This window comes from Aeromonas sp. s13, assembly GCF_040907905.1.
In the GTDB taxonomy this organism is placed as follows: domain Bacteria; phylum Pseudomonadota; class Gammaproteobacteria; order Enterobacterales; family Aeromonadaceae; genus Aeromonas; species Aeromonas veronii.
The window spans coordinates 1-84846 of record NZ_JBFOCS010000073.1; the positions used below are offsets into that span (position 1 = coordinate 1).

Here is an 84846-nt window from a genome sequence, read left to right on the forward strand (position 1 = left end):
GCGTTGAAATACAGAACCCCCGATGCAGTACATAGGGGGTTCTGAGTAGAGAAATGCTAGTTGAAAATGTGTAAACCTATTTCAGGACTAGACATGACGCATCTCTTTTGATGGAAGCAGTGAAGAAGATTAACGGGGTTAAAGCACCATATGGCACTTTTCTCGTTCATTAATGGGTGGTCGTCGAGAAATTTTCAATGATGAAATAGCTGTTTAAAATCAATTGGTTGAGTGTTTTCCTTTGGGTTTTTTAACTCTTTTTGTGTTTTTTTTGAAAGGGAATATCCCGTTTGCCGGTTCTATTGCAGGTACCCGGTTGCGACAAATCGGGGATATCAGCAACATCCAACGACATCAAAAGGAACATGAACATGAATGTTAAAAAAAGCACTGCTATCGCCTCCGCCATGACCGGTCTGCTGGCGCTGGGCGCCCAATTTATCGCGGCGCCAGCCATGGCTGCCGATGAAAAGGAGAAGTGCTACGGCGTGGTCAAGGCCAGCAAGAATGACTGTGCGACCAAGAGCAGCTCCTGCGCCGGTACCGCCAAGGAAGATGCTCAGGGTGATGCCTTTGTGGTGATGCCCAAAGGGCTGTGCGAGAAGCTGGTCGGCGGTTCGCTGCAACCCAAGTAAGAGACATCGGGCAGGGGATGGCCAATGGGTCGCCCCCTGCATCTTCTCTGATTGGCGAAAGCGAGTCTTGCGATGAACCCTTTGATTGGTATCGGATTACGCACTCCCCATTACGATGAGATCCGGCAAACCCTGCCGGCAGTCGGTTGGCTGGAGGTGCACAGTGAAAATTACTTCGAACGGCACAGTCACGGTTTTCAGGTGCTCGCCGAACTGGCGCAGCACTACCCCGTCAGTCTTCACGGCGTTGGCATGTCCCTCGGTTCTGCCGACCCGCTCGATCCGCACCATCTGCAGCAGTTGTCGACACTGGCCGCGGCGATCAAACCGGTACGGATCTCCGAACATCTCAGCTGGGGCTGCATTGGCGGGCGTTATTTCAACGATCTGCTACCGGTGCCCTATACCCGCGCCTCTCTGCGCAACATGAGCGACAAGATCCAGCAGGTACAACAGACCCTGGGTTGCCGCATGTTGATTGAAAATCCCTCCTCCTATCTGCAACTGGCCGGGGAGATGAGCGAGTGGGAATTTCTGGCCGAGCTGCAGCAGCGCAGCGAGTGCGGCATCCTGCTCGATCTCAACAATCTCTATGTCAGTGCCTTTAACTACGGTTTCTCTTGCGATGAGTATCTGGCGGCGATCGATCTCGCCACCGTCGGGGAGATCCATCTGGCCGGTTATACCGAGAAGCAGCTGCCGGAAGGCTCCCTCTATATCGATACCCACAGCGCCCCTGTGGTGGAGCCGGTCTGGGAACTCTATCGCCAGATCTGCCGCAAGCAGGCCATTCCGACCCTGATTGAGTGGGACCTCGAGATCCCGCCGCTGCCGGTCTTGCTGGCAGAGGCGGCGCAGGCCTGTGCCATTCTGGATGAGGCGCGTGCCATGAGTGCACCACGGGAGGTGGCCCATGGCTGAACTGGCACAGCTGCAACAGCACTTTGCCGATGGTCTGCTGGGGGCGCCTGACGCCATTTCCCCTCACATCAGCTCCCGGCTCTTTTCTGCCGAGTCTGTGCTGCAGGTCTATCGCAACCACTTCATCCTGAGCCTTGGCGAGGTGCTGGCGAGCAGTTATCCCGCCGTCAAGGCTATGGTCGGGGAGGACTTTTTTGCAGCGGCGGCCCGTGGCTTCGTATTGGCCGAGCCGCTCAGGGAAGGGAGCGTCATGCACTATGGCGCCGGATTTGGCCAATGGTTGGCCCGCTTGCCGACTACAACTGGACTGCCCTGGCTGGAGGAGCTGGCTCAGTTCGAATGGCTGCTTGAGCGTGCCAGTCTGCTGCCGCTGGAATCACGCTGCTGGCCAGCCGAGCGTCTGGCCGCATTATCGCCGCAACAATGGGAGCGGCTGCGACTCTTGCCAGCTACGGATCTGCTGCTGGTTGCCAGCGATTATCCGGTGCTGGCCCTTTGGCAGATGGCGCTGCACTGTGGTGAAGCGGTGGAGGTGCTTGATGCCCCCGTCTGGTTGGCATTGAAGAAACAGCCAGATTGCCGGGTTGCGCCCTTGCCCCTGACGGCGGGTGAGTGGGCGCTGCTACAGGGTTGTCTCGCTGGTACGGCGCTGGTCGATCTGCTGGCGGCCGACCCTGCGGCCAGTGAACATCTCACTCGCCTGATAACCCTTGGTCTGCTGGTGGATATGGAGGTAATGCCATGATGGCAAACAAATGGCTGGCGCTGGCCAGCTCAAGTGGTGATTTGCCGCGCTGGAGCAGCGCTGGTGTGCTGTTGCTGGCGCGGCTGTGGGTCGCCTCGGTTTTTATCACTTCAGGCTGGCTCAAGCTGACGGCGTGGGATTCCACCCTCTATCTGTTTGAATCCGAGTATCAGGTGCCTCTGCTGCCCTGGTTGTGGGCTGCTTATCTGGGTACGGCGACCGAGCTGCTGCTGCCGCTCTTCCTGCTGGCGGGGCTTTTTACTCGCCCGGCCGCCTTGCTGCTGTTTGGCTTCAATATCATGGCGGTGATCTCCTACCCGACCCTCTGGGCGGGTGGCTTTTACGATCACCAGCTGTGGGGCTGGATGCTGCTGACCCTGATCATCTGGGGCGGCGGTGTGCTGAGCCTGGATCACTGGCTGACACGTCGCAGCCATTGATTTATCAGTGATTTCCCCAATGACAAAGAGCGCCACAAGGCGCTCTTTGTCATAATGACGGCCGGCGAAATTTCCCATGAGAGAAAAGGAGCAGCCAATGATTATTCGTCAGGCAAGGGCCGCAGATATTCCCGCAATGGTGGCGCTGCGCATGGAGCTGTTTTGTGAGGTCGGTGAGCTGGTGACGCCGCAGGCAGACCCGGCCTTGTGGCAGGCCACCCTTGACTACTTTACCCGGGCGATGAGTGAAGAGAGTGCTTTATCCTGGCTGGCTGAGGCCGATACGCAGGAGGGCGGCAAACAGATCGTGGCGGCAGGGACGCTGGCATTATTTGAACGGCCGCCCTATCCCGGCAATCTGGCGGGAGTGGAGGGGTACCTGCTCAACATGTATACGCGGCCACAATGGCGCCAGCAGGGGATCGCCACGGCGCTGCTCGATGCCATAACGGCCTTCGCCAGATCGCGTCAGCTGGGCAAGGTGTGGCTCCATGCCAGCGAGCAGGGGCGCCCTCTCTATGAGCGGATCGGCTTTGTCGCCAATCCGGCCTATCTGGAGTGGCAACCGGCGGTGGAATAAGGGTTTCAGCTCTGCATGAGTGGCGTTTGGTCGGTGAATTTGATTTACAGCAATAAATATGGCGTCAGATGGGATCGCGGCAACGCCGCCAACTATGCTGATGGAGCACGCCACCATTATCTTATTGATCCACTGCGTGGTTTGGCTATGGTGGGTGCCAGTCTGGAGGATACGTTTCGATGTTCAATAGCAAACTGAAAGCCGAGTTGCAGCAGTGCCAGGATCAACTTCTGGAACAGCAGGGATTTTTTGACGCAGTGCACGGCAGCGTGGCGACCATCACCTTTACGCCGGATGGCACTGTGCTGGCCGCCAATGATCTCTTTCTCAACGTGGTGGGCTTCAGTGCGCCCGAGGTTATCGGCCAGCATCACCGTATCTTTTGCGACAAGCTCTATGCCCAGAGCAGCGACTATCAGCAGTTTTGGGCGGACCTGAAGCAGGGGCGCTCCCGTACCGGGGTGTTCCAGCGCTTCAACAAACGGGGCGAGGCGATCTGGCTGGAAGCGACCTATTTTCCGGTCAAGTTGCGGGGCGTGGTGACCAAGGTGATCAAGATCGCGGCCGATATTACCGAGCACCACCTGCAACTGCTCAGCCAGCAGGCGGTGGTGACGGCGCTGGATCGGTCGCTGGCGGTCATCGAGTTCACCCCCGGCGGGGAGGTGATTGCTGCCAATGGCAATTTCCTCCATACCATGGGCTATACTCTGGCTCAGGTGCAGGGCAAGCATCACCGTATCTTCTGCGACGATCAGTTCTATCGAGACCAGCCTCACTTCTGGGATGAGCTGGGCCGTGGTCAGTTCAAGTCCGGTCTCTTCTGTCGTCAGAACAGTCACGGTAGCAAGGTGTGGCTGGAGGCGACCTACAACCCGATCCTTGATGAGCATCGCAAGGTGGTGAAGGTGATCAAGTTCGCTAGCGACATCACCGAGCGGATCAACAAGAGCGATGCGGTGCGGGAAGCGGCCATGTTGGCCCACGATGCGGCGCGGGAGACCCTGAACTGCGCCGAGCGTGGCGCGGGTCTGCTCTCCTCGGTGGTCGATACCTCCAGCCTGATTGCCAGCCAGTTGACTCACAGCATCGGTCTTATCAATCAGCTCAACGAGCAGTCGCGCAGTATCGAGGCGATCGTCTCCACCATCAGCAGCATCGCCGACCAGACCAATCTGCTGGCCCTTAACGCAGCCATTGAGGCGGCGCGGGCGGGGGATCAGGGTCGTGGGTTTGCGGTGGTGGCCGACGAGGTTCGCCAGCTGGCGGCCCGCACGTCTCTCTCTACCGACGAGATTGCCAAGGTGGTACAGAACAACCGGGAGCTGACCGCCAAGGTCACCTCCGAGATGTCTGACGTTGCCAGCAGCGCCGAGCTGGGTAAACAGCAGGTGGGTGAGGTGAACGAGGTGATGAGCGATATCCGCCGGGAGGCGAACAACGTCTCCAGCACCGTCTCTGATCTGGCCATCTGAACCCCCTGACTTCCTGTCATGCCGGGGCATTGACTCATATTTGAGCAGTCAGTGCCCCAATCTGAACCCCTCCTGTATCGTCCCGCCATTGTGAATTGTCCTCTTCTGGCCCCTTGATTAGGCTTGCCGCCTCATTTATTTCAGAGCAGGAACAGAACACGATGGCATTACAACAGAAGGGGCGGGCAATGGCCCTGCTGGTTATGGTCGCGAGCATGGGTCTGGGCGGCTGTATGGGGCAGATGGGGCTTTCCGGCATGGTCACCAAGGGCAACCTGAGCGTGGTGGATAACCGCTACGCTCGTGCCGGGGTCTTTATGCTGCTCTCCCCTGTCTACGGTCTGGCCGCGACCGCTGACCTGTTCGTCTTCAATACCATCGAGTTCTGGTCTGGCAAGAACCCCATCACCGGCAAATCTCCGGCTGTGGTGGACATGAAAGCCAATCCGGTGATCAAGGTGAACCAGCATCTGGATCCGGCCCTCAAGACGGTGCCGTTGGCCATGCTGCCACAAGGGGTGCGCGAGGTGGAGATCAGCTACCCGGACGAGCATACCGCCCAGATGGAGGTGCACTATCTGGATGGCCGCCGCAGCATGATGCGTGGCGAGAAGCGTGGCGAGCTGATGGATATCTACTTCGATGGCCGCTTTGTATCTACCCTGAGCCGCGCAGAGCTGGAAGAGCGGGCGAATCAGGGGAAGGCTGCTGCCTAAATTCAACTGAATCCAGATCGATCCAGCTTCAGATGGGGTATACCTAATCTGCTGGCAAAATCGCCATGATGTCTAAGGGAGTAGACTATGACGGTGAATGGATTGCGATTGGCGGAGTTGATTGGTTCTCTCAGTCATGCGCTCGATATGACTGAGGGGCAACCAAGAGGACACTGCATTCGCTGCTGCTGGATAGGTTCCCGTCTGGGGGAGCGGCTGGGACTGGATGCCCGGCTGCGCCATGATCTCTACTACACGCTCCTGCTTAAGGATCTTGGGTGCAGCAGCAATGCTGCCCGTATCTGCGAGCTCTATCTCACCGACGATCTTCACTTCAAACGCGATTTCAAACTGGTGGATGGCTCCCTCTCCGAGGTAGTCAACTTTGTGCTGGGCCACACCGGCTTGCAGGCGGATCTGCTGGGACGTTTTCGCAGCCTGTTTCATATCTTTCGCAACGGTGACCAGATTGCCAACGAACTGATCCAGACCCGCTGTCATCGGGGGGCGGATATTGCTCGCCAGCTGCGTTTCAGTGACGAGGTAGCCGATGGCATCCTCTCCCTTGATGAACACTGGAATGGCAAAGGTCGGCCCCTGCAACTGGCTGGCGAGGCGATCCCGCTCTTCTCGCGCATTGCCCTGCTCTGTCAGGTGGTGGATGTGTTTCACGCAGCCGCAGGCCCGGATGCGGCGCTCAAGGAGCTGCGCGAGCGCAGCGGCAGCTGGTTTGATCCGGCACTGGTTCGGGAATTTGAAGCGCTGGCCGACGAAGAGTTCTGGCAAGGACTGGCCGATCCCCGACTGACCGAGTGGGTGCTGGTCCACCCGGCCGGGCAAGGGGAGGTAGCGCTGGATGAAGATTATCTGGACGAAATCGCGGCGGCCTTCGGGCAGGTGGTGGACTCCAAAAGTCCCTACACCGCGGGTCACAGCGGCAGGGTTGCGCTCTATACCGACATTCTTGCCACCCAGATGGGGTTGTCCGAGCCGCGTCGACGCTGGCTCAAGCGTGGCGCTCTGCTCCATGATGTGGGCAAGCTCGGGGTGAGCAACGCCATTCTCGACAAGCCGGGCAAACTCGATGCACAGGAGTGGGCGGCGGTGCAGATGCATGCCGCCTACACCGAGGAGATCCTGAGCCGCATCGGCGCCTTCGAGGAGCTGGCACAAGTGGCGGGCGCCCACCATGAGCGGCTCGATGGCAAGGGCTACCCCAAGGGGCTGAAGGGGAACGAGATTACCCTTGAGACGCGCATCATCACCACAGCCGACATCTTCGATGCCATCACCGCCAAGCGCCCCTATCGCGGCGCTATCCCTGTGCCACAGGCGCTGGAGATGATGGCGGAGAATCTGGGCACCGCAATAGACCCTGACTGTTTTGCCGCCCTGCAAGCGGGTATTCAGGATTTCTCCCTCTACCTCACCACCGAGCAGCCGCTGGCCAATGCCAGTTAAGATTTGCTGCCTTCATGGCCCAAACGGCCAGTCAGTCAGCAAAACGCCCCGCCACTGCGGGGCGTTTTGCATTGGGTCTAGTCCGGCTGCTTGCGATGGGGCGGGGTGAGGATCAACCCCAGCAGGCGGCGCAGGTGGGTGAGCTGTTCTGTTAGCTGGACGTTGAGCCAGAGGTAGCCATTGATGGCCGCCTCGGTATTGGGCGGGAGCGATACCTGGGTCGCCACCTCGTGCAGGCGGGCGATGGCGGCATCCGCGCCGTGCCCGTCACCGGTTTGCATCATCAGGGCAAGCTGGTTGATCGCCTCCTCGGTGGCTTGATGGCAGGCGTGCAGTTCGCGGGTGCTCTGCATCAGGAAGTGGCTCTCACGATCGTTCCAGTAGGTGTTGGCCAGCATCTCTAGGGTGCAGAGGGTGTTGCGCATGGTGACCTGCACCGCATCAAACAGGGCGACGCTGTGGCGAGTCTCCTTGGCCGCCGGGGCCAGCAGGGCCCGCAGTTTGCCGGTCTGGGCCAGCAGTTGGGAGAGGTTGTGCTTGAGGCGCGGGCGCTCCAGCACATTGGGGGAGAGGTGAGTGTGATAGAGCCGCCCCGACTGCTGCAGGATCTGGTGCAGTTGCAGCCGCCAGTGGCTATAGGCCCGCTGGGGATAGATGCTGCAAAAGAGCAGCGCCAGCAGGGAGCCCAGCACCACGTCGCCGCTGCGCCAGAGGGCGGTATGGATATCACCCGGCTGAGCCCCCATGGTGACGCCGAGGGTGATGCCGATCAGCAGCCCCACATAGGGGCGCTTGCCGAGGGCCAGATAGCCGCAGAGGAACATGATGCATCCGCACCAGAGCAGGGTGAGTGGCAGGGAGTAGATCTCGAGATAGAGCGCCACCACCCCGCAACTGGCGCCGAAGATGGTGCCCACCACCCGCTGCAGGGCGCGGGAGAGCACATTGCCCCAAAACGAGATGGGGCCCATCACCACTACCAGGGTGATCAGCGGCCAGGTGCTCTCCGGCAGTTTCAGCTCGCGGGTCAGCAGAAAGGTAAGCATAAAGGCGAGCGCAATGCGCAGGCCATGGACGAGCCGGTAGCGGCCATAGACCAGCAGATCGAGTCGGGAGAGGGGGGCATCAAGACGCACGGTCTGCCTCCTGTCAGGTGGGTGACGGGGCGCCGTGCATCCTGCCGACGCCCCGTCGGGATTTAGGCCAGTCGTCCCTGCAGGGGATGGATCCAGACTCGCTCGCCAATGGCGATCCCGGGTTGGTCCGGTACGATTTCGATTAGGCAGTTGGCATCGGCCATGGAGCTCAGAATACCCGAGCCCTGTGGCCCTGTGGTGCGCACCCGCAGCTGGCCGTTGCGGTCCTGATGGAAGATGCCGCGCAGAAATTCGGTGCGCCCCGGGCGGCTCTTCATCTTCTCGTCTGCCAGTGCCGAGAGGCGCAGCGGCTGCCACCGCTTGCCCTGTAGGCGGGCGATGGCCGGCTCGACAAATTGCAGTACGCAGATCATCGCCGCCACCGGATTGCCCGGCAGGCCGAAGAAGGGGGTCTGCCCCAGCTTGCCAAAGGCGAGCGGGCGGCCCGGGCGCATCTGGATGCGCCAGAAATCGATCTGGCCGAGTTCTGCCAGCACCAGCTTGATAAAGTCGGCGTTGCCTACCGAGACCCCACCCGAGCTCAACACCAGATCGGCGCTGGCGGCGGCCTGCTCCAGCTGCTGGCGCAGGATGGTCTTGTCATCGGGAATGATGCCAAGGTCCATCACCTCGCAACCGGCGGCGCGGATAAGGGCCATCAGGGTGAAGCGATTGCTGTCGAAGATATGGCCGGGGGCGAGCTGCTCGCCCGGCGCCTGCACCTCGTCACCGGTACTGAACAGCGCCACTTTCAGCGGGGTGCGCACAGTGAGACTGGCTTGACCGAGTGATGCCGCCAGCCCCTGCTGGGGGGCGCCAAGCCAGGTACCGGCCGGGATGGCGACCGCACCTTTGGCGAGATCTTCCCCGGCGAGGCGCACATTCTGCCCTGCGCGGATCGGTGAGGTGACCGTGACCCACTCCCCTTCAATCAGCGTCTCTTCCCGCATCACCACGGTATCCACACCGGGGGGCAGCGGGGCGCCGGTCATGATCTGCACCGCCTGACCAGCCAGCACAGGTTCGTGGCGCTGCTGGCCCGCCAGCACTTCCCCCACCAGCTGCCAGCGACCGGTGGCGAGATCGTCGCTACGAAGGCCAATGCCGTCCATCGCCGAGTTGGCGTGGGGGGGCACATTGATGGGGCTTATCAGATCGGCGGCCAGCACGGCGCCGTGGCACTGGGCCAGCGGTTTGTCGCTGCAGGCGGTGCTTGGGGTGAGGGCCGCCAGAATGGCGTTGCGGGCCGCTTCGACCGACAAAAAGCCCTTGCCTGCCTCCTGCTCGCGAGTCTGACAGCCGTCAAGCCAGCTACAGACGAAGTCGGCGATAGCTTCAAGGTTGTTGATATCGAGTTGCGGTAGGGTGGTCTCTGCGGGCTGATCGCTGGCCAGCGCGATGATGTCGCTGTCTTCGGGGAAGAGCAGCGGCTTGCCAATTTCGGCGCGGTGCAGCTCGATTTTCGGGAAGTGTTCGTGCTTGAACCCCTCGACCAAGAGCAGATCGAGCTCTGTCTGATCGAAGCTGGCTAGCAGCTGGCGAAAGTCGGCTTCGGCCAGCTCGGTTTCAATGATGCGAGCATGACGGCGGCGGGAGGCGACCATCATCTGTCGGGCGCCCGCCTTGCGCAGGCGGTAGCTGTCCTTGCCCGGCTGGTCGATATCAAAGTCGTGATGGGCGTGCTTGAGCACCCCGATGCGCAGGCCGCGATCCACCAGCAGGGGGATCAACTGCTCCAGCAAGGTGGTCTTGCCGGTGCCGCTCCAAGCGGCGAAGCCGAGCAGGGGAAGAGTGGGGGCCGGGGTCATGAGGTGACTCCTTGTTGGGGGTCGATAGCCGGGGCAAGCAGACGGGCCTCGTAGGCGGCCAGCTCGGCAGGGCTATTGAGATTGATAAAGGCATCCGGCTGATCGGCAAAGCTCACCACCGCCATATTGTGGCGGGCAAACCAGATATCGATTTTGCGCTCACCCTCTGTCAGCGCGGCGGTGAGGGAGGGGAGCAGAGATTTGTGCAGCAGGGCGACCACGGGTTGCAGCCAGTCGCCATCGTGGGCAACTACCAGCTCGGTATCCGGGGTCAGGGCAGCGCGAAAGCGGCTCATCAGATCCAGCGGCAAGGCGGGGCCATCGCAGGGGACAAACAGCACCCAGTCGTGACGGGCTGCAGCAAGACCTGCCTGCATGCCCGCCAGCGGGCCGAGATAGTCGTTGTTGTCATCGCAGATGACCGGGGCCAGCGCCTGATAGCGGGCCTGACTGCGGTTGGCGTTGATCAGCACCTCATCTACCTGGGGGCGCAGGCGCGCCAAAACATGGTCGATAAGAGGGCGTCCCGCCAGTGCTACCCATCCCTTGTCTTCGCCCCCCATCCGGGTGGCGCGGCCTCCTGCCAGGATCACAGCTGATACGGCAACGGGATCAGAGTTGCTGTCGCTTTTTGAAGTCATGTCGCTCGATGATTTTTAAAGGGGTTGTCTCTTGCAGCTGGCCACGGGCGAGGGTCCATTGCCGCTCGCACAGGTCGGTCAGGGCGTTGCTCTGGTGGCTGATGACGACCAGGCCGCTGCCATGTTCCCGCAGATCTTGCGCCAATGCGGCCATCAGGGCAACCGAATGTGTGTCGAGATTGGCGGTGGGCTCATCCATCAGCAGAAAAGCGGGTTGCAGCGCCCAGGCGCGGGCCATTGCCAGCCGTTGCCGTTCGCCACCGGACAAAATGCTGATGTGCTCCCGCGCCAACCCCTCCAGCTCGACCCGGCGCAGCGCCTCGAACACCCGGATCTCGCTGCCGAGTTGTTTATCGAGCGCCCAAGCGACGTTGTCGTGCACTGTGCGATCGAACAGATAGGGGGTCTGGTGCAGATAGGTGACCCGGCCCGGCCCCAGATCCCGCTTGAGCAGCCGGTTGAGCCGCTGTTGCCAGCGCCCCGGCAGATTGGTGTGGCCGCGGGTGGGGGGCAGCAGCCCTGCCAGGATTTTGAGCAAGGTGGTCTTGCCCACCCCGTTGGCTCCATGCAGCCAGATGGCATCCCCCGGTGCGATGGCGAGCCGGTCAATCTCGAACAGCTGGCGTTCGCCAAAGCGCATCGTCAGCTGGTGGGCGGTCAGGGCCATGGGGTACTCCTGTTGATGCACAGTGGGGGCATGGTCAGTTCTTCAGATAGCTGTGGCCGCGACACGCCGTCAGCAGCAGGTTGAGCAAGAGGGCGAGGGTGAGCAGCACTATGCCGAGCGCTACCCCCTGGGTGAAGGCCCCTTTCTGGGTCTCCAGCGCGATGGCGGTGGGGATATTGCGGGTAAAGTGCAGGATATTGCCCCCCACCATCATGGAGCAGCCCACCTCGGTGACGATGCGGCTAAAGGCGCCGATGATGGCGGCCAGCAGGCCAAAGCGGCACTCGTGCATCAGGCCGATCAGCGCCTTGGGCCAGGAGACCCCCAGGGTCAGGGCGGTCTCCCAGGCGCGCCGATCGCTCTGGACAAATGCCGCGTGAGCCATGGTGGCGATCACCGGAAAGGCGATCAGCATCTGCCCCACCACCATCGCCTGCTGGGTAAAGAGCAGCTTCCAGTCGCCAAAGGGGCCGGCCCGCGACAGCAGCATATAGAGCAAGAGGCCAATCACCACGGTCGGCACCGATTGCAGGGTGTTAATGCAGGAGAGCCAGAGCCAGCGGCCGGGCAGCGGCAGATAGGCCAGGGCAAAGCCCAGCAGCAAAGCGGGCAGCAGCACCAGCAGCAGAGCGATGCAGGAGACGGAGAAGGAGACCCCCACCACCTGCCACAGTTCGGTGTCACCACTGAACAGCAGGGCGAGGGCCGCCAGCGTGGTATCGATCAAGGTCGGCATGACGCCTCTCTCTCATCGTGCAGGGCGAGGGCCGTCAATAAGGTCGTGTCGAGCAGGGTCGGCATCAGGCGCCTCCCTCAGCGAACCGGGGGAGGGTCAGCAAGGTCATCGCAGGGGTCAGGGTTGCCATTATTTCCCGTTGGCATCCGCTACAAACAGCGCCTGACCCGCCACCTTGAAGTCGCCGATCAGCTTCTGGCCATGCTCGGAGATCAGCCAGTTCTTCAGGGTGCGGGCCCCTTCGGTGTTGAGATCCGGGTAGCGCTTGGGGTTGACCAGGATCACCTGATAGGGGTTGAACAGGCGCTTGTCACCCTCCAGCAGTACGGCGAGATCCAGCTTGCTCTGGTAGGCGAGCCAGGTGCCGCGGTCGGTCAGGGTGTAGGCACCCAGCTCCGAGGCCATGGTCAGGGTGGGGCCCATCCCCTGGCCGATGGATTTGTAACCGGCAAACTCGGGTTTGACGTCAGCGGCCTGCCACAGTGTCTTCTCCTTGATGTGGGTGCCGGACTCGTCACCGCGGGAGATAAAGATCTGGCCCTTATCCTTGATGGCTTGCAGCGCTTTGGCCGCGTCATGCAGCTTGGCCAGACCCGCCGGGTCTTTGGCCGGGCCGACGATGACGAAGTCGTTGTACATCAGGTGCACCGGCTCGATGCCAAAGCCCGCATCAACGAACTTCTTCTCGGCAGACGGTGCGTGGGTCATCACCAGATCCGCGTCGCCGTTCTCGCCCATCTTCAGGCTCTGGCCGGTACCGGCCGCCATCACCTGCACCGGATAACCGGTCTCCTTGGTGAACTGAGGCAGCAACCAGCCCAGCAGACCGGACTGCTCGGTGCTGGTGGTGGTGGCGAGGCGGATCGGCGCTTTTGTGGCATTAGTATCCGCTTCGGCGTGGGCCGCACCGGCGATCAGCAGGCTGGTGGCGAGGGAGAGGGCAAAACGTTTGAGGCTGGTTTTTATCGTCATCGTGATGCAACTTTTTCAGGGTGGCTGAGGAGAGGGCAAGAGTAAGCAAGCAGGGTGCCAAACTGTTCCTTTGCCGCTGTATTCACGGTTTGCCGTTTAAAAACAGAAGCTTATTAGAATCAATTAGGTGAGCTTGTTATCGCTTTTAATAATTGGTGTTGGTGCTTTTGATACGGTAAGGACAAAATGTCCCACTAAGGTTCCGGTTACCGGGACATTCACCGACCGTACGTGCATCCGAGGTACTTTTTTCCATGACACTCCCTCCCAGCCGCTGGTCTGCCCTCTCCCTGCTTATCGTTGACGATGAGCCCGGCATGCGCAGCTTTCTGGCCAAGGCGCTGGCCAAGCGTTTTGCCCAGATTGAGACTGCCGCCAGCGTGGAGGAGGCGGAAGCCCTGCGCTGCCGCCTTCACTTTGACCTTATCATCGCCGACATCCGGCTACCTGGGCGCTCCGGCATCGAGTGGCACGAGGCCATAGACCCGGCCACTCGCCGCAGCGACATCATCTTCATGACCGGTTTTGGCGATATGGAGACCGCCCTCAAGGCGCTGCGCCTCGGCGCCAGCGACTTTATCCTCAAGCCCTTCAACCTCGATCAGATGGTGCAGGCGGTGGACAGAGTCATCGAGCGCCGCCAGATGGAACGGGAGAACCTGCTGCTGCGCCGGGAGGTGAGCAAGCTGTTCCCGCCCACCCTGATTGGCGACAGTGCCAAGACCCGCGAGCTCAAGACGCTCATCGCCAGAGTAGCCCCCTCCAACGCCGCCGTACTGGTGGAGGGGGAGTCCGGCACCGGCAAGGAGCTGGTGGCTCGCGCCCTGCATCAACTCTCCGGCCGTATGGGGGCCTTTGTGCCCCTCAACTGCGCCTCCATTGCGCCGGAGCTGCTGGAAAGCGAGCTGTTTGGCCACGTACAGGGGGCCTTTACCGGCGCCCGCAAGGGGCGCGACGGCCTGTTCCGGGTCGCCCATCAGGGCACGCTCTTTTTGGACGAGATCGGCGAAATGCCGCTCGCCATGCAGGCCTCGTTGCTGCGGGCGCTGGAGCAGAAGGCCATCCGCCCGGTGGGGGCCGAGCGTGAATTGGCGGTGGATGTGCGCATCGTCGCTGCCACCAACCGCAACCTCAAGGCCGAGGTGGAGGCGGGCCGCTTTCGCGAAGATCTCTTCTATCGCCTCAACGTGGTGGCGCTGCCGGTCGCCCCGCTGCGGGAGCGGATCGACGACATCCCCGCACTGGTACACCACTTTACCCGTCAGCTCACCGCCGAGATGGGGATGGGCTCCTTGAGCTGGACCCACGAGGATGTGGTGGCGATGCAAGCCTACCCCTGGCCCGGCAACGTGCGGGAGCTGCGCAACCTTATCGAGCGCTGCCTGCTGCTGGGCAAGCCCCCGGCGGATTACTGGCAGAGCAGCAAGCCCGCCGAACAGGGGGCGAGCGAGGAGGGTTATCCGCTGGCGTGGCCGCTGGCCGAGGTGGAAAAAGCCCACATCCTGCAGGTGGTGGCGAGCCATGATGGCAACAAGTCTGCCGCCTCCCGGGTGCTCGGGGTGGCGCGCAAGACGCTGGATCGCAAATTCAAGGAGTGGGCCATCGAATGAGGAAGGCTGACTGGATGGGGTGGCGATGAAACTGACCCTGCTCTCCCGCTGCATGCGCGCCCTGTTGCCCCGTTGCGTGCGCACCAAAGTGCGCTGGCGCCTGCTGCTGCTCACCTCGGTACCCATCATGCTCACCCTGGTGGGCATGATAGCGCTCACCCTCTACTGGACCCTCACCTACAGCTGGCAGAACCTGCTCACCACGGTGCGCAGCGATCTCGGGGTGGCCCACCACGCCATCACGGTGCAGCAGCAGCGCCAGACCGAGCATCTGGAGCATCTGCGCGATGCCTGGGCCTTTCAGCTGCGGCTGCGGGAATCGCCGGATCAGCTGCATGACTGGGTGATGCCGCTGGCGGCCAACTATGGTCTCGATTTTCTGCGCTTGCGCCGTGGCCCCGAGCTGGATCAGCTGACGGCGCAGGAGCGAGCCGCCCTCACGGCTGGACGCAGCGTCAGCCACTTCGTGGTCTGGTCGCAGCAGGAGATGCTCGCCCTCTCCCCGCAACTGGCCAAGCGGGCCGTGCTGTGGCAGCGGGATGGCACCAGGGTGGTGGAGAACAGGGGGCTGATCAGCCTCTCGCTGACCCCTGTGATGGGCCGCGACGGCTCCCTTTGGGCCGTGCTGGAGGGGGGTGAGCTTGTCAACGGCAGCACCCGGCTGGTGGATGAGCTCAAGGGGCAGGTGTTTGCCAAAAACACCCTGCCGGATGGCAGCGTCGGCACCGTCACCCTGTTTCTCGATGATCTGCGGGTGAGCACCAACGTACCGGTCAGCAGCAGCCGTCAGGTGGGCCGAGCGGTGGGCACCCGGGTCTCGCCGCCAGTGCGCGAACAGGTGCTGGGGCGGGGGGAGATGTGGGTTGACCGCGCCTTCGTTCACGACGCCTGGTATGTCTCGGGCTACGAGCCGCTGCTGGGAGCAAGGGGCGAGCGGCTCGGCATGCTCTATGTCGGTTTTCTCGAGTGGCCCATTATCCGTACCTACCTCACCAATCTGGTGGAGCTGGGCTCCGGCGTAGTGCTGCTGTTGCTGCTCTCCGGCCTGCTGGTCTATCGCGGCGCGCGGGATCTCTTCTCCCCTATCGAGCGGATGCACAAGGTGGTGCGGCAGGTGCAGGCCGGGGAGTCGGCTCGCATCGGCCCGCTGGCCCTCGACCCCGACCACGAGCTGGCCCAGCTCGGTCGCCAGTTCGACGCCATGCTGGACAGGCAGGAGGCGCATCAGCAGCAGATGGCCCGCAGCGCCGATGAGCTGGAGCAGAAGGTGGCCGAGCGCACCCAAAGCCTCGAGCTCAAGACTGCCGAGCTGGAAGATCATATCCATATGCTGACCGAGGCGCGCCAGCAGCTGCTGATCAGCGAGAAGCTGGCGGCCCTTGGCGAGCTTTCGGCCGGTGTGGCCCACGAGATCAACAACCCGCTGGCGGTGATCCTCGGCAATGTGGAGCTGATGAAGCTGGAGCTGGGGGAGGCGGCCGAGCCGGTCAGCGAGGAGCTGGCGCTGGTGCTGGCCCAGATCGAGCGCATTCGTGCCATCACCCGCAGCTTGCTGCAATACTCTCGCCCTGGCGACTACGAGACAGAGCCTGTGTGGCAGCACCTCAACCCCATCATTGAGGAGAGCCTGACGCTGGTGCGCTCCGCCCTGCGCCAGCAGCAGGTGGAGCTGGTGGCCGATCTCAGGGCCCAGCAGCCCATCGAGGCGGATCGCCAGCAGCTGTTGCAGGTGCTGATAAACCTCCTGGTCAACGCCAGCCACGCGCTGGGGGAGCAGGGGGAGATCCGGGTCGAGAGCCGCGACTGGGTCGATGAACTGGGTCAGCTGCGCGGGGCCGAGGTGCGGGTGATCGACAACGGCAGCGGCATTGAGGCGGCCATTATCGACAAGATCTTCGACCCCTTCTTCACCACCCGCGCTACCGGCACCGGTCTGGGGCTGGCCCTGAGCCACCGCATCATCAGCCGCTGGGGTGGGGAGCTCTTGGTGGATTCCACCCCGGGGCAGGGGAGCTGCTTTACCGTGCGGCTGCGCAGCCACGCCCTGCTGCCCAGCGGCAGCGAGCCCGCGAAACTGGAAGGGTGGCGCATTGCGCTCAATGCCGAGGGGCGTGAGACAAGCGATTGATGCTGTTATAAAAAAGGCCCGTGATAAAAACAGCCCGTCAACATGGTTGGCGGGCTGTTTTGTCTGTAGGTGAGTGGTTATTTACTGCGGGCTCCACACCAGCTTGCCGCTCTGGGTCAGGTCATAGCCGCCGAGGCGGGCCGCCAGCTCGCGCCCCTCGGGGGATTGCAGCCAGCCGATCAGCTGTTGCAGCAGGGTGCGAAAGAAGACCCCCTGCGGCATCACCAGATCGAAGCACTCCTGCGACAAGGGCATAAAGCCGAGGCCAAACTCGGTGGCGGTGCTCTGGGCGCCGGGCCCGACGTCGGCATCGCCACGGCTGATGGCGGCGGCCAGCTCCCGCTCGCTGTTGACCTCGAGGGTGCGCTCCAGCCGGGTCAGCGACTCTCCTTGCGTTTGCAGCCACTCTTGCAGAGCGCGCTGGCTGCCGGCCCCCTCCTGACGCATGGCCCAGCGCCAGTCGAGCGCCTCTTTTGCCTCTTTGGGTTGCAACCCCTGCCGCAGTACCAGCCCCTGCACCCGCCTGAATCCATGAACGATCACCCATTGCCGGTGGCCCTGATACTGCTGCACCAGCGCCGGGTGGCGCAGGTGCGCCTCCTCGGCCTGCCCCCAGTGGATGGCGCAGAGATCCACATGGCCGCGCGCCAGCATCGCCAGCCCCTGTCGGGTGCCGCACGGGGTGTAGCCCACCAGTGCCTGGGTGCCGAGCTGCTGGGCCAAGCGGCTGCTGGCGTAGTGCAGCAGCACATCGTCCGAGCCTGCCAGCAGCAGCCGGTCGTTCATCACCCCCTCGTGGCAACTGCCGAGCAGCCAGCGGTCGAGCAGGGAGCGGGGAAACAGCCACTTGCCGGTCGCCTTGGTGGCGGGGATGCGCGCCTCGTTGGCGAGCTGGTAGACCTTCTTCTCGTTGAGATCGAGGTATTCCGCCACCTGCTTGACGTTCATAAACTCGTTCATGGCTTAGTCCCGCATCCCGCGACCGGCTGAACCGGGCGCCAGCACCGGCGGCTTCTCGTCCAGCACCATATGGTTGTGGCCGCTAAATACCTCGAAATGGCGCCCCTTGGCGCGGGCAATCATGGTGATGCCGAGCTGACGGGCCAGATCTAGCCCCATCTGGGTGACGCCGGAGCGCGACAGCAGCACAGGAATGCCCATCTGCGCCACTTTGATCACCATCTCAGAGGTGAGCCGCCCTGTGGTGTAGAAGATCTTGTCGTGGCCACTCTCGCCGCGCATCCAGAGCTCGCCCGCCAGAGTATCCACCGCATTGTGGCGCCCCACATCCTCGACAAAGGAGAGGATTTCACTGCCGCGACAGATGGCGCAGCCATGGACGGCACCGGCCATCTTGTAGGTTTCGTTATGGGCTGACAGCGCCTTGAGCAGGGCGTAGAGAGTACTCTGTTTAAGCTCGGGCGCCGCTAGCACGACCCCTTCGAGCTTCTCCATCACGCTGCCATACATGGTGCCCTGACCGCAGCCGGAGGTGACCGTCTTCTTCTCCAGCGCCTTGTCGAGATCGTCGGCCTGCTGGCTGCTCACCACGGCGGCGGCCTCGCTCTCCCAGTCGACGATCACCGACTCGATGGCTGCAATATCCTCGATAAAGCCCTGATTTTTCAGATAACCCAGCACCAGTGCCTCGGGGCGCGCCCCCAGCGTCATCAGGGTTACGATCTCCTTCCAGTTGAGGTAGACCGTCAGTGGCCGCTCACAGGCGATTTGGCGGGTGTTCATTGTGCCCTGCTCATCCATCACCTCGACGGCCATGGTGAGCTGGGCGGCAGCATTGCTTTTGATAAAGGTCGGTGTCATGGGCCCCTCGCGACCGGTTGCCGGGATCTAAGGGGAGGGATACAGCAAGTTTTGTTCCAGAATATTGCTTGAATAGAAATACACATGAATATATTGAGCTCATCTCAATGTAAAATCGATAGTTACAACAAGTAATAGGGAAAATTATCTGGACAAAATGCTAAGGATTTATAGCATAATGACATTATTTGATGTTTAAGATTAGTAATCGGTTCTGGGGGGCGTATGTTATTTTCAAGGCGTAAAGGGCTGACAGTTATTCGTGACACAATTCAAAAGGATAGTATGGATGATGCATTAAGGTATGGATTATGGAATGCAATGCACCTACACATATGGGAAAAACTTCAGTATAACCACTACAATAGAACCTTAAATAAGGCTAATTTGTATGGATTATTTCAGCTTTATTGGCATGATTACTTTAAATATCCTTTAGATAATCTCCCTGGTTATTTCACCGATGCTCATGGTGAAATAAGAAAATACTTTTTCGAATGTGAATGGTATGAAGTATATGACTTTATTGAATTCACAGCTCAGAATTGTCCTGGTAATTTCTCAAAAAACTTTATTATTTTCTGTAACCATATTTTAGAAAAGGAATTATCTGGCTATCGCTTTGTTGGTGAACAGCTTACTGATATAACAAATGCTGAGGAGCTGGAGAGTGTTGATTTAGCGATAAATACTACAACAAAGTACACTGGGGCCAATAAACACTTACAAACAGCAGTCGAATATTTGTCTGATCGTAAATCGCCAGATTTCAGAAACTCAGTAAAAGAATCAATTAGTGCCGTGGAATCAATTTGTATGGCTGTGTCTGGTGATCCTAAAGCTACTCTGGGGGCTGCATTAAATACAATAGAAAATAAACATAATTTACATCCTGCTTTCAAGAGAGCACTTTCAAGTCTATACGGATATACCAGTGATTCTGATGGAATAAGGCATGCTTTGCTAGAGGAAAGTACAATAAGTTACAGTGATGCAAAATTTATGCTTGTTGCATGCAGCGCTTTCGTCAATTATGTATTGGGAAAGCTCGGCGAAACAAACTAATAAAATATATGCTATCTCGCATGTTGGGCGTTGGTGCTGAACGAAGTGAAGCCCAACGTTTACCACAGAATATTTCAAAAGCAATAATCGGATAGTCCGGTGTTATTCGATTATTGCGAGCCCTTCTGGTTAGGCTCTTGAGGATTGGTTTGACGCCGCATGTTGGGCTTCGCTGCGCTCTGCACCAACCTACGCCCGCGCCGATCCATATCCCGCACAACGCGCCAACCCGCAGCAATGCCTCCATCAACTACCAAACCTGCCTTGGCCCCACTCTTGCTATGTCTTATCCCATTGATGGCCGTGGCTGCCATGAATCTCCTGCCATGATCCGCCCCGAACGGGGTGGATCATGGGGGAGGGCGGCCCGGCAGAGACCTTCTGATGGGAGCCGTGACAGTGCAAGAGACAACCAATACCTTGCCCCCGCAGCGCTGGCTGCAACTGGAGTTAAAGGCCATCGACAGCCAGGTTGGCCGCTGGCAGAGCCGCCGTTTCGAGATAGCGGCGCTCCATCCCGCCGAACCCGAAGCTGCCGGCGCGCTGCCCCTTACCCTGTTTCGCGATGAGCGGGGGGATTATCGCTTTAACCTGAGCTCTGGCTCGCCCCGCCTGTTTGTCACCGGAAGCCGCGTGGACAGTGGCTTTGTGGCCGACGGCCTGACCCTGAGCCAGACCGTGGCCGCCGCCTATATGGATGGCGAGCGGCAGGTGCTCTCCTGCCCGCTGCCCGAAGCGCTGCAAGCCTGGGTGGAGGCCTTTATCGGTCGTCACGGCGAGCTGCTGGAGGCCCGTCGCAAGGGCAAAAAGGGCAAGGGGCGGGCGCAGGATCAGCTGGGTGTCGATAGCCAGGATCAAGCCAGCTGTGGCGCCGTTAAAGCCACCGGCCCCGATGGCCGCGAGCGTGGCTGTGACAGCGGAAATCGCGCCCATGAGTGAGTTCCTTAAGCGCTGGTCGTCTCGCAAGAGTGAGGCGCGCAAGCATCAGGCATTGCAGCCACGGGAAGAGGTTATCCCCGAGGCAGTTGCCGCCCCTATCGAAGGCAGCAGCGAAGCTGAAACTCCAGATACATCGCTGGATAGCCCCGTAGTCAGCACTGACAAGGGTAGCTGTGCCCCCCTTGCCGTTGAGGGGGCCGAGAGTGGCGAACCGCCGCTAACAACAGCCCAGCCGGGCAAGGCCAAACTCCCCGACAGGGAGGCGCTGCGTGCCATGTTTCGCAGCCACAAGCCGGATGGACTCGACGACTACACCCAGGATTTCAGCCAGCCCGAATTGCTGCCTGCGGCCCTGACCGCCGGGCTGCGCAACTGGCTGGTGGATCAGGTGATCGCCCCGGAGAGCGAATCGGCCAATCCGGCCAGCGGATCCGCCGAACCGGGGGCGGTTGCCAGCGAACCTGCCGCCGACGAGCTGGCTGATAACCATTCTCAAACCCACACCGATGATCGGGACATTTTGGTTTCCTGTGGTGGACAAAATGTCCCAACCAAAGGTGAGGGAATGGAACCCTCAGGATCCTGACTCCCTGTCAGTCACTTTTTTTCCGGGGGAGTTGGCTCGCCTCTTGCTCTCTTGGCTTACCAACAAGCGCCCATCCCATGAGGTGGCGCGCACAGGAGCGTATGTGAGCACTGAACAAACATTGCCAAATCTGACCCCAAATCTGACCTCAAATCTGGCCCACGGGGCGGGGGCGGCCGAGCATGACGCGCGCGCGCGCGCCTGTGCCCTGCAGCATACGGTCAAGACCGACAACCTGATCCCGGCCACTGTCTCTTATCAGAGTCAGGGGCGCCTGCTGCTGGTCGGCCCGGAAGATCGCATTCGCCGCGCTGCCAGCCTGCTGCCCGCCGAGGTGAAGCCCACCCTGCTGGTGACCGAAGCGGTCCACGATGCCGAGGCGGCAGATCTCGAAACCATTTTCGATGCCACCGCATCCCTCGCGGCCCTGACCCTGCGCGAACCGAGCCTGACAGGGTATTTGGGGCAGTTCCAGCTCACCGGCCTCAATGGTCAGGGTGAGCGGGTTAATCTGGCTGCGCTTTGCTTCCCACAACAAGGCTTTCCACAACAAGCGGCTGCTGTTAGTGAACAGCCACGCGAACCGCGCTTCGATCTGGTGGCCGATCTGGGCCGCGCCCCGCTGTTTGTGCTGGAGCGCCCGCCGGTCGGTTATCTGCATCTGGCCGATGACGCTGACTTGGCCGAACGGCTCGCCGAGCAACTCGCAGAACTTTGCGCGCTGACCGGTATCTTCGACAAGCCGCGCTATTTTCGTCTCGACCCCGAGGCCTGCGCCTTTACCGCCCGCGGCGTGCCCGGTTGCAGCCGCTGTCTCGATGTCTGCCCGACCGATGCCCTCAAGCCCATCAATGGTCGCATCCAGATCGATCCCCATCTCTGTCAGGGCTTTGGCAGCTGTGCCTCTGCTTGCCCGACCGGGGCGATTGCCTATCACCAGCCCGATGCCAACACCAGCGGCGACTATCTTTTCCGATTGCTCAAGAACTACCGGGAGGCGGGTGGCGAAGCGCCCCAGTTGCTGATCGCCGGTGAAAACGAGCGCGAATGGGTGGAATCTGAGCTCGCTTCTCTTCCCACCAACTGGTTGCCGGTCTGGGTGGAGGAGAGCGCGAGTTTAGGCATCGAGAGCTGGTTCGCCGCCCTCGCCTATGGCGCCAGCGCGGTACGCATCGCGCTCGGTGACGATGCCCCCGAAAGCGTGCGGGCGCTGGTTGAGCGGGAACTGGCGAGCGCCGCCGTGCTGCTGGCGGGCGCCGGTCTTGCTGCCGATCGCATTGCATTGTTTTACCCAGATGTCGAACAAGATAAGCCGCTCTCCTGTGAGCCAGCCGTTGCGCTGCTGGACAAGCCGCTCAAAGGGGACAAACGGGAGAACCTGTTTACCGCCTTCGATACCCTCTGGCAGGCCAACGAGGGAAGTTGCGAGCCGCTGGCGGTGCCCCACGGAGCTCCTTACGGCAGCGTGGAACTCAAAGAGTCTGACTGCACCCTCTGCATGGGCTGCGTGGCGGTCTGCCCGAGCCGGGCGCTGCATGCGGTGGGCCATGCACCGGGCCTCAATTTTATCGAGCAGGACTGCATCCAGTGCGGCATGTGCGAAAAGGCCTGCCCTGAGCAGGCCATCGTACTGGTGCCCCGCCTGCAGCCGGTGCCCGAAGCGCGCCGCGCCGTACAGAGCCTCAAGGTCGAAGAGGCTGCCTGCTGCATTCGTTGTGGCAAGCCGTTTGCGCCAGCCTCCCTTATCCGCCGCATCCAGCAGAAACTGGCCGGTCACTCCCACTTCCAGAACGAGGCCGCCCAGCGGCTGCTGATGTGCGAGGACTGCCGGGTCAAGGATGTGTTTGCAGCGCTGGCGGCGGACCCCGTCTCCCAGCTCAAGGTGTGAGGGCCAGTGATGAGTGAACAACATAACGAAAAGGCTGGCGAACTGACCATGACTGAACTGGAACAGAGCAGCGCCGATCTCTACGCCCTGCTGGCGAGCCTCTGGCGCGCCGCCCCCCGTGGCGAACAGCTCGCCTGGCTGCAAGGCCTGCAGGCCATGCCGGGCCCCTTTGCCAGAGGGTTGGGGCTGGTGCAGTTGGCGGCCAGCAGCCACCACGAGCATGAGCTTTCCGAGGAGTATCAGGATCTCTTTATCGGGCTGGGGCGCGGGGAGATCGTGCCGTTTGCCTCCTGGTATCTCACCGGCTCTTTGATGGAGCTGCCGCTGGCGGTGCTGCGCGCAGATCTGCAGTCCCTCGGTTTCGAGCGCCAGAGCGGAGTATGCGAGCCGGAAGATCATCTCGCCGCCCTCTGTGAGGTGATGGCGGTACTGATTGCCGAGCAGCACCCGGAGCGCAACCGCTTCTATGAACGCCACCTTGCCCCCTGGGTACTCGCCTGCTGCCGCGATCAGCAACAGGCGAAAGGGGGCAGCTTCTACCGGGCGGTCGGCGCCCTTGCCGAAGATTTCTTCAAGCTGGAAAACGAATTGCGCCTGCCGTTTGGCGCCTGCGTGGTGAGGGGCTGAACGCCCTTATCTGTGCATAAAACGCTGTGCATAACAAAACGAGCAGACGAGATATCCCATTGGACGCGAAGCTGGCGCGCAGGCGCCAGCAAGAACAACAACAGAGGTCACAAGAATGAGCGATGAACAGCTGAAAGACCCGTCCCGCCGCAATCTAATCAAGGGAGTTGGCGTGGTCGCCACCATAGGCGTGTTGGTCGGTGCCACCGGTCGGGTGGTGGGCAAAGAGGTGCTGACCCACGACACCGAGCCTGACAAGGGCTATCGGGAGACCCCCCATGTTCACGACTTTTATCGCACCCTGCGCGGCACCGACTGAGCCGGATCAGTGAAGGAGAACTCATGAAACTGACAAAACGTGCCGAGCTGCCCCAAGTGGGCGAGCAGGGCAATGAGGCCATTCGCGGTCAGGGGCTGACCCGCCGCGCCTTTATGGTCAACTCGGGTCTGGTGGCCGGTGGCGCCGTGGCCGCCGGTTGGCTGGCGCCGGCCATGATGCAGCGGGCCGAGGCCAAAACCGTCGCCGCCGAGGTGCCGGTCGAGGTGAAGCGCACCATCTGTTCCCACTGCTCGGTGGGCTGCGGTGTCTATGCCGAGGTGCAGAACGGTGTCTGGACAGGTCAGGAACCGGCCTTCGATCACCCCTTCAACCTTGGCGGTCACTGCGCCAAGGGGGCGGCCCTGCGCGAGCACGGCCACGGTGAGCGTCGCCTCAAATACCCGATGAAGCTGGTGGGCGGCAAGTGGCAGCGCCTGAGCTGGGATCAGGCCATCGAAGAGGTGGGCAACGAGGTGCTGCGCCTTCGCAAGGAGTCCGGCCCCGACAGCGTCTACTGGCTCGGCTCCGCCAAGCACTCCAACGAGCAGGCCTACCTGTTTCGCAAGATGGCGTCCCTGTGGGGCACCAACAACGTGGATCACCAGGCGCGGATCTGCCACTCCACCACGGTCGCTGGCGTAGCCAACACCTGGGGCTACGGCGCCATGACCAACAGCCTGAACGACATGCACAACAGCAAGTCGATCATGTTTATCGGCTCCAACCCGGCGGAGGCCCACCCGGTCGCCATGCAGCACATCCTGCTGGCGAAAGAGCGCAATGGCTGCAAGATCCTGGTGGTCGACCCGCGCCGTACCCGCACCGCCGCCAAGGCGGACATGTACCTCTCCCTGCGCCCGGGCACCGACGTCGCCTTTATCTGGGGCATGCTCTGGCACATCTTCAAGAACGGCTGGGAAGATAAAGAGTTCATCCGCACCCGCGTCTACGGCATGGACGAGGTTCAAAAAGAGGTGGCGCGCTGGACTCCGGCGGAAGTGGAGCGGGTAACCGGCCTCAATGAACAGCAAGTGCACGATGCCGCCAAGCTGCTGGCCGACAACCGCCCCGGCTGCGTGGTCTGGTGCATGGGCGGTACCCAGCACACCACAGGCAACAACAACACCCGCGCTTATTGCATCCTCGAACTGGCCCTCGGCAACGTGGGCAAGAGCGGGGCGGGCACCAACATCTTCCGTGGTCACGACAACGTGCAGGGGGCCACCGACTTTGGCGTCACCTCAGACTCCCTGCCCGGTTACTACGGGCTGGAAGAGGGCTCCTGGAAGCACTGGGCCCGGGTGTGGGATGTCGACTACGAGTGGATCAAGGCCCGCTTCGACAACAAGGCCTACAACGGCAAGTTGCCGATGAACAACAACGGCATTCCGGTCTCCCGCTGGGTGGACGGGGTGCTGGAGAACGCTGATCTCATCGAGCAGGGCTCCAACATCCGCGCCATGTTCTACTGGGGCCATGCGGTCAACTCCCAGACTCGCGGCCCGGAGATGAAGAAGGCGATGCAAAAGCTCGACATGATGGTGATTGTCGACCCGTACCCCACCGTCGCCTCGGTGATGAACGATCGCACCGACGGCGTCTACCTGCTGCCGGCCACCACCCAGTTCGAGACCTATGGTTCCGTCACCGCCACCAACCGCTCCATGCAGTGGCGCGACAAGGTGATTGAGCCTCTGTTCGAATCCAAGGTCGACCACGAGATCATGTATCTGCTGAGCAAGAAGCTCGGTTTTGCCGACCAGCTGTTCAAGCACATCAAGGTAGAGAACAACCAGCCACTGCTGGAAGACATCACCCGCGAATACAACCGCGGCATGTGGAGCGTGGGCTACACCGGCCAGAGCCCGGAGCGGCTCAAGGCGCACCAGCAGAACTGGCACACCTTCCACAAGACCAACCTCAAGGCCGAAGGGGGCCCGGTCAGTGGCGAAGTGTACGGTCTGCCGTGGCCCTGCTGGGGCACCCCGGAGATGAAACATCCCGGCAGCCATATCCTCTACGACACCAGCATTCCGGTGTCGGAAGGGGGCGGTGGTTTCCGCGCACGTTTCGGCATCGAGTATCAGGGCGTCTCGCTGCTCGCCGAAGACTCCTGGCCGAAGGGAAGTGAAGTAGAAGATGGCTATCCCGAGATCACTGCCGACCTGATGAAACAGCTCGGCTGGTGGGATGAGCTGACCGAGGCCGAGAAAAAAGAGGCCGAGGGCAAGAACTGGAAGACTGACCTCTCCGGCGGTATCCAGCGGGTTGCCATCAAGCACGGCTTCGTCCCCTACGGCAACGCCAAGGCGCGCTGCGTAGTGTGGACCTTCCCGGATCAGGTGCCCAAGCACCGTGAGCCGCTCTACACCCCGCGCCGTGATCTGCTGGCCGACTACGCCACCTGGCCTGATTCGAAGAGCCTGTGGCGCCTGCCGACCCAGTACGCCTCGGTGCAGGAGAAGGATGTCAGCAAGGAGTTCCCCATCATCCTCACCTCCGGCCGTCTGGTGGAGTACGAGGGGGGCGGTGACGAGACCCGCTCCAACCCCTGGCTGGCTGAATTGCAGCAGGAGATGTTCGTTGAGATGAACCCGGCGGATGCCAACGACGTCGGGGTGCGCGACGGTCAGGATGTGTGGGTCGAGGGGCCGGAAGGAGGCCGGGTCAAGGTGAAGGCACTGGTGACCCCGCGGGTCAAACCGGGGCTTGCCTTTATGCCGTTCCACTTCGGCGGCCACTTCGAGGGCAAGGATCTGCGATCCAAATATCCGGAAGGGTCTGACCCCTATGTGCTGGGGGAGTCGGTCAACATAGTCACCACCTATGGTTATGACCCGGTCACCCAGATGCAGGAGACCAAGGTCACCCTGTGCCGTTTTCGCAAAGTAGGAGCCTGATCCCATGGCCAGAATGAAATTCATGTGTGACACCAAGCGCTGCATCGAGTGCAACGGCTGTGTGACGGCGTGCAAGAACGAGAACGACGATGCCCTCGAGTGGGGTATCCAGCGCCGCCGGGTGGTAACCCTCAACGACGGCCTGCCGGGTGAGACCTCCATCTCGGTCGCCTGCATGCACTGCACCGACGCCCCCTGCATGGCGGTCTGCCCGGCCGACTGCTTCTATCACACCGACGACGGCATCGTGCTGCACAACAAGGATCTCTGTATCGGTTGCGGCTACTGCCTGTTTGCCTGCCCGTTTGGTGCCCCCCAGTTCCCGAAGACCGCCGCCTTTGGCGATCGGGGCAAGATGGATAAGTGCACCTTCTGCGCCGGCGGCCCGGAGGAGGATCACAGCGAGGCGGAGCGCCAGAAGTATGGTGCCAACCGTATCGCCGAGGGCAAGCTGCCGATGTGTGCCGAGCTCTGTTCCACCAAGGCGCTGCTGGCAGGGGATGCGCAGGTGATCTCCGACATCTTCCGCGAGCGGGTCGCCTATCGCGGTGCCCCTCATGCAGCTTGGGGGGCTGATGAACAGGCGCTCTATCGTGACGCCAGCAAACCTCACGATGGCAGAGGCAAGGGGCTCAAGCTTGGCAAGCAGGAGGATGGCCAATGAGACACTGGCTGACAGCGCTGCTGACGGCCTTGCTGCTGTTCAGCGCGCCCGGCTTCGCTGATGCGCAGAAAGAGGCGGTCGGCTTTGCCGGCGCCGATTACTGGCGGGCGGTGAAGGATGGGCAGGAGGGGGTGACCACCTCCCGCTCGCCGGAGCACGGGGTACTTATCTCGGTGCCGGGCCAGCTCTGGTTCGAGGTGAAGACCAAGTGGGTGTCGCCACTCGGCGCCATCGCCATCTTCGGCTCCTTGGCCATGTGCGGCCTGATGTACCTGGTGGTGGGGCAGACCAAGCTCTCCAAACCGCGCACCGGGCGCAAGCTCAAGCGCTGGAGCCGGCTGGATCGGGCGCTGCACTGGACCACGGCGGCCATGTTTCTGACCCTCTCCGGGTCGGGGCTGGCCATCATCTACGGCAAGTACTTCATCAAGCCGGTGGTGAGCCTCGGGGTGTGGGAGAACTGGATCTGGTTTGCCAAGGTGTTCCACAACTACGTGGGGCCGCTCTTCTTCCTCTGCCTGATGGGGGTGCTCATCAAGTGGTTCCGCCACAACATCGTCAACATGGTGGATGTGCAGTGGTTCATGAAGTTTGGTGGCATGCTCGGCAAGCACAAGGGAAGTCACCCCTCGGCGGGCTTCTCCAACGGCGGCGAGAAGGCGATCTTCTGGCTGCTGATCTGGTTTGGCGGCATTGTGGTGGCGACCGGGCTGTTCCTCGATTTCCCCATCTTCGGCCAGCTGCGCCGCCAGATGGAGTGGGCCAGCTTTATCCATATCGTAGGCGCCTTGATCCTTATCTGCGGTTTTATCTTCCATATCTACATGGGCCTGTTCCAGCTGGAAGGGGCGCTGGAGGGGATGGTGACCGGCGAGGTAGACGAGACCTGGGCCAAGGAGCACCACGACCTCTGGTATGAAGAGGTAAAGCACACCCTCGATGAGCCCAAGGCGGGCAAATCAAGCTGATGGTCGACAAAGAGTAAAGAGAAGGGGCGCTGCGGCGCCCCTTTTGATGGCGGGTCGATCGTGATGGCAAATTGATTGAGCGATGCCGCAAACGGCGATGGTTTTTTGGGCCACCTTGAGCAACAGTAACAGGGGTTCCATTCACACAAGGGATGACAAATGATGAGAAAAGCATGGCTGGCGGCGGTATGTGCATCTGCACTCTTCGGTGGTATTGCGGGCGTGGCGCAGGCGGCTGACGGGATCAAGACCCAGCAGGTGCAGTTCAAGAAGGGGGAGTCAGGGGCAACCATCAACGGCACCATTCAAGGTAGCCAGACCCTCGATTACAAGCTGACGGCCAACAAGGGCCAGAGCATGGTGGTGATCCTGACCGGCAAGCCCTACTTCAATATTCTGCCGCCGGGCAGCAAGGGGGAGGCGATTTTTGTTGGCTCTCGTGACGGGAACAACTTTGAGGCAACCCTGCCCGCCAAGGGCACTTATACCATTCGGGTCTACCAGATGGGGGCGGCCGAGAGCAGCAAGGCCAAGACGCCGTTCAAGCTGGAGGTGGGCATCAGCGGCTAATGCCAGCTGCTGACAAGCATCACAGAGGTGGTGGCCACAAAGGGCCGCCACCGTTGTTTTATCCCCTCTGTTTTTGCCTCGCCAAGGTCAATATTCCCCCCGGGCCAGCCGCTCGAAGTAGCGCTGATAACGTCCGCTGGCGATGGCCTGCTGCAACTGCTGATTGAACTGATCCCGCAGTTTGGCTGAATCCGGCATCTTGCGCGGGAACATCACGAAGCTGTCGTTGCGCAGAAAAGGGGTCTGACTGTGGGTGATGAGTGCCGCGCTGGCGGGGTCGAGCTGGCTCTGCAACTCGGCCAGACCGACTCGCAGCTCTTGCGGATAGAGGTCGATCCGCCCGCGCAGCAGCTTGCCGAAATTCTGCTTCACGTCGGTGACTTTCTGTTGGGTTACCTTGCCATCGGCCACCATCTTGTCCAGCTCGGGCCCGTAGCTGTAGGCGATATCGCCCCCGAGGCGCATGCCGACGATTTGCTCAAGGCGCTCGGCCTGCAGCTGCCGTGATTTGAGGGAGAAGAAGACAAACTGCTCCTGCAGCACCGCTTCGCTAAACAGAAAATCCTGCTCCCGCTCCGGTTTGTGCATCCAGACGGCGGTGGCATCGTAGAGCTGGCTGTTGGCCGCCAGCGAATAGACCCGACCCCAGGGGGCGAAGTGGAACTTCACCTCATAGCCCGCCTCCTTGAACAGATCGCTGATGAGGTGGGCCACTGGACCGTGCTGTCTTGACTGCTCGGAGACGAAAGGGGGCCATTCACCCACGATAATGTTGAGCACCCGGCCCGGTGCGGCGAGAGCCGATTGGCTGGTCAGAAACAACCACAGAGCAAGCAGCGGGATCAGGCGCATGGCAGAAAGAAGGGGGCGCAGGCTGGCAGAGGCGAGGGCATCAGGTCACTCCCGGCTGTGATGCGGTGAAAGGGGCTGGGTTGCCCGCAATGCTAACATGAGTCTCATTCCTTGCCGTGGATATTTGTCTCGCCGGGGTCGCCGGGCGCCTATTTTGGCCGCAGGGTATGCCCAAGCTCACAAAACCGATCGAGTAAACGTCATATGATTGATTTCATTATGAGTCTTGCTCTCCTGCCGAACGGCAATTTCACGTAAATCAAAGAGAATGACTATGGCTACCGGACAATATCTGCTGTGGAAAGATGCACAGGGACAGGATTTTCGCCCCGTTGCACTGACCGGCACTGATCTGCTTAACAATCGATACCTCAACAAGGGCACGGCCTTCACCGAACAGGAGCGGGCCGATTTTGATCTCGATGGTTTGCTGCCGCCTCAGGTGCAAACTTTTGAAGCCCAGCTCGAGCGAGTGTATGAGGGGTTCAAGAGCGCTTGCAGCGATATCGAGAAGTACCAGAACCTGCGTGCCCTGCAGGATCGCAACGAGACTCTCTTCTATGCCCTGTTGTCACGCCATGTGGAGGAGATGACTCCCTACATCTATACCCCGACCGTGGGCAAGGCGTGTCAGGAGTTCAGCCACCGCTTCCAGAAGCCGCGCGGCCTCTACATCACCCCGGACAACGTGGATGACATGGGCAGTCAGGCCCGCCACTTCGATGCCAAATCGATCCGCATCATAGTCGTCACCGACAGCCAGGGCATTCTGGGGATCGGCGACCAGGGGGTCGGCGGCATGGGCATCCCCATCGGCAAGCTGGCGCTCTATACCCTGGGTGCCGGTATTCACCCCGCCTGCTGCATGCCCATCGCGCTGGATGTGGGCACCGACAATCAGAAACTGCTCGATGATCCCATGTATCTGGGCCGCCCGCACAAGCGTATTCGCGGCAAGGAGTATGAAGAGTTCATCGACAAGTTCGTGCAGGGGGTCAAGCGCCACTTCCCCAATGCAGTGCTGCAGTGGGAAGACTTCAGCAAATCCAACGCCTTCAACAATCTGGCCCGCTATCAGCAGTCGCTGCCGTCGTTCAACGATGATATTCAGGGCACCGGTGCCGTGGTGCTGGCCGGTATCATTGGTGCGGTCAAGGTCAAGGGAGAGACGCTGGGCCAACAGAACTATCTGGTCTATGGCGCGGGGGCCGGCGGGGTCGGCGTGGCGGATCAAATCTGCGCGGGGATGATCCGCGAAGGGATGGATCCGCAGGCCGCGCGGGATCGCATCTACATTCTGGATACCCAGGGGCTGGTGTGCGACAACCGGGACGGGCTCGACGAGTACAAGCGTCGCTACGCCAAACCGGGGTTGCTGCTGGCGGGTTGGGATACCGAGGTGCCCGGCAAGGCCAATCTGGCCGATGTGCTGCGTCATGTGCCTATTACCGTGTTGCTGGGTACCAGTGGCTCGGGCGGCGCCTTCCAGGAAGAGCACATCCAGCTGATGCTGCAGCATTGCGAGCGCCCCATGGTGTTCCCGCTCTCCAACCCGACCGCCAACTGTGAAGCACTGCCGGAGGATATCTACCGCTGGAGCAAGGGCAAAGCCATCGTTGCAACCGGTAGTCCGTTCAAGGATGTGAGCTACGAGGGGCAGGAGTTTCGGGTCGGGCAGGGCAACAACGTCTTTATCTTCCCCGGTGTAGGTCTGGCGGCCATCGTCAGCCAGCTCCGCGAGATCACGCCCGATGTATTCACTACCGCCGCCTTTGCGCTGGCCGAGTGCGTGAGTGAGGTTGACCTGGCGAAAGGGGCCGTTTATCCCCGCATTCGCGAGCTGCGCAGCATCTCAGTGCATGTGGCGACCGCCGTGCTCAAGGATATCGTGCGTCGGGATCCCTCCCACCCGCTGATCGGTCAGGATCTGCAGCAGCATATCCTCAACCACATGTGGGAGCCGGTTTACCTGCCCTATCGTCGGGTATAACCGCGTATTCACCGCCCGGATAACGGATCGGTAAAGATGACAAGGGGGTAGCGCTGCTACCCCCTTTCATTCATCACCCGTGGCATTCACTAAGTTCGCAATGGCCGCCAGCGCCCTTCCTGATTGCGACAGGCGGTATCCTGCCACTGCTGGCTGGCCTTGCCGATATAGAGTTGCTCGCGATAGTCGCGACACCACTCCCCGCTGGAATGGCGGAAGGTGCGTAGCGGGGTGACGCTACCCGAGTGACGGTTAGCTGGATTGAACCAGGTGAGGCTTTGGCCTTTGGTACGGGTTTCCAGCGCCTTGGCGAGAGCCTGATTGGCCAGTTGAACATCTTCCTTATCCATTTGATGGTAAAGCGGCGGAGTGTCGACCGTGGCGCAGCCAGTGAGGCCGAGCAGGAAGAGTGGTAACAGATTGCGCATCATGGTTGCCCCTGTTGGCGAAAACCGTTGTTGAGCAGCGCCCGCTCCTGCTCATCGGTAAGCACTTGCTGGCGATCATCGACCGTGCCATCGCCCCTGAGTTTGTTGCCATTGGCATCGACGGCATCCACACCGTTGTCATCGATGGTGCCATCACCCCTGAGCTTGTTGCCATTGGCATCGACGGCATCCACGCCGTTGTCATCGATGGTGCCATCACCTCTGAGCTTGTTGCCATTGGCATCGACTGCATCCACGCCGTTGTCATCGATGGTGCCGTCACCTCTGAGCTTGTTGCCATTGGCATCGACGGCATCTACACCGTTGTCATCGACAGTGCCGTCACCTCTGAGCTTGTTCCCGTTGGCATCGACGGCATCTACGCCGTTGTCATCGACAGTGCCGTCACCTCTGAGCTTGTTCCCGTTGGCATCGACGGCATCTACGCCGTTGTCATCAACGCCATTGCCAAATCCGCGGCCACCCCCATGGCGTTCTCCCCCTGCATGTTTTTCTCCACCAGCATGCCGTTCACCTCCACCATGCTGCTCTCCGCCGGCATGCTCGCCTTGGCCGCCACTGTCATCGCTGCCCCCATCGCTGTCGCTGCCACCACCGCTGTTGCTGCCACCACCGCTGTCGCTGCCTCCGCCGCTGTTGCTGCCACCACCGCTGTCGCTGCCACCGCCGCTGTCGCTGCCACCGCCGCTGTCGCTGCCACCGCCGCTGTCGCTGCCACCGCCGCTGTTGCTGCCACCGCCGCTGTCGTTGCCTCCACTGTTACCCCCACTGCCACCATCGCCATCTTTGTTGTGAACGATCAGCTCATTGGCGATGTAGCTGTGGCTGCCATCGAGCAGCAGATTGAAGAGTGCGGTAGTGGGAGATGTCTCGATCCAGCAGAGTGACTCAACCAGCAGTAATTCCGGCTGGGATTGCAGGGCCAGATTGCCCGTCACCATGACAGGTGTCGGGCGACACATTATCTGCATGCCAGTAAATAGCGGCAGCACCGCCAGTTGCGGGTTTTCGGTTCGGGTCATGGCCGGTGAGATGGCCGCCCAGCCCCGCGTGGTCAGCAGAGGGTGCTCTGCGGTAAAAAATGGGGGCAGATCATTGATCCCGTAGAGTCTGCGCTTGCCCAGTATGACCCGTTCGACCGCCAGGATCCGGTTACTGCCGCCGTGCTGATCCAGCACCCGTTCACCGACCCGGAGCGTCTCTATGGGACGGGTGGAACCATCGGCCATCGTGATGCGAGTGCCGGCGATAAAGCAGGACTTGGCATAGGCCTGATTCATTTGCCACTCATTGTGGGCGAAATCATAACTGAACGGATTCGCAAACAGGGCGAGTGCGATGGCCGAGCCAATAAGCAATCTGCGCTGGCTGGCCTTGAATGGGGGCTGTGACATGGGGACTCCTTGTCCATCTTGATTCACAGGATCCAGTATAGAGCGCCCCCAAGCGGCGGCATTTTTGACTATGAACACAATAAACATGATGGAAAAACGATTGGCGTTCGTCACAATAATGCGTAAAATCGCATACTCGATGCTTGTAGCAACGAATCCCGCCTAAAAAGCCAGTTTCATGCCCTTCCCAAGCAGTAAAAGGTAACAAGTGACGTATTTGTGTTCATTTTGTGCCTTGGAAAAGTCTTGTGATAACTGAAAAGTGATAAATATCCCCATCAGTTATCAAAAAATTAAGGACATCCATGTTTTCCTTAGTCAAGCAAAGTGTCGCCGGGCTGCAAATCCTGTTTGTCGCCTTCGGTGCCATGGTTCTGGTGCCCCTGCTCACCGGACTGAACCCCTCCATGGCCCTGCTTGGCGCCGGTGTGGGCACCCTGTTGTTCCAGCTCTGCACCCGCCGCCAGGTCCCGATTTTCCTCGGTTCCAGCTTTGCCTTCATCGCCCCCATCATCTACGCCACCCAGACCTGGGGATTGCCATCCACCATGTTTGGCCTGTTTGCCGCCGGTTTCATGTATTTCATTCTGGCTGCGCTGATCCGGGCAAAAGGGATGGGCTTTGTGCACAAATTGCTGCCTCCGGTAGTGATTGGCCCGGTGATCATGGTCATCGGTCTTTCTGTGGCGCAGGTTGCCTGCAACATGGCGATGGGCCGTGCCGGTAGTGAGCAGGTGGTACCTGCGGGGACTGCGCTGACACTGGCCGGTATCTCGCTGGCTGTCACCCTGATTGCAGCAGTGTTCTGCAAGGGGTGGATCAAGCTGATCCCCATCCTGTGCGGCGTGATTGCCGGTTATGTCTCGGCGGTGTTCATGGGCCAGGTGAGTTTCGATGGCATGGTGAACGCCCCCTGGCTGGCGCTGCCCCACTTCGAAACCCCGGAGATCAACTGGGCTGCTGCATTGTTCATGTTGCCGGTAGCCATCGCCCCCTGTATCGAGCATATCGGTGGCGTGTTGGCGATTGGTGGCGTGACTGGCAAGGATTACACCAAGGATCCGGGTTTGCACCGTACGCTGGCCGGTGACGGCATCGGCGTCTGCTTCGCCGGTTTCATCGGTGGCCCACCCGTGACCACCTACGCCGAAGTGACCGGTGCCGTGATGATCACTCGCAACTTCAATCCGGTCACCATGACATGGGCTGCGGTGTTTGCCATCATTCTGGCCTTCTTCGGCAAGTTCAATGCGCTGCTTACCTCCATCCCCATGCCGGTGATGGGCGGTATCATGCTGCTGCTGTTCGGATCCATCGCTGCCATCGGTCTCAAGACGCTGGTGGAATCCAAGGTGGATCTGGGACTGTCACGCAATATCGCCATCGTCGCCGTGACTCTGACCGTCGGTGTCGGTGCGCTGGAGATGAAGATTGGCGACTTCGCGCTGGCCGGTGTTGGCCTGGCCTCTGTTGCCGCCATCCTGCTCAACCTGATCCTGCCTGCGCACTCCGAAGAGGGTGTGATGGACGCGGCCAAGGATTGAGTTCCACCAGACGTTCATCGTTGATTTGGAGAAGGCCACCTCGCGGTGGCCTTCTGTTTTTCGGGTATATCGCGCCACTTTTCGGCTCGGCGGAGCTCATCTGGAATCTAATTTGGAAGCAGATGAGGGGGTTAGCATTCTCATTTGACGTATCTCTTTTCGTGACCTTAGCTAAAGGACAGGTTTGGCTCTGAGGTCTCCTCGAGCAGTATGGGAAAATGGATGTTGGCGTTTTCTATCATTTCTCTCCCAGACCCCTGTCATAAAACGATGCGCTTTTTCTTTGCCACGGCGCTGTTGTATGGCAGAGGCTTATCCGCCCCACTCCGCATCCCCTCATGCTGCCCTGGCATGTTTCCACCTCGATTGGTTGTGAGCCTCCCTCGCCGGTTGCGTTTCGTTGCGCACAGGCAAAATCCGGATCTGTTTGCTGCTGCACATGGGTGGGCGGCGAGCCGTGAAAGCCGGCATGACCCCAGCGGGTCAGACGTGCACCGCCATCGGTAACGGCGGATGTTCAGGGATGAATGGCAAGCAAAGCGAGGTTGCAATGAACTATCAACTGCTGTGGAAAAGTGCAATTTTTTCAGTCTCTTCCATGATGGCGATAAGCGCTGTTCAGGCTGCGCCACTGAACGTGATGACCGAGGATTACCCGCCATTCAACATGCAGGGGGAGGGGGGCAAGATTGTCGGGCTGTCGACCGAGGTGGTCGAAGAGCTGTTCAAGCGTGCTGGAGTCGAATACAAGCTGACCCTGATGCCCTGGAAACGGGCGTACGAAGATACCCTCGGTACTCCCAATACCGCCCTCTACTCCACGACCCGCACTCCAGAGCGGGAAGCACTGTTCAAGTGGGTAGGGCCGCTGGTCAATAACAACTGGGTGTTTTTCTCCAGCTCAACAGCCAATATCACGGTCAAGTCACTGGAAGATGCCAAGCAGTATTCGGTGGGTGGCTATAACGGCGATGCGGCCGCCGAATATCTCAAGGCCCAGGGATTTGCCAAGTTGCAGCTGGCTGCCAACGATACCGCCAACGTGAAGAAACTGGAGGCGGGCCGCATCGATCTTTGGGCAACCGGCCAGTATCTGGCGCCTTATCTGGCCGGCAAGGAGAAAGTAGCTTCACCCAAGCCGGTCTTCGTGTTCAAGGAAACCCAGATGAGCTTGGCGTTTAACAAGGATACGCCCGATGAGCTCATCACCAAGCTCAACGAGATCCTCGCTGCCATGAAGGCGGATGGCACCATCGACAAGATCAATGCCAAGTACCAGTAACAGTACCAATAGCAAGTGCCGCTCAATGGCACTGCGCCGGCTGCCGTAAAACCGGGAGGAAACCATGGATTGGAAAAGTCTGACGTTCAGGATTGCCGTGTTGACCTCCCTGTCGGTGAGTCTGCTACTGGTGTTGTTTGGCGCTTACAACTACCACGCCGTCAAGGCGGAGAGCTACAGCAAACAGAGTGCGCTGGTCGAACAGGCCATCGGCCGGCTGCAGCTCTCCCTGCCCGGCCCGCTGTGGAATTATGAATCGGCATTCATCGAGGCATCGCTCAAGTCCGAGCTGGCGGCCGATATCCTGAGTGCGCTGCTGGTGGTCAACAAGGACAAGCTGGTTGCCGGGTTTGCCCGTGACATGGCGGGGAGCATTGCCCCCGTGACAGCCATGCCTGCCGATACCGCTGCCTATGGGGGATATGATCTGGTCTATGACGACAGTGGCCAGAAAAACACCGTGGCCCGATTGCTGGTGCAAACCAGTGATGCCGCCATTCAGGCCCAACTGCGCCAGCAGTTGATCACCACCGTCTGGCAGATCCTGGTGCTCGATCTCTGCATCATCGCGCTGCTGATGGTGCTGATTCATCGCAATGTGCTCAGGCCGCTTCATCAGATGAATCAGGCGGTGTTCGATCTGGCCAAAGGAGAGGGGGATCTGACCCGGCGTCTGAAGATCAGCCGCCAGGATGAGATGGGAGCGTTGGCCACCAACATCAACCACTTTATTGCCAAGTTGCAGGAGATGGTAGCGGAGATCAACGAGCTCTCTGCCGGTGTGTTGCAAACCGCCGAACTCTGTGACTCCCTCTCGGCAGATACCCGGGTAGGCAGTGACGCCCAGCAATCCGAGCTGGATCAGGTCGCTACCGCCATTACCGAAATGAGTCAGGCAGTGCAGGAAGTGGCTGGCAATGCGGTGAAAACCTCTGGCGCTACCGATGAGGCCAACCTCTATGTGGAGCAGGGTTACAATCTGGCGGGCCATGCCAATGAGGCCATCCATCAACTGGTGGGGGAGGTGGAGCGGGTCGCCACCCTGATGCGCACCCTTTCGACCGAGAGCAGCAGCATTGGCACCATCATCGAAGTGATCAACGGCATCGCCGAGCAGACCAATTTGCTTGCCCTCAACGCGGCCATCGAGGCGGCGCGGGCGGGTGATCAGGGGCGCGGTTTTGCGGTGGTGGCGGATGAGGTACGCACCTTGTCGGGCCGTACTCGCCAGTCGACGGAGGAGATCAGTGCCAGTATCAAGCGGTTGCAGCAAGCGACCCAGAATGTCGGGGCCGGAATGCAACAGAGTCAGGAGAAGGCATCCCGCGCCGGCATCGAGGCGGCAGATGTGCAGATATCGGTGGAGAAAATTAAAAATCAGGTCAGCCTGATCCGCGAGATGAACATGTATATCGCCCAGGCATCGGAAGAACAACACTCGGTGGCGGAGGCGGTCAGCCACAGCGTCAACCGGATTGCAACGCTCAACAGCGAGAGTGCGGCCAGAGTGGCACAGGTTGCCGAGGCCAGCAGCGATCTGCGGCAGTTGTCGGCCCAGCTAGACACCCTGCTCAAGCAGTTTCGGGTCTAGTCAGTTCACTTCGTCCCGTTGGATCATCCTGCGGGGCAGGTAAGGTTCCCTTTATTGTGAGGCGCAGCGAGATGTCGTGAGGGGCAAGGGGCCTTGTCCTGCAGCGTTTTTCGTCATGCCCATGTCACTGTTCAGCTGAGATTGGCGTGACCGCGATACGCGAAACTCGCAGCATCATGCTCTGCCCGATACGCAGTCCGACAGCGCTGGACGCATATTTTCATTTTCCCCGCTCATGCCTGCCTGCATCTATTGTGCCGCTGATCTCGACCCTTTAGAATTTCGTTTAATTACAGCGAGTCCTGAGCCGCCATCTGGCTTTATCAGGTGTGGAATCCCATCTTCTTCATGATGAATGCAAATAACAGGTGGTTGGTATGACGGGGGTTGCGCCAGGCAATAACATATCAGCCTATCACTTCGGTGATTATGTCTTTGATGTCAAAAGGCGAGAGCTGATCTTCTGTGCCGACAAGGACAACTTGCAAAGCGCCCGGGTGGTGCGTTTGTCATCGGCAGAGAGCCTCATTTTCAGCTATCTGCTCGATCACCATGACGAGGTGTGCGACAAGGATCTGTTGCTCGATATCGGCTGGTTGGGTCGCCCCATCAGCCCCAACTCACTGAACGTGGCCATCGCCAATATTCGTCGCCACTTCGCCTCAGCCCCCCAGACGCTGGATATCAGAAGTACCCCGAAAAAAGGGTACTCCCTGCATCTGAACTGCAAGATGAAGAGCTATTACGGCAAGGCACTGCCAACAGAGAGTGAGCCCTTGCCCGAGCCGATGAGCGAGCCCACGCCTGCAGCGGCTGCGCAGCCACCGTCGACATCACCAAGCTCCGACCACGAGGTCATCAAAGAGCCTGCTGCTCCCCGTTCTTTTGGTGAGCGCGCCAAACTTGCCTTTCTCAGCGGTATCGGGCGGCCAATGCTTGCAAGGGGCCTGATATACGTCAATCTGCTACTGGTTGTGCTGGTGGCGTTTGTCGCCAGCTATCTCCATTTCGAGTGGCTCCATGTGCACTGCACCGACTCGCCGACCGGCGTTGTTTGCCAGATGGAGGCACGGAGCGATGTGCCACCAGTCAAACCGGCATCGCTGGTGCTTGTCTCCGGCCACCAGGTTCGCGTGCTTTCCTATAAAGAGCTCGAAAAAACGCTGTAAGGGATCTCTGATGAAACGAACGCTGAAAAATACCTTGCTGCTGTTGCCACTGCTTGTCGTGCTGCTGTTTGTGGTCGGGATGTTTATCAACAGTCTGGGCTGCCATTACGACCTGAAAATGTCGGCCAATGGAGTCAACTATCACGGGGTGTGCCGCTGGGGCAAAATCACCGTGATCGAAGAGGAGGAGGCGACCAGGGAGAAGTGGCGGGTGACCGGTTTTCAACTTACCTTCTTCAACCAGCTTGTTTACCTCATCGACAGTCGTACCCAACTGCACGAATCGGGTAACGATGACTCCTATCTCAATGAGTACAACCTGATCCAGTCGCAATATGCGCTGGTCAACTATGCCTGGGTGCCGCTGACCGAAAACAAGGTGGCAATTTTCCAGCGCGATCCGGTGCACGAGGTCGTGATTGCCCAGCGAGATGGCTGGTTCGATCTCTACCGCTGGTTCTTCCCCCCGGCACCGCTGGTACCTGTTCAGCCGCAAAGCGCAGGTGCCGGGCGTCCCGCTAGTTTCTAAGCAACTTGCACCAGGGACCGGTGACCTCGCAGTGGCCTGTCTCATCACTGTTTTGCCAGCCCAGCCGATGGTAGAAGGCCACTGCCGCCGTGTTGCGGGTCGCAACCTTTAGCGAGCCGTGCGGCGAATCAGCGAGGCCACGCTCCAGCAGGGCGCGCCCTATCCCCTGACCGTGCCAGTCGCTTGACACATAGAGGTGATGGACGAAGTGATCGGGCTGCCAGATGGCGATAAAGCCGCAAATATTGCCCCCCTGCTCGGCTACCCACACCTGTTCACCTTTGGTCTGTTCCTCGAAATCCTCGAGTTGGAAACGGGCTGGATCGACCCAGTGAAAGGTGTGGCTGCGGCTTTTCAAAAACAGCCGAGCCAGTTGTGGAATGTCGTGTTCTTCCATGAGCCGGATCATGATGCCCTCCCGGATCAAGCCAATGTTCATTGAGGCAGCTGCACAGCGGCAGGTTAATCGATGCAAATGACAAGGGTGTGATTAAGCACTGTCCATTGTATTTGCCATGGGGCTATACTGCCGGAGTCCCTTGTATGGATGGCTTGAGGATCGCTGATTTATGGACAATAAACTGATTGAAGGCAACATTTTTGTTCCGGCGCACATAGACGATGTCTGGCACGCCTGGACTACCGAAAGCGGTCTGCGCAGTTTTCTGGCTCCCGAATGTTTGATGGTGGCCGAACCGAATGGTCCTTTCGAGATCTACTTCAGGCCTGATGCCCCGCTGGGTGAACGTGGCAGCGAAGGGTGCCGGGTCATGGCCGTCATGCCCTATGACCTGCTCAGTTTCAGCTGGAATTTCCCGCCCAGCCTACCCCATATCCGCCAGCAAAAGACCCAGGTTTGCCTGCGATTTGTGCCGGAAGGGCAGGGCACTCGCCTCTACTTCCTCCAGAGCGGTTGGGCCAATGATCCGGATTGGGATCAGGGTTATGCCTATTTTCGGGAAGAGTGGCTGGAGACCAGCCTGCCACGGTTGCAGTACCGTTTTACCCACGGTCCCATCGACTGGAACAATCCGCCAGACAAGGCGCAGTTGAAGGCGCTGGCCCAGTAATCCCGGATATCAGACATAAAAAAACCGGCCAAAAGGCCGGTTGAAACAGTTCAGGCTTGTCAGGTGACAAACGTATCCAGCGGATGAGAGTCGCTTTCCACTCCTTGTGAAGCACAACACTCTTGGTTACGTGCGGCTACTTTATGCCATTCACACTGAATCGAGGCTGAACCATGGATCATCCCGCCTCGTTCCCCTCTTCAATCAGATAGTGATCCCCATCGACTGGCGCAAGTAAGCGCCCGCACCGAGCAGCCCCGGCCCTTCATGGGTGATCAGGAACACCGGGATCTCCTTGAGGTAGGACTTGAAGCGCCCCTTGTCTTCAAAGGCGACCCGGAAACCGGAACCGGTAAAGAACTCCTGGAAGCGCGGTACTATGCCACCTGCGATATAGACGCCGCCAAAGGTACCCATATTGAGGGCCAGATTGCCGGCAAAGCGGCCCATCAGCACGCAGAACAGGCCCAGGGTGCGACGGCAATCGAGGCACTCCCCGGCCAGTGCGCGCTCGGTAATGTCTTTGGGGGCGAACGGTTCTGGCTCACGGCCATCGGATTTCACCAGCCCGCGATAGAGATTGACCAGGCCCGGGCCGGAGAGGAAACGCTCTGCCGAGACATGGCCCAATTCGCCTCGCATTACTTGCAGCACCGCATCTTCCTCTTCGGTGTTGGCAGCAAAATCCACGTGACCACCTTCACCCGGCAGGCTCAGCCACTGCTCACCCGCCTTGACCAGATGGGCGACCCCAAGGCCGGTACCCGCACCATAGATGGCGATGGGCTTGCCCGCTACCGGCGCGGCGCCGCCAAGCTGGATGCGATCCGATTCAGCCAATACCGGCACCGCCATCGAGACCGCAGTAAAGTCGTTGATCACTTGCAGGCGTGCCAGCCCGAGATTGCTCTGCATCTCGCTGATGGAGAACTCCCAGCTGTGGTTGGTCATGGCAACCCAGTCACCGTTGATGGGGCAGGCGATGGCGATGCAGGCTTCAGCCACCTGAACCTTGTGTTCCTCCAGATAGAGGCGTACCACGGCTTCAAGGCTGGGATGGGCCAGACCTGAGTAGGTCTTTGCCTGAGAGATAGTACCTGTGGCCAGCTCACACAGGGCCAGACGCGCATTGGTGCCGCCGACATCGCCGACCAGCGCATGGGTATGCTGCATAACAACTCCTTCGTTACAGGATGGGGACGACTCTAGTGTCCCGAGATTATTGTTGGATTATGACGGCCCATTCTATCCGAGCTCAGGCTTGCTCACTCGCCGGATCGATACAAACGTGCGCCTGCTCACAGTGTTGTTGCTTTGCAACATTTGTAAGCGCTTTCATGGCAAGGTGACGTTTTGTAACGAAAAGTACGAAATAATTAGAGATGAGTCATACTTTGTATGGCAGGCGTTAGTTGCGATAACCGCTTGTCTTGTATAGTCCTTAGCTTGAATGGAAACTTGCTTAGCCGTAGATTGAGTGCAAAGACACTGAAGCTAAATTACAAAAACGCCTGGTGGTGATGATGAATACCCTTGATAAAATTACGAACAACTTGGAAAGTTTCAGTAAATCAGAACGCAAGGTTGCCGAGGTGATCCTGGCGTCTCCCCAGACCGCCATCCACTCCAGCATCGCTGCTCTGGCCAAGATGGCCGACGTCAGTGAACCGACCGTCAACCGCTTTTGCCGCCGTCTCGATACCAAGGGCTTTCCTGATTTCAAACTCCATCTGGCCCAGAGCCTGGCCAATGGCACCCCTTACGTAAATCGTCATGTGGAAGCGGAAGATGGGCCTGATACCTACACCGCCAAGATCTTCGAATCCACCATGGCCTGTCTGGATGCTGCCAAAAACAGCCTGGATATCTCTGCCATCAACCGCTGTGTCGATATCCTGACCCAGTCCAAGAAGATCAGCTTCTTCGGCCTTGGCGCCTCCTCCGCCGTTGCCCGCGATGCCCAGAACAAATTCTTTCGCTTCAACATTCCGGTAGTGAGCTTTGACGATATCGTCATGATGCGCATGAGCTGCATCAACAGCAGCGAAGGGGATGTGGTGGTGCTCATCTCCCACACCGGCCGCACCAAGGCGTTGGTCGAGATCGCCGCGCTGGCTCGCGAGAACGACGCCACCGTGATCGGCATGACCGCCAAGGACTCCCCGCTGGCCCGCGAGTGCAATCTGGTGCTCTCCATGGATGTGCCGGAAGATACCGATGTCTATATGCCGATGGCATCCCGCATCGCCCAGCTGGCGCTGGTGGATGTGCTGGCGACCGGTTTTACCCTGCGCCGGGGGATGAAATTTCGCGAAAATCTGAAGAAAGTAAAAGAGGGATTGCGCGAATCCCGCTTCGAAACCCCGCACTCTTCCTGAACCGTCGGGGGCTCCGGCCCCCGACTGTCTATGCCACCCGCCTTGGTGTAGTATTGTAATTTAATAACAAAAACCACCCAGATGGTTTGTAAACGGGTGCATCGAGCCATGGGCTTGATGGGGCAGAATCTCAAGTCATATCAACTTCATATTGGAGTCTTTCATGCCTAGACGTACAAAGATTGTAACCACACTCGGTCCGGCTACCGACCGCGAAGGGATCCTCGAAGGGATCATCCGCGCCGGGGCCGACATGGTGCGGATGAACTTCTCTCACGGCACTGCTGAAGACCATATCCTGCGCGCCAATCAGGTGCGTGACATTGCTGCCAAGCTCGGTCGTCACGTCGCCATCATGGGTGATCTGCAAGGCCCGAAAATCCGTGTTTCCACTTTCAAGGATGGCAAAATCTATCTGGCCATCGGTGACAAGTTCATTCTCGATGCGGCACTCGGCAAGGGTGAAGGTTGTCAGGAGCAGGTCGGTATCGACTACAAGAGCCTGCCAGACGATGTGGTACAGGGCGACATCCTGCTGCTGGACGATGGTCGTGTGCAGCTGAAGGTCGAGCAGGTTGAAGGCACCCGCATTCACACCACGGTGACCGTGGCCGGGCCGCTCTCCAACAACAAGGGCATCAACAAGAAAGGGGGCGGTCTCTCCGCTCCGGCCCTGACCGAGAAAGACAAGGAAGACATCAAGACCGCTGCCCGCATGAATGTGGACTATCTGGCTGTCTCCTTCCCGCGCTGTGGCGATGATCTGCGTTACGCCCGCGAGCTGGCCCGCGAAGCCGGTTCCAATGCCAAGATCGTGGCCAAGGTTGAGCGTGCCGAAACCGTTGCCACCGATGAGGCGATGGAAGACATCATCCTCGGTTCCGATGCTGTGATGGTCGCCCGTGGCGATCTGGGTGTCGAGATCGGTGACCCCGAGCTGGTTGGCGTACAGAAGAAGCTGATCCGCCACTCCCGTCGTCTGAACCGCGTGGTGATCACCGCGACCCAGATGATGGAGTCGATGATCAATGCGCCGCTGCCGACTCGTGCAGAGGTCATGGACGTGGCCAACGCCGTGCTGGATGGTACAGATGCGGTGATGCTCTCAGCCGAGACCGCCGCAGGGCAATTCCCCATCGAGACCGTGACCTCCATGGCGAGCGTCTGTGTCGGTGCCGAGAAGCACCCGAGCCTGAACGTCTCCAACCACCGCATGAGCTACACCTTCACTTCCGTTGAAGAAGCTGTAGCCATGTCCACCATGTATGCGGCCAACCACCTGGAAGGGGTCAAGGCGATCGTGGCACTGACCGAGTCCGGCACCACGCCGCTGCTGATGTCCCGTATCAGCTCCGGTCTGCCGATCTTCGCCATGTCTCCCCACAACAAGACCCTGGCCTGGACCAATCTCTACCGTGGCGTCACTCCGGTGATGTTTGACGGTGACGAGACCAAACCGGTCTACGAAGTGTGCCGCGATGCGCTGGCCGTGCTCAAGGAGAAGGGGCTGCTGCAGAGCGGCGACATGGTGCTGCTGACTCACGGTGACAAGATGGAAACCGTGGGCAGTACCAACACCTGCAAGGTGATGATGGTCGAATAAGCCCGTCCGGTTTCACTGTGCTTAACAAGGCTGCTCCTCTTTGATGAGCAGCCTTTTTGTTAACCGCTGTCGGGCTGTGGCGGTATAAACAGGACTCAATGATTGCTTAACCGGATTCCCCTTCCGATAATGCGGGGGTGATTTTCAGCGGGTAGCCTGTTGTAGGTGGTCGCCCCAGGTAACCCAGACACTCGACAATACGGGAGTGAAAAAATGAACAAGCGTAACTGGTTGCTGGCCTTGTCACTGAGTCTGGCCTTCTCACCCTGTTATGCCGACTGGGCCAAGCTCAAGGCCGCAGCGTCCGATCTCGGAGCGGCAGTGAGCGAGACCAGCAAGGAGGTGTGGCAGGATGTCAGCGATTTCTCCAAAAAGAGCTGGGCTTCCATCTCTGCATGGGGAGAGGATGCCTTCAATACCGCCGGGGTCTGGACCGACAAGAGCATCGCGACCGGCAAGGAGTGGCTGAAGGCGGCCGACAAGGAGCTCAACGAGATGCTCAACCCCAAGACGGCGAAAGAGGCGAGGAGCGCGCTCAATACCATGGCCGACACTGCGCTGATCCGGTTGTTCAACGAGCAGCCATCAGCCAAGTTGTTGTTTGACAAGGCTTATGGCTATGCAGTGTTCGATTCGCGCAAGTTCTCCCTGATGCTGCATACCAATCAGGGGGCCGGGGTGGCGGTCAATCGCAAAACCGGCAAGCACACCTATATGAAGATGTTTGGAGCGGGTTTGGCGGCCGGGATTGGCGGCAAGTTCTATCAGCAGGTGATCCTGTTTGAAGACAAGGCCAGATTCGATGCTTTCGTGACCCAGGGGTGGGAGGCTACCTCCGAAGTGGGCGTGGTGGCCGGCAAGGAGAGCGCCGAGCTGACCGCCAAATACAATGGCGGCATGGCCATCTACCAGATTGGCGAGAAGGGCTTGCTGCTCGATGCCAATATCTCCGGCTCCAAGTACTGGATTGACAAGGAGCTGACTGAAACGAGCCGCTAATCCTGTCGTTATCGGTTGCTCACTGCACGCCATACGCTTGTCGTGATCTCGCAAACAGGCCCGCAGTGCGGGCCTGTTTGTTCTCTCTGTGTCAGTGGGCTGAATAGACCTGCCTGCCCTTGAACATGGTCCAGAGCACCTTGGTCTCCTTGATCTCTTCGCTTGCTACCTGTTCCAGATTGCGATCCAGCAAGATCAGGTCAGCACTCTTGCCCGCGCTGATGGAGCCAATCTCCTTCTCCCGTCCAATTACCTTGGCGGCGTTGAGGGTATAGGCCTGCAAGATGGCCTGACGGCTGATCTGCTCGCTGGCGGGGGGCAGCAAGCCAAGCTCCCCTTGACGAGTGATTGCGGTATACATGGCGAGGAAAGGGTTGGGGCTGGAGACCGGCCAGTCACTGGCGCCGGCGATAATGGCGCCGCTTTGCAGCAAGCTGCCTGCCGGATAGAGGCGGGCTAGCAGTGCCGGGGGCACTTTTCCTTCAAGCAGCAGGGTGGTCGCCACGTTTTTCCCGGCCCACAACAGTTGCATCGATGCGGCCACATTGAGTGGTTTGAAACGGGCAATGCTGGCCGGGCTCACCACCTCCAGATGGGTGATGCTGTGCAGCAAGCGGTGATCCTGATAGTGGGCCAGGGCATAGGCGATGGCATCGAGGGATTCACGGACGGCCCGATCGCCGATGGCATGAAAGTGAGCGATAAGTTGATGGGCATCCGCGGTGCGGATCAGCTCGTTGAAACGCTGCTTGTCCAGATCGTCCTTGCCGCTGTAACCGGGACGGTTGAGGTAGGGTTCGCTCAACTTGGCGGTCTGGGATGGATACTCGATGACACCATCTTGCAGGATCTTGATCCCCACCAGTTTAACGTCCGGGGCATCTTGAAACTGCTGTTGCAGCGCCAATACGTCATCAATGATGGCGGGTGATGCATGTATCCCCACCAGTGCCAGTGCGGACACATGTCCGGTCAGCTTGCCTTCCCGGGAGAGCATGCTGTACGCCGGCAGCAGGCCGGTATTGCGGCGATCCGGCTCGGCGTTGAAGATGGGGGCGAGGGGGCGAATGTTGCTGATAGGGTCCATCCAGGCGGTAATGCCCACCTGATTGAGTTGTTTGGCGGCAGTCATGATGGCACTGGCAATCGTCTCGTCGCTGACAGGAGGCAGCGCCTTGAGGATGGTATCCCAGCCGCCTTCCGAGGCAAAGCCATTGAGCTTGCCGGATGGGGTGAGGCCAAAATTGCCTTTCAGCGGAGCATAACGACCGGCAAGGGTGTCGGCATCAATGCCAGCCTTGCGCAGCATGGCCTGATTGGCCCAACCGGTGTGGGCATCCGAACCTGCCAGCACTACCGGGATCTGCCGGTATTGCGGGCCATTGAACACCTGATCGAGCAGGGGAAGCTGATGCCAATAGTCGAGGGAGACATTGCTGTATAGCTCTACATCGCCCAGTGTCAGGCGGGGATCATCCTTGCTGAGGGTCAGAAATTGTTGCACCTGCTCAACCTCACTCATGGCGTCAGGAAAGTTAACCGTCATCCCCTGAAAACCGGCAAATGCCGCATGAACATGGCTATCGATGAGCCCCGGCATCAGGTACTTTCCTTTCAGATCAAGACGCTTGGCATGGTTGCCGAGGCGGGCGCTGACCTCCTGATAGCTGCCGACTGCCACTATCTTTTTACCTTCAATGCCGACCGCTTCCGGGTGAGGGTTCGCCGGATCACCACTGTAGATGGTGCCGCCAAAGATCAGTGTCTGGCTCTGTGACTGGGCATTGGTGGCAGCGGGAAGCGTTACCAGCAGGCTGGCTAGAAACAGCGTTTTGATATTCATGGGCATGACTCCGTCGCTTCGGTGCCCGAAGGCACCGAAGTGGGTAAATGGAAATGAGGTATCGGCTTATCGGTTGATCAGCGGGATACAGATATCAAACACGTAATGATCCCGGTCGGGGTCCGTGCCTGCGTGATATTGCTCGTAACACGGACGATCGTCGCAGTTCAGCCCTTGGCCCACTACCCAGCGAAACGCCGTCTCCCAGCAGGCAATCAGTTGATCGCAGCGAGCGATAAACTGACAAACCGCATAGGGGCCCGCGGCGATGGTCTGGGTGGTTAACTGGCGCCCAGCGGGGATCTCTGGCCCCAGCTCGATGCAGACGTCAGTACGGCAACGGGTCTCATCGGTGATATCGGGGATATCCCAATAGAGACTCAGGGTACCCGCCGGTGTCATCGCCTCGTCTGAGGCGAACAGCGCGAGCAAATCCCGATGAGCTTGCTCGCAGGTCTCTTTGCCATAGGGGCCCAGGCGGCGCATGTACGCCACGCGCCGGGTGGGCATCTGCCTGACGCTAGCCCCCTGCAACAGACCCGGGTGTTCGGTGACCGGGTGCATGACCAGGCCATCATAGGTGTCAAAGGGAAGGGGATCGTTTCCAATCTTGCTTTTCCAGTTTCCCCCCTGCTGCTGGCGGTATTCCGAAGGGCTCATGGCGAAGTGCAGGCGAAAGGCCTTGGCGAAATTCTGCGAGCTGGAGAACCCGGCGGCCAGGGCGAGGGTGGTGATGTCGCTCTGGGGGGAGGCGAGCAAGCGACGGGCAGCGCGCTCCATACGCAGACGCCGGGTAAATCCGGCAATGGTCTCGCCGACCATCGTCTTGAAAATACGGTGGAAGTGGAAGGTGGAAATGGCTGCCGCTGCTGCGACCTCATCCAGGCCCGGATTGTCATCCAGATGGTGGCTGATGTAGTCCATCGCCTTGAACACGGGTTTGCGATAATCCAGAGCGGACTCCTTGCCAGCCAGCAAAAGTGGGCGTCAGAGTCGGATTTAATCAGAGCCACCTGCCGTTGTCGAACCCGTCCGGCCTGGTCTGGCCACTCATCCGCGTCGCGCTTTTAACGCATTGGCACTCTAATTGCTTGTTGCATGCCAGCGTCAATGATTTGTCTGGGGATGGAAAATGGAAATTAGTGCAAGCAGCCTGATGCAAGAGATGCAGGCGCTCAAGATCGAAGCAGGCGCAACGCCGCTGGCACAACCCGGTCGTCAGGTAACCTCCGACTTTGGTCTGCTGCTGCAACAGGCGCTTGGCAACGTCAACGAGCTGCAAGGGGCCGCCAATGACCTGCGTACCCGTTTCGACATGGGCGACAAGTCGGTGGATCTGGCCGAGGTGATGATCGCGGGCCAAAAATCGTCCATCGCCTTTGAAGCCACGGTACAGGTGCGCAACAAGATGGTCGATGCCTACAAAACCATCATGAACATGCCGGTATAAGCGACGCCAATAAACCATGACGACTGAACATCATGAACATGTCAGCAATAAGGACATAAATCGTGGCTACTGACCAAAACGGCGATCTGCTGATAAACGATGAGGGCACCGCCGCCCTCGATGAAAATGAGCAGAAGAGTTCGGCGCTGGGCTTCCTGTCCAACACCGATGTGCTGCGGCAAATCACCCTGATCCTGGGGCTTGCCATCTGTCTGGCCATTGCGGTGTTTATCCTGCTGTGGGGCAAGGAGCCGGATATGCGTCCCCTCGGCACCTACACCACCCAGGAGCTGGTGAAGACTCTCGATTTCCTCGATCAGCAGAAGATCCCCTACGAGGTGGATGGCAAGAGCGTGCTGGTCAACGCCGAAAGTTACCCCACTATCCAGTTGGCCCTGACCCGTGCCGGTCTTGCCAATGCCACCGATAGCAACATCGGTGGTGAAGATATCCTGCTGAAAGATTCCAGTTTCGGCGTCAGCCAGCGGATGGAGAGTGAACGTCTGAAGCTGAGCCGCGAGCGCCAGCTGGCGAGCGCCATCGAGCAGTTCCAGAATGTGGCCAAGGCCCAGGTGCTGCTGGCTATCCCGAAAGACAACGTGTTTGCCCGCAACGAACGCAAACCCAGTGCCACCGTGGTGCTCAACCTGAAAGGGGCGGCGCTGGGGCAGGGGGAGGTGGACTCCATCGTCGATATGGTGGCTTCCGCCGTACATGGCCTTGAGCCGACCCGCGTCACCGTCACCGACCAGAATGGCCGCCTGCTCAACTCCGGCTCGCAAGACCCGATCTCGGCCCAGACTCGCAAAGAGTTTGCCATGCAGCAGAAGCAGGAGCTGGAGTACAAACAAAAAATTGACGCCATCCTGATCCCGGTGCTGGGGGCCGACAACTATACGGCGGAAGTGGATCTCTCTCTCGACTTCTCCCAGCAGGAGCAGACCCGCAAGACTTACAACCCTGACCTGCCTGCAGTGCGCTCCGAAATGACCATGGAAGAGAACAGCGCCAGCGGCAGCAACGGTGGTGTGCCCGGCGCCCTCTCCAACCAGCCCCCTGCCGCCTCCAATATTCCCGAGGAGGCGACCGGTGGTGATGGTGCCAGCGCTGCCGCTTCGGGCCGTTCCCGCAAAGAGGCAACTCGCAACTTCGAACTGGATACCACCGTCAGCCATACCCGTCGCCAGATGGGAGGCATTCGCCGCATGACCGTCTCGGTTGCCGTGGATTACAAAGCGGTACCCGGTGCCGACGGGGCTGTGACTCGTGAGGCGCGCACCCAGGCAGAACTCGATACATTGCGTCGTTTGCTGAGCGGTGGCCTTGGCTTTGATGTGACCCGTGGTGATACCCTTGAGGTGGTCGCGATTCCGTTCAATCGCCCAGAGCTGGATACCGTGGCCGAAGTGCCGCTCTACGATCAGCCCTGGTTCTGGCGTGCGGTGCGGATTGCCGCCTCGGTACTGGTGATCATCGTCTTGATCGTCACCGTGGTTCGCCCCATGCTCAAGCGACTGCTCTATCCGGATGCCAAACCGGAAGGGGAAGTGGATTTCGACAACCACACCGTACTGGGTGGCGACGACGAGTTGAGTCTGCTGTCAGCACAAGTCGAGAACGATCAGGTATTTGGTGTACGCGATGGCCAGCTGAAACTGCCGGACCTGCACCGTGATGAAGACTTGCTCAAGGCGGTACGTGCGCTGGTGGCGAACGAGCCGGATCTGGCCGCTCAGGTCATTAAAGAATGGGTAACGAACAAAGATGCCTGAAGAAAAGAAGAGTCAAGTCACCGGCAATGACATCACTGACAGTCAGCGCCAGATCCTCGACCAGATGTCGGGGATGGAGATGGCCGCGGTGCTGATGCTGAGCCTCAATGAAGAGGATGCCGCCCAGATCTTCCGTCATCTCGAGCCCAAGCAGGTGCAGCGGCTCGGTATGTCGATGGCCTCCATGTCCGACTTCAGTCACGATCGGGTGGCGGCGGTGCACCGTCAATTCATCGACGATATCCAGAAGTACACCAACATCGGTATCGGCAGCGAAGACTTCGTGCGCAAGGCGTTGGTGGCGGCCCTTGGCGAGGACAAGGCGAGCAATCTGGTGGATCAGATCATTCTCGGTTCCGGCGCCCGCGGCCTCGATTCGCTCAAGTGGATGGATGCACGTCAGGTGGCCAGCATCATCCAGAACGAACACCCGCAGATCCAGACTATCGTGCTCTCCTATCTGGAGCCGGAGCAATCCGCCGAGATCCTGAGCCAGTTCCCCGAGCAGGTGCGCCTCGATCTGGTGATGCGTATCGCCAACCTGGAAGAGGTACAACCGGCGGCGCTGCAAGAGCTGAACGACATCATGGAGAAACAGTTCGCCGGTGCGGCGGGTGCCCAGGCAGCCAAGATGGGCGGCCTGAAGGCTGCGGCCAACATCATGAACTACCTCGACACCAACATCGAAGGTCAGCTGATGGACTCCATCCGCGAGTCGGACGAGGAGATGAGCCAGCAGATCCAGGATTTGATGTTCGTGTTCGAGAACCTTATCGATGTGGACGACCGCGGCATCCAGACCATGCTGCGGGAAGTGCCGGGGGATCTGCTGCAACGGGCCCTCAAGGGCTCGGACGATCAGATGCGCGAGAAGATCTTCAAGAACATGTCCAAGCGTGCCGCCGAGATGCTGGCAGACGATCTGGAGGCCATGGGGCCGATCCGGGTTTCCGAAGTGGAAGCCGCCCAGAAGGAGATCCTCTCCATTGCCCGTCGTCTGGCGGATGCCGGCGAGATCATGCTGGGTGCCGGTGGCGGCGAGGAGTTCCTCTAAGCCATGGGCCAGAAACTCTACGGTTGCGCCGGGACTGTATCCGGCGGTGGCGAGGAGCTGCGCTAATCCATGAACAACAAACTGCGTGGCTATGTGCGGCCTGACGGGGACGATGCCCGGATCGAAACCTGGGGTTGGCCCGAGATGGAGGTCGAGGCCGAGGTCGAGACCAACGCTCTCGGCCTGGCTCCCGACTGGTATCAGCAGGAAGAAGAGGTCGTCGAGCCGGAGCCCGAACAGGAGCCGGCCCCGAGCATCACCGCCGAAGAGCTTGAAGCGATCCGTCAGGCCGCCTGGGAAGAGGGGATGGCCGAGGGGCGCGAGTCCGGTTATGCCAAAGGGATGGAAGAGGGCAAGCTGGAAGGCTTGCAACAGGGCCACTCTGCCGGTCTCGAACAGGGGCGCGAGGAGGGGCTGGCCATGGGCCGCGAGCTGGTGGAGCAGGAGATCGCCCACTGGCAGGGGCTCGCCACCCGCCTTGCCAATCCGCTTAACGAGCTGGAGCAGGCGGTGGAGCAGCAGTTGGTCTCGCTGGTGATGCAACTGGCCCGCGCGCTCATTCGTCACGAAGCGGAGACCTCCCCCCGCATTTTGCTGGAGGCGCTCAAAGAGGGGCTGGCCTTGCTGCCTGCCGCCGAACAGGGGGTGACTCTGATGTTGCATCCTGACGATATAGCGCGAATCGAACAGGCATTTGGCGCCGAAGAGTGCGCCAAGCGCCACTGGCGATTGCAGAGCGATCCCACCCTCTCCCCCGGCGATCTGCAACTGGCTACCGAGCTCTCCAGCATCGATCTGACCCTCTCCGGTCGCATCGATCAGTTGCTGCGCAACTTCTTGCGGGACAATGCGTCGCAGAAACCGGCTTCGCCGGACTCACGCCCATAACCGATGCCGGACGTTGCCGTCCGGCTGCACTTTTTAGCTCTCAGGAGGCCAGATGAGCGGCTCGCTACTGAACCGGTTGCAAGGGTACAAGGTACGCGACAGCGCCCCCAAACCGCCGGTCGCCGGCAAATTGACCCGGGTGGTGGGGCTGACCCTCGAAGCCATTGGCTGCCGCGCCGCCATCGGTGCTCTCTGCCGCATCGATACCCTTGATGGGACGCTGGAGGCTGAAGTGGTCGGTTTTTCTGGCGATCGCCTCTATCTGATGCCGAGCGAGCAGCTCAAGGGGGTGATCCCCGGTGCCCGGGTGGTGCCCATCACCGAAGAGCACGGCATTCCGGTTGGGATGAACCTGCTTGGTCGGGTCATCGACGGCATTGGTCAGCCACTCGATGGGCTCGGCCCCATTCTCTCCTCCCAGACCGTGCAGTTTGCCCCGCACCGCATCAACCCGCTCTCTCGCCGCCCGATCCATCAGCCGATGGACGTGGGGGTGCGCGCCATTAACGCCGTGCTGACGGTGGGTCAGGGCCAGCGGATGGGGCTGTTTGCCGGTTCCGGTGTCGGTAAATCGGTGCTGCTTGGCATGATGACCCGTGGCTCGGTGGCGGATGTGGTGGTGGTCGGCCTCATCGGTGAACGGGGCCGGGAGGTGAAAGAGTTTATCGAGGACATTCTGGGCGAGGAGGGGCGAGCCCGCTCCGTGGTGGTAGCGGCTCCCGCTGATGCCTCGCCGCTGATGCGGCTCAAGGGGTGTGAAACGGCGCTGGCCATTGCCGAATATTTCCGCGATCAGGGGCTTAATGTGCTGCTCTTGATGGATTCGCTGACCCGTTATGCCCAAGCCCAGCGTGAAATCGCGCTGGCGGTGGGCGAGCCGCCTGCAACCAAGGGTTATCCGCCCTCGGTATTTGCCAAATTACCGGCGCTGGTGGAGCGGGCGGGTAACGGCAGTGACGGCCAGGGCTCCATCACCGCCTTCTTCACCGTCCTGACCGAGGGGGATGACCTGCAAGATCCCATTGCCGATGCTGCGCGGGCGATCCTCGATGGCCACATAGTGCTGTCGCGCGAGCTGGCTGATGCGGGCCACTATCCGGCCATCGATATCGAGAAGTCCATCAGCCGGGTTATGCCCATGGTGACCTCGCCGGAACATATGGATCTGGCGCGCACCCTCAAGCAGTTCTACTCCCTCTATCAGCAGAACCGGGATCTCATCACCATCGGTGCCTACAGTCAGGGTTCCGATCCTCGTATTGACCGCGCCATCATTCAAAAACCCTATCTGGATCAGTTCTTGCAGCAGGGGATGCGCGAGGTCATTCACTACGATGATGGCCTGCAAGCCTTGCAGATGGTGGCGATGCCATTGATGCGCTGATGATGGTCGGTAACAGAGAGGTCGACGATGAGTAAAGGGTTGGTATTGTTGGCCGATCGGCTGGTGGAAGCGGAGCAGCAGTGTGCGCTGGCACTGGTGAAGGCGCAGCAGGATCTCAAGCTGTTCATGGATCAGCAAAATGCCCTCAACCAGTACCGCCAGATCTATCACCAGCAGTGGACCGATCGCGGCCTGCAGGGGATTTCACCCCAGCAAAACACCCAGTATCACGCCTTTATCAACAAGCTCGAACAGGCAGCGACCCAGCAGTACGAAGGGGTGTTGCAGGTGCGTCAGGCGCTGGAACAACGCCGTGAAGAGTGGCTGGCTGCCCAGCAGCGGCGCAAGGCGGTGGAGCTGTTGCTGGAGAAGCAGGCGAGCCGCGAGCAGCAGAAAGCCCAGCGTCAGGAGCAGAAGATGCTGGATGAGTACGCCATGTTGCGGCGCTTTCATCAATCTGGCCTGTAACTTGCTTTGATCTGGACATTGTCGGCGGCCATCTCTTTGGGGGCCACCAGAATTCAGGGATCCCATCATGATGCAGACACTGTTGACACAAACGCCTTCGGCTCCGGCCAATGGATTGGACAAAGCGCCTCTGAGCGGTTCCGTCGAGAGCAAAAGTATCGATGGGGGAACCGGCAGCGACAGCAAGGGTGATTTCGCCACCCTGATTGCCAAGGCCTGGGACAGCGAACAGGGCGCTGCCGAGGCTACTCAGGGCGGTAACCATGTCCGATCAGCCAAATCTTTGGCGACCGAAAGCGCCTCTCCCAAAGAGGAGACCGGCAAGGAGCAGGATCCTGACGCCGACAACAAGGTGGAGGAGGTCCCTGCCACCGACTTTCTACTGCGCCTGCAAGACTCCCTCAAGCTCGATACCTCGCTAGTGACACCCCAGCTGGCGGTGGCGGCCCAACAGAGCGCCACTGCGGTAGACGGCAATCCGTTGCCGCAAGAGGGTGAGCTGGAGGGGATTGCGCTTGATGACGGCGAGCAGACCCCTGCCGCTGCCAGAATTGCCAGCCAGCTTGCCGGTCAGAACGGGGCGCAGTCGCCGCTGGCGACGACCGCCAATTCGACTCTTGATACCACCGTATCGTCTTCAGCGGCGCGAGTGGTGGCGCAGGGCGATGCCTCTGCTGCCGTTCTCTCCTCTGAAGGTGAAGATGCAGCCACTACTACGGATAGGCAGTCCGGGGAGAAAGCCTCTGTCAAGGGAGAAACCCTCGGAGCAGATGGCAAGCACTCCAAGCCCCTCACGGGGGCCGAGCGGATGGCTCAGCTGGCCAAGGTGCTGCCGGTCGATGAGTCGGCAAACACCGCCAAATCCGCGGAGTCTCTCGCTGCAAAAGAGGCTGGCGACAGCAAATCCGATCCCGCCGCCAGCAATGCTTTGACTAACAAGGGGCAGGCGACGCAAGCCGCGACTCAGGGGGCTGCGCTCAAGGCCTTCAGCGAGGGGCTCAAGCAGTCTGAGGCGGGCGCTGCAACTACTTCAGCAACTGCGGATGGAAGTGGGGTAGCTGGCAAGGGGGCAGAAAAGAGTGCTGCCGAGGGAAGCCTGCAGCCAGCCACCGCCGCCAATCAAGGTTCGGCGCCCGTGACGACGGCGCAGAGTGCCGCAGAAAGTGCCGCAGCCCAGAGCAGCGTAACGGCAACTGCGACGGCTCAGACCGATAGTGCTGCCGCCCCCGTGATGGTGGCGCCGCAGCAGGTGTTGGCACAGGCTGAATCTCAAGGGCCGCAAGCGCCGCTGTCGACCATTTCAGCCGGCATCAAGCAGATGGAAGTGACCGGCACCGACGAGGTGCGCAAAGCGGTTTCGCTTGAGGTAAAACCGAAGGCCGGTGAGGCGGAGAAGAGCCTGGTTGCGGCGACATCGAGCGGTGAGAGCAGCCAGAACCAGACTGTTCAGCATGGCCAAAACAGCCAAACTCAGCCACAGGTAGCCGATAGCCGGGCGCCCGCCGCTGAGACAACGCTACGCCGTGAGCCGCAGAATTTACCCCATTTGAAACTGGCCAGTCAGGAGGCGCCTGCCGAATTGCACCAGAAGGTCAATGTGATGCTGGCCGAAAAACTGCAACAGGCGGAAATTCAGCTCGACCCCCTCGGCCTTGGCAAGATGAAGATCCAGATCCAGATGGGGGCCGACAGCCAGGCCAACGTCCATTTTGTGGTACAACATGGACAGACCCGCGAGATGCTGGAGCAGGCGATGCCCCGGCTGCGTGACATGCTGGCAGGGCAGGGGATCCAGCTTGGTCAGACGCAGGTACAGCAGCAGTCGCAACAACAACAGCAACAGGGCCAGCCCACCTTTAACGGGCAGGGGCAGCAAGGTCAGAGTAGTGGTCAGCCGCGGTCCGGTAACGGGCTGGTTGAAGGGGAACTCACCACTTCCAACCCCAGTTTGCTGGTGGAATCGACAAACGGTTCCGGAATTGATTTCTATGCTTGATGCAATCCCGAGTAAGTTTATGATATCGAACAAGTTTGAGACTAGGGTGGACAAGGGATGGCTGACGATAACGAGTTGACGCTAAAAGACCCGGCTGCGGGCAAGAAAAAGAAGCTGATCATTATCATTGCCCTGGCGGTAATTTTGCTGGGCGGTGGTGGTGTTGGCGCCTTCCTGATGCTCTCCGGCTCCGATAAACCGCCCGCTGAAGCGGCGGAAGGTGCCGAAGCCGCACCCAAGGAGGAAGCGCCTAAACCTTCCCTCTATGTCGGTATGCCGCGCCCCTTTGTCTTCAACGTCGCAGGTGCCCAGCGAGATCGACTGGTGCAGATCAAGATCCAGCTGATGGTGCGCGGTACCGCCGACGAGACGCTGGCCAAACAGAATATCCCCCTGATTGAAGGCACCTTGCTGCGGGTATTCAGTGCAGCCAGTGCCGAACAGCTGATGACCTTTGAAGGCAAGGAGAAGCTGCGCAAGGATTCACTGGAAGAGTGCCGTCGGGTGCTCAAGGACCTGGTCTCTTCCCCCGTTATCGAACAAGTGCTGTTTACCGGCTTTGTAATGCAGTAGGTGAAGCGTGAGCGATCTGTTAAGTCAGGACGAAATTGATGCCCTCTTGCACGGTGTCGATGATGTCGAAGAGGAAGAGATAGGCGGCGCTGGAGACCCCGGCGTAGCCCAGTTTGACTTCTCCTCCCAGGACCGCATCGTCCGTGGTCGCATGCCGACGCTGGAGCTGGTGAATGAGCGTTTCGCCCGCCATATGCGGATCAGTCTGTTCAACATGATGCGTCGTACCGCCGAGGTCTCCATCAACGGCGTGCAGATGCTCAAGTTTGGCGAGTATGTTCATACCCTGTTTGTGCCGACCAGTCTCAACATGGTGCGCTTCCGCCCGCTCAAGGGGACGGCGCTCATCACCATGGAGGCCCGACTGGTCTTCATTCTTGTGGAGAACTTCTTCGGTGGCGATGGCCGTTATCACGCCAAGATTGAAGGGCGCGAGTTCACGCCGACCGAACGGCGCATTATCCAGATGCTGCTCAAACTGGTATTCGAGGATTACAAGGATGCCTGGGCGCCAGTGATGGATGTGGGGTTCGAGTATCTCGACTCCGAAGTGAACCCGGCGATGGCCAACATCGTCAGCCCGACCGAGGTGATCGTGGTCAGCTCGTTCCACATTGAGCTCGATGGTGGCGGCGGTGACTTCCACGTGGCGATGCCTTACTCCATGCTGGAACCGATCCGCGAGCTGCTGGACGCCGGTGTGCAGAGTGATAAGGGGGATACCGACGTACGCTGGAGCAAGGCGCTGCGTGACGAGATCATGGACGTCAAGGTGGAGCTGCGGGCCAAGCTGCTGGAGACCGAACTCACCCTGCGTGAACTGATGGAGCTGCGACCTGGCGATATCATTCCGGTCGATATGCCGGAAAATCTGCTGGTTTTTGTCGAGGACTTGCCCACTTTCCACGCCAAGATGGGCCGCACCAAGGATAATGTAGCGCTCAAGATCACCGACAAGCTCAAACGTCCGGAAGGGGTCAAGACGGAGATGCATCTGGTGACCCGGGGCGGGGTACGAATTGATGGCGAGGCCGAGCTGGAAGAGCTCGAGCGCAGTATCGAAGATCAACAGCGATAATTGACGGTTTATTACGGTAAACGGTCACGAAGTAGCATAAGGAAACAAGATGAGCGGAACTGAGGAAGAGGATCTGATGGCTGATGCCTGGGCTGCGGCTCTGGAGGAGCAGGTGACGGCGGAAGCCAAGCCAGCCCCGCTGGAAGAGTTGAAAGATGATGCCCCCATCAGTGCCGAGGAGCGTCGCAAGCTTGACACCATTCTCGATATTCCGGTCACTATCGCCATGGAGGTGGGCCGCAGCCAGATCAGCATCCGCAACCTGTTGCAGCTGAACCAGGGCTCGGTGGTGGAGCTGGATCGGGTTGCAGGCGAGCCGCTGGATGTATTGGTCAACGGTACCCTGATCGCTCACGGCGAGGTGGTGGTGGTGAACGACAAGTTCGGTATTCGCCTGACCGACGTCATCAGCCAGATTGAACGGATCAAGAAGCTTAAATGATGCGCCTCCTGTTGTTATTGCTGCCTGTTCCGGCCTTTGCCGAGACAGCGGCATCTGCCAACGTGCCTAGTCTGAGCTCCTGGTTGCTCTCCAGTCTGATGGTGATCGGTCTCATTCTGGTGCTGGGCTTTCTGCTCAAGAAGAGCAAGCTGGCGACCGCCATGGGGGGCGGCCAGATGCGGGTCATCGCCTCGTTGCCGGTGGGTTACAAAGAGAAGCTGCTGGTGGTCAAGGTGGGCGAACAGCAGTTGCTGGTCGGCGTAACACCGCAGCAGGTCAACTTTCTCTACCGGCTGGAGGAGCCGCTGGATGAAAATCAGCCGCAGGCGTTTTCTCAGCAGCTTGGCAAATTGATGGGCAAGCATGAAAAAAGCTAACGGCTTATGGCTGAAAACGGGGCTGCTGGTCAGCCTGCTGATACCACTCTTTTGCTCCTGGCCTGCGCTGGCACAGGACGCCATGTCGGCGGTGACCGTCAAGACCATGGGGGATGGCTCTCAGGAGTACAGCCTGACCCTGCAAGTGCTGGCGCTGATGACCGCGCTCTCCTTCTTGCCGGCCATGGTGATCATGATGACTTCGTTTACCCGCATCATTGTGGTGTTGGGTATCTTGCGCCAGGCGATAGGTCTGCAACAGAGTCCTTCCAACCAGGTGTTGATCGGCATCGCCCTGTTCATGTCGTTCTTTATCATGTCGCCGGTGCTGGATCGCATCAATGATGAGGCATTGCAGCCCTATCTGGCCGAGACCATTCAGGCAAAGGAGGCGCTGGAACGGGCCGAGTTGCCCATCCATCAGTTCATGCTGGCCCAGACCCGGATCAAGGATCTCAATACTTTTATGGAGATTGCCAACGTGCAGGTGGAGAAACCTGCCGATGTGCCGCTACGGGTGCTGATCCCGGCGTTTGTCACCAGCGAGCTGAAAACCGCCTTCCAGATTGGTTTTATGCTGTTTTTGCCGTTCCTGGTCATCGATCTGGTGGTGGCCAGTATCCTGATGGCGATGGGGATGATGATGCTCTCGCCGATGATTGTCTCGCTGCCCTTCAAGCTGATGCTGTTTGTGATGGTGGATGGCTGGAATCTCATTCTGGGATCGCTGGCCAACAGTTTCGGACTGGGTGCCGGTTAGCCGGTCGAGCGCAAGGAGCCCGAACATGAGTCCTGAAACCTTTGTCGACGTCTTTCGTGAGGCGCTCTGGCTGGTCAATATCATGGTCAGCGCCGTGATCCTGCCCAGCCTCGCTATCGGACTGGTGGTAGCCATCTTTCAGGCGGCCACCTCCATCAACGAACAGACCCTGAGCTTTCTGCCTCGTCTTATCGTGACCCTGCTGGCCCTGGGAATTGGTGCTCACTGGGGAATGCAGAGTCTGATGGACTTCTTCATACTGATGGTCAATCAAATCCCCGAGGTGGTGGGATGACCTACACAACCGCTCTGATCATGGAGTGGTTGTCTTCCATCCTCTGGCCGCTGGCACGGGTGAGCAGCCTGCTGATGGTGATGGCGGTGTTCGGCAGCCGCCTTGCTCCTGCGCGGGTACGGATGGGGCTGGCGCTTGCCATCACCTTTCTGATTGCCCCGCTGCTTCCGAAAATGCCCCCCATTGAACTCTTCTCTGCCGGCAGCTTTCTGGTATTGGGCCAGCAGCTGCTGATCGGAATTGCCCTCGGCCTGATGACCCAGTTTCTGATGGAGAGCTTCGTGATGGCCGGTCAGGTCATCGCCATGCAGACCAGTCTGGGTTTTGCCACCCTGGTGGACCCGATGAATGGCCAGTCGGCCCCCGTGGTGGGTCAGTTTTATCTGATGCTGGCGACCTTGGTGTTTCTGGCGCTGGATGGTCATCTGGTAATGCTGCGGCTGGTCATTCTTAGTTTCGAGACACTGCCTGTCTCCGAACACGGCCTTTCGGTTTCGTCCATGAAAACCCTGAGTGCGTTTCTGGGGGTGATGTATCAGGCTGCTTTGGTGATGTCGCTCTCAGCCATCGTCGCCTTGCTCTTAATCAACTTCGCCTTTGGCGTCATGACCCGGGCGGCGCCGCAGCTCAACATTTTCAGTATCGGTTTTGCGGTCAGCATGATGTCGGGTCTGCTGATCCTCTGGCTCACTATCGGCGGGTTCCTCGGTCACTTCGACATCATGTGGGAGCGGGTGCAGGAGGTCAGCTGCGAGCTGATCAACACCCAGTGCTTCGGAGGCGCTCATGGCTGATACCGACCAGGAACGTACCGAACAACCCACGGGCAAACGACTGCAACAGGCCCGTGAAAAAGGGCAGATTGCACGTTCAAAAGAGTTGGGGACCGCCAGCGTTCTGCTCTCGGCGGTATTTGGCCTGCTGATGCTCAAGGGCTCGCTGGCGACTGCCATGATCAAGGTCGTCACCATGGGCTTTACTCTGGATCGGGAGCAGGCTTTCGATCCCAATGCCATGATCGCCATGGTGCCGGCGCTGCTGGGGGAACTGGTGCTTCCGCTGGGACTCTTGTTTGCGCTGGTGGCGATTGCCGCTTTTATTGGCAACACCCTGATGGGGGGGATGAACTTCTCCACCGAAGCCATGATGCCCAAGATGAGCAAGCTGAGTCCACTCAGCGGCATCAAGCGGATGTTCGGGGTGCAGTCGCTGATCGAGCTGGTCAAATCTATCGCCAAGGTGGTGTTCATCACCCTGTTTGCCTGGTGGATGTTATCCAGCCAGTTCAATCACCTGCTAAACCTCTCCATGGAGGGATTTCCCGGCGGCATTATCGATGCGCTGGAGCTGTTTCTCTGGATGTTGATCATCCTCTGCTGTGCCCTGCTCCCCATCGTGGCCATCGATGTGCCGTTCCAGCAGTGGAACCACATGCGTCAGCTCAAGATGACCAAGCAGGAGGTGAAGGACGAGTTCAAGGACAGCGAAGGCAAGCCCGAGGTAAAAGGCAAGATCCGTCAGTTGCAGATGCAGATGGCGATGCGCCGGATGATGGGGGATGTGCCCAAGGCCGATGTGGTGATCACCAACCCGACCCACTACTCGGTAGCGCTCAAGTATGATGCGGGCAAACCCGGTGCCGCGCCCAAGGTCGTAGCCAAGGGCACCGATGAAATTGCAATGAAGATCAGGGAGATCGCCAGAGAGTACGAGATCCCCATCATGCCGTCACCGGCTTTGACCCGGGCTATTTACCACTCAACCGAGCTGGGCCACGAGATCCCGGAAGGGCTGTTTGCGGCGGTTGCCCAGGTGCTCGCCTATGTCTTCCAGCTCAAGAAATTCCGTCGTGGTCAGGGGCGCCGTCCCCAGCCGCTGGCTAAAGATCTGCCCATTCCGGCCGAATATCGAAAATGACAAAGTTCTGACGTAGTCAAAATAAATCCATTGCATTTCAATGTCTTGTATTGTTGGCTTGATGTTTGCTTTAATCTGGCACCAGCAGGTTGAAATTGAGAAGCGCGATGGAATTCAAGGCAGTATTGGGCCAGTTCAAAGAGTACCGGGGAGTATTGGGCAAAGGCCTTGGCACCCCTCTGCTGGTATTGGCCGCGCTCGGTATGGTGGTGTTGCCCATCCCGCCGTTGATGCTGGACGTGCTCTTCTCCTTTAACATTGCCCTCTCCATCGTGGTGCTGCTGGTATCCGTCTATACCCGCCGCCCTCTCGAATTTGCAGCCTTCCCGACCGTACTGCTGCTCGCTACCTTGCTGCGGTTGGCGTTGAACGTCGCATCGACCCGGGTGGTGTTGCTGGAAGGTCATAATGGTAGTGCGGCGGCCGGTCATGTGATCGAGGCGTTCGGTAACGTGGTGATCGGCGGCAACTATGCGGTCGGCATCATCGTTTTCACCATCCTGATGATCATCAACTTTGTGGTGATCACCAAGGGTGCCGGGCGGATCGCGGAAGTGAGTGCCCGTTTTACCCTTGATGCGATGCCGGGCAAACAGATGGCCATCGATGCCGATTTGAACGCCGGTCTCATCAATCAGGAAGAGGCGAAGAAGCGTCGTCAGGATGTGACCCAGGAAGCCGACTTCTACGGCTCTATGGATGGTGCCTCCAAATTCGTCAAAGGGGATGCCATTGCGGGCATCATGATCCTCTTTATCAACATCATCGGCGGCTTCATCATCGGGATGATGCAGCACCAGCTGACCTTCAGTGAATCGGCCGAGATCTATACCCTGTTGGCCATCGGTGACGGTCTGGTGGCACAGATCCCCTCCCTGCTGCTCTCCATCGCCGCCGCCATAATAGTGACCCGTCAGAATACCGATCAGGACATGGGAACCGCGGTGCTGGGTCAGCTGTTTGACAATCCCAAGGCGCTGATCATCTCTGCCGGGATTCTGCTGATGATGGGACTGGTGCCGGGGATGCCGCATTTTGCCTTCCTGAGTCTGGGGGCTCTCGCTGCCGCTGGCGCCTGGTGGTTGCTGCGCCGAGAGAAACTGGCGGCCGCCAAAGCGGCCAAGGGTGAGTTGCTGCCGGCCACTGCCGAACAACCTCATGAGCAGAAAGAGCTGAGCTGGGACGATGTGATGCCGGTGGACATCATCGGGCTGGAAGTGGGTTATCAGCTGATCCCGCTGGTGGATCGCAATCAGGGTGGCGAACTGCTCAACCGGATCAAAGGGGTGCGCAAGAAACTCTCGCAGGAGCTGGGCTTTCTGGTCCCGGCCGTCCACATTCGCGACAACCTGGATCTGGCGCCAAACCAATACCGCATCACCTTGATGGGGGTCAGTACCGGCGAGGCCAACGTCTACCATGATAAGGAGATGGCCATCAATCCGGGGCAGGTGTTCGGCCAGATCCAGGGGATAGCCACCCGGGATCCCGCCTTCGGACTGGAAGCGGTCTGGGTTGCCAAGGAGATGGTCTCTCAGGCACAGACGCTGGGGTATACGGTGGTAGATACCGCGACCGTGGTGGCTACCCATCTGAGCCAGATCCTGACCAACCATGCAGCTCTGTTGCTGGGTCATGACGAGGTACAACAGCTGCTCGACATGATTGGCAAACATCAGAGCAAGCTGGTCGAAGGTCTAGTGCCGGAAGTGATCAGCATGGGTAACCTTGTGAAGGTATTGCAGAATTTGCTCAATGAAGGCGTGCCAATCCGCGATATGCGCACTATCCTGCAGACCCTGGTTGAATACGCGCCGCGCAGTCCGGATCCGGAAGTGCTCACGGCCGCTTGCCGGATTGCCCTGCGTCGCCTGATTGTGCAGGAGATTGCAGGCCCCGATCCCGAGCTGCCGGTGATTACCTTGGCACCGGAATTGGAACGTATATTGCATCAATCCCTGCAGGCAGGTGGCGGTGATGGTGCCGGTATTGAACCGGGTCTGGCAGAGCGGATGCAGCGTTCGCTGGTGGAAGCCACTCAACGACAAGAATTGGAAGGCCAACCGGCCGTGCTTCTGACATCAGGGATCTTGCGCAATACCCTGGCGAAATTTGTCAAGAATGCCATTCCTGGATTGCGCGTTCTGTCTTATCAGGAAGTGCCCGACGACAAGCAGATCCGCATCGTCAGTGCGGTAGGGCAGAACTAGTTAGCGGAGACGACGGGTGAAGATTAAGCGGTTTTTTGCCAAGGATATGCGAACGGCTCTGGCCGAGGTCAAGGAGACTCTCGGGCCTGACGCCGTCATCATGTCCAACAAGAAGGTCACCGGAGGGGTAGAGATAGTCGCCGCAGTCGATTATCAATCCCAGGTCCCGGGGCCCAAAGATGTGCCGGTTCGCCGTCAGCTGAACGATGAGAGCGTCAATATTTCGTCTGCTGCACGGCAGATGATCCGCCCCGAGCCGTCGCCGGCGAAGGAGCAGAACGAACATTATGCCGATACCCTGGCCGCCTTGCTGGCGCGCCAGCAGAAGCTCAAGCCGGGCAATGGGGCGCCACTGGGTAATACCCAATCGGCCGGTCTGGCCGCTGCCAATGCTGCGCCCAGAACATTGGCCGAGCAGGGGCAGTGGGGCGCAGCTCCGGAACCTGCCAAGCCCAAGGCCCGGGTTGCCTCCGGCCAGCGTGTTCCTCAACCTGCCCAGCGGGATCAGGAGATGGAAGGGATGCGCAAGGAGATGGCCAGCATCCGCAAATTGCTGGAGCACCAGATCTCCGGACTGATGTGGCAAGAGGTGGAGCGCCGCGAACCGATGCGGGCCCTGTTGATCAAGGAGCTCAAGAAACTGGGCTTTGATGATGCGTTTGCCGATCAACTGGCGGGACTGATCCCCGAAGATATGTCCATCCATCAGGCGATGGCCCAGTTGGCCGAAGTGCTGACGGCCCAGCTCAAGATCAGTGAGGACGAGATCATGCGTCAGGGCGGCGCGGTTGCGCTGCTTGGTCCGACTGGGGTGGGCAAAACCACCACCATCGCCAAGCTGGCTGCCCGTTTCGCCATGAAGTATGGCGCCGAGCAGGTGGCGCTGATCACCACCGACAACTACCGGATTGGTGCCCATGAACAGCTGCAGACCTATGGTCGCATCATGGGGTGTCCGGTGCGGCAGGTGCGTGATGCCGAAGAGTTGGCCAATGCCCTTTATCAGTTCCGTCACCGTCGGCTGGTACTTATCGATACGGCCGGGGTGGGTCAGCGGGATATCCGGTTGACCGAGCAGCTCGATACCCTGGTCAAGAATGCCAAGGTACGGATCCGCAGTTATCTGGTGATGTCGGCAACTTCCCAGCGTCGGGTGATGCAGGAGGCGGTTGACCATTTCCGGCGTATTCCATTAAGCGGCTGCATACTTACCAAATTGGATGAAAGTCTGAATCTGGGCGAAGTGATTAACGTGTGTATCCAGAATTCATTGCCCATCAGCTATATCACTGACGGACAAAGGGTTCCGGAAGATATTCAGGTTGCCAATGCGGCGCAGCTCGTCGGGGCTGCCATGGGCTCGCTGGAGCGAGAAACAGAGGAGCCCTATTTCTGGGGCGCAGGCTTTGGCGAGGCCGAAGATTCGGAGTTTTATGAGTAACATGTATATGGATCAGGCGAGTGGTCTGCGCAAAATGCGTCAAAACAATCGAGTAAAAGTAATCGCCGTTTCCGGTGGTAAAGGTGGCGTGGGCAAGACCAACGTGACCCTGAACGTGGCCGGAGCCATGGCCGCCCAAGGCAAGCGGGTGATGGTGCTGGATGCCGACCTGGGTCTGGCCAACGTCGACGTCATGCTGGGGCTGCGGGTTCATCGTAACCTCTCTCACGTGCTGGCGGGTGAATGCACCATCGACGACATCATCGTCGAAGGCCCTTACGGCATGATGATCGTGCCTGCGACCTCGGGCACCCAGTCCATGGTCGAGCTTTCTCCGGTGCAGCATGCCGAGCTTATCCGTGCCTTCAGCGAGATGAAGACCCAGGTCGACATCCTGTTGGTGGATACGGCTGCGGGGATCTCCGACATGGTGCTGAGCTTCACCAGAGCAGCTCAAGACATCATGGTGGTGGTCTGCGATGAGCCGACCTCCATCACCGATGCCTACGCCCTCATCAAGATCCTCTCCAAGGATCACGGCGTGTTTCGTTTCAAGGTAGTGGCCAATATGGTGCGCAGTCTGCGCGAAGGGCAGGAGCTCTTTGCCAAACTGACCCGGGTAACGGATCGTTTCCTCGACACCTCGCTGGAGCTGGTCGCCTGTGTACCTTATGACACCAATCTGCGTGCCGCCGTGCGCAAGCAGAAGCTGATTGTCGAGGCGTTTCCCAAGTCGCCGGCCGCACTGGCGTTCCGGGCCCTTGCCAACAAGGCGGCGAGCTGGCCGGTGCCCAACCAGCCGGGCGGCCATCTGGAGTTTTTCCTGGAAAATTTGTTACAGAAACCGGCCACAACACAGGAAGGTTCCCGTGAATAAAGCCCAAGCGTACTTGCGTCATCAGGATTCCTATGTGCTGGTGGAGCGTCATGCTCCCCTGGTCAAGCGAATTGCCCAGCATTTGTTGGCTCGCCTGCCCAGCAGTGTCTTGCTGGATGACCTGATCCAGGCAGGTATGATTGGGCTGCTTGAAGCTTCCCGCAATTTTGACGGTAGCAAGGGGGCCAGCTTCGAGACGTATGCCGGGATCCGCATCCGAGGCGCCATGCTGGATGAGATCCGGCGTGGTGACTGGGTACCCCGCTCTGTGCATCGCAACAGTCGCGCTATTGCAGAGGCGATCGAGAATGTCGAGCAGACTCACGGGCGTGACGCGCGAGATACCGAGGTTGCTGCCGAGATGGGGGTCTCCATCGCTGATTACCATGCGATGCTGCAAGACGTCTCCTGCGGCAAAATTATCGGCATCGAAGATTTGGGAGTCAGCGAGGATGTGATCGGCAACCCCGATGACGCTCCTTCAGGCTCGGGATTCGATGAATTGGCTGCCGAGCGATTTCAGATTCAATTATCCGAGCAAATTGGTCGTCTACCAGAGAGAGAAGCTTTGGTTCTCTCTCTTTACTACGATGAAGAGCTGAATTTGCGTGAAATTGGCGAGGTTTTGAATGTCAGCGAGTCGCGTGTGAGCCAGATCCACAGTCAGGCAATGCACAGATTGCGTGCTCGTTTGAGAGATTGGCATCTATAAGTGTTTGTACTGGCTACACTGAGATGAAACTCTAAGGCATAATCCGCACGACACAACCCGTTTTTAGCATCATGTAAGTGAGCCACTCTGGTGGCTATTTAGGAGGGAATTTTGGACAAGAACATGAAAATCCTCATTGTTGACGATTTTTCAACGATGCGCCGGATTATCAAGAACTTGCTGCGCGACTTGGGATTCAACAATACCCATGAGGCGGATGACGGCAATACAGCGCTGCCGATGCTGAAAAATGGTGACTTTCAGTTTGTAGTTACCGACTGGAACATGCCTGGCATGCAAGGTATTGACCTGCTTAAAGCCATCCGTGTCGATGAGAAGCTCAAGCATCTGCCGGTACTGATGGTAACCGCTGAAGCCAAACGTGAGCAGATCATTGAAGCCGCCCAAGCTGGCGTCAACGGTTACATCGTCAAGCCCTTCACCGCAGCAACGCTCAAAGAAAAACTCGACAAAATTTTCGAACGAATTGGCTAAGGAGCTGCAGGGATGATGGCCAAAACGAGAGCAATGATTTCGCTCGACCAGGCAAGGATGCTTGTTGCTCATCTGGAGCAAGGCGAATTTGAGCTGGCCGATGAACTGCTTGCCGATGTATGTGCCCCCAACGCAGCCGATCTGTTTGAAAAAGTAGGTCAGCTGACCCGACAACTGCATGATTCACTTCAAGAATTTCGCCTCGATCCCCGTATTCCCGATTTGGCTACTCATGATATTCCCGATGCTCGGGAGCGCTTGAGCTACGTTATCGATATGACCGACAAAGCGGCCAATCGCACAATGGATGCGGTGGAAGCCAGTTTGCCGATAGCGGATCGCCTGAATGACAATATCCAGCTGGTGATGCCGAACTGGAATGCCCTGATGTCTCGTGACATGAGCGTGGGGCAGTTCAAATCCTTATGTCACCAACTTGATGATTTTATTAAGGCTTCAGAGTCAGATGCCGATAAATTACGGCAACTGCTGACAGAAATCCTGATGGCACAAGATTTTCAGGATTTGACAGGTCAGATGATCCGCAAGGTCATCAAGCTTGTTCAGGAAGTTGAAACAAAATTAATAGAAATGCTGACCATGTTTGGTGAGGCTTCTGCTGAGCATTCAACTCGTAGTATTCCTGTCAACGGGATTGAAGCAGAGGGCCCTATCATGAACCCTGAGGCTCGTGCCGATGTGGTCAATGGTCAGGATGATGTGGACGATCTGCTGTCTAGCTTGGGATTCTAATGGAGTGACGCATGGCCTTCGAAGTTGATGAAGACATACTGCAAGACTTTCTGGTCGAAGCATCCGAAATATTGGAACAGTTGTCTGAACAACTGGTCGACTTGGAAAAGCGGCCCGATGACAAGAACCTGTTGAATGCCATCTTTCGCGGTTTCCATACCGTGAAAGGGGGGGCAGGTTTTCTGTCGCTCGGTGAACTGGTTGATGTATGCCACGGTGCGGAAAACGTGTTCGATATCTTGCGTAATGGCAAGCGAACCGTTACTGCGGAGCTGATGGATGTGATCCTGCAAGCGCTGGATGCCATCAATGTCATGTTCGCCCAGGTTCAAAATCGCGAAGCACCCAGCCCTGCGTCAGATGATTTGCTTCATGACCTCCATGAGTTGTGCAAGCCGGAAGGGGAAGAGCAACTGCGCACAGCTACCAGTGCGGCTGCGGCTGTAGAATCTGAACCTGCAGCACCGGTAGTTGTTGAAGAAGTTGCTCCAGAAGTTGTTGAACCCACAGCCATCAGCAGCGAGCCTGCTCCTGTCAATGGCGGCGGCTCGATCGATGAAATTTCTGCAGACGAATTCGAGCGTCTGCTGGACGAGCTCCACGGCGTGGGGGGGGCACCAACCAAGACGGCTGCAGCAGCCCCGATAGAGGGTGGCTCTGGCGATATCACCGATGATGAGTTTGAGGCCTTGCTGGACCAGCTCCATGGCCAGGGACAGCACATGGGGGCGCCAGAGGTGAATCCTCTGAAGTCGGTGCAAAAAGAGGTGGACGAGCTTATCGATGATGATGAGTTTGAACGCCTGCTTGATGAATTGCATGGTCGTGGTCAAGGGCCTCAGAGTACTATGGCACCTGCCGCACCTGCCGCACCTGCCGCACCTGCCGCACCTGCCGCACCTGCCGCACCTGCCGCACCTGCCGCACCTGCCGCACCTGCCGCGGTGACTCCGCCCAAACCGGCCACTCCTGTTGCCAAACCAGCACCGGCTGCCCCCGCAAAACCTGCCGAAGCAGCCAAGGCACCAGCGCCTGCCGCCAAGGCTGCGCCTGCGCCAGCAGAAAATAGTGCCGTGCAAAGCGATACGACGGTGCGGGTGGATACCAAGACCCTCGATGTCATCATGAACATGGTAGGTGAGTTGGTACTGGTTCGTAACCGGCTGGTGAGCTTGGGTATTGCCAGTAATGATGAAGAGATGTCAAAGGCGGTTGCCAATTTGGATGTGGTAACGGCTGACCTGCAAGGTGCGGTGATGAAAACCCGCATGCAGCCAATCAAGAAGGTATTTGGTCGTTTCCCGCGCGTGGTGCGTGATCTGGCCAGAACCCTCAAGAAAGAGATTGAGCTGGTGATGGTGGGGGAAGAGACAGATCTGGATAAAAACCTGGTAGAGGCGCTCGCCGATCCTCTGGTTCACCTCGTTCGCAACTCTTGCGATCACGGGGTCGAAATGCCGGATGTGCGGGAGAAAGCGGGCAAGCCGCGGCAAGGGACAATTACCCTTAGCGCCTCCCAGCAAGGTGACCATATTCTGCTTTGCATCGAGGATGATGGGGCAGGGATGGATCCTGAGAAACTCAAGTCCATCGCAATCAGTCGCGGTGTTCTGGATGCAGATACTGCCGCTCGCATGAGCGACAACGATGCCTATAACCTGATCTTTGCTCCGGGCTTTTCAACCAAGGCCGAGATCTCTGATATCTCTGGCCGTGGTGTCGGAATGGATGTGGTTAAAACCAGCATTGTCAGCCTCAATGGATCGGTGCACATCGATTCCACCTGGGGGAAAGGTACCCGTCTCGAAATCAAGGTTCCGTTGACGCTGGCCATTCTGCCAACTCTGATGGTGGAAGTGGGTGAGCAGACCTTCGCACTTCCCCTTGGTTGTGTGAACGAGATTTTCCATCTGGATCTGAAAAAGGCCAACATGGTTGATGGCCAGCTCACCATCATTGTGCGCGAGAAGGCGATACCGCTCTTCTATCTGCACAAGTGGTTGATTCGTGGCGCCAACAAGCGTTCACGTCAGGATACCGGACATGTGGTGATCGTGCAGATTGGCACTCAGCAAATCGGGTTTGTGGTAGACAGCTTGATTGGTCAGGAAGAGGTGGTGATCAAGCCACTCGATAACCTGCTGCAAGGTACGCCTGGCATGGCCGGGGCGACGATTACCAGTGATGGCGGAATTGCTCTTATTTTGGATGTGCCGAGTCTGCTCAAAGCATATGCGCGTAGACATTAATAGCTCAGGCCCAAGGAGTTAGAAAAACAACAATGGCAGTCAAGGTATTAGTTGTCGACGATTCGAGCTTCTTTCGCCGTCGGGTGAGCGAGATCATCAATCAGGATCCCATGCTGACGGTGATTGATACGGCCCAGAATGGACGTGAGGCGGTGGACAAGGCTATGTCGCTGCGCCCTGATGTGATCACCATGGACATAGAGATGCCCGTGATGGATGGCATCAGTGCGGTGCGGGAGATCATGGCCAAGTGCCCAACCCCCATTCTGATGTTCTCCTCCCTGACCCATGAAGGGGCCAAGGCTACGCTTGATGCGCTGGACGCCGGTGCACTCGACTTCTTGCCCAAGAAGTTTGAGGACATTGCCAGAGACAAAGATGAAGCGGTCAGACTGTTGCAACAACGGGTGAAGGAGATCTCCCGCAAGCGCTTCCTGATGACATCCACTGCTCGTCCCAAAGCACCTGAATCGGTTGCTCGTGCTCCTCTGGGCAGCATAGCGCCCAGAACTCCTGATCGTCAGCCTGACCTGCAACGCACTGTGCCAAGTGCTTCATTCAAGCGTAGTGGCAAGAGTTATCAGTTGGTGGCGATCGGTACTTCTACCGGCGGGCCTGTTGCTTTGCAAAATGTGCTGACCAAGTTGCCGGGGGATTTTCCCCATCCCATCCTGCTTATCCAGCATATGCCAGCCACTTTTACTGCCGCGTTTGCTGCCCGTCTCAACGGGTTATGTCAGATTGGCGTCAAGGAAGCGGAAGATGGCGATGTGCTTAAACCCGGGCATGCCTACCTTGCTCCCGGTGGTAAGCAGATGCTGCTGGAAGGTCGTGGTGCAGGGGCCCGCATTCGCATCGTGGATGGCAACGACAAGGTAAATTACAAGCCTTGTGTGGACATCACCTTTGCCTCTGCGGCCAAAACCTATGCCGACAAGGTATTGGCGATTGTGCTGACCGGTATGGGGGCTGATGGCCGTGATGGCGCCAGACTGCTGAAAGAGCAGGGATCAACCATCTGGGCTCAGGATGAGGCTTCCTGCGTGGTATATGGTATGCCCCAAGCGGTAGCCAAAGCGGGGATTGCCAGCGAATCACTCCCTCTGGACAAGGTGGCCCAGCGTATTCTGGTTGAGTTGGGGCGCTAATCATGGGCTTGCTCGGTCTGCTCCTGGCATTGGGGGCTATTGCCATTGCCCAACTGTGGCATGGCGGCTCCCTGTTGACGCTGGTGGACGGCCCTGCTTTTTTGATCGTGCTGGGTGGTACCGTCGGTGCCGTCACGTTGCAGACTCCAGCCAAGTACATCTTGCTGGCGTTGCGCCAGCTGTTGTGGATTTTTACCCCTCCCCACCAAGATCTTGCGACGCAGGCCGAACGGTTGCAGTCATGGGCAGTCTTTGCGCGCCAGCAAGGACTGCTGGCCCTTGAAAATCAGGCCGAGCAGGAGGAAGACAACTTTACCCGCCAAGGGCTTGGTATGATTGTCGATGGGGTCTCCACAGAGGATATCCGTATGCTGCTGGAAGCGGACATCGATATCGAGCAGGAGCGCAATGAACATGCCGCCAGAGTATTTGAAGCCATGGGGGGGTACAGTCCGACCATCGGGATCATCGGTGCCGTGCTGGGCCTGATCCAGGCCATGTTTCATCTCGAAGACCCGTCAGCGCTGGGGGCGGGTATCGCAGTGGCATTTGTGGCAACCATCTATGGAGTGGGGTTTGCCAACCTCATCTACCTGCCTATCGCCAACCGGCTACGCGCATTTCACTATCACTATGCACTCTTTCAGGAGATGACCCTGGAGGGGCTGCTGGCTATCGCCCATGGTGAAAACGGCTTGCAGGTTGAACGCCGGCTCAGGGCCTATTTGAAAGGAGAGTAGCCATGCGCAAGCGCTATCGGTTGCACTTGCAGGGTCGCGAGCATCTTGACCGCTGGCTGGTCTCCTATGCCGATTATATGACGCTGATCTTTGCTTTGTTCGTGGTGCTTTACTCTGTTGCGCTGGTGAACAAGGACAAGTATCGCGCGGTGATTGATGGTATGAGCCAGGCGTTCAGTGTCATGCAGTCTGGCGGCAATGGCTTGCTTGAAGGGCAGGGTAATTCCCTGCTGGATAACCCGGTATCTGCCTCTCCATCATTGCTGGAAAGCCCAGCATCCCCCTCTCCTTCAGTTGCTCCCATTTCTGGAGTGCCAGTACTGCAAGATGGCACGACACTTGCGAAACTTGATATGCAGTTGCAACAGAGTATGGGCTCGCTGGTGGATGCCGGTATCGTCAAACTGACGCAGGATGAGAACTGGCTGACGGTTGAACTCAGTTCCGGCTTGTTGTTTGGCAGCGGCAGTGCCTTTTTGGGACCAAACGCTGCACCGGTCATTAATACTCTTTCAAGTATTCTCAAACCGGTCGATAACTATGTAAGGGTTCGGGGTTATACCGATAACCAACAGATAAATAATGAAATTTATCGTTCTAACTGGGCGCTTTCTGCTGCTCGGGCCGAGGCGGTACTCAATGGCTTGATTGCCGATGGGATCGCCCCTCAGCGTCTGGCGTTCGAGGCATATGGCGAGTTTTCCCCCTTTGCTGACAACGGCAGCGAGCAGGGCAGACTGCAGAATCGCAAGGTTGTGGTCGCTATCTCCAAATTTGCCTGGGTGCCGCCGGCACCTGTGGTTGCAACGCCTACGGTAGTTGCCGAACCGGTTCCTGCTGTACAACAGGCGGTGGATGCAGGAGAGATAAAGGTGATCACCTTGCCCGGTGGTGGCATACGCATAACAACAAGGCAGGATTGATACAGTGATTGTTTGGACGGTTGCCAACCAGAAAGGTGGTGTGGGTAAAACCACCACAGTGGTCTCGCTTGCGGGGATCCTGGCCCAGCGTGGCCAGCGGGTGCTGTTGATTGATACCGATCCCCATGCTTCGCTGACTGCATATCTTGATTTTGATTCAGATCGCCTGGATGGAACCCTCTATGAGTTGTTTCAAGCTGTCAAACCGACAGCCGAGCTTGTCAATAAACTGACGCTCAAGACCAAGTTCGAAAATATCAACTTACTGCCAGCATCTATTACCTTGGCGACCCTTGATCGGGTGATGGGCAATCGTGAGGGGATGGGACTGGTACTGAAGCGGGCACTGCTGCGCATTCAGGAGCAATATGATTACGTGCTGATCGATTGCCCGCCAGTACTGGGGGTGATGATGGTCAACGCGCTGGCTGCCTGCGATCGCATTCTGGTGCCTGTCCAGACAGAATTTCTGGCCCTCAAGGGGTTGGAGCGGATGATGAAAACATTCGAGATCATGCAGCGTTCCAAGCGTGACAAGTTCCGCTATACCGTGATCCCGACCATGTTCGACAAGCGCACCCGTGCCTCTCTGATGACCTTGAAGTCGATCAAGGATCAATATGGAGATTCGGTGTGGAATGCGGTGATCCCTATTGATACCAAGTTTCGGGATGCCAGCTTGCTGCATATCCCCCCGTCTATCTATTCTCCCGGGAGTCGTGGAACCTATGCATATGAAACGCTGCTCAACCATCTTGATGCCCTTGAGCGGCAACGGGTTCATGAGGTGACGGCATGAGAGATACCATTCAAGTACGGGCGATGGATGACTATTTCCACTCCCTGCTGCTCGATGAGCCACTGGTGCTGGATGAGGTGGAAGAGGTTCAATCTGCCCCTGTTTTACAGTTGCAACGTCAGCCCCAAAGCGTCCCCGAGGTAGTCGCCGCACCATACCTCGAAAGCGATCCACGGCTTGCCCAGCTCGGTGAGCTATTAGCTCAGGTGGGACAAGTCCAGTTTGAGAATGACGCCTTCACCCAGGAGATAACACTCACCGCACCGCTGGAGATTGTGGCGGAGGAGTCACTGTTGCCGGTGGAGCCTGAGTGGCCTGCGGAGGTGCTGCTCCCCGAGGTTGCGGAGCCCCATACTACTATCCTGACCGAGACGGCGCTGGAGGTTGCTCCGGTAGAGGCCAGTGAACCTGTTGCCTGGGAAAATATCGATACCGGCAAAGAGTTTCAGGCCCTTTTCTTTGAAGTCGCGGGTGTGACGTTTGCGGTCCCGTTGACCGAGCTGGGTGGTATTCATCAGCTGGGCGAGATCACCTCCCTGTTTGGCCAGCCTGGCTGGTACAAGGGGATCATGACCTCTCGCGAGCAGAAGATGAATGTGGTCGATACTGCCCAGTGGGTCATGCCGGGTCAGCATCTCGAGATGGATGATTACAAGTATTTGATTATGCTTGGTGAATCTCCGTGGGGATTAGCCTGCCATCATCTCAAAGGGACTGAATTGTTACACCGTGACCAGGTGAAATGGCGCCATCAGGAGGGCAAGCGCCCCTGGTTGGCGGGCATGGTCAAAGAAAAAATGTGTGCCCTGTTACATGTCCGCGAACTGCTCCTGTTGCTGGAGCGTGGGGTTAACATAGAAGGTCGCTGATAACTTCTGCAATCGAGCTGTTTTATTGCTAGTTTTAGCAGTAGACGTTTTCATAAAAGGAATAAAAACATGACAGAAAAGCGCAATATTGCACAGAATCTGGCCGAAGATGAAGTGCTGCAATGGGTAACCTTCCAACTGGAAAACGAAACCTACGGCATCAATGTGATGCAGGTTCAGGAGGTGTTGCGCTACACCGAAATTGCACCGGTGCCGGGTGCGCCTGAGTACGTACTGGGGATCATCAACCTGCGTGGCAATGTGGTGACTGTCATCGATACCCGTTCCCGTTTCGGTCTGCCTTCCGGTGATGTGAGTGAAAACTCCCGGATCGTTATCATCGAGGCCGAGAAACAGGTGATCGGCATCATGGTCGACAGCGTGGCAGAAGTGGTTTATCTGCGTTCTTCCGAGATCGATGCGGCACCAGCGGTCGGTACTGAAGAGAGCGCCAAGTTTATTCAGGGGGTGAGCAACCGCGATGGGCAACTGCTGATCTTGGTTGACTTGAACAAGCTGCTCTCCGATGAAGAGTGGGAAGATATCGGTTCCCTCTGATAAGTAAGGTGATGTTTTGATAATCGAGATGGTTGCCTTGGGGGTGTCCCTGATTGCCTTGGCGTTTGCCTCTTATATCTGGTTCAAGAGCAAGCGCAGCAAGCAGGAGTCCGAGGCCAGTGTGGCAACCCTGCAAGGTCAGCTGGAAAGCTTGCGCAAGCAGATGATGGAACTCCATACCGGCGCTATTGGCATGGGGCAGCGTCTGCAGTCGGTGGAAGGGGCGATGCAGCAGGTCAATGAGCGCCAGCAAGAGCTGACTATGCAGGATCCCGAACGCAGGCTCTACAGCCGAGCGGCAAAGATGGTCGAACTGGGCGCCGATCTTGATGAAGTCATGAGTGAGTGCGAGTTGCCAAAGGCAGAGGCTGAGCTCTTGATATCGTTGCGAAAAGGTCGCTCTTGATGATTCAGGAAGGCAATTGCCTTCCTGAATTTTATGGCGTGCAGCCGCTTTTCCCCCAGCTGCGTTGACCAGGCGGTTTCTACCGTATTTTCTTTGTGATCCCGGTCGCCAGTCAGTTCAATTGTTGCATCTTTGAAAAGACGTATTCCAATACTGTGTTAAGATGCAGACCGCTTCATTTTCTCTGAAAAAATCCCCATGCTGCTTCAAGTTAACAATCTGAGCTGCGTGCGCGAAGATCGCACTCTGTTTGAACACCTCTCTTTCTCTGTTGCGCCCGGCGATCTGGTGCAAATTGAAGGGCCCAACGGGGTTGGCAAGACAAGCCTGTTGCGGTTGTTGACCGGGCTGTCGCAGCCGTTTGCCGGTGAGGTGTGCTGGAATGGGGAGAATATTCGTCACTGTCGTGATGAGTATCATGCCAATCTGCTCTATCTCGGCCATCAGCCCGGTGTCAAAGCGGCGCTGACCCCTTTTGAAAACCTGAAATTCTACCAGCAGTTACATCACCCGCAGCAAACAGAGACTGACTTGTGGCAGATATTGGCCAGGGTAGGGCTGGCCGGATTTGAAGAGAACCCGACCGGGCAACTCTCTGCCGGTCAGCAACGCCGAGTGGCTCTGGCCAGACTCTGGCTGTCACAGAAACCGGCACTCTGGATCCTCGATGAGCCCTTTACAGCCATCGACAAGCAAGGGGTCAAGGTGCTCGAACAGCTCTTTCTGGCCCACGCCGAGCGGGGCGGCATGGTGATCCTCACCACCCATCAGGATCTGACCCTGATGCAGGGACGGCTGAAGACTATCTCGTTGACCCCCTTCGCATCGACATTGCAGGAGTAACGACATGTTGCGCGCTGTTATGCACCTTATTCACCGTGAACTGCTGATGGCTCTGCGCCAGCGTTCCGATATTCTCAACCCGCTCTGGTTTTTCCTCATCGTCATCACCCTGTTTCCGTTAGGGATTGGCCCGGAGCCCAAACTGCTGGCCCGTATTGCCCCGGGGATCATCTGGGTGGCGGCGCTATTGGCGGCCATGCTGTCGCTGGAGCGACTGTTTCGCGACGACTTTGCCGATGGCGCGTTGGAGCAGATGATGCTGATGCCGCACCCGCTGGGCTTGCTGGCGCTGGCGAAAGTGGTCGCTCACTGGCTGCTGACCGGCTTGCCGCTGCTGCTGATCTCTCCCTTGCTGGCGATTTTGCTGTCGCTGGATATGAACACCTATCTGGCTGTCGTTGCGACGCTGGCACTGGGCACTCCTGTATTGAGCCTGCTCGGCGCGGTCGGGGTCGCGTTGACGGTGGGACTGCGCAAAGGCGGGGTGCTGCTTAGTCTGCTGATCCTGCCGCTCTATATTCCGGTACTGATTTTTGCCACCTCAGCCATCGATGCCGCGGGGATGAGCTTGCCCTATGGCGGGCAGCTTGCCATTCTGGCCGCAATGCTGGTGGGGGCTTTGACACTGACGCCGCTGGCTGTGTCGGCGGCGTTGCGGGTCAGCCTCAACTGATGGCCGTGAGCTGAACCGAATTTGGCTCCGAATGGGGTCTTTTTGCAAAAAATAATGTTGCGATGGATCAAGGAGAGTGCCGCTTATTGCTTTCGGGGTATTTGATGCTGCCCTGTGGTCGGTATGGTAGGCCTCGCCAAACGATTAATAACAAAAAGGTTTTGTGAGCTATGTGGAAATGGTTGCACCCTTATGCCAAACCGGAGCGTGCCTATCAGCTGGCAGGCACGCTGTTGCCCTGGTTTGCGGTAATTAGTCTGCTCTCGTTTGTGATCGGTACTGTCTGGGGCCTCGCGTTTGCGCCAGCGGATTACCAGCAGGGAGATTCGTTCCGGATCATCTATATCCACGTGCCTTCCGCCATTCTCTCCATGGGGGCCTACTCCACCATGGCGGTGGCCGCGTTTATCGGCCTGGTGTGGCAATTGCGGATGGCGGACATGACGGTTGCAGCCATTGCGCCGGTCGGCGCCGTATTTACCTTTATTGCCCTCTTTACCGGTGCCGCCTGGGGCAAGCCGATGTGGGGAACCTGGTGGGTGTGGGATGCGCGGCTCACCTCTGAACTGATCCTGCTGTTTCTCTACCTCGGCGTGATTGCTCTCTACAACGCCTTCAGCGACAAGGTGGTCGCTGGCCGTGCGGCCGGCATTCTGGCACTGGTTGGGGTGATCAACCTGCCCATCATTCACTACTCGGTGGAGTGGTGGAACACCCTGCATCAGGGGGCCACCATCACCAAATTTGACAAACCTTCCATTTCACCTGAGATGCTTTGGCCGCTGCTGATCATGATCCTGGCATTTGCTGCATTTCTCGGGGCCCTGACCCTGATGCGTTTTCGCAATGAGCTCCTGATGCGGGAGTGGCATCGCCCCTGGGTCAAAGAGATTGCAGAGCAGGAGAAGTAAGCATGCACTTTGCCTCTTTCACTGATTTTATGGCGATGGGCGGTTACGCCTTCTATGTCTGGCTCTCTTTTGGCCTGACGCTGGTGTGTCTGGTCGGCATCATCATTTCTACCCGCATGAAAACCCGCAGCCTGCTCGCCGAGTTGCGCAGCAAGCAGGCGCGTGAGGCCCGTCGCAAGGCGGCCCAGCAGATGGAGAACACCCTATGAACCCGAGACGCAAAAAACGCCTCACCATCATTCTTGCCATCACCCTGGGTCTGGCGACCGTCAGCGGGCTGGTGCTCTACGCCCTCAGTCAGAATATCGACCTCTTCTACACCCCGAGCGAGCTGGTGGAGGGGAAGGGGCCGGACAAGATCAAGCCGGAAGAGGGGCAGCGCCTGCGCATCGGTGGATTGGTCGTGCCGGGATCGGTACAGCGGGATCCCCAGAGCCTCAAGGTTGCCTTCAAGCTGGTGGATAACGGCGGTCATCTGGTGAAGGTCGAGTTTGACGGCATCCTGCCGGATCTGTTCCGTGAAGGGCAGGGGATTGTTGCCCAGGGCACCCTCAAGGATGCCACGACCGTAGAGGCGTTCGAGGTGCTGGCCAAGCACGATGAGAACTACATGCCGCCGGAAGTGGCCGATGCCACCAACGGCATGCACTTCAAGCCGGAGTATACCGAGGCGCAGTTGAAGGGAGCCAAGCAGTGATCCCTGTGGTGTTTGCTTTTTCCGCTTTGCCTGCCGTGCGTGGTGCGGCTGTTGTCACCGTTCAATTGAAAGGAATGCCTTCATGATCCCGGAATTAGGTCAGTTTGCGCTGATCCTGGCCTTTGCCACCGCCCTGCTGCTGGGCAGCTACCCGCTGCTAGGCGCTAGTTGGGGGCGTCTTGGCATGATGTCGGCGGCCCGTCCGCTCGCCTATGCCCAGTTCTTGCTGCTGCTGCTGTCGTTTCTCTGCCTGACCTGGGCTTTTATCGATAACGACTTCACCGTGCAGTATGTGGCCACTAACTCCAACAGCCTGCTGCCGCTTGCCTATCGCATTTCCGCCGTATGGGGGGCCCACGAAGGCTCTCTGCTGCTGTGGGTACTGACCCTGGGTGGCTGGACTGCGGCGGTAGCCATGTTCAGCCGCCGTCTGCCGCTCGATGCTGTCGCGCGGGTACTCGGCGTGTTGGGGCTGATCTCGGTCGGCTTCACTGCCTTCGTGCTGTTCACCTCAGATCCCTTCACCCGCACCTTGCCCTATTTCCCGGTAGATGGTCGTGACCTCAATCCGCTGCTGCAGGATCCGGGTCTTATCTTCCATCCGCCGATGCTCTACATGGGTTATGTGGGCTTCTCGGTGGCGTTTGCCTTTGCCATTGCTTCGCTGATGACCGGTCGTCTCGATGCGACCTGGGCACGCTGGTCCCGTCCATGGACCATGGCAGCCTGGGTATTCCTGACCCTGGGCATTGTGCTCGGCTCCTGGTGGGCCTACTACGAGCTTGGTTGGGGCGGTTGGTGGTTCTGGGATCCGGTAGAAAACGCCTCCTTCATGCCCTGGCTGGCGGGTACCGCTCTGCTGCACTCGCTGGCGGTGAGCGAGAAGCGCGCCACCTTCAAGGCGTGGACCGTGCTGCTGGCCCTCTCTGCCTTCTCGCTGAGCCTGCTGGGTACCTTCTTGGTACGCTCCGGCGTGTTGGTGTCGGTGCATGCGTTTGCCTCCGATCCGACCCGCGGCCTGTTTATTCTCGGCTTCCTGCTGGCGGTGATCGGTTCATCCTTGCTGCTGTTTGCCTTTAAAGGCTCGCAGGTGAAGAGCCACGGCAAACACGAGCTGTGGAGCCGCGAGACCCTGCTGCTTTGCAACAACATCATGCTGGTGGCGGGTCTGCTGACCGTGCTGCTCGGTACCTTGCTGCCGCTGGTGCACAAGGAGCTGGGGCTGGGGAGCATCTCTATCGGTACCCCCTTCTTCAACCACATCTACAGCTGGCTGATCATCCCGTTTGCCCTGCTGCTGGGGGTTGGCCCGCTGTTTCGCTGGCGTCGTCAGGAGCTGGGGGAACTCAAAAGCAAGGTGGTCGTGGCACTGGTGCTGAGTCTGGCCGCAGCCTTGCTGTTGCCGCTGCTCTTTGCCGAAACCTTCAAGCCGTGGGCGGCGGTAGGGATTGGTCTGGGCGCCTGGATCATCGTCACCAGCGTGCAGGAGACCTGGGCGCGAGCGACCCACAAGCACAGCTTTGCAGTCGGTGTGCGCAAGCTTGGCAACAGCCACTGGGCCATGATCCTTGGCCATGTGGGGCTGGCAGTCAGCATCATAGGTATCGCCTGCACCCAGAACTACAGCATCGAGAAGGATCTGCGGATGCAGGCGGGTGATCGGGTGCACTTTGCCGATTACGAGTTCGTCTTTGCCGGGATCAAGGAGAAGAACGGCCCCAACTACGATGGCTTCAAGGGCGTGCTGGAAGTGCACCGCAATGGCAAGCAGGTCGCCCTGCTCAAGCCCGAGAAGCGGATGTACAAGGTGACCCGGATGCCGATGACCGAAGCGGCCATCGATGCCGGTATCACCCGCGATCTCTATGCGGCGCTGGGGGAACAGCTCGACAACGGTGCCTGGGCGGTGCGGATCTACTACAAGCCGTTCGTGCGCTGGATCTGGTTCGGCGGCGTTTTTATGGCCATTGGTGGCGTGCTGGCGATGCTGGACAAGCGTTACCGTTTCGGCCGTCGTGAGGAGGAGGCCAAGGCATGAACAAAAAGACCTGGTTGTTTTTAATCCCCTTTATCGTCTTTTTGCTGGGGGCTGTGTTCCTGTTCAAGGGGCTCTACTCCGATCCCACCAAGCTTGAGTCCGTGATGGTGGGTAAAGAGGTGCCGGTGTTCACCCTGCAGGACATTTACGATCTGAAAAAGCAGCACGATCGCAGTATCCTGACTGGTCGCCCCATGCTGCTCAACGTCTGGGCTACCTGGTGTCCCACCTGCTATGGCGAGCACACCTACCTCAAACAGCTGGCAGGGCAGGGCATTCCCATCATCGGCATGAACTACAAGGATGAGCGCGACAAGGCGATCAAATGGCTGGCGGAGCTGGGCAACCCCTATGAGGTCAACCTCTATGATCCGGACGGCATGCTGGGGCTGGATCTCGGGGTATATGGCGCGCCGGAGACCTTCTTTATCGACAGCAAGGGGATCATCCGGTATCGCCACGTGGGGGATATCAACCCCGAGAACTGGGCGTCGACCCTCAAACCCATCTTTGATGCCATGAAGTGAGGGGAGTCCTGATGAGAGTATTTATTGCTTCCCTGCTGCTGTTGCTGGGATGGGTGGTGCAAGCACCCGCCATGGCCGCTATCGATGTCTACACCTTCGACAACGACAATCAGGAGCAGGTCTTTCGCGAACTGACCAAGGAGCTGCGCTGCCCCAAGTGCCAGAACCAGGATATCGCCGACTCCAATGCGGGGCTGGCCAAGGACTTGCGCGACAAGACCTACCAGATGGTGCGCGAGGGCAAGGATAAAGAGGAGATCGTGGATTACATGGTGGCCCGCTACGGCAACTTTATCCTCTATAACCCGCCCCTGATGGCCTCCACCCTGATCCTCTGGCTCGGCCCGCTGTTGGTGATCCTGATCGGTGGAGCCGTGGTCGTGATGCGCAGCCGCCGGCCCCCTGCGGTGAAAAAACAACTGGATAACGCCTTGAGCGAGGAGGAGCAGCGCCGACTGGCCGAGCTGCTCAAAGAGGAAGAGAAACAATGACCGCTTTTTGGATAGTTATTGCGGGCTTGCTGGTGCTGGTGAGTCTGGCGATCGTCGTGCCGCTGTGGCGTGGTGAAGGCAAACAGAGCATCAGTCGCTCGGCTCTCAACAAACAGCTCTATCGCCAGCGGCTGCTGGAGATTGGCGAAGAGCGCGAGCAGGGTGTCCTGGCTGAGGAGTCTGACTCGCTGGTCGAGCTGCAACGAAGCCTCTTGGATGATATTCCCGATGTGGAGCAGACTGCCCGCAGTGGCAAGAGTCTGATCTGGATCCCGGGTGTGCTGGTGCTGTTGGTGGTGAGTCTGGGGCTCTACTACAAGTTGGGCTCCTGGCAAGAGGTGAGTCGCTGGCAAGATGCCAGCAGCCGTCTTGGCGAGCTGAGCAACCGCATTCTGGTGGAACGCGATGCCCAGGTGACCGAGCAGGATCTGCTGGATTTCACGCTGGCACTGCGTACCCGCCTCAAGGATGAACCGAACGACTACCGCGGCTGGCTGCTGCTGGGACGTTTGGCGTTGGATGGCAATGATCCCGAGATGGCCAGCGAGGCGCTGGAGCGGGCCTACACGCTGGCTCCCCAGAAATCGCTGGTGGCGGTGCCTTATGCGCAGGCGCTGATGATGACGGGGGATGAGGCGCAAGCGGATGCCCTGTTGCAGGCTGCTATCGCGCAGGATCCGGACAATATTGAGGCGCGCTCTGTCTATGCCTTTATGGCGCTGCAAAAAGAGGACTTCCAGACCGCGCTGGCTCGCTGGCAGGCGATGTTGCCACTGATGGAGAAAGGTACTCCCCGTTACGTGATGGTCGAGCGCTCCATGGAGTATGCCCGCGCGCAGCTCAAGCAGCGCGGCATCGAGGTGACGAATTCAGGCGCAGCCAAAGCGGGCGCAGTTGAGGGACAACCGCTGGCGGTGAAGGAGGGGGAATTCCCCATCCACGTCACGTTGGCGGCGGGCATTCAGATGCCGGAAGATGCCCATCTCTTCGTCTTTGCCGTGGTGCCCAACGGGCCGCCCATGCCCATCGCCGTGAAGCGTATCGCAGGGCCAACCCTGCCTGTTACCCTGTCACTCGGGGATGGCGATGCCATGATGGAAGGCAGCAAACTGGCGGCCTATCCGGAGCTGCAGTTCAAGGCGCGTCTCTCGCGCGGTGGCAATGTGATGAACAAGGAAGGAGCCTTCGAAGGGGTATCCGTGCCGGTCAAGACGACCGAGATCCCTGCTGCTCCGATTGACATCCGCATCGATCACGCCCTCTAATATGCCTTTGGATAACCCGGCTCCTGGATAGGTGCCGGGTTATCTATACTTCTGATAAATCAAAATAAAACGTCAGGACAATCATATGTATCTTCGTTCAGGGGCCATACTGGCAGCCCTCTTGCTGGCTGGCTGTGCCGGTGGCCCACCCAAGCCTGGCCCAGAGAGTCTGGATCTCAATCCCGGCATGAATAATCCGGGTGCCACCAGTACGGCGGCCGATCCGCGCGATCCCTTCCAGGGGGCCAACCGGGCCATGTGGGCGGTCAACTATGATGTACTGGAGCCCTATGTAGCACGTCCAGTGGTACATGCCTATGCCCGCTATATTCCGGTAGGGGTGAAGGATGGCATTGCCAACTTTGTTGCCAACTTTGATGAGCCAAGCAGCATGGTGAACCATCTGATCACCGGTGATTTGAAGGGGGCGGGCACCAACCTGGGGCGCTTTACCCTCAACACCACGGTCGGTCTGCTGGGTATCTTCGATGTGGCCAAACATGCCGGCCTCGAGCGCAACAAGCTGGAGATGGACACAGTGCTGGGCAGGGCCGATATCGGTAATGGTGCCTACATCATGGTGCCTGTCTACGGCCCGACTACCACCCGGGAGCTGGTTGGTGATGCGATTGACAGCTTCTACTTCCCCTATGCCCTGTTAACCTTCCCGATGAAGGTTGCACACTGGGCACTGGATGGCTTGGGCACACGTGCCAAGCTTATCGATCAGGAGCGGATCATCGACAACTCCCTCGATCCTTATGCGCTGACCAAGGACTTCTACCTGCAATATAACCAGGGCAAGGTGACGGGCAAGCAGACCGAGCTGAAAGCGTCTCAGCAAGAGCAGGCCGACGATGCCAATCTGGATGAATATATGGACGAGTTGGACCAGTAAACGGGCTATCTCGATATGTAAAAGGCGCCTGCGGGCGCCTTATTCATTTTTGCAGCCATCTCGATGTCTAGTCCTGAAATAGGTTTACACATTTTCAACTAGCATTTCTCTACTCAGAACCCCCTATGTACTGCATCGGGGGTTCTGTATTTCAACGC

Annotated in this window: 83 protein-coding genes and 1 pseudogene; 69 read left to right on the top strand and 15 right to left on the bottom strand. The window is 58.9% G+C overall.

Going from position 1 to position 84846, the window contains the following annotated elements; genetic code table 11:
- Positions 1-371 precede the first annotated feature (371 nt).
- The 8 genes from AB5Y82_RS15300 to AB5Y82_RS15335 all read left to right on the top strand — a co-directional run bounded on the left by AB5Y82_RS15300 (position 372) and on the right by AB5Y82_RS15335 (position 6973).
- Entirely contained in the window at positions 372-635 is a 264-nt protein-coding gene (locus AB5Y82_RS15300; RefSeq protein WP_005334862.1) for a DUF2282 domain-containing protein, read from the top strand.
- A 72-nt stretch (positions 636-707) separates the two neighbouring features.
- Positions 708-1556, top strand: coding sequence for a DUF692 domain-containing protein (locus tag AB5Y82_RS15305; RefSeq protein ID WP_111900518.1), 849 nt, complete (start codon positions 708-710; stop codon positions 1554-1556).
- A complete protein-coding gene (locus AB5Y82_RS15310; protein WP_368174184.1) occupies positions 1549-2301 on the top strand; it encodes a putative DNA-binding domain-containing protein in 753 nt (250 codons plus the stop codon). The genes AB5Y82_RS15305 and AB5Y82_RS15310 overlap by 8 nt, the downstream gene beginning before the upstream one ends.
- Positions 2298-2741, top strand: a complete 444-nt coding sequence (locus AB5Y82_RS15315) for a DoxX family protein (RefSeq protein WP_201902560.1) — start codon at positions 2298-2300, stop codon at positions 2739-2741. The genes AB5Y82_RS15310 and AB5Y82_RS15315 overlap by 4 nt, the downstream gene beginning before the upstream one ends.
- Before the next feature lie 97 nt (positions 2742-2838).
- Positions 2839-3321 (top strand): GNAT family N-acetyltransferase, encoded by a 483-nt coding sequence (locus AB5Y82_RS15320; RefSeq protein WP_201902561.1) that lies wholly within the window; start codon positions 2839-2841, stop codon positions 3319-3321.
- 179 nt (positions 3322-3500) lie between these two features.
- Positions 3501-4796 carry a PAS domain-containing methyl-accepting chemotaxis protein gene (locus tag AB5Y82_RS15325; RefSeq protein WP_058055704.1) on the top strand — a complete coding sequence of 432 codons (1296 nt, stop codon included), beginning with the start codon at positions 3501-3503 and terminating at the stop codon, positions 4794-4796.
- 161 nt (positions 4797-4957) lie between these two features.
- Positions 4958-5512, top strand: a complete 555-nt coding sequence (locus tag AB5Y82_RS15330; RefSeq protein WP_047439970.1) for a DUF3332 domain-containing protein — start codon at positions 4958-4960, stop codon at positions 5510-5512.
- A gap of 87 nt (positions 5513-5599) precedes the next feature.
- Complete coding sequence (locus tag AB5Y82_RS15335) at positions 5600-6973, top strand: HD-GYP domain-containing protein (protein ID WP_005334839.1); 1374 nt, start codon at positions 5600-5602, stop codon at positions 6971-6973.
- Between the two features lie 77 nt (positions 6974-7050).
- Here AB5Y82_RS15335 and AB5Y82_RS15340 read toward each other — a convergent pair whose 3' ends face one another.
- The 6 genes from AB5Y82_RS15340 to AB5Y82_RS15365 form a co-directional block, all read right to left on the bottom strand.
- A complete protein-coding gene (locus AB5Y82_RS15340) occupies positions 7051-8109 on the bottom strand; it encodes an FUSC family protein (RefSeq protein ID WP_368174185.1) in 1059 nt (352 codons plus the stop codon).
- Between the two features lie 62 nt (positions 8110-8171).
- A complete protein-coding gene (locus AB5Y82_RS15345) occupies positions 8172-9917 on the bottom strand; it encodes a bifunctional molybdopterin-guanine dinucleotide biosynthesis adaptor protein MobB/molybdopterin molybdotransferase MoeA (RefSeq protein ID WP_368174186.1) in 1746 nt (581 codons plus the stop codon).
- On the bottom strand, positions 9914-10558 hold the full coding sequence (gene mobA, locus AB5Y82_RS15350) for a molybdenum cofactor guanylyltransferase MobA (RefSeq protein WP_323951023.1): 645 nt from the start codon (positions 10556-10558) through the stop codon (positions 9914-9916). Before mobA ends, AB5Y82_RS15345 begins: the two co-directional genes overlap by 4 nt.
- On the bottom strand, positions 10530-11225 hold the full coding sequence (locus tag AB5Y82_RS15355) for an energy-coupling factor ABC transporter ATP-binding protein (RefSeq protein WP_323951025.1): 696 nt from the start codon (positions 11223-11225) through the stop codon (positions 10530-10532). Before AB5Y82_RS15355 ends, mobA begins: the two co-directional genes overlap by 29 nt.
- 34 nt (positions 11226-11259) lie before the next feature.
- Positions 11260-11961 (bottom strand): ABC transporter permease, encoded by a 702-nt coding sequence (locus tag AB5Y82_RS15360; RefSeq protein WP_019446238.1) that lies wholly within the window; start codon positions 11959-11961, stop codon positions 11260-11262.
- A 129-nt stretch (positions 11962-12090) separates the two neighbouring features.
- Complete coding sequence (locus AB5Y82_RS15365; protein ID WP_368174187.1) at positions 12091-12933, bottom strand: substrate-binding domain-containing protein; 843 nt, start codon at positions 12931-12933, stop codon at positions 12091-12093.
- A 254-nt stretch (positions 12934-13187) separates the two neighbouring features.
- Here AB5Y82_RS15365 and AB5Y82_RS15370 point away from each other — a divergent pair, with 254 nt between their 5' ends.
- Positions 13188-14543, top strand: coding sequence for a sigma-54 dependent transcriptional regulator (locus AB5Y82_RS15370; protein WP_058055711.1), 1356 nt, complete (start codon positions 13188-13190; stop codon positions 14541-14543).
- Between the two features lie 25 nt (positions 14544-14568).
- Positions 14569-16671: a HAMP domain-containing sensor histidine kinase gene (locus AB5Y82_RS15375; RefSeq protein WP_201902564.1), complete on the top strand. Its 2103-nt coding sequence runs from the start codon at positions 14569-14571 to the stop codon at positions 16669-16671.
- 81 nt (positions 16672-16752) lie between these two features.
- Here the strand turns inward: AB5Y82_RS15375 and AB5Y82_RS15380 are convergent, their stop codons facing one another.
- Together AB5Y82_RS15380 and AB5Y82_RS15385 are read right to left on the bottom strand one after the other, a co-directional pair.
- Entirely contained in the window at positions 16753-17619 is an 867-nt protein-coding gene (locus tag AB5Y82_RS15380; RefSeq protein ID WP_013723539.1) for a helix-turn-helix transcriptional regulator, read from the bottom strand.
- 15 nt (positions 17620-17634) lie between these two features.
- Positions 17635-18492: a formate dehydrogenase accessory sulfurtransferase FdhD gene (locus tag AB5Y82_RS15385; protein WP_201902565.1), complete on the bottom strand. Its 858-nt coding sequence runs from the start codon at positions 18490-18492 to the stop codon at positions 17635-17637.
- Between the two features lie 225 nt (positions 18493-18717).
- On the opposite strand from AB5Y82_RS15385, the gene AB5Y82_RS15390 reads away from it, so the two are divergent.
- From AB5Y82_RS15390 to AB5Y82_RS15435, 10 genes are all read left to right on the top strand, one after another.
- Positions 18718-19557: an AbiJ-NTD4 domain-containing protein gene (locus AB5Y82_RS15390; RefSeq protein ID WP_368174188.1), complete on the top strand. Its 840-nt coding sequence runs from the start codon at positions 18718-18720 to the stop codon at positions 19555-19557.
- Between the two features lie 384 nt (positions 19558-19941).
- Positions 19942-20496, top strand: a complete 555-nt coding sequence (locus tag AB5Y82_RS15395) for a DUF3305 domain-containing protein (RefSeq protein ID WP_201902569.1) — start codon at positions 19942-19944, stop codon at positions 20494-20496.
- Entirely contained in the window at positions 20489-21082 is a 594-nt protein-coding gene (locus tag AB5Y82_RS15400) for a DUF3306 domain-containing protein (RefSeq protein WP_201902570.1), read from the top strand. The genes AB5Y82_RS15395 and AB5Y82_RS15400 overlap by 8 nt, the downstream gene beginning before the upstream one ends.
- A 103-nt stretch (positions 21083-21185) precedes the next feature.
- The gene (locus tag AB5Y82_RS15405) at positions 21186-22970 is read left to right on the top strand and encodes a 4Fe-4S binding protein (protein ID WP_368174189.1); all 1785 of its coding nucleotides are present in this window, start codon (positions 21186-21188) and stop codon (positions 22968-22970) included.
- Positions 22971-22979: 9 nt separating this feature from the next.
- Positions 22980-23597 (top strand): molecular chaperone, encoded by a 618-nt coding sequence (locus tag AB5Y82_RS15410; protein WP_368174190.1) that lies wholly within the window; start codon positions 22980-22982, stop codon positions 23595-23597.
- A 115-nt stretch (positions 23598-23712) separates the two neighbouring features.
- Positions 23713-23916, top strand: coding sequence for a transcriptional initiation protein Tat (locus tag AB5Y82_RS15415; RefSeq protein ID WP_323935860.1), 204 nt, complete (start codon positions 23713-23715; stop codon positions 23914-23916).
- 23 nt (positions 23917-23939) lie between these two features.
- Positions 23940-26816, top strand: a complete 2877-nt coding sequence (locus AB5Y82_RS15420; protein WP_368174191.1) for a formate dehydrogenase subunit alpha — start codon at positions 23940-23942, stop codon at positions 26814-26816.
- A 4-nt stretch (positions 26817-26820) separates the two neighbouring features.
- On the top strand, positions 26821-27480 hold the full coding sequence (fdh3B, locus tag AB5Y82_RS15425; protein WP_005353752.1) for a formate dehydrogenase FDH3 subunit beta: 660 nt from the start codon (positions 26821-26823) through the stop codon (positions 27478-27480).
- A complete protein-coding gene (locus AB5Y82_RS15430; RefSeq protein WP_005353740.1) occupies positions 27477-28448 on the top strand; it encodes a formate dehydrogenase subunit gamma in 972 nt (323 codons plus the stop codon). The genes fdh3B and AB5Y82_RS15430 overlap by 4 nt, the downstream gene beginning before the upstream one ends.
- A 159-nt stretch (positions 28449-28607) precedes the next feature.
- The gene (locus tag AB5Y82_RS15435) at positions 28608-29018 is read left to right on the top strand and encodes a DNA breaking-rejoining protein (protein ID WP_227274116.1); all 411 of its coding nucleotides are present in this window, start codon (positions 28608-28610) and stop codon (positions 29016-29018) included.
- Positions 29019-29105: 87 nt separating this feature from the next.
- Here AB5Y82_RS15435 and AB5Y82_RS15440 read toward each other — a convergent pair whose 3' ends face one another.
- Entirely contained in the window at positions 29106-29870 is a 765-nt protein-coding gene (locus tag AB5Y82_RS15440) for a substrate-binding periplasmic protein (RefSeq protein WP_368174192.1), read from the bottom strand.
- Positions 29871-30144: 274 nt separating this feature from the next.
- On the opposite strand from AB5Y82_RS15440, the gene AB5Y82_RS15445 reads away from it, so the two are divergent.
- Positions 30145-31860 carry an NAD-dependent malic enzyme gene (locus AB5Y82_RS15445; RefSeq protein WP_005334789.1) on the top strand — a complete coding sequence of 572 codons (1716 nt, stop codon included), beginning with the start codon at positions 30145-30147 and terminating at the stop codon, positions 31858-31860.
- Positions 31861-31949: 89 nt separating this feature from the next.
- Here AB5Y82_RS15445 and AB5Y82_RS15450 read toward each other — a convergent pair whose 3' ends face one another.
- On the bottom strand, positions 31950-32288 hold the full coding sequence (locus tag AB5Y82_RS15450; protein WP_111900543.1) for an RT0821/Lpp0805 family surface protein: 339 nt from the start codon (positions 32286-32288) through the stop codon (positions 31950-31952).
- Positions 32288-33703: a hypothetical protein gene (locus AB5Y82_RS15455; RefSeq protein WP_368174193.1), complete on the bottom strand. Its 1416-nt coding sequence runs from the start codon at positions 33701-33703 to the stop codon at positions 32288-32290. The genes AB5Y82_RS15450 and AB5Y82_RS15455 overlap by 1 nt, the downstream gene beginning before the upstream one ends.
- Before the next feature lie 305 nt (positions 33704-34008).
- Between AB5Y82_RS15455 and AB5Y82_RS15460 the strand changes: the two genes are divergently transcribed.
- The 5 genes from AB5Y82_RS15460 to AB5Y82_RS15480 all read left to right on the top strand — a co-directional run bounded on the left by AB5Y82_RS15460 (position 34009) and on the right by AB5Y82_RS15480 (position 39818).
- Positions 34009-35247, top strand: coding sequence for a uracil-xanthine permease family protein (locus AB5Y82_RS15460; protein WP_005334784.1), 1239 nt, complete (start codon positions 34009-34011; stop codon positions 35245-35247).
- 550 nt (positions 35248-35797) lie between these two features.
- The gene (locus tag AB5Y82_RS15465; RefSeq protein WP_368174194.1) at positions 35798-36529 is read left to right on the top strand and encodes a substrate-binding periplasmic protein; all 732 of its coding nucleotides are present in this window, start codon (positions 35798-35800) and stop codon (positions 36527-36529) included.
- A gap of 64 nt (positions 36530-36593) precedes the next feature.
- On the top strand, positions 36594-38120 hold the full coding sequence (locus AB5Y82_RS15470) for a methyl-accepting chemotaxis protein (RefSeq protein WP_159157354.1): 1527 nt from the start codon (positions 36594-36596) through the stop codon (positions 38118-38120).
- 377 nt (positions 38121-38497) lie between these two features.
- Positions 38498-39289 (top strand): transcriptional regulator, encoded by a 792-nt coding sequence (locus AB5Y82_RS15475; protein ID WP_368174195.1) that lies wholly within the window; start codon positions 38498-38500, stop codon positions 39287-39289.
- A gap of 10 nt (positions 39290-39299) precedes the next feature.
- On the top strand, positions 39300-39818 hold the full coding sequence (locus AB5Y82_RS15480) for a hypothetical protein (RefSeq protein ID WP_005353702.1): 519 nt from the start codon (positions 39300-39302) through the stop codon (positions 39816-39818).
- On the opposite strand, the gene AB5Y82_RS15485 is transcribed toward AB5Y82_RS15480, so the two are convergent.
- Entirely contained in the window at positions 39808-40227 is a 420-nt protein-coding gene (locus AB5Y82_RS15485) for an N-acetyltransferase family protein (protein WP_368174196.1), read from the bottom strand. The two genes, AB5Y82_RS15480 and AB5Y82_RS15485, sit on opposite strands and share 11 nt — an antisense overlap.
- A gap of 160 nt (positions 40228-40387) precedes the next feature.
- Between AB5Y82_RS15485 and AB5Y82_RS15490 the strand changes: the two genes are divergently transcribed.
- The gene (locus AB5Y82_RS15490; RefSeq protein ID WP_005334766.1) at positions 40388-40888 is read left to right on the top strand and encodes an SRPBCC domain-containing protein; all 501 of its coding nucleotides are present in this window, start codon (positions 40388-40390) and stop codon (positions 40886-40888) included.
- 204 nt (positions 40889-41092) lie between these two features.
- Here the strand turns inward: AB5Y82_RS15490 and glk are convergent.
- Positions 41093-42064 (bottom strand): annotated as a pseudogene (gene glk / locus AB5Y82_RS15495) (glucokinase); the annotation flags it as partial.
- 347 nt (positions 42065-42411) lie between these two features.
- On the opposite strand from glk, the gene AB5Y82_RS15500 reads away from it, so the two are divergent.
- The 3 genes from AB5Y82_RS15500 (at position 42412) to AB5Y82_RS15510 (ending at position 45868) form a co-directional block, all read left to right on the top strand.
- The gene (locus tag AB5Y82_RS15500) at positions 42412-43266 is read left to right on the top strand and encodes a MurR/RpiR family transcriptional regulator (protein WP_005334759.1); all 855 of its coding nucleotides are present in this window, start codon (positions 42412-42414) and stop codon (positions 43264-43266) included.
- Between the two features lie 163 nt (positions 43267-43429).
- Positions 43430-44869, top strand: a complete 1440-nt coding sequence (pyk, locus tag AB5Y82_RS15505; RefSeq protein ID WP_005362071.1) for a pyruvate kinase — start codon at positions 43430-43432, stop codon at positions 44867-44869.
- Positions 44870-45082: 213 nt separating this feature from the next.
- The gene (locus AB5Y82_RS15510; protein ID WP_368174197.1) at positions 45083-45868 is read left to right on the top strand and encodes a hypothetical protein; all 786 of its coding nucleotides are present in this window, start codon (positions 45083-45085) and stop codon (positions 45866-45868) included.
- A gap of 91 nt (positions 45869-45959) precedes the next feature.
- Here AB5Y82_RS15510 and AB5Y82_RS15515 read toward each other — a convergent pair whose 3' ends face one another.
- Positions 45960-47711, bottom strand: a complete 1752-nt coding sequence (locus AB5Y82_RS15515) for an amidohydrolase (RefSeq protein ID WP_368174198.1) — start codon at positions 47709-47711, stop codon at positions 45960-45962.
- 66 nt (positions 47712-47777) lie between these two features.
- Complete coding sequence (locus tag AB5Y82_RS15520; protein WP_368174199.1) at positions 47778-48689, bottom strand: GyrI-like domain-containing protein; 912 nt, start codon at positions 48687-48689, stop codon at positions 47778-47780.
- Positions 48690-48843: 154 nt separating this feature from the next.
- Here AB5Y82_RS15520 and fliE point away from each other — a divergent pair, with 154 nt between their 5' ends.
- The 39 genes from fliE to AB5Y82_RS15715 all read left to right on the top strand — a co-directional run bounded on the left by fliE (position 48844) and on the right by AB5Y82_RS15715 (position 84688).
- The gene (gene fliE, locus AB5Y82_RS15525) at positions 48844-49161 is read left to right on the top strand and encodes a flagellar hook-basal body complex protein FliE (protein ID WP_005353687.1); all 318 of its coding nucleotides are present in this window, start codon (positions 48844-48846) and stop codon (positions 49159-49161) included.
- 62 nt (positions 49162-49223) lie between these two features.
- On the top strand, positions 49224-50933 hold the full coding sequence (gene fliF / locus AB5Y82_RS15530) for a flagellar basal-body MS-ring/collar protein FliF (protein WP_005334750.1): 1710 nt from the start codon (positions 49224-49226) through the stop codon (positions 50931-50933).
- Positions 50926-51987, top strand: a complete 1062-nt coding sequence (gene fliG, locus AB5Y82_RS15535) for a flagellar motor switch protein FliG (RefSeq protein ID WP_005334749.1) — start codon at positions 50926-50928, stop codon at positions 51985-51987. The genes fliF and fliG overlap by 8 nt, the downstream gene beginning before the upstream one ends.
- 69 nt (positions 51988-52056) lie before the next feature.
- A complete protein-coding gene (gene fliH, locus AB5Y82_RS15540; RefSeq protein ID WP_111900495.1) occupies positions 52057-52875 on the top strand; it encodes a flagellar assembly protein FliH in 819 nt (272 codons plus the stop codon).
- Between the two features lie 52 nt (positions 52876-52927).
- Positions 52928-54259, top strand: a complete 1332-nt coding sequence (gene fliI / locus AB5Y82_RS15545) for a flagellar protein export ATPase FliI (protein WP_111900494.1) — start codon at positions 52928-52930, stop codon at positions 54257-54259.
- Between the two features lie 27 nt (positions 54260-54286).
- The gene (fliJ, locus tag AB5Y82_RS15550; protein ID WP_005334746.1) at positions 54287-54727 is read left to right on the top strand and encodes a flagellar export protein FliJ; all 441 of its coding nucleotides are present in this window, start codon (positions 54287-54289) and stop codon (positions 54725-54727) included.
- Positions 54728-54794: 67 nt separating this feature from the next.
- Entirely contained in the window at positions 54795-56723 is a 1929-nt protein-coding gene (locus AB5Y82_RS15555; protein WP_368174200.1) for a flagellar hook-length control protein FliK, read from the top strand.
- Positions 56724-56780: 57 nt separating this feature from the next.
- Positions 56781-57296, top strand: coding sequence for a flagellar basal body-associated protein FliL (fliL, locus tag AB5Y82_RS15560; RefSeq protein WP_042054463.1), 516 nt, complete (start codon positions 56781-56783; stop codon positions 57294-57296).
- Between the two features lie 7 nt (positions 57297-57303).
- Positions 57304-58374 (top strand): flagellar motor switch protein FliM, encoded by a 1071-nt coding sequence (gene fliM, locus AB5Y82_RS15565; protein WP_005334736.1) that lies wholly within the window; start codon positions 57304-57306, stop codon positions 58372-58374.
- 49 nt (positions 58375-58423) lie between these two features.
- Entirely contained in the window at positions 58424-58816 is a 393-nt protein-coding gene (gene fliN / locus AB5Y82_RS15570; protein WP_005298791.1) for a flagellar motor switch protein FliN, read from the top strand.
- A complete protein-coding gene (gene fliO / locus AB5Y82_RS15575; protein WP_005362049.1) occupies positions 58813-59193 on the top strand; it encodes a flagellar biosynthetic protein FliO in 381 nt (126 codons plus the stop codon). The genes fliN and fliO overlap by 4 nt, the downstream gene beginning before the upstream one ends.
- Positions 59180-59953 carry a flagellar type III secretion system pore protein FliP gene (gene fliP, locus AB5Y82_RS15580; protein WP_005334729.1) on the top strand — a complete coding sequence of 258 codons (774 nt, stop codon included), beginning with the start codon at positions 59180-59182 and terminating at the stop codon, positions 59951-59953. The genes fliO and fliP overlap by 14 nt, the downstream gene beginning before the upstream one ends.
- Positions 59954-59978: 25 nt before the next feature.
- A complete protein-coding gene (gene fliQ, locus AB5Y82_RS15585) occupies positions 59979-60248 on the top strand; it encodes a flagellar biosynthesis protein FliQ (protein WP_005334727.1) in 270 nt (89 codons plus the stop codon).
- Positions 60245-61042, top strand: coding sequence for a flagellar biosynthetic protein FliR (gene fliR / locus AB5Y82_RS15590; RefSeq protein ID WP_005353677.1), 798 nt, complete (start codon positions 60245-60247; stop codon positions 61040-61042). The genes fliQ and fliR overlap by 4 nt, the downstream gene beginning before the upstream one ends.
- Positions 61035-62165, top strand: a complete 1131-nt coding sequence (gene flhB / locus AB5Y82_RS15595) for a flagellar biosynthesis protein FlhB (protein WP_247823198.1) — start codon at positions 61035-61037, stop codon at positions 62163-62165. The genes fliR and flhB overlap by 8 nt, the downstream gene beginning before the upstream one ends.
- Before the next feature lie 107 nt (positions 62166-62272).
- On the top strand, positions 62273-64375 hold the full coding sequence (gene flhA / locus AB5Y82_RS15600; RefSeq protein WP_005353675.1) for a flagellar biosynthesis protein FlhA: 2103 nt from the start codon (positions 62273-62275) through the stop codon (positions 64373-64375).
- Positions 64376-64391: 16 nt separating this feature from the next.
- Positions 64392-65816, top strand: coding sequence for a flagellar biosynthesis protein FlhF (gene flhF, locus AB5Y82_RS15605; RefSeq protein ID WP_368174201.1), 1425 nt, complete (start codon positions 64392-64394; stop codon positions 65814-65816).
- A gap of 1 nt (position 65817) precedes the next feature.
- A complete protein-coding gene (locus AB5Y82_RS15610) occupies positions 65818-66693 on the top strand; it encodes a MinD/ParA family protein (protein ID WP_013723550.1) in 876 nt (291 codons plus the stop codon).
- Positions 66686-67405 carry an RNA polymerase sigma factor FliA gene (locus tag AB5Y82_RS15615; RefSeq protein WP_019444723.1) on the top strand — a complete coding sequence of 240 codons (720 nt, stop codon included), beginning with the start codon at positions 66686-66688 and terminating at the stop codon, positions 67403-67405. The genes AB5Y82_RS15610 and AB5Y82_RS15615 overlap by 8 nt, the downstream gene beginning before the upstream one ends.
- A 111-nt stretch (positions 67406-67516) precedes the next feature.
- Positions 67517-67900 (top strand): chemotaxis response regulator CheY, encoded by a 384-nt coding sequence (gene cheY / locus AB5Y82_RS15620; protein WP_013723552.1) that lies wholly within the window; start codon positions 67517-67519, stop codon positions 67898-67900.
- 12 nt (positions 67901-67912) lie between these two features.
- Positions 67913-68653, top strand: coding sequence for a protein phosphatase CheZ (locus tag AB5Y82_RS15625; protein WP_368174202.1), 741 nt, complete (start codon positions 67913-67915; stop codon positions 68651-68653).
- A gap of 11 nt (positions 68654-68664) precedes the next feature.
- The gene (locus AB5Y82_RS15630; protein WP_368174203.1) at positions 68665-70902 is read left to right on the top strand and encodes a chemotaxis protein CheA; all 2238 of its coding nucleotides are present in this window, start codon (positions 68665-68667) and stop codon (positions 70900-70902) included.
- 32 nt (positions 70903-70934) lie between these two features.
- Positions 70935-72050, top strand: coding sequence for a chemotaxis response regulator protein-glutamate methylesterase (locus AB5Y82_RS15635; RefSeq protein WP_368174204.1), 1116 nt, complete (start codon positions 70935-70937; stop codon positions 72048-72050).
- Between the two features lie 2 nt (positions 72051-72052).
- Complete coding sequence (locus AB5Y82_RS15640) at positions 72053-72790, top strand: flagellar motor protein (RefSeq protein WP_005334700.1); 738 nt, start codon at positions 72053-72055, stop codon at positions 72788-72790.
- A 2-nt stretch (positions 72791-72792) separates the two neighbouring features.
- Positions 72793-73713 carry a flagellar motor protein MotB gene (locus AB5Y82_RS15645; RefSeq protein ID WP_115521173.1) on the top strand — a complete coding sequence of 307 codons (921 nt, stop codon included), beginning with the start codon at positions 72793-72795 and terminating at the stop codon, positions 73711-73713.
- Between the two features lie 4 nt (positions 73714-73717).
- Positions 73718-74512, top strand: a complete 795-nt coding sequence (locus tag AB5Y82_RS15650; RefSeq protein ID WP_005353663.1) for a ParA family protein — start codon at positions 73718-73720, stop codon at positions 74510-74512.
- On the top strand, positions 74509-75381 hold the full coding sequence (locus AB5Y82_RS15655; RefSeq protein WP_042054452.1) for a chemotaxis protein CheW: 873 nt from the start codon (positions 74509-74511) through the stop codon (positions 75379-75381). Before AB5Y82_RS15650 ends, AB5Y82_RS15655 begins: the two co-directional genes overlap by 4 nt.
- Positions 75382-75450: 69 nt before the next feature.
- Positions 75451-75939, top strand: a complete 489-nt coding sequence (locus AB5Y82_RS15660) for a chemotaxis protein CheW (protein ID WP_005298836.1) — start codon at positions 75451-75453, stop codon at positions 75937-75939.
- Between the two features lie 28 nt (positions 75940-75967).
- Positions 75968-76345: a DUF2802 domain-containing protein gene (locus tag AB5Y82_RS15665; RefSeq protein WP_005353661.1), complete on the top strand. Its 378-nt coding sequence runs from the start codon at positions 75968-75970 to the stop codon at positions 76343-76345.
- A gap of 198 nt (positions 76346-76543) precedes the next feature.
- Entirely contained in the window at positions 76544-77188 is a 645-nt protein-coding gene (ccmA, locus tag AB5Y82_RS15670) for a cytochrome c biogenesis heme-transporting ATPase CcmA (RefSeq protein WP_005353659.1), read from the top strand.
- 4 nt (positions 77189-77192) lie between these two features.
- Complete coding sequence (gene ccmB / locus AB5Y82_RS15675; RefSeq protein ID WP_005353658.1) at positions 77193-77861, top strand: heme exporter protein CcmB; 669 nt, start codon at positions 77193-77195, stop codon at positions 77859-77861.
- Between the two features lie 170 nt (positions 77862-78031).
- Positions 78032-78772: a heme ABC transporter permease gene (locus AB5Y82_RS15680; RefSeq protein ID WP_005334687.1), complete on the top strand. Its 741-nt coding sequence runs from the start codon at positions 78032-78034 to the stop codon at positions 78770-78772.
- A 2-nt stretch (positions 78773-78774) separates the two neighbouring features.
- The gene (gene ccmD, locus AB5Y82_RS15685; protein WP_368174205.1) at positions 78775-78981 is read left to right on the top strand and encodes a heme exporter protein CcmD; all 207 of its coding nucleotides are present in this window, start codon (positions 78775-78777) and stop codon (positions 78979-78981) included.
- The gene (gene ccmE / locus AB5Y82_RS15690; RefSeq protein WP_005334685.1) at positions 78978-79469 is read left to right on the top strand and encodes a cytochrome c maturation protein CcmE; all 492 of its coding nucleotides are present in this window, start codon (positions 78978-78980) and stop codon (positions 79467-79469) included. The genes ccmD and ccmE overlap by 4 nt, the downstream gene beginning before the upstream one ends.
- Positions 79470-79551: 82 nt before the next feature.
- Complete coding sequence (locus tag AB5Y82_RS15695; protein WP_021229892.1) at positions 79552-81507, top strand: heme lyase CcmF/NrfE family subunit; 1956 nt, start codon at positions 79552-79554, stop codon at positions 81505-81507.
- Complete coding sequence (locus AB5Y82_RS15700) at positions 81504-82034, top strand: DsbE family thiol:disulfide interchange protein (RefSeq protein ID WP_111900485.1); 531 nt, start codon at positions 81504-81506, stop codon at positions 82032-82034. Before AB5Y82_RS15695 ends, AB5Y82_RS15700 begins: the two co-directional genes overlap by 4 nt.
- Positions 82035-82045: 11 nt before the next feature.
- Entirely contained in the window at positions 82046-82525 is a 480-nt protein-coding gene (locus AB5Y82_RS15705; protein WP_017788562.1) for a cytochrome c-type biogenesis protein, read from the top strand.
- A complete protein-coding gene (ccmI, locus tag AB5Y82_RS15710; RefSeq protein WP_368174206.1) occupies positions 82522-83790 on the top strand; it encodes a c-type cytochrome biogenesis protein CcmI in 1269 nt (422 codons plus the stop codon). The genes AB5Y82_RS15705 and ccmI overlap by 4 nt, the downstream gene beginning before the upstream one ends.
- Before the next feature lie 85 nt (positions 83791-83875).
- Entirely contained in the window at positions 83876-84688 is an 813-nt protein-coding gene (locus AB5Y82_RS15715) for a VacJ family lipoprotein (RefSeq protein WP_005334673.1), read from the top strand.
- Positions 84689-84846 lie beyond the last annotated feature (158 nt).

Bases quoted from the DNA above. Each gene is read 5' to 3' on its own strand.
- AB5Y82_RS15300 (WP_005334862.1), top strand. From the start codon at position 372: ATGAATGTTAAAAAAAGCACTGCTATCGCCTCCGCCATGACCGGTCTG.
- AB5Y82_RS15305 (WP_111900518.1), top strand. From the start codon at position 708: ATGAACCCTTTGATTGGTATCGGATTACGCACTCCCCATTACGATGAG.
- AB5Y82_RS15310 (WP_368174184.1), top strand. From the start codon at position 1,549: ATGGCTGAACTGGCACAGCTGCAACAGCACTTTGCCGATGGTCTGCTG.
- AB5Y82_RS15315 (WP_201902560.1), top strand. From the start codon at position 2,298: ATGATGGCAAACAAATGGCTGGCGCTGGCCAGCTCAAGTGGTGATTTG.
- AB5Y82_RS15320 (WP_201902561.1), top strand. From the start codon at position 2,839: ATGATTATTCGTCAGGCAAGGGCCGCAGATATTCCCGCAATGGTGGCG.
- AB5Y82_RS15325 (WP_058055704.1), top strand. From the start codon at position 3,501: ATGTTCAATAGCAAACTGAAAGCCGAGTTGCAGCAGTGCCAGGATCAA.
- AB5Y82_RS15330 (WP_047439970.1), top strand. From the start codon at position 4,958: ATGGCATTACAACAGAAGGGGCGGGCAATGGCCCTGCTGGTTATGGTC.
- AB5Y82_RS15335 (WP_005334839.1), top strand. From the start codon at position 5,600: ATGACGGTGAATGGATTGCGATTGGCGGAGTTGATTGGTTCTCTCAGT.
- AB5Y82_RS15345 (WP_368174186.1), bottom strand. From the start codon at position 9,917: ATGACCCCGGCCCCCACTCTTCCCCTGCTCGGCTTCGCCGCTTGGAGC.
- mobA (WP_323951023.1), bottom strand. From the start codon at position 10,558: ATGACTTCAAAAAGCGACAGCAACTCTGATCCCGTTGCCGTATCAGCT.
- AB5Y82_RS15355 (WP_323951025.1), bottom strand. From the start codon at position 11,225: ATGGCCCTGACCGCCCACCAGCTGACGATGCGCTTTGGCGAACGCCAG.
- AB5Y82_RS15360 (WP_019446238.1), bottom strand. From the start codon at position 11,961: ATGCCGACCTTGATCGATACCACGCTGGCGGCCCTCGCCCTGCTGTTC.
- AB5Y82_RS15365 (WP_368174187.1), bottom strand. From the start codon at position 12,933: ATGACGATAAAAACCAGCCTCAAACGTTTTGCCCTCTCCCTCGCCACC.
- AB5Y82_RS15370 (WP_058055711.1), top strand. From the start codon at position 13,188: ATGACACTCCCTCCCAGCCGCTGGTCTGCCCTCTCCCTGCTTATCGTT.
- AB5Y82_RS15375 (WP_201902564.1), top strand. From the start codon at position 14,569: ATGAAACTGACCCTGCTCTCCCGCTGCATGCGCGCCCTGTTGCCCCGT.
- AB5Y82_RS15380 (WP_013723539.1), bottom strand. From the start codon at position 17,619: ATGAACGTCAAGCAGGTGGCGGAATACCTCGATCTCAACGAGAAGAAG.
- AB5Y82_RS15385 (WP_201902565.1), bottom strand. From the start codon at position 18,492: ATGACACCGACCTTTATCAAAAGCAATGCTGCCGCCCAGCTCACCATG.
- AB5Y82_RS15390 (WP_368174188.1), top strand. From the start codon at position 18,718: ATGTTATTTTCAAGGCGTAAAGGGCTGACAGTTATTCGTGACACAATT.
- AB5Y82_RS15395 (WP_201902569.1), top strand. From the start codon at position 19,942: ATGGGAGCCGTGACAGTGCAAGAGACAACCAATACCTTGCCCCCGCAG.
- AB5Y82_RS15400 (WP_201902570.1), top strand. From the start codon at position 20,489: ATGAGTGAGTTCCTTAAGCGCTGGTCGTCTCGCAAGAGTGAGGCGCGC.
- AB5Y82_RS15410 (WP_368174190.1), top strand. From the start codon at position 22,980: ATGAGTGAACAACATAACGAAAAGGCTGGCGAACTGACCATGACTGAA.
- AB5Y82_RS15415 (WP_323935860.1), top strand. From the start codon at position 23,713: ATGAGCGATGAACAGCTGAAAGACCCGTCCCGCCGCAATCTAATCAAG.
- AB5Y82_RS15420 (WP_368174191.1), top strand. From the start codon at position 23,940: ATGAAACTGACAAAACGTGCCGAGCTGCCCCAAGTGGGCGAGCAGGGC.
- fdh3B (WP_005353752.1), top strand. From the start codon at position 26,821: ATGGCCAGAATGAAATTCATGTGTGACACCAAGCGCTGCATCGAGTGC.
- AB5Y82_RS15430 (WP_005353740.1), top strand. From the start codon at position 27,477: ATGAGACACTGGCTGACAGCGCTGCTGACGGCCTTGCTGCTGTTCAGC.
- AB5Y82_RS15435 (WP_227274116.1), top strand. From the start codon at position 28,608: ATGATGAGAAAAGCATGGCTGGCGGCGGTATGTGCATCTGCACTCTTC.
- AB5Y82_RS15440 (WP_368174192.1), bottom strand. From the start codon at position 29,870: ATGCGCCTGATCCCGCTGCTTGCTCTGTGGTTGTTTCTGACCAGCCAA.
- AB5Y82_RS15445 (WP_005334789.1), top strand. From the start codon at position 30,145: ATGGCTACCGGACAATATCTGCTGTGGAAAGATGCACAGGGACAGGAT.
- AB5Y82_RS15450 (WP_111900543.1), bottom strand. From the start codon at position 32,288: ATGCGCAATCTGTTACCACTCTTCCTGCTCGGCCTCACTGGCTGCGCC.
- AB5Y82_RS15455 (WP_368174193.1), bottom strand. From the start codon at position 33,703: ATGTCACAGCCCCCATTCAAGGCCAGCCAGCGCAGATTGCTTATTGGC.
- AB5Y82_RS15460 (WP_005334784.1), top strand. From the start codon at position 34,009: ATGTTTTCCTTAGTCAAGCAAAGTGTCGCCGGGCTGCAAATCCTGTTT.
- AB5Y82_RS15465 (WP_368174194.1), top strand. From the start codon at position 35,798: ATGAACTATCAACTGCTGTGGAAAAGTGCAATTTTTTCAGTCTCTTCC.
- AB5Y82_RS15470 (WP_159157354.1), top strand. From the start codon at position 36,594: ATGGATTGGAAAAGTCTGACGTTCAGGATTGCCGTGTTGACCTCCCTG.
- AB5Y82_RS15475 (WP_368174195.1), top strand. From the start codon at position 38,498: ATGACGGGGGTTGCGCCAGGCAATAACATATCAGCCTATCACTTCGGT.
- AB5Y82_RS15480 (WP_005353702.1), top strand. From the start codon at position 39,300: ATGAAACGAACGCTGAAAAATACCTTGCTGCTGTTGCCACTGCTTGTC.
- AB5Y82_RS15485 (WP_368174196.1), bottom strand. From the start codon at position 40,227: ATGATCCGGCTCATGGAAGAACACGACATTCCACAACTGGCTCGGCTG.
- AB5Y82_RS15490 (WP_005334766.1), top strand. From the start codon at position 40,388: ATGGACAATAAACTGATTGAAGGCAACATTTTTGTTCCGGCGCACATA.
- AB5Y82_RS15500 (WP_005334759.1), top strand. From the start codon at position 42,412: ATGAATACCCTTGATAAAATTACGAACAACTTGGAAAGTTTCAGTAAA.
- pyk (WP_005362071.1), top strand. From the start codon at position 43,430: ATGCCTAGACGTACAAAGATTGTAACCACACTCGGTCCGGCTACCGAC.
- AB5Y82_RS15510 (WP_368174197.1), top strand. From the start codon at position 45,083: ATGAACAAGCGTAACTGGTTGCTGGCCTTGTCACTGAGTCTGGCCTTC.
- AB5Y82_RS15515 (WP_368174198.1), bottom strand. From the start codon at position 47,711: ATGAATATCAAAACGCTGTTTCTAGCCAGCCTGCTGGTAACGCTTCCC.
- fliE (WP_005353687.1), top strand. From the start codon at position 48,844: ATGGAAATTAGTGCAAGCAGCCTGATGCAAGAGATGCAGGCGCTCAAG.
- fliG (WP_005334749.1), top strand. From the start codon at position 50,926: ATGCCTGAAGAAAAGAAGAGTCAAGTCACCGGCAATGACATCACTGAC.
- fliH (WP_111900495.1), top strand. From the start codon at position 52,057: ATGAACAACAAACTGCGTGGCTATGTGCGGCCTGACGGGGACGATGCC.
- fliI (WP_111900494.1), top strand. From the start codon at position 52,928: ATGAGCGGCTCGCTACTGAACCGGTTGCAAGGGTACAAGGTACGCGAC.
- fliJ (WP_005334746.1), top strand. From the start codon at position 54,287: ATGAGTAAAGGGTTGGTATTGTTGGCCGATCGGCTGGTGGAAGCGGAG.
- AB5Y82_RS15555 (WP_368174200.1), top strand. From the start codon at position 54,795: ATGATGCAGACACTGTTGACACAAACGCCTTCGGCTCCGGCCAATGGA.
- fliL (WP_042054463.1), top strand. From the start codon at position 56,781: ATGGCTGACGATAACGAGTTGACGCTAAAAGACCCGGCTGCGGGCAAG.
- fliN (WP_005298791.1), top strand. From the start codon at position 58,424: ATGAGCGGAACTGAGGAAGAGGATCTGATGGCTGATGCCTGGGCTGCG.
- fliO (WP_005362049.1), top strand. From the start codon at position 58,813: ATGATGCGCCTCCTGTTGTTATTGCTGCCTGTTCCGGCCTTTGCCGAG.
- fliP (WP_005334729.1), top strand. From the start codon at position 59,180: ATGAAAAAAGCTAACGGCTTATGGCTGAAAACGGGGCTGCTGGTCAGC.
- fliQ (WP_005334727.1), top strand. From the start codon at position 59,979: ATGAGTCCTGAAACCTTTGTCGACGTCTTTCGTGAGGCGCTCTGGCTG.
- fliR (WP_005353677.1), top strand. From the start codon at position 60,245: ATGACCTACACAACCGCTCTGATCATGGAGTGGTTGTCTTCCATCCTC.
- flhB (WP_247823198.1), top strand. From the start codon at position 61,035: ATGGCTGATACCGACCAGGAACGTACCGAACAACCCACGGGCAAACGA.
- flhA (WP_005353675.1), top strand. From the start codon at position 62,273: ATGGAATTCAAGGCAGTATTGGGCCAGTTCAAAGAGTACCGGGGAGTA.
- AB5Y82_RS15610 (WP_013723550.1), top strand. From the start codon at position 65,818: ATGTATATGGATCAGGCGAGTGGTCTGCGCAAAATGCGTCAAAACAAT.
- AB5Y82_RS15625 (WP_368174202.1), top strand. From the start codon at position 67,913: ATGATGGCCAAAACGAGAGCAATGATTTCGCTCGACCAGGCAAGGATG.
- AB5Y82_RS15630 (WP_368174203.1), top strand. From the start codon at position 68,665: ATGGCCTTCGAAGTTGATGAAGACATACTGCAAGACTTTCTGGTCGAA.
- AB5Y82_RS15635 (WP_368174204.1), top strand. From the start codon at position 70,935: ATGGCAGTCAAGGTATTAGTTGTCGACGATTCGAGCTTCTTTCGCCGT.
- AB5Y82_RS15640 (WP_005334700.1), top strand. From the start codon at position 72,053: ATGGGCTTGCTCGGTCTGCTCCTGGCATTGGGGGCTATTGCCATTGCC.
- AB5Y82_RS15645 (WP_115521173.1), top strand. From the start codon at position 72,793: ATGCGCAAGCGCTATCGGTTGCACTTGCAGGGTCGCGAGCATCTTGAC.
- AB5Y82_RS15655 (WP_042054452.1), top strand. From the start codon at position 74,509: ATGAGAGATACCATTCAAGTACGGGCGATGGATGACTATTTCCACTCC.
- AB5Y82_RS15660 (WP_005298836.1), top strand. From the start codon at position 75,451: ATGACAGAAAAGCGCAATATTGCACAGAATCTGGCCGAAGATGAAGTG.
- AB5Y82_RS15665 (WP_005353661.1), top strand. From the start codon at position 75,968: ATGGTTGCCTTGGGGGTGTCCCTGATTGCCTTGGCGTTTGCCTCTTAT.
- ccmA (WP_005353659.1), top strand. From the start codon at position 76,544: ATGCTGCTTCAAGTTAACAATCTGAGCTGCGTGCGCGAAGATCGCACT.
- ccmB (WP_005353658.1), top strand. From the start codon at position 77,193: ATGTTGCGCGCTGTTATGCACCTTATTCACCGTGAACTGCTGATGGCT.
- AB5Y82_RS15680 (WP_005334687.1), top strand. From the start codon at position 78,032: ATGTGGAAATGGTTGCACCCTTATGCCAAACCGGAGCGTGCCTATCAG.
- ccmD (WP_368174205.1), top strand. From the start codon at position 78,775: ATGCACTTTGCCTCTTTCACTGATTTTATGGCGATGGGCGGTTACGCC.
- ccmE (WP_005334685.1), top strand. From the start codon at position 78,978: ATGAACCCGAGACGCAAAAAACGCCTCACCATCATTCTTGCCATCACC.
- AB5Y82_RS15695 (WP_021229892.1), top strand. From the start codon at position 79,552: ATGATCCCGGAATTAGGTCAGTTTGCGCTGATCCTGGCCTTTGCCACC.
- AB5Y82_RS15700 (WP_111900485.1), top strand. From the start codon at position 81,504: ATGAACAAAAAGACCTGGTTGTTTTTAATCCCCTTTATCGTCTTTTTG.
- AB5Y82_RS15705 (WP_017788562.1), top strand. From the start codon at position 82,046: ATGAGAGTATTTATTGCTTCCCTGCTGCTGTTGCTGGGATGGGTGGTG.
- ccmI (WP_368174206.1), top strand. From the start codon at position 82,522: ATGACCGCTTTTTGGATAGTTATTGCGGGCTTGCTGGTGCTGGTGAGT.
- AB5Y82_RS15715 (WP_005334673.1), top strand. From the start codon at position 83,876: ATGTATCTTCGTTCAGGGGCCATACTGGCAGCCCTCTTGCTGGCTGGC.